Annotated in this window: 103 protein-coding genes (2 of these 103 cut by a window edge); 50 read left to right on the top strand and 53 right to left on the bottom strand. The window is 64.6% G+C overall.

All coding sequences use genetic code 11. The annotated features are described in order from the left end of the window. Positions 1 to 75: the start of an IS6 family transposase gene (locus tag ABSY17_RS03630; protein ID WP_378942448.1), read on the bottom strand. It extends 606 nt beyond the left edge of the window; the window shows 75 of its 681 coding nt (coding positions 1-75); the start codon lies at positions 73 to 75; its stop codon lies beyond the left edge, outside the window. Between the two features lie 623 nt (positions 76 to 698). On the opposite strand from ABSY17_RS03630, the gene ABSY17_RS03635 reads away from it, so the two are divergent. Beyond that, the gene (locus ABSY17_RS03635; RefSeq protein ID WP_378942450.1) at positions 699 to 1,886 is read left to right on the top strand and encodes a site-specific integrase; all 1,188 of its coding nucleotides are present in this window, start codon (positions 699 to 701) and stop codon (positions 1,884 to 1,886) included. 332 nt (positions 1,887 to 2,218) lie between these two features. Further along, on the top strand, positions 2,219 to 3,664 hold the full coding sequence (locus tag ABSY17_RS03640; RefSeq protein ID WP_378942452.1) for a Na+/H+ antiporter NhaC family protein: 1,446 nt from the start codon (positions 2,219 to 2,221) through the stop codon (positions 3,662 to 3,664). Between the two features lie 4 nt (positions 3,665 to 3,668). Here ABSY17_RS03640 and ABSY17_RS03645 read toward each other — a convergent pair whose 3' ends face one another. Continuing rightward, positions 3,669 to 4,187 (bottom strand): RES family NAD+ phosphorylase, encoded by a 519-nt coding sequence (locus ABSY17_RS03645; RefSeq protein WP_378942454.1) that lies wholly within the window; start codon positions 4,185 to 4,187, stop codon positions 3,669 to 3,671. Further along, on the bottom strand, positions 4,184 to 4,519 hold the full coding sequence (locus ABSY17_RS03650) for an antitoxin Xre/MbcA/ParS toxin-binding domain-containing protein (protein WP_378942549.1): 336 nt from the start codon (positions 4,517 to 4,519) through the stop codon (positions 4,184 to 4,186). Before ABSY17_RS03650 ends, ABSY17_RS03645 begins: the two co-directional genes overlap by 4 nt. 299 nt (positions 4,520 to 4,818) lie before the next feature. On the opposite strand from ABSY17_RS03650, the gene ABSY17_RS03655 reads away from it, so the two are divergent. Next, entirely contained in the window at positions 4,819 to 5,067 is a 249-nt protein-coding gene (locus tag ABSY17_RS03655; RefSeq protein ID WP_378942456.1) for a YMGG-like glycine zipper-containing protein, read from the top strand. 272 nt (positions 5,068 to 5,339) lie between these two features. Here the strand turns inward: ABSY17_RS03655 and repC are convergent, their stop codons facing one another. The 4 genes from repC to ABSY17_RS03675 form a co-directional block, all read right to left on the bottom strand. Then, positions 5,340 to 6,548, bottom strand: a complete 1,209-nt coding sequence (gene repC, locus ABSY17_RS03660) for a plasmid replication protein RepC (protein WP_378942459.1) — start codon at positions 6,546 to 6,548, stop codon at positions 5,340 to 5,342. A 249-nt stretch (positions 6,549 to 6,797) separates the two neighbouring features. Further along, positions 6,798 to 7,844: a plasmid partitioning protein RepB gene (gene repB, locus ABSY17_RS03665; protein WP_378942461.1), complete on the bottom strand. Its 1,047-nt coding sequence runs from the start codon at positions 7,842 to 7,844 to the stop codon at positions 6,798 to 6,800. Positions 7,845 to 7,855: 11 nt separating this feature from the next. Further along, positions 7,856 to 9,070, bottom strand: a complete 1,215-nt coding sequence (gene repA, locus ABSY17_RS03670) for a plasmid partitioning protein RepA (protein WP_378942463.1) — start codon at positions 9,068 to 9,070, stop codon at positions 7,856 to 7,858. A 351-nt stretch (positions 9,071 to 9,421) separates the two neighbouring features. After that, a complete protein-coding gene (locus tag ABSY17_RS03675) occupies positions 9,422 to 9,667 on the bottom strand; it encodes a WGR domain-containing protein (RefSeq protein WP_378942466.1) in 246 nt (81 codons plus the stop codon). 231 nt (positions 9,668 to 9,898) lie between these two features. On the opposite strand from ABSY17_RS03675, the gene ABSY17_RS03680 reads away from it, so the two are divergent. From ABSY17_RS03680 to dctP, 4 genes are all read left to right on the top strand, one after another. Then, positions 9,899 to 10,891, top strand: coding sequence for an MDR family oxidoreductase (locus ABSY17_RS03680; RefSeq protein ID WP_378942468.1), 993 nt, complete (start codon positions 9,899 to 9,901; stop codon positions 10,889 to 10,891). Positions 10,892 to 10,994: 103 nt separating this feature from the next. Next, the gene (locus tag ABSY17_RS03685) at positions 10,995 to 12,320 is read left to right on the top strand and encodes an NAD(P)/FAD-dependent oxidoreductase (protein ID WP_378942471.1); all 1,326 of its coding nucleotides are present in this window, start codon (positions 10,995 to 10,997) and stop codon (positions 12,318 to 12,320) included. A gap of 76 nt (positions 12,321 to 12,396) precedes the next feature. Continuing rightward, positions 12,397 to 13,365 (top strand): 2-hydroxyacid dehydrogenase, encoded by a 969-nt coding sequence (locus ABSY17_RS03690; protein ID WP_378942474.1) that lies wholly within the window; start codon positions 12,397 to 12,399, stop codon positions 13,363 to 13,365. A gap of 550 nt (positions 13,366 to 13,915) precedes the next feature. After that, positions 13,916 to 14,950: a TRAP transporter substrate-binding protein DctP gene (gene dctP / locus ABSY17_RS03695; RefSeq protein ID WP_378942476.1), complete on the top strand. Its 1,035-nt coding sequence runs from the start codon at positions 13,916 to 13,918 to the stop codon at positions 14,948 to 14,950. A gap of 178 nt (positions 14,951 to 15,128) precedes the next feature. Here the strand turns inward: dctP and ABSY17_RS03700 are convergent, their stop codons facing one another. Further along, positions 15,129 to 15,557 (bottom strand): hypothetical protein, encoded by a 429-nt coding sequence (locus ABSY17_RS03700; protein ID WP_378942479.1) that lies wholly within the window; start codon positions 15,555 to 15,557, stop codon positions 15,129 to 15,131. Positions 15,558 to 15,749: 192 nt separating this feature from the next. Beyond that, on the bottom strand, positions 15,750 to 16,859 hold the full coding sequence (gene hppD / locus ABSY17_RS03705; RefSeq protein WP_378942481.1) for a 4-hydroxyphenylpyruvate dioxygenase: 1,110 nt from the start codon (positions 16,857 to 16,859) through the stop codon (positions 15,750 to 15,752). Between the two features lie 124 nt (positions 16,860 to 16,983). On the opposite strand from hppD, the gene ABSY17_RS03710 reads away from it, so the two are divergent. Beyond that, a complete protein-coding gene (locus ABSY17_RS03710) occupies positions 16,984 to 17,451 on the top strand; it encodes an Lrp/AsnC family transcriptional regulator (protein WP_378942484.1) in 468 nt (155 codons plus the stop codon). Between the two features lie 40 nt (positions 17,452 to 17,491). Here ABSY17_RS03710 and ABSY17_RS03715 read toward each other — a convergent pair whose 3' ends face one another. Both ABSY17_RS03715 and ABSY17_RS03720 read right to left on the bottom strand, forming a co-directional pair. Continuing rightward, positions 17,492 to 18,460: a threonine/serine dehydratase gene (locus tag ABSY17_RS03715; RefSeq protein WP_378942486.1), complete on the bottom strand. Its 969-nt coding sequence runs from the start codon at positions 18,458 to 18,460 to the stop codon at positions 17,492 to 17,494. After that, positions 18,457 to 19,236: a GntR family transcriptional regulator gene (locus tag ABSY17_RS03720; protein ID WP_378942488.1), complete on the bottom strand. Its 780-nt coding sequence runs from the start codon at positions 19,234 to 19,236 to the stop codon at positions 18,457 to 18,459. Before ABSY17_RS03720 ends, ABSY17_RS03715 begins: the two co-directional genes overlap by 4 nt. A gap of 157 nt (positions 19,237 to 19,393) precedes the next feature. Here ABSY17_RS03720 and ABSY17_RS03725 point away from each other — a divergent pair, with 157 nt between their 5' ends. The 4 genes from ABSY17_RS03725 (at position 19,394) to kynU (ending at position 23,414) form a co-directional block, all read left to right on the top strand. Further along, entirely contained in the window at positions 19,394 to 20,380 is a 987-nt protein-coding gene (locus ABSY17_RS03725; protein ID WP_378942490.1) for an ABC transporter substrate-binding protein, read from the top strand. Positions 20,381 to 20,445: 65 nt separating this feature from the next. Continuing rightward, positions 20,446 to 21,225, top strand: a complete 780-nt coding sequence (locus tag ABSY17_RS03730) for an ABC transporter ATP-binding protein (protein WP_378942493.1) — start codon at positions 20,446 to 20,448, stop codon at positions 21,223 to 21,225. Positions 21,226 to 21,230: 5 nt separating this feature from the next. Beyond that, positions 21,231 to 22,154, top strand: coding sequence for an ABC transporter permease (locus ABSY17_RS03735; RefSeq protein ID WP_378942496.1), 924 nt, complete (start codon positions 21,231 to 21,233; stop codon positions 22,152 to 22,154). Between the two features lie 12 nt (positions 22,155 to 22,166). Beyond that, on the top strand, positions 22,167 to 23,414 hold the full coding sequence (kynU, locus tag ABSY17_RS03740) for a kynureninase (protein ID WP_378942498.1): 1,248 nt from the start codon (positions 22,167 to 22,169) through the stop codon (positions 23,412 to 23,414). Positions 23,415 to 23,462: 48 nt separating this feature from the next. Here the strand turns inward: kynU and ABSY17_RS03745 are convergent, their stop codons facing one another. From ABSY17_RS03745 to ABSY17_RS03780, 8 genes are all read right to left on the bottom strand, one after another. Continuing rightward, positions 23,463 to 24,059, bottom strand: coding sequence for a L,D-transpeptidase (locus ABSY17_RS03745; protein ID WP_378942501.1), 597 nt, complete (start codon positions 24,057 to 24,059; stop codon positions 23,463 to 23,465). A 242-nt stretch (positions 24,060 to 24,301) separates the two neighbouring features. Further along, positions 24,302 to 24,988 carry an ABC transporter ATP-binding protein gene (locus ABSY17_RS03750; protein ID WP_378942503.1) on the bottom strand — a complete coding sequence of 229 codons (687 nt, stop codon included), beginning with the start codon at positions 24,986 to 24,988 and terminating at the stop codon, positions 24,302 to 24,304. Next, positions 24,985 to 25,734: an ABC transporter ATP-binding protein gene (locus tag ABSY17_RS03755; RefSeq protein ID WP_378942505.1), complete on the bottom strand. Its 750-nt coding sequence runs from the start codon at positions 25,732 to 25,734 to the stop codon at positions 24,985 to 24,987. Before ABSY17_RS03755 ends, ABSY17_RS03750 begins: the two co-directional genes overlap by 4 nt. Continuing rightward, positions 25,727 to 26,698 carry a branched-chain amino acid ABC transporter permease gene (locus tag ABSY17_RS03760; RefSeq protein ID WP_378942551.1) on the bottom strand — a complete coding sequence of 324 codons (972 nt, stop codon included), beginning with the start codon at positions 26,696 to 26,698 and terminating at the stop codon, positions 25,727 to 25,729. The genes ABSY17_RS03755 and ABSY17_RS03760 overlap by 8 nt, the downstream gene beginning before the upstream one ends. Positions 26,699 to 26,724: 26 nt before the next feature. Next, positions 26,725 to 27,645: a branched-chain amino acid ABC transporter permease gene (locus ABSY17_RS03765; protein WP_378942507.1), complete on the bottom strand. Its 921-nt coding sequence runs from the start codon at positions 27,643 to 27,645 to the stop codon at positions 26,725 to 26,727. 150 nt (positions 27,646 to 27,795) lie between these two features. Then, the gene (locus tag ABSY17_RS03770) at positions 27,796 to 28,932 is read right to left on the bottom strand and encodes an ABC transporter substrate-binding protein (RefSeq protein WP_378942510.1); all 1,137 of its coding nucleotides are present in this window, start codon (positions 28,930 to 28,932) and stop codon (positions 27,796 to 27,798) included. Between the two features lie 42 nt (positions 28,933 to 28,974). Next, a complete protein-coding gene (gene kynA, locus ABSY17_RS03775) occupies positions 28,975 to 29,811 on the bottom strand; it encodes a tryptophan 2,3-dioxygenase (RefSeq protein ID WP_378942512.1) in 837 nt (278 codons plus the stop codon). Next, positions 29,808 to 31,433, bottom strand: a complete 1,626-nt coding sequence (locus ABSY17_RS03780; protein WP_378942515.1) for an AMP-binding protein — start codon at positions 31,431 to 31,433, stop codon at positions 29,808 to 29,810. Before ABSY17_RS03780 ends, kynA begins: the two co-directional genes overlap by 4 nt. Before the next feature lie 323 nt (positions 31,434 to 31,756). On the opposite strand from ABSY17_RS03780, the gene ABSY17_RS03785 reads away from it, so the two are divergent. Further along, positions 31,757 to 32,584 carry an alpha/beta hydrolase gene (locus ABSY17_RS03785; protein WP_378942517.1) on the top strand — a complete coding sequence of 276 codons (828 nt, stop codon included), beginning with the start codon at positions 31,757 to 31,759 and terminating at the stop codon, positions 32,582 to 32,584. A gap of 103 nt (positions 32,585 to 32,687) precedes the next feature. On the opposite strand, the gene ftsZ is transcribed toward ABSY17_RS03785, so the two are convergent. After that, positions 32,688 to 33,719 (bottom strand): cell division protein FtsZ, encoded by a 1,032-nt coding sequence (gene ftsZ / locus ABSY17_RS03790; protein ID WP_378941754.1) that lies wholly within the window; start codon positions 33,717 to 33,719, stop codon positions 32,688 to 32,690. A 202-nt stretch (positions 33,720 to 33,921) separates the two neighbouring features. Between ftsZ and ABSY17_RS03795 the strand changes: the two genes are divergently transcribed. Further along, positions 33,922 to 35,310 carry a PLP-dependent aminotransferase family protein gene (locus tag ABSY17_RS03795; RefSeq protein ID WP_378941756.1) on the top strand — a complete coding sequence of 463 codons (1,389 nt, stop codon included), beginning with the start codon at positions 33,922 to 33,924 and terminating at the stop codon, positions 35,308 to 35,310. 8 nt (positions 35,311 to 35,318) lie between these two features. Here the strand turns inward: ABSY17_RS03795 and ABSY17_RS03800 are convergent, their stop codons facing one another. From ABSY17_RS03800 to ABSY17_RS03810, 3 genes are read right to left on the bottom strand one after another with little or no spacing between them, the layout of a single operon-like run. Further along, positions 35,319 to 35,462, bottom strand: coding sequence for a DUF2474 domain-containing protein (locus ABSY17_RS03800; RefSeq protein ID WP_378941758.1), 144 nt, complete (start codon positions 35,460 to 35,462; stop codon positions 35,319 to 35,321). Further along, positions 35,462 to 36,472 (bottom strand): cytochrome d ubiquinol oxidase subunit II, encoded by a 1,011-nt coding sequence (cydB, locus tag ABSY17_RS03805; protein ID WP_378941761.1) that lies wholly within the window; start codon positions 36,470 to 36,472, stop codon positions 35,462 to 35,464. Before cydB ends, ABSY17_RS03800 begins: the two co-directional genes overlap by 1 nt. Positions 36,473 to 36,475: 3 nt before the next feature. Continuing rightward, the gene (locus tag ABSY17_RS03810) at positions 36,476 to 37,906 is read right to left on the bottom strand and encodes a cytochrome ubiquinol oxidase subunit I (protein WP_378941763.1); all 1,431 of its coding nucleotides are present in this window, start codon (positions 37,904 to 37,906) and stop codon (positions 36,476 to 36,478) included. A gap of 317 nt (positions 37,907 to 38,223) precedes the next feature. Between ABSY17_RS03810 and ABSY17_RS03815 the strand changes: the two genes are divergently transcribed. The 5 genes from ABSY17_RS03815 (at position 38,224) to ABSY17_RS03835 (ending at position 43,778) form a co-directional block, all read left to right on the top strand. Next, positions 38,224 to 38,673, top strand: a complete 450-nt coding sequence (locus ABSY17_RS03815) for a DUF983 domain-containing protein (protein WP_378941765.1) — start codon at positions 38,224 to 38,226, stop codon at positions 38,671 to 38,673. 397 nt (positions 38,674 to 39,070) lie between these two features. After that, positions 39,071 to 40,396 carry an NAD(P)H-dependent oxidoreductase gene (locus tag ABSY17_RS03820; RefSeq protein ID WP_378941767.1) on the top strand — a complete coding sequence of 442 codons (1,326 nt, stop codon included), beginning with the start codon at positions 39,071 to 39,073 and terminating at the stop codon, positions 40,394 to 40,396. Positions 40,397 to 40,398: 2 nt separating this feature from the next. Further along, positions 40,399 to 41,427, top strand: a complete 1,029-nt coding sequence (locus tag ABSY17_RS03825; RefSeq protein WP_378941770.1) for a thiamine pyrophosphate-dependent dehydrogenase E1 component subunit alpha — start codon at positions 40,399 to 40,401, stop codon at positions 41,425 to 41,427. Next, on the top strand, positions 41,427 to 42,425 hold the full coding sequence (locus tag ABSY17_RS03830) for an alpha-ketoacid dehydrogenase subunit beta (RefSeq protein ID WP_378941772.1): 999 nt from the start codon (positions 41,427 to 41,429) through the stop codon (positions 42,423 to 42,425). The genes ABSY17_RS03825 and ABSY17_RS03830 overlap by 1 nt, the downstream gene beginning before the upstream one ends. Before the next feature lie 3 nt (positions 42,426 to 42,428). Beyond that, positions 42,429 to 43,778, top strand: a complete 1,350-nt coding sequence (locus ABSY17_RS03835; RefSeq protein WP_378941774.1) for an acetoin dehydrogenase dihydrolipoyllysine-residue acetyltransferase subunit — start codon at positions 42,429 to 42,431, stop codon at positions 43,776 to 43,778. A gap of 229 nt (positions 43,779 to 44,007) precedes the next feature. Here ABSY17_RS03835 and ABSY17_RS03840 read toward each other — a convergent pair whose 3' ends face one another. Both ABSY17_RS03840 and ABSY17_RS03845 read right to left on the bottom strand, forming a co-directional pair. Then, complete coding sequence (locus ABSY17_RS03840) at positions 44,008 to 44,670, bottom strand: HAD family hydrolase (protein ID WP_378941776.1); 663 nt, start codon at positions 44,668 to 44,670, stop codon at positions 44,008 to 44,010. A 98-nt stretch (positions 44,671 to 44,768) separates the two neighbouring features. Next, positions 44,769 to 45,407 (bottom strand): hypothetical protein, encoded by a 639-nt coding sequence (locus ABSY17_RS03845; RefSeq protein ID WP_378941778.1) that lies wholly within the window; start codon positions 45,405 to 45,407, stop codon positions 44,769 to 44,771. A 194-nt stretch (positions 45,408 to 45,601) separates the two neighbouring features. On the opposite strand from ABSY17_RS03845, the gene ABSY17_RS03850 reads away from it, so the two are divergent. The 5 genes from ABSY17_RS03850 to ptsP all read left to right on the top strand — a co-directional run bounded on the left by ABSY17_RS03850 (position 45,602) and on the right by ptsP (position 50,408). Continuing rightward, the gene (locus ABSY17_RS03850) at positions 45,602 to 46,036 is read left to right on the top strand and encodes a transcriptional regulator GutM (protein ID WP_378941781.1); all 435 of its coding nucleotides are present in this window, start codon (positions 45,602 to 45,604) and stop codon (positions 46,034 to 46,036) included. Positions 46,037 to 46,087: 51 nt separating this feature from the next. After that, positions 46,088 to 46,846 carry a PTS glucitol/sorbitol transporter subunit IIC gene (locus tag ABSY17_RS03855; protein ID WP_378941783.1) on the top strand — a complete coding sequence of 253 codons (759 nt, stop codon included), beginning with the start codon at positions 46,088 to 46,090 and terminating at the stop codon, positions 46,844 to 46,846. Positions 46,847 to 46,862: 16 nt separating this feature from the next. After that, complete coding sequence (locus ABSY17_RS03860) at positions 46,863 to 47,879, top strand: PTS glucitol/sorbitol transporter subunit IIB (protein ID WP_378941785.1); 1,017 nt, start codon at positions 46,863 to 46,865, stop codon at positions 47,877 to 47,879. A 116-nt stretch (positions 47,880 to 47,995) separates the two neighbouring features. Beyond that, on the top strand, positions 47,996 to 48,376 hold the full coding sequence (locus tag ABSY17_RS03865; protein ID WP_378941788.1) for a PTS glucitol/sorbitol transporter subunit IIA: 381 nt from the start codon (positions 47,996 to 47,998) through the stop codon (positions 48,374 to 48,376). Positions 48,377 to 48,425: 49 nt separating this feature from the next. Continuing rightward, on the top strand, positions 48,426 to 50,408 hold the full coding sequence (ptsP, locus tag ABSY17_RS03870) for a phosphoenolpyruvate--protein phosphotransferase (protein ID WP_378941790.1): 1,983 nt from the start codon (positions 48,426 to 48,428) through the stop codon (positions 50,406 to 50,408). Between the two features lie 15 nt (positions 50,409 to 50,423). On the opposite strand, the gene ABSY17_RS03875 is transcribed toward ptsP, so the two are convergent. Beyond that, positions 50,424 to 51,212 (bottom strand): hypothetical protein, encoded by a 789-nt coding sequence (locus ABSY17_RS03875; protein WP_378941792.1) that lies wholly within the window; start codon positions 51,210 to 51,212, stop codon positions 50,424 to 50,426. 263 nt (positions 51,213 to 51,475) lie between these two features. Between ABSY17_RS03875 and ABSY17_RS03880 the strand changes: the two genes are divergently transcribed. Then, on the top strand, positions 51,476 to 52,438 hold the full coding sequence (locus ABSY17_RS03880) for a sugar-binding transcriptional regulator (protein WP_378942554.1): 963 nt from the start codon (positions 51,476 to 51,478) through the stop codon (positions 52,436 to 52,438). A 61-nt stretch (positions 52,439 to 52,499) separates the two neighbouring features. Here the strand turns inward: ABSY17_RS03880 and ABSY17_RS03885 are convergent, their stop codons facing one another. Then, positions 52,500 to 53,408 carry an aminotransferase class IV gene (locus ABSY17_RS03885; protein WP_378941794.1) on the bottom strand — a complete coding sequence of 303 codons (909 nt, stop codon included), beginning with the start codon at positions 53,406 to 53,408 and terminating at the stop codon, positions 52,500 to 52,502. Between the two features lie 240 nt (positions 53,409 to 53,648). On the opposite strand from ABSY17_RS03885, the gene ABSY17_RS03890 reads away from it, so the two are divergent. Both ABSY17_RS03890 and ABSY17_RS03895 read left to right on the top strand, forming a co-directional pair. Continuing rightward, complete coding sequence (locus tag ABSY17_RS03890) at positions 53,649 to 54,200, top strand: VOC family protein (protein ID WP_378941796.1); 552 nt, start codon at positions 53,649 to 53,651, stop codon at positions 54,198 to 54,200. A 51-nt stretch (positions 54,201 to 54,251) separates the two neighbouring features. Beyond that, positions 54,252 to 54,941, top strand: coding sequence for a GntR family transcriptional regulator (locus ABSY17_RS03895; RefSeq protein WP_378941798.1), 690 nt, complete (start codon positions 54,252 to 54,254; stop codon positions 54,939 to 54,941). A gap of 68 nt (positions 54,942 to 55,009) precedes the next feature. Here the strand turns inward: ABSY17_RS03895 and ABSY17_RS03900 are convergent, their stop codons facing one another. From ABSY17_RS03900 to ABSY17_RS03925, 6 genes are all read right to left on the bottom strand, one after another. Beyond that, positions 55,010 to 56,254, bottom strand: coding sequence for a pyruvate dehydrogenase complex dihydrolipoamide acetyltransferase (locus ABSY17_RS03900; protein ID WP_378941801.1), 1,245 nt, complete (start codon positions 56,252 to 56,254; stop codon positions 55,010 to 55,012). A 63-nt stretch (positions 56,255 to 56,317) separates the two neighbouring features. Then, positions 56,318 to 58,504, bottom strand: coding sequence for a thiamine pyrophosphate-dependent enzyme (locus tag ABSY17_RS03905; protein WP_378941803.1), 2,187 nt, complete (start codon positions 58,502 to 58,504; stop codon positions 56,318 to 56,320). Positions 58,505 to 58,891: 387 nt separating this feature from the next. Further along, the gene (locus ABSY17_RS03910; protein WP_378941805.1) at positions 58,892 to 60,325 is read right to left on the bottom strand and encodes an NAD-dependent succinate-semialdehyde dehydrogenase; all 1,434 of its coding nucleotides are present in this window, start codon (positions 60,323 to 60,325) and stop codon (positions 58,892 to 58,894) included. A 119-nt stretch (positions 60,326 to 60,444) separates the two neighbouring features. Next, positions 60,445 to 61,863, bottom strand: coding sequence for an FAD-binding oxidoreductase (locus ABSY17_RS03915; RefSeq protein ID WP_378941807.1), 1,419 nt, complete (start codon positions 61,861 to 61,863; stop codon positions 60,445 to 60,447). 31 nt (positions 61,864 to 61,894) lie between these two features. Next, complete coding sequence (locus ABSY17_RS03920) at positions 61,895 to 63,010, bottom strand: NAD(P)/FAD-dependent oxidoreductase (protein ID WP_378941809.1); 1,116 nt, start codon at positions 63,008 to 63,010, stop codon at positions 61,895 to 61,897. Between the two features lies 1 nt (position 63,011). Continuing rightward, complete coding sequence (locus ABSY17_RS03925) at positions 63,012 to 63,704, bottom strand: GntR family transcriptional regulator (protein ID WP_378941811.1); 693 nt, start codon at positions 63,702 to 63,704, stop codon at positions 63,012 to 63,014. Positions 63,705 to 63,919: 215 nt separating this feature from the next. Between ABSY17_RS03925 and ABSY17_RS03930 the strand changes: the two genes are divergently transcribed. From ABSY17_RS03930 to ABSY17_RS03960, 7 genes are all read left to right on the top strand, one after another. After that, entirely contained in the window at positions 63,920 to 65,290 is a 1,371-nt protein-coding gene (locus tag ABSY17_RS03930) for an aspartate aminotransferase family protein (protein WP_378941813.1), read from the top strand. A 384-nt stretch (positions 65,291 to 65,674) separates the two neighbouring features. Continuing rightward, the gene (gene torT, locus ABSY17_RS03935) at positions 65,675 to 66,733 is read left to right on the top strand and encodes a TMAO reductase system periplasmic protein TorT (protein ID WP_378941815.1); all 1,059 of its coding nucleotides are present in this window, start codon (positions 65,675 to 65,677) and stop codon (positions 66,731 to 66,733) included. 122 nt (positions 66,734 to 66,855) lie between these two features. Beyond that, complete coding sequence (locus ABSY17_RS03940; protein WP_378941817.1) at positions 66,856 to 68,343, top strand: sugar ABC transporter ATP-binding protein; 1,488 nt, start codon at positions 66,856 to 66,858, stop codon at positions 68,341 to 68,343. A gap of 18 nt (positions 68,344 to 68,361) precedes the next feature. Beyond that, positions 68,362 to 69,378: an ABC transporter permease gene (locus ABSY17_RS03945; protein WP_378941820.1), complete on the top strand. Its 1,017-nt coding sequence runs from the start codon at positions 68,362 to 68,364 to the stop codon at positions 69,376 to 69,378. Then, positions 69,375 to 70,370, top strand: a complete 996-nt coding sequence (locus ABSY17_RS03950; RefSeq protein WP_378941822.1) for an ABC transporter permease — start codon at positions 69,375 to 69,377, stop codon at positions 70,368 to 70,370. The genes ABSY17_RS03945 and ABSY17_RS03950 overlap by 4 nt, the downstream gene beginning before the upstream one ends. Before the next feature lie 31 nt (positions 70,371 to 70,401). Then, positions 70,402 to 72,462, top strand: coding sequence for a hydantoinase/oxoprolinase family protein (locus ABSY17_RS03955; protein WP_378941824.1), 2,061 nt, complete (start codon positions 70,402 to 70,404; stop codon positions 72,460 to 72,462). Between the two features lie 28 nt (positions 72,463 to 72,490). Further along, on the top strand, positions 72,491 to 74,287 hold the full coding sequence (locus tag ABSY17_RS03960) for a hydantoinase B/oxoprolinase family protein (RefSeq protein ID WP_378941827.1): 1,797 nt from the start codon (positions 72,491 to 72,493) through the stop codon (positions 74,285 to 74,287). Here ABSY17_RS03960 and ABSY17_RS03965 read toward each other — a convergent pair. Then, positions 74,178 to 76,283: an FUSC family protein gene (locus tag ABSY17_RS03965; RefSeq protein ID WP_378941829.1), complete on the bottom strand. Its 2,106-nt coding sequence runs from the start codon at positions 76,281 to 76,283 to the stop codon at positions 74,178 to 74,180. The genes ABSY17_RS03960 and ABSY17_RS03965 overlap by 110 nt on opposite strands. 2 nt (positions 76,284 to 76,285) lie before the next feature. After that, positions 76,286 to 76,786 (bottom strand): MarR family winged helix-turn-helix transcriptional regulator, encoded by a 501-nt coding sequence (locus ABSY17_RS03970; protein WP_378941832.1) that lies wholly within the window; start codon positions 76,784 to 76,786, stop codon positions 76,286 to 76,288. 181 nt (positions 76,787 to 76,967) lie between these two features. Between ABSY17_RS03970 and ABSY17_RS03975 the strand changes: the two genes are divergently transcribed. Continuing rightward, on the top strand, positions 76,968 to 78,320 hold the full coding sequence (locus ABSY17_RS03975) for an MFS transporter (RefSeq protein ID WP_378941834.1): 1,353 nt from the start codon (positions 76,968 to 76,970) through the stop codon (positions 78,318 to 78,320). A gap of 24 nt (positions 78,321 to 78,344) precedes the next feature. Here the strand turns inward: ABSY17_RS03975 and ABSY17_RS03980 are convergent, their stop codons facing one another. Continuing rightward, the gene (locus tag ABSY17_RS03980; protein WP_378941837.1) at positions 78,345 to 78,965 is read right to left on the bottom strand and encodes an alpha/beta hydrolase; all 621 of its coding nucleotides are present in this window, start codon (positions 78,963 to 78,965) and stop codon (positions 78,345 to 78,347) included. Between the two features lie 407 nt (positions 78,966 to 79,372). Here ABSY17_RS03980 and ABSY17_RS03985 point away from each other — a divergent pair, with 407 nt between their 5' ends. Continuing rightward, positions 79,373 to 80,128, top strand: coding sequence for an SDR family NAD(P)-dependent oxidoreductase (locus tag ABSY17_RS03985; RefSeq protein ID WP_378941840.1), 756 nt, complete (start codon positions 79,373 to 79,375; stop codon positions 80,126 to 80,128). Here ABSY17_RS03985 and ABSY17_RS03990 read toward each other — a convergent pair. Next, entirely contained in the window at positions 80,077 to 80,304 is a 228-nt protein-coding gene (locus tag ABSY17_RS03990; RefSeq protein ID WP_378941843.1) for a hypothetical protein, read from the bottom strand. The genes ABSY17_RS03985 and ABSY17_RS03990 overlap by 52 nt on opposite strands. A 213-nt stretch (positions 80,305 to 80,517) precedes the next feature. Between ABSY17_RS03990 and ABSY17_RS03995 the strand changes: the two genes are divergently transcribed. Then, positions 80,518 to 80,775, top strand: coding sequence for a hypothetical protein (locus ABSY17_RS03995; RefSeq protein WP_378941845.1), 258 nt, complete (start codon positions 80,518 to 80,520; stop codon positions 80,773 to 80,775). A 277-nt stretch (positions 80,776 to 81,052) separates the two neighbouring features. Here the strand turns inward: ABSY17_RS03995 and ABSY17_RS04000 are convergent, their stop codons facing one another. The 9 genes from ABSY17_RS04000 to hmgA form a co-directional block, all read right to left on the bottom strand. Beyond that, positions 81,053 to 82,291 (bottom strand): hypothetical protein, encoded by a 1,239-nt coding sequence (locus ABSY17_RS04000; RefSeq protein WP_378941847.1) that lies wholly within the window; start codon positions 82,289 to 82,291, stop codon positions 81,053 to 81,055. A 22-nt stretch (positions 82,292 to 82,313) separates the two neighbouring features. Further along, entirely contained in the window at positions 82,314 to 82,934 is a 621-nt protein-coding gene (locus ABSY17_RS04005) for a M15 family metallopeptidase (protein WP_378941849.1), read from the bottom strand. Then, a complete protein-coding gene (locus ABSY17_RS04010; RefSeq protein WP_378941852.1) occupies positions 82,931 to 83,563 on the bottom strand; it encodes a hypothetical protein in 633 nt (210 codons plus the stop codon). Before ABSY17_RS04010 ends, ABSY17_RS04005 begins: the two co-directional genes overlap by 4 nt. A gap of 66 nt (positions 83,564 to 83,629) precedes the next feature. Beyond that, positions 83,630 to 85,264, bottom strand: a complete 1,635-nt coding sequence (locus ABSY17_RS04015) for a hypothetical protein (RefSeq protein ID WP_378941854.1) — start codon at positions 85,262 to 85,264, stop codon at positions 83,630 to 83,632. 188 nt (positions 85,265 to 85,452) lie between these two features. Then, positions 85,453 to 86,037, bottom strand: coding sequence for a hypothetical protein (locus ABSY17_RS04020; protein WP_378941857.1), 585 nt, complete (start codon positions 86,035 to 86,037; stop codon positions 85,453 to 85,455). A 90-nt stretch (positions 86,038 to 86,127) separates the two neighbouring features. Beyond that, a complete protein-coding gene (locus ABSY17_RS04025; protein WP_378941859.1) occupies positions 86,128 to 86,367 on the bottom strand; it encodes a hypothetical protein in 240 nt (79 codons plus the stop codon). 146 nt (positions 86,368 to 86,513) lie between these two features. After that, a complete protein-coding gene (gene maiA / locus ABSY17_RS04030; RefSeq protein ID WP_378941861.1) occupies positions 86,514 to 87,149 on the bottom strand; it encodes a maleylacetoacetate isomerase in 636 nt (211 codons plus the stop codon). A 5-nt stretch (positions 87,150 to 87,154) separates the two neighbouring features. Next, on the bottom strand, positions 87,155 to 88,171 hold the full coding sequence (locus ABSY17_RS04035; protein ID WP_378941864.1) for a fumarylacetoacetate hydrolase family protein: 1,017 nt from the start codon (positions 88,169 to 88,171) through the stop codon (positions 87,155 to 87,157). A 7-nt stretch (positions 88,172 to 88,178) separates the two neighbouring features. Beyond that, positions 88,179 to 89,528: a homogentisate 1,2-dioxygenase gene (gene hmgA, locus ABSY17_RS04040; RefSeq protein WP_378941866.1), complete on the bottom strand. Its 1,350-nt coding sequence runs from the start codon at positions 89,526 to 89,528 to the stop codon at positions 88,179 to 88,181. 82 nt (positions 89,529 to 89,610) lie between these two features. Between hmgA and ABSY17_RS04045 the strand changes: the two genes are divergently transcribed. The 9 genes from ABSY17_RS04045 (at position 89,611) to ABSY17_RS04085 (ending at position 99,052) form a co-directional block, all read left to right on the top strand. Next, positions 89,611 to 90,060, top strand: a complete 450-nt coding sequence (locus ABSY17_RS04045) for a MarR family winged helix-turn-helix transcriptional regulator (protein WP_378941870.1) — start codon at positions 89,611 to 89,613, stop codon at positions 90,058 to 90,060. A gap of 181 nt (positions 90,061 to 90,241) precedes the next feature. Then, complete coding sequence (locus ABSY17_RS04050; protein WP_378941872.1) at positions 90,242 to 90,772, top strand: MarR family winged helix-turn-helix transcriptional regulator; 531 nt, start codon at positions 90,242 to 90,244, stop codon at positions 90,770 to 90,772. A 326-nt stretch (positions 90,773 to 91,098) separates the two neighbouring features. Then, positions 91,099 to 93,426 (top strand): bifunctional salicylyl-CoA 5-hydroxylase/oxidoreductase, encoded by a 2,328-nt coding sequence (locus ABSY17_RS04055; RefSeq protein ID WP_378941875.1) that lies wholly within the window; start codon positions 91,099 to 91,101, stop codon positions 93,424 to 93,426. Continuing rightward, a complete protein-coding gene (locus tag ABSY17_RS04060) occupies positions 93,423 to 94,214 on the top strand; it encodes an SDR family NAD(P)-dependent oxidoreductase (RefSeq protein WP_378941877.1) in 792 nt (263 codons plus the stop codon). Before ABSY17_RS04055 ends, ABSY17_RS04060 begins: the two co-directional genes overlap by 4 nt. Positions 94,215 to 94,216: 2 nt before the next feature. Then, positions 94,217 to 95,059, top strand: coding sequence for an enoyl-CoA hydratase family protein (locus tag ABSY17_RS04065; protein ID WP_378941880.1), 843 nt, complete (start codon positions 94,217 to 94,219; stop codon positions 95,057 to 95,059). 3 nt (positions 95,060 to 95,062) lie between these two features. Continuing rightward, entirely contained in the window at positions 95,063 to 96,256 is a 1,194-nt protein-coding gene (locus ABSY17_RS04070; protein WP_378941882.1) for an acyl-CoA dehydrogenase family protein, read from the top strand. A 10-nt stretch (positions 96,257 to 96,266) separates the two neighbouring features. Continuing rightward, the gene (locus ABSY17_RS04075) at positions 96,267 to 96,683 is read left to right on the top strand and encodes an acyl-CoA thioesterase (protein WP_378941884.1); all 417 of its coding nucleotides are present in this window, start codon (positions 96,267 to 96,269) and stop codon (positions 96,681 to 96,683) included. Further along, positions 96,676 to 97,071: a RidA family protein gene (locus ABSY17_RS04080; protein ID WP_378941887.1), complete on the top strand. Its 396-nt coding sequence runs from the start codon at positions 96,676 to 96,678 to the stop codon at positions 97,069 to 97,071. The genes ABSY17_RS04075 and ABSY17_RS04080 overlap by 8 nt, the downstream gene beginning before the upstream one ends. 7 nt (positions 97,072 to 97,078) lie before the next feature. Continuing rightward, the gene (locus ABSY17_RS04085; protein ID WP_378941889.1) at positions 97,079 to 99,052 is read left to right on the top strand and encodes a 3-hydroxyacyl-CoA dehydrogenase NAD-binding domain-containing protein; all 1,974 of its coding nucleotides are present in this window, start codon (positions 97,079 to 97,081) and stop codon (positions 99,050 to 99,052) included. 77 nt (positions 99,053 to 99,129) lie between these two features. Here the strand turns inward: ABSY17_RS04085 and ABSY17_RS04090 are convergent, their stop codons facing one another. Genes ABSY17_RS04090 through ABSY17_RS04110 form a run of 5 tightly spaced genes read right to left on the bottom strand, consistent with a single transcriptional unit; the run spans position 99,130 to position 104,743 of the window. Continuing rightward, positions 99,130 to 100,167, bottom strand: a complete 1,038-nt coding sequence (locus tag ABSY17_RS04090) for an ABC transporter ATP-binding protein (protein ID WP_378941892.1) — start codon at positions 100,165 to 100,167, stop codon at positions 99,130 to 99,132. Then, complete coding sequence (gene argH / locus ABSY17_RS04095) at positions 100,167 to 101,681, bottom strand: argininosuccinate lyase (RefSeq protein ID WP_378941894.1); 1,515 nt, start codon at positions 101,679 to 101,681, stop codon at positions 100,167 to 100,169. Before argH ends, ABSY17_RS04090 begins: the two co-directional genes overlap by 1 nt. 3 nt (positions 101,682 to 101,684) lie before the next feature. Next, the gene (locus tag ABSY17_RS04100; RefSeq protein WP_378941897.1) at positions 101,685 to 102,536 is read right to left on the bottom strand and encodes a carbohydrate ABC transporter permease; all 852 of its coding nucleotides are present in this window, start codon (positions 102,534 to 102,536) and stop codon (positions 101,685 to 101,687) included. Next, positions 102,533 to 103,471, bottom strand: a complete 939-nt coding sequence (locus ABSY17_RS04105; protein ID WP_378942556.1) for a carbohydrate ABC transporter permease — start codon at positions 103,469 to 103,471, stop codon at positions 102,533 to 102,535. Before ABSY17_RS04105 ends, ABSY17_RS04100 begins: the two co-directional genes overlap by 4 nt. 18 nt (positions 103,472 to 103,489) lie before the next feature. After that, a complete protein-coding gene (locus ABSY17_RS04110; protein ID WP_378941899.1) occupies positions 103,490 to 104,743 on the bottom strand; it encodes an extracellular solute-binding protein in 1,254 nt (417 codons plus the stop codon). Between the two features lie 297 nt (positions 104,744 to 105,040). On the opposite strand from ABSY17_RS04110, the gene ABSY17_RS04115 reads away from it, so the two are divergent. The 3 genes from ABSY17_RS04115 (at position 105,041) to ABSY17_RS04125 (ending at position 109,589) form a co-directional block, all read left to right on the top strand. Next, entirely contained in the window at positions 105,041 to 106,246 is a 1,206-nt protein-coding gene (locus ABSY17_RS04115) for an ROK family protein (protein WP_378941902.1), read from the top strand. A gap of 33 nt (positions 106,247 to 106,279) precedes the next feature. Next, positions 106,280 to 108,685, top strand: coding sequence for a PIG-L family deacetylase (locus tag ABSY17_RS04120; RefSeq protein ID WP_378941904.1), 2,406 nt, complete (start codon positions 106,280 to 106,282; stop codon positions 108,683 to 108,685). 76 nt (positions 108,686 to 108,761) lie between these two features. Next, positions 108,762 to 109,589, top strand: a complete 828-nt coding sequence (locus ABSY17_RS04125; protein WP_378942558.1) for a DMT family transporter — start codon at positions 108,762 to 108,764, stop codon at positions 109,587 to 109,589. Between the two features lie 37 nt (positions 109,590 to 109,626). Here the strand turns inward: ABSY17_RS04125 and ABSY17_RS04130 are convergent, their stop codons facing one another. Both ABSY17_RS04130 and ABSY17_RS04135 read right to left on the bottom strand, forming a co-directional pair. After that, positions 109,627 to 110,376: a F0F1 ATP synthase subunit A gene (locus tag ABSY17_RS04130; RefSeq protein ID WP_378941906.1), complete on the bottom strand. Its 750-nt coding sequence runs from the start codon at positions 110,374 to 110,376 to the stop codon at positions 109,627 to 109,629. A gap of 316 nt (positions 110,377 to 110,692) precedes the next feature. Continuing rightward, positions 110,693 to 112,174, bottom strand: coding sequence for a PLP-dependent aminotransferase family protein (locus ABSY17_RS04135; protein WP_378942560.1), 1,482 nt, complete (start codon positions 112,172 to 112,174; stop codon positions 110,693 to 110,695). Between the two features lie 160 nt (positions 112,175 to 112,334). Between ABSY17_RS04135 and tauA the strand changes: the two genes are divergently transcribed. Further along, positions 112,335 to 113,020, top strand: the 5' portion of a protein-coding gene (gene tauA, locus ABSY17_RS04140) for a taurine ABC transporter substrate-binding protein (protein ID WP_378941909.1). Its footprint extends 334 nt past the window's final position; 686 of the gene's 1,020 nt are visible here — the first part of the coding sequence; the start codon lies at positions 112,335 to 112,337; its stop codon lies beyond the right edge, outside the window.

Raw genomic sequence — 113,020 nt, forward strand, 5'->3', positions numbered from 1 at the left:
AGTGTAGCGCATGTAGAAGAACACGGCATGCAAGATGACATCCCGCGGGAACTGCGAGCCCTTGAACGAGATCACCGCTGCCACCTGCCGTCGTGAACCTATATCGAAGATCAGCCTACAGGCTCAAACCCGTCAACAGCCGAAACTTTGCGACAAAGCCGCCTGCCTTCCCCTCCTCCAGAACAACTCGGCCTGCGAACGTCAGCGACGACGGCGAGACGTTCCACTGCCTGTCGTCTCGGCATGAACGGTCGCCGTCTTGCTGCGCCGCATGACAAAGCCCCCGATCGTTGCGCCGTCCGGGCCTTCGAGCCACGCCTTGTTGATGCAGAAACCGCAGCCGTTCAACGATGCGCCTGTTCAGCTACAACAGCTCGACCCCTCGTCAAGGCTGTCGACAGCGAACTCCGATCAGAAAGCGCGTTCCACACTTGCCCAGCGCTGCGCCACGGCCAGCCCATCCGCCCCCCGCGCCCGGCCGGCGCCGCCCCGGTCACGACCTTTCAACCCCTTGATTCCCCTGGCCAAAAGCCCACATCCCAAAGCGATTGCGCCCTTTGCTTGGCCCAGCCGGACGGCCCCGCTCCGGCCATCTCACTTTCGATAACACGTCCTTATCAATATCGATGGATTCCAGCGCCAAAACGGCTAGACTGCGGCCCAGTCACCGCCGCCGCCAGCCCCAGGAAACCACCACCATGCCCCGCCTGCCGCGCCGTTCGAATGCCGAAGCCGAGGCCCAGGAGGCCATCGGGCGCCGCGCCGAAGCGCTTGACGCCCTCGATGCCGTGCTGCCCTTCGACCGCCGCACCCAGCTCGCCACCGGCCTCAGCGACGACGACGTTGCGACGCTGCGCCACCTCGCCGGGGCCGGCATCGGCGCCAACTCGCTGCGCGCGCTTGCGTCCGACCTGTTCTACCTCGAGACCTGGTGCGAGGCGGCCACCGGGACGGCGCTGCCGTGGCCGGCGCCGGAGGCGCTGCTTTTGAAGTTCGTCGCCCATCATCTGTGGGATCCCGCCCAGCGCGCCGCCGATCCGGGCCACGGCATGCCCGATCCCGTGATGGCCGAGCTCACCGCCCGCAAGGTGTTGCGGACGGCCAAGACCCCGCCCGCCCCGGCAACCGTCCGGCGCAAGCTGTCGAGCTGGGCGACGCTGACGCGCTGGCGCGGGCTCACCGGCGCCTTCGACGCCCCCGGCCTCAAAAGCGCCGTCCGGCTCGCCGTGCGCGCCACAGCCCGGCCGCGCCGGCGCAAGAGCGAAAAGGCCGTCACCGCCGACATCCTCGCCGCAGTGCTTGCGACCTGCAGTTCCGGCAGCCTGAGCGACTGCCGCGACCGCGCCCTGCTGCTCACCGCCTTCGCCTCGGGTGGCCGCCGCCGCAGCGAGATGTCGGCGCTGCGCCTCGAACAGCTGGTCGAACAGGATCCGGTGCCGGCCGACCCGCTGGACCCCAGGGGCGAACAACTGCCCTGCCTGCTGATCAAGCTCGGCCGCACCAAGACCACCGATGCCGACCTTGGCGCCCAGGTGCTGCTGATCGGCCGTCCCGTCGCCGCGCTTCAGGCCTGGATCGCCCGCGCCGGCATCGCCGAAGGGCCGGTCTTCCGCGCCATCGACCGCTGGGGCCACCTCCAGCGCCGCGCCCTGACCGCGCAGGCGGTCAACCTGATCCTCAAGCGCCGCATCGCCGAGGCCGGGCTCGACCCGGAGCAATTCTCGGCCCATGGCCTGCGCTCGGGCTATCTCACCGAAGCCGGCCGCCGCGGCATCCCGCTGCTCGACGCCATGCAGCAGTCGCAGCACCGCTCGCTTGCCCAGGCCGCCCGCTACTACAACGACGCCGAACGCAAGCTCGGCAAGGCCGCACGGGTCATCGTCTGAGACGGGCATGGAGGTTCCGCACAGCTTTGGGACGCCCTGCCCAGGATCGGGATTTGGTGCGGGTCACAAGCGCCCCCGAATGGGCTAGTTTGCCTTGGCGATGAGCAGCCGGCACGGGGCAACTGCGGTTCAAATGCAATCTGGTTCTTCGGTTCGGCAATCGACGACAAACATGCCCCGCCGTGGGTCGACCCTTCGACGCCAGCTGCTGGCAAGCCCTGCTTGTCGCCCTTGCAGCCTGGTGTACGCCCCCGAAAATCGGAATCGATTTTTGGAAAGGATCATGCACAGGTTCAACATTTTACAGCGCCCCTCGAACCCAGAGCAGCATCATGACCGCTACCGGTGAGCCGCAGCCACTCTCGCTGACCGAGGCGATCATTCCGGTCGCCGCCCTGATCGTGCTGGTGGGCCTGTCATACTATCTCTTCGGCGACACCGGCTCTTCCGGCCCCAACCAGGTCGCGCTCGTCGTCGCCACGATGATCGCCGTGCTGGTCGCGAGGCGCCGCGGCTACGGCCTGGCCGAACTCGGCGAGGCGGCCGCCGCCAGCGTCAGTTCCGGCATCGGCGCGATCTTCATCCTGTTTGCCGTCGGCGCACTCATCGGCACCTGGGCGCTCAGCGGTACGCTGGTTGCCATGGTCTATTACGGCATCATGCTGCTCGACCCGAATTACTTCTACGTCACCGCCACCGCGATCTGCGCGGCCGTATCCTTCGGCATCGGCAGTTCGTGGACGGTCGTCGGCACCATCGGCATCGGCCTGATGGGCATTTCCGCCAATATGGGCCTCGATCCGGCGATCACGGCCGCCGCGGTGATTTCAGGCGCCTATTTCGGCGACACGACCTCGCCGCTGTCCGACTCCGCCAACCTCGCGGCCGGCTCGGCCGACGCCAATCTCTACGACCACATCAAGGAGACCATGCTGACCTCGTCGGCGGCATTGGCGATAGCGCTCGCCGTTTTCTGGTTCTTCGGCCAGCACGGCAGCTTCGACGCGACCGACAAGGCCGACGCGATCGCGCGGGCCTTCCACATTTCGCCGTGGCTGTTCCTGCCGCTGTTCGTGGTGATCGGCCTTGCGCTGTTCAAGCTTCCGCCCTTCACCACCATCTTCATCGGCGCGCTGGCCGGCGGCATCATGGCCGTCATCATGGCGCCCGACCGTGTCCTGGTGTTCGCCAAGGCCGATGCATCGGTGCCGACCGCCCTTGCCTTGCTCAAGGGCGTGTGGCAGGCGCTAGCCAGCGGCTATGTCTCGTCCACAGGCGTGCCCGCGCTCGACATGCTCGTCACCCGCGGCGGCATGAGCAGCATGCTGAACACGATCTGGCTGGTCATCACCGCGTTTGCTTTCGGCGGCGTCGTCGAAAAGGTCGGCATCCTCGAGAGGCTGATCACACCGGTCATCTCGCTGGCCAAATCCATCGGCAGCCTGGTTGCTGCCCTGGTCGGGGCGGTGCTGGCGACCAACATCGCCACGGCCGACCAGTACCTGGCCGTCGTCCTGCCGGGGCGCATGTTCAAGAACGAGTTCGAAAGGCGCGGGCTGGCGCCGGTCGTCCTGTCGCGCTCCATCGGCGCCTCCGCCACGCCGAGTTCGGCACTCATCCCATGGAACAGCTGCGGCGCCTATATGACCGCCACCCTCGGCGTGTCGACCTTCAGCTATTTCCCCTATGCCGTGTTCAATTTCGCCAGTCCCGTGCTGACGGTGGCCGCCGCGATGCTCGGCATTCGCCTGATGCGCTCCACGCGGCAGGCAATTTGACCGATCAGCCCCAGGAAAGCTGGTTTTTCGGCAGCCGGCCGCTTGGGTCGATGACCGTGACCTTGTAGGGCCGTACAGCCGCCCAGTGCCAAAGGACCAGATTGTGGTCACCCGCATCGGCGCCCGGCGCGAAGCTCGGCACCAATATGCCGGCCGCACCGTCAGCGACCAGCCGGTCGTGGATCGCCCACGAAGGCGGGCGCTGGCCATCGGCCAGCAAGCCCATCCAGCCGCAGGCCATGTCGTCGGAACTTATGCCGGCGGCGTCGCTGCCTTCCGACGTCCTGAGGTCGACGATGTCGTCGCAATCGACCTCGTAGGAGCACAGCACGCAAGGGTCGATGCGGTGGGCGAAACCCTGGTTGGCTTCCTTCACCGCCGTCATGACGCCAAGCGCCAGGTAGAGCGCCGGCACACCCTTGGGATTGAAGCGCGCGCCGCGGATCGCCGCCCCCTCGCCCGACAGCGGCAGGAACGACCAACGCGGATCATGGGCGCGAAAGCAGGTCGCCGTGAACCTCAAGCAAAGCCACCGACGGCGAGGTGGTCGAGATAGTCGCGTACGGCACCGGCCTTGCCGTCCTTGACCAGCGCCTCGGCCGTCCTGCCGCCGAAAGCCGGGATCGGCTGCGCCCGGTACCAGGCCATCGCCTGCTCCTTGCCGCCAGCCCATTCGGAAACCCGGCTGATGATCTCCAGCATCTCGCGCACCCGCGCCTGCGTCTTCAGCGTGCGCACCCGTGCCGCCTTGTAGAGCGACTCCCGTGCAAGCCCCACGGTCTCGGCAAGCTGGGTCTTGGACATGCCGAAACTGTCGGCGACGCGATCGACCGCGATCCGACCCGAACCGTCCATGAAGGTCAGCACGAGAGCCTTATCGCCCACGCCCAAGGGCTGTACCGACTTCTTTGCAAGCGCTGCCACTGCCTTATCCTTCAACCCATTTCTGCGGCATAATATAGGACTTCTTTGCCAGACGGCAATCCGGGAATGGTCAGAATCACCCTCAGCTTTGGGACGAATTGTACAATCTCGGGATTCCACGCCGATCACAGCGGAATCCCGATCGGCTATGTCTCTCTGGGGACGTCGGCAGCATTTTCAGGCTCGCCGCGCAGCCAATGCACAGCTTTCTGGCAAAGAGGTTTGACCACATGAGAAAAATCATACTGGCGATCGCGGCCGTTGCCGCTGTTTCGGCCTGCACCACCACCGAGCGCGATGTCGGCACCGGTGCGGCGGTCGGTGCTGCCACGGGTGCAGCGGTCCACGGCACCGCCGAAGGTGCGATGGTCGGTGCCGCGGTCGGCGCGACCACCGGCCTGCTCGTGCGCAACCTGCGCAACGGTTATTGCCAGTACCGCAATCCACGCACCGGCCACATCTACACCGCGCGCTGCTGATCCTTCTGGCCTCTCGCATCCGCGCAGCGTCCGCCAGGCGACCATCGGTCTTCTGGTATCGCTGCGCACCTCGCGCCGAAAATCGGAAACGACTTTCGGTCGGCAAGATGTACGACTTCCAAGGCTTCGGCCGCCGTCTACAGGCTGCGGTCTGATCGCCTCCCCTCCCCGACCCGAGATCCGGATCGGGTTCGCAGCCCCACCTGCCGCTGGCCCGCAAAGCCGGCAGCAGCGGGCCCAGGCTGGCCGGCTGACATTCCGCCCCCCGCGCGTCATCCGGCCTTGGCCTGGGCCCCTCCCCTGCCGCGCAGCAGCGCCATCAGCACCGGCCCGATCGAGAAGTCGCCGGCTTTGGCCTTGGCCGTCAGGCTGCGCAGATAGCCGCCGGGGCTCGAAATCGCCTCGCCCTTCTGCAGCATCGCCGCCACCATGATCGCGGCATCGACCGCCCCCATCGCCTCGCAGGCCTGGTTCCACGCGTCAGGGCTTACGCCAAGCGCGCCACGCACCAGATTGGCCGTTTCCACCAGCTCGCCCCAGCCGGAAATGCCGTTGCGAGCATAGTCGGCAATGTCGGGGCAGGCGCGCAGCACCATGCCAAGCGGATATCCCGTCGGCGGCAGGCTCCTGGTTTCCAGTTTTATCGCAACGGTCGCGCCCTGGTCTTCTTCGAGGCCGGGTTCAAGTTCATGAGGGTGTGTATTTGAATTCTGTATGTGGCGCTCGAAATGAGACTCATTGGCGCTTGTTTCTTCAGAATTAACGTGACTTTCCAGGGCCTTGCGCACCTCCTGGGCAAGCACGGCAAGCTCCTGGGCGATCGGCTCGAGCTCGAGGCGGCTGGCGGTGCGCGGAATCTGCGAAGCGATCTCGCGATACTCCAGATGCAGGCGCTGCCAGTCGGCGGCAATGCCCTCCTCGAGGCCGAAGGCGATCATCTTGGCGATGTCGCGGCGCAGGATGGTGATGCGCTCGCGCACCAGCAACAAGGCCCGCCGCTCGGCCCTGACGGCCTCCGCCATGCGCTCGAATTCTGCAGCCCGCGCCAAAAGCGGCGTCAGGTCGAAGCCGAAGGCCTGCTCGATGGCGCCGTCAAAGCCCTTGCGGGCATAACGCTTGCCATTGGGGCTGTCGCGGCGGACGACGAGGCCGCAGTCGACCAACACGCTAAGATGCCGCCGCAGCGTCGCCGGCGCCATGCCGTGCGCCCGCAGTGCCAGCTGCGCATTGGAGGGAAATACCACCAGCCCCTCCCCTGCCACGAGATCACTGTCGGGGTGGAAGCTCAACAGTGCGTTGAGCACTGCAAGCGCGCGATCGCTCGCCCCCAGCAGTCCCTTGGCCTCGCAGACGGCGCGAAACACCTGCCACTTGTTGGCGCTGGCGCCAGGCGCGCAGCCGCCCGCCGCCATCTGCCCCGCCACCATGGCAAGCGACAGCGGCCGCCGCCCAAAGGGCGTCGTCGAAATATGCTCGATCATCCTCGTTTACCTCACTGGGAGGCAAGCCCAAGGCATTCCGGAACGCGTCCAGTTCTTGACAAGTCGGTCCGAAAATGATTCTCTCACAATTGCTACATTGATGAGGGCTTCCGGAATGGCGACGTTTCGGGGGCCTTTTTCTTGCCGGTTATCCTTCTATCTCAGTCCTCTACGCCTCTGGTACTCACGCACGACGCTCCACATTCGCGGGGTGCAGCATGCACCCGATTCGCGGGGGTGTGGAAAAACCTAATTGTTCCCGGCCGCATCTCCGCGGCCCTGGTTGAACCTTTCCAGCAGCTTGGGCAGCTCTTCTCCGAGAAAATCCTCGAACCCTTCGCCGAATTTTTCCACGAAATCGATGCGTGCCTTGCCCTTGGAGAGGCTCAGGCGCGCCATCGCCCTGCCCTGCCGGTCCTGGATCTCACGAGCGCCGTCAACCGTGACGATTTTGCGCTGCAGCCGGGCGAACAGCAGGTTGAAGCGCGCGTCACTCGCCGCCTCGCGGAACCGCGCACTGGTGACCTCGTCGTCGGCCTTGACGCGGGCGGCCTCGCTCTTGAGCAGATCGGCCAGCGCCATCCAGCGCGGGCGGCCGATCTTGGGAGCGGCGCCGATGGCGCGCACGATGTGCTCGGGCACCGCCTCGGCGACCTGCAGGAAGCGCGTCATCTCAGCCTTGTGCAGGGAGAGCGCGTCCTGGACGACACCGCGCTCAAAGCCGCGGCCGATCAGCTCGTGGGCAAACAGCGCGCGTTCGATAAAGGAAAGGTCGCGGCGCTCGCTGTTTTCCTTGCCCTGGGCCAGCACCAGCTCGATGTCGGAGAGCGGCCGCACGATCGCCAGCACCGGAACGCCGAGCCGGCTCGCCGCGCGCACGCGACGATGGCCGTAAGCCGTCTGGTAGCGGCCGGGCTTGTCGGGATGCGGCCTGAGCAGCACCGGCACCTGCTGGCCGGTCGCCTCGACACTGGCCACCAGCGCCTCGAAGTCCTCGTCCGGGCCGCCATGGTCGAGCCGATCGGTGACGAACGACGCCTCGACAAGCGCGGTGTCGATCTTGGTCACGCGCTCGGCGCTGTCGAGGCTCTCCTTGAGCCGCCGCGCTTCCTCGATTTCCTTGGACAAGCCGCCGAGCGAAAGCCCCATCGCTTTCACCGCACCGGAGGCGCTGCGCGGCCGCGACTGCGGATCGGCTTCCACCGGCTTTGCGGGCGCCGGATCGACTGAGGGTGCCGCCGGCACGGCCACCGGATCGAACAGGGCCCTGAGCTGGTTCTTGCGGTTCTGTGACATCGCCGCCTCCCTCAGCCCGCCCGGTTCCAGGCCTTGAGCATCAGGCCCTCGATCTCGCCGTTGACAGCTGTCAACGATTCCATGGCGCGGTCGTAGGTGGCGCGGCTGAAGCTTTCGCGCGCCACTTCATACAGCGTCTGCTTGGTCAGGCCGGCATCGGAAAACGCGGTCGACTTGACCAGCGGCGCCGTCAGCACCCGGTCGCCGAACAGCGAGCGCAGGAAGCCGACGATCTGCGTCTGGGGGCCGTCATTGGGCTCGTAGCGGGTGATCAGGTAGCGCATGAAATCGAAATTGAGCTCGCCGCCGGCCTCACGCACCACCGAAAGGAGATCGGCGGTCATGAACAGGAACTGGCTCATCGAGGCGACGTCGAGCATCTGCGGGTGGATGGTCACCAGCACCGAAGTTGCCGCGCACAACGCCGACAGGGTCAGGAAACCGAGCTGCGGCGGGCAGTCCATGACGACGACGTCGTAGTCGTCGGCCACCGTTTGCAGCGCTTCCTGAACACGGGCGAAGAACATCGCCTTGCCGTCGCCGGCCTGGCGTGCTGCCAGCATCTGCGGGGTGGTGTGCTCGAATTCCTGCAGCTCGAGATTTCCCGGAATCAGGTCGAGCCCGTCGAAATAGGTCCGGCGAATGATGTCGGTGAGCGGCCGCCGCTCGTCGTCATAGCGGATCGCGCCATAGAGCGTGTCGTTCCCGTCGAGGTCGAGCTCCGGCTGATAGCCGAACAGCGCCGACATCGACGCCTGGGGATCGAGGTCGATGGCCAGCACGCGGTAGCCGGCAAGCGCCAGATGCTGGGCCAGATGGGTGCTGGTCGTGGTCTTGCCCGAACCGCCCTTGAAGTTGGTGACGGCGATAACCTGCAAATGCTCGCCGCGTGCCTCGTCGCGGCGCGGCAGATAGTGGCGCCCCTTGGCCGGATTCTGCTCGGCGAGATGGCGGCGCAGCGCGTTGATGTCGTCGAGGGCATAGTAGCGGCGCCCCCCTGCCCCGGTCTCGGGCTGCGGTCCCTCGCCGGCGATCGAAAGCTGGCGCAGATAGCCGTCGGAGACACCGATCAGGCGCGCCGCCTCACCACTCGAAAACTTGCGCAGCACCTTCTTCGAGGTCGGCGAGAACAGCCGGTCACGCATCGCCTGAAGCTGCGCCGACAGCATCTCGGCATCGCGGGCAATGGCGCGGTCGGTGGCTACCGCCTCCGCCTCCTCGCTCATGTTGTCCGCCTGGGTTTGAAGTGCCGCTACCAAGTCTTTAGTCCCCTCTCGGCGGCGGGCAGGTGCTTTCGCGACATGCCTCATACGCCTTGCTACGGTTTATGCGCCGATTCGCCGCGGAATCCGAATCCTGGGTTACGCCTTCGCAAGTTTTTACGAAACGCAGCGTGGATAACGGATCGATGAAGCGGTTACGCCGGACGCATCGAAATACGATGATTTGCCGTAACAGGGTGCTGGAGCGCACGAGTTGAGTCAACTTATTTATAGTTAACGCAAATTAACCATTGTGACGGTGACGAAACGAGTCGTTGGCCAGATCGTTTCGGCACTGGAGTGCGTTGACAGCTGTCAACCGGCGCGGCGATAGCCCCGCCGGACCTTGGCCCTGGCCAGCCGACGAAACGCCTCCTGTGCGGCAGCGACGTCGGCGAACAGGTCGAGCCGGCGCCGGCCGCGGGTGCCGATGCGTCCCCATTCGCGCACCAGCACGGCATCGCCGAACAGCGATGGTTCGACCGACAGGCAATAGAACCGCGCCATGTTGCGGGCGGCGTCGCGGCGCTGAAGATGCAGGACGGAGGATGCGATTTCCATGCCTTGAAGAATCGCGCGCGGGGAAACCGCCGTCCAATGAAAGTCCTGAATCGATCAGCCCGCACCGATTCATCGCGGCGATCGAAAGACCGCCCACAGCCGCTTTGCACATTACGGTATGACGGCTGGCCATTTTCGCTTGCAAGATCATCGCGCTCATTATCTCCTGCCGAACGAACGGCGGCCTCCAGAGGCAGGCCGCCAAAACGGCTGAGATTCCCGGAGAGTGCCATGAGCGAGACCTTCACCGCCCTGATGATCGATGATGTCGAGGGCAAGCCGCGCGCAGGCTTCCGCGAGATCACCAAGGCCGACCTGCCTGATAACGACGTGCTGGTCGAGGTCAGCTATTCGAGCCTCAACTACAAGGACGGCCTCGCCGTGTCGGGCACGGGCCGCATTGCGCGACGCCTGCCCATGGTCGCCGGCATCGACATCGCCGGCACCGTGGTCGAGTCTCGTTCACTGGCATGGAAGCCGGGTGACAAGGTGGTGGCCAATGGCTGGGGCATGTCCGAGACCGAATGGGGCGCCTATACGCGCTTCCAGCGGCTCAAGCCGGAATGGCTGATCCGCCTGCCCGACGCCTTCACCATGGAGCAGGCAATGGCGATCGGCACCGCCGGCTATACGGCAGCCCTTTGCGTCGATGCGCTCGAAAAATGGGCCGTCATCGAGCCCGGCAAGGGCGAGGTGCTGGTGACGGGTGCGGCCGGCGGCGTCGGCTCTACCGCCGTCAGCCTGCTGTCGTCCAAGGGCTACATTGTCGTCGCCTCGACCGGCCGTGCCGAAACGCACGACTATCTCAGTGGCCTGGGTGCCGCCTCCTTCATCGATCGCGCCGAACTCGCCGGCGACGTCAGGCCGTTGCAAAAGGAGCGCTGGAGCGGGGCCGTGGATTCAGTTGGTTCGAAGACGCTCGCCAATGTGCTGGCCCAGACCGTCTATGGCGGCGCGGTCGCGGCTTGCGGTCTTGCCGGCGGCGCCGACCTGCCGGCAACCGTGATGCCGCACATCCTGCGCAGCGTCGCCCTGATCGGCGTCGATTCCGTCTATGCGCCGCTGGCCAGGCGCCAGAAGGCCTGGCAGACGCTGGCCGACCATCTCGACCGCGACAAGCTCGCCGCAATGACCGAGGTCCACAAGATGAGCGAACTGCCAGAACTCGCCAACCGGATCCTGACCGGCGCCGTGCGCGGCCGTATCGTCATCGAAATCGGCTGAGGCGACCTTGCCCAGTTGATCCATCCAAGCGGCAAACCTTAACACCACAGCGGCCGGAGAGTTTCGGCATGCAATTCGCCTGCACGGCGACGAGGAGAGAACAATGGGACCAGCGGTCGATCCGGTTCCGGCAGGCGACACACAACCCGCGGCAGCCGATGTCGTCATTGTCGGCGGCGGCATCATTGGCGTCAGCACAGCGCTGTTTCTGGCGCAAATGGGCATCTCGGTGGTGCTGTGCGAGAAGGGCCACATCGCCGGCGAGCAGTCCAGCCGCAATTGGGGCTGGTGCCGTCGCATGGGCCGCGATCCACGCGAACTGCCGCTGATCGTCGAGGCGCTGAAGATCTGGGACGGCATCGAGCAATTGGTCGGCGAGGACGTTGGCTTCCGGCGCACTGGCATCCTCTATCTCTGCCAGGACGAAAAGGACGTCGCGCGCCACGGCGAGTGGATCAAAAGCGCCGGTGACTATGCGCTCGACACCGGAATAATCGAGGGCAGGGCCTTGGCCGAATTGTTGCCAGGTGCACAAAAAACCTTCCGGGCCGCGATGTACACGCCGAGCGACGGGCGCGCCGAGCCGCAGAAAGCGGCGCCGGCCGTTGCGCGTGCTGCCCAGCGAGCCGGTGCGCGCATCCTGACGCACTGCGCGGTGCGAGAGATCGAGACCGAGGGTGGCCGCATCGCGGGCGTCGTCACCGAGCATGGCACGATCCGGGCGAGCACTGTGGTGGTGGCCGGCGGCGCCTGGTCGAGCCGGCTGTGCCACCCGCTCGGCATCCGCCTGCCGCAGCTTGCCGTGCGCTCGTCGGTGATACGCACCGGCCCCGTCGCCGGCGGACCGGAAGGTGCTGCCTGGGGCAACGGCTTCGCCTATCGCAAGCGCCTTGATGGCGGCTACACCATCGCCGAGGGTATGGTGAGCTATCATCATCTCGTGCCTGATAGCTTCCGCTATTTCACCGACTTCCTGCCGATCCTGTCGAAGGAGTGGCGTTCGGTCGGGCTGCGCTTCGATCAGTTCATTCGCGGCCCGTGGGGTGTGGCACCCGGGCTGGACGGCGAACGAAGCGTCTATGAAAGGCACCGCACGCTGGACCCCGAGCCGGCGGTCGGCCTGCTGGAAAAAGCACGGGCCGAGATGGAACGAGTTTTCCCGCAGCTCAAGGGCGTGCCGGTGCTGCAGCGCTGGGCCGGTTTCATCGACACTACGCCCGACGCAGTGCCTGTGATCGCGCCGGTCAAGTCGCTGCCCGGCTTGGTGATCGCCACCGGCTTCTCCGGCCATGGCTTTGGCATCGGCCCGGCCGCCGGGCGGCTGACGGCCGACCTGGTAACGGGCGACGCACCTCTGGTCGACCCGACGCCCTTCCGCTACGAGCGCTTCATCGACGGCACCAGGCACCGTCCGACAACAGGGGTGTAGCGGCTTTTCGCGGAAATCGACGTTTGGCGCGGCCGTCGCGGCCGTGCTAAGTGGCTAGAAAGACTAAGGAATCGCAATGAAACCTCGCCTTATCGTGACGCGACGCTTGCCTGCAGCGGTGGAACGCACCCTCGCCGAACGCTTCGAGGCGACCTTCAACGAGACGGACACGCCGCTCACCCCGGCGAAGCTCAGCACGGCCTTCCGCGAGTACGACGCCATCCTACCGACCGTCAGCGACCGGCTATCGGCGTCCGTGTTTCCCGACGCCGGCATCCGCGTCAAGGTGATCGCCAACTACGGCGTCGGCTTCAGCCACATCGACACCGAGGCTGCGCGTCAGCACGGCATAGTGGTGACCAACACGCCTGATGTGCTGACCGACTGCACCGCCGACCTCGCCATGAGCCTGCTGCTTTCGGTGGCCCGCCGGGCAGGGGAGGGGGAGCGGCAATTGCGCGCCGGCCAATGGGCCAGTTGGGCGCCCACCCACATGATCGGCACCAAGGTGACCGGCAAGACGCTCGGCATCATCGGCATGGGCCGCATCGGCAAGGCGATGGCCAGGCGCGCCCATTTCGGCTTCGACATGGAGATCGTCTTCCACAACCGCTCGAAGGTCGACGACGCTGAGACCCGCGCGCTGGGCGCGCGCCAGCTGTCAACCATCGAGGACGTACTGCGGGAGGCCGACTTCGTCTCGCTGCACTGCCCGGGCGGAGCCGACAACAGGCACCTGATCAATGCCCAGCGCCTTTCAGCCATGAAGCCGGGCGCGTTCCTGATCAACACCGCGCGCGGCGACGTGGTCGACCAGCAGGCGCTGATTGAAGCCCTGCAAGCAGGCACGATCGCCGGAGCCGGCCTCGATGTCTACGAGAACGAGCCCGAGGTTCCCGCCGAGCTGATGGCGATGGAAAACGTCGCGCTGCTGCCGCACCTCGGCAGCGCCACGGAGGAAACCCGTGTCGCCATGGGCATGAAGGCAGTGGAGAACCTGACCGCCTTCTTCGAAGGCCGCGCCGTGCCCGACAGGGTGGTGTGACGGCTGCCGGTCTTCCGGCGCTGAGGATACCCATCAAGGTAGGGTAGGGCAGGGGGCAGTTGTGCGTCCAATCGGTCGCGCAAAGGACGCTCCCACACCTTGAATCCGCGTATCGTCTTGGCGAAAGTTACTTCCGACTTGCGCGCCGCTACGTCAGCTTCGCCGTCCAACACTGCACCCGTTGCCGATCTTGACGACAGTTTGAACGGGTACGGACTGCAGGATCCATCAGAGCGGCGCGGTCTTAAATGACCAGTGGACCACGACCTGGGCTCCAATCTAAGTCATTGAATTTATGAGATGTCGTCATACAGACGCGCTGCTTGACAGCTGGAATTCCGATTCCTAAACTGCAGCCAATGTACACAAGAGCCAATCTTGCGAACATTCATACTATAAAACGTATACACATAAACTGCTTGCTTACGCGTTGTCACAGGCCCTGAATTCAAGCGCCATAGCCCGACGCGCCCCACCTCTTGCTGGCAATCCATTTCGGAATTGCCTGTGTGATCCTTGTAGATACTCGAGAACGGCTGGAAGGTTAGTTATGTCAATTTCGAAACACAAATACGGCGCTTGGCTGGCAGCCGGCAGACGCGGCCTCGTGGCGGCACTGCTGCTGGTGACCGCGGCTTCGGCACAGGCGGCGGAACCTTACGTAATGCGCCTGGCTCATGTGGCGCCGCTCGACCATCAGATGACCTGGTCGCTGCAGTCGTTCGCCACCGAGGTCAAGGAACGCACCAATGGCGAGGTACTGATCGACATCTACACCAAGCCGCGGCCGATGCCCGACTGGCACGAATTCCCCGGCCTTGTCGCCGAAGGCAAGACGCTGGAAGCCGCGGCCATTCCGAACTTCTTCTGGGTCCAGAAGGTGCCGGAGATGGACGTGATGATGATCCCGCATTTCTTCACCAAGCTGGAGCAGTTGAAGAAGTTCCCCCACTCCGAGGCAGCCCAGCTGCTCGAGGAAAAGTTCAACAAGCTGGGCGTCAAGACCCTGGGCTGGATGCACGCCAGCCGCACCTCGGTCTTCCATTCGAGCGACAAGCCGATCCTGCTGCCGTCGGATCTGAAGGGCCGCAAGATCACGGCGATGGACAGCTTCAACAAGGAAGTGATGGAGCTTGCGGGCGCGGCACCAGTGGAGCTTGAGCCCTATCAAGTCGCCAAGGCGCTGAAGGAAGGCCAACTGGACTCGATCCTGACCGACATCTCGTCGTCGGTCGGCCTGCAGTACGACACGATGACCAAATATGTGACGATCGCTCCTTTCTTCTCGGCGGTCTACCATGTCTTCGTCAATCCGGACTGGCTGGCGAAGCTTCCCGAGCAGCATCGCAAGGTGGTGCTGGAGGCGGCCGAGACCCTGCATCAGACCTCGATCACCATCTGGGAAGCGCGTGCGGCCGGAGCGCCCGACGTCTTCAAGTATCGCGGCAAGATGACCGTGCACATGCAGACGCCGGAGGAGCAGTCCGCCTGGATCGACGCGCTGCAACAACCGGCGATCGACCTGTTCGTCAAGCGCAACCCGGAAGACGGCAAGAGGCTTGTCGAGCTGATGGGTAAACTATGACCATATGCGGGCGGTGAACAACGTCGCCGCCTTCCTTGACGATCGAGCGGTGCCCGACAGGGTGGCATGAGACCGCCGCATTTCGGTAGCGGAACATTCCGGTACGGGAACGATGCACTGGCAGGGCAGGGGGCATTTCAGCGCCGCCTGCCCTATCTGCAGCCCAGGGATTGAAGTCTCAGGCTGCGGCCGCGTCGGCGCCGAGCTTCTTCATTTCATCGAAGCTTGCGCTGTTCGGGCAGAAGCTATGGTAGCGGTTGGCGAACTCCGACGACGCCAGCAGATTGCTGCAATGGCTGCGACGGGCGCAGAGCATGCAGGTGCGCCGCAAGTCCTGGTTCCACTCGGCATTGGCCTTCTCGAAGGCGACCGGATCGACGCCGACAGACTGCATCGCCTCGGGCAACAGGATGCTCGACGCGAATGTATGGCGCATCGCCTCGGTGAATTCCGCCTGTGTCAGACCGCATTCGCCGAGGACCTTTTCGGCCTCCTTGCGGTCGAGCGCAGCGATCTCGTTGACGGCTGCCCGGCGGCGGCGCCAGTCCTGAAAAGTCGATACAGCCGAATGCCAAAGTCCATTGGCTAGCGGATGATGCATGCCCATGATCTGATCCCTCCCATTTGCCAAATCGCGGGCGCAATGCCCGCCGCTTTGACAAAGGCTACATGGCCGGAGGGGGTGAAACTTTGTCCTAGATCAAGTGCCGTCGCAGATTTTAAAAAGAATGGGGCGGGTTGCCTGCCGCAATCCGCCCCGTACTTGAATAGTTGTTCGCCCTACGCGGGCGAATACCGATCAGGCCGCGTTCTGCGAAATCGCGCCGCGTCGGATCTGGTCTTCCTCGATGGATTCAAAGAGGGCGCGGAAGTTGCCCTCGCCAAAGCCCTCGTCACCCTTGCGCTGGATGAACTCGAAGAAGATCGGGCCGATGACGGTTTTCGAGAAGATCTGCAGCAGGATCCTGGTCGTGCCGCCGTCGACCACGCCCTCACCGTCGATCAGGATGCCGTGCGTCTTCATCCGCTCGATCGGCTCGTCATGGCCGTGGACACGGGCATGCGACAGCTCGTAATAGGTGTCGGGCGGGCCGGGCATGAACTTCAGCCCGCGCTCGGCGATCCGGTCAGTGGCGTCATAGATATCGTCGGTACCGACGGCGATGTGCTGGATGCCCTCGCCCTTGTACTTCCTGAGATACTCCTCGATCTGGCTGGTGTCGTCCTTGGACTCGTTCAACGGGATCCGGATCTTGCCGCAAGGCGAGGTGATGGCGCGGCTGACCAGGCCGGTGATGCGGCCGTCGATGTTGAAGAAGTGGATCTGCTTGAAGCCGAACAGCTCGCGATAGAAGTCCCACCACTTATCCATGTTGCCGCGATAGACATTGTGGGTGAGGTGGTCGAGGAAGTAGAAGCCGACGCCCTCGGGCTTGGGGTCGCGCTCGCCCAGCCACTCGAAGTCGGCGTCATAGGCCGAGCCCTTGGCGCCGTATTTGTCGACGAAATAGAGCAGCGAGCCGCCGATGCCGACCACGGCAGGCACGTCCAGCGCCTTGTCGTCGCCGGTATAGGGCACCGCTCCCTTGGCGACGGCGTGGCGGAAGGCATGGTTGGCATCGACCACGCGCCAGGCCATCGAGGCAGCGCAGGGGCCATGCTCGCCGACGAAGCGCATGGCATGGCTGCCTGGCTCGGCATTGATCAGATAGTTGATGTCGCCCTGGCGCCAGAGCGTGATCTTCTTGCTCTTGTGGCGGGCGACCGGCACGTAGCCCATGCGGGTGAACAACTCCTCGAGCTTCTCCGTCTCGGGATGGGCGAACTCGACGAACTCGAAACCGTCGGTGCCGGCGGGGTTGTCGGCGCTGATCCTTGCCGGCGGCGCATCATGCGGAAACGGGCCCATAGTAAGTCCTCCTCAGAAATTAGGTGCGCATAGTGTGCTCCCGTTTCGATGCAATGTGCTTGCATTTTGCGCCGATATAGGTCGATCTACGCATGAAACGTGCATGCAAGAGGAGAAACGCGCAATGCCTGACGGCCTTGACCAGTTCGATCTCAAGATCCTGCGCCAGTTGCAGGATGACGGCCGGTTGACCAACAACGAACTGTCGGAGCGGATCGCGCTGTCGGCCTCGCAATGCTCGCGAAGACGGTCGCGGCTCGAGGCGGAGGGCTATATCCGCGGCTACCAGGCGATGCTCGACCGGGAAAAACTAGGGCTCGACCTGCTGGTGGTCGTCGCGGTGACGCTGGCCACCCACAATCGCGACAACGCCCGGCGCTTCGCCCAGCTGGTCAACGACCTGCCCGAAGTGCTGGAAGCCTACTCGCTGACCGGTGAGATGGACTACCACCTCAAGGTGGTGGTGCGCGGGCTGTCGGACCTGTCGCGCTTCGTCAACGAGGTGCTGTTGCCGCACGATGCGGTCCAGCACGTCAAGACGTCGATCGTGCTGACCACGCTCAAGCAGTTCGGCGCGCTGCCGATAGGGTAGGGGAGGGGAGGGGAGGGCCGTCCACGGCCCGACCCGAGATTCAAGCTTCAGGAATTCCACCCGCAAGCACTGTCGCATAGGCTGACGCGTCGATGTTGCCGCCCGAAATGACGCAGACGACATTTCCGGTGGCATGTTCGCTGGAAAGGGCGGCGGCGAGCGAGGCGGCGCCCGCGCCCTCTGCCACGACCTTTGCCTTGGAGAACAAAAGCCGCATCGCGTCCGTCACCTGCTCAAGGCTGACGGCAATGGCACCATCGATCAGTACGCGCGCCACCGGCCACAGCTGCGGCACCAGCGACGGCCCGCCGATGCTCTTGACGAAGGAGGGGCGTGTCTCAATGTCGACGATGCGTCCCGCGGCAAGGGCCGCCGTCACCGGTGCGGCGCTGTCGTCCTCGACGGCAAATATCCTGGCCTCGGGCCGCATTGCCTTCACCGCGCTGGCGACGCCCGAGGTCATGCTGCCGCCGCCATAGGGGGTGAGCACCACGTCGACCTCCGGCAGGTCCTCGACGATCTCGGCGCCAATGCTGCCGTTGCCTGCCAGCACCGCTTGGTCGGTCACCGGGTTGATAAGCAGTTCCGCGCCATCGGGGCGCGCGGCTCCGATGATGTATTGCCACCAGCTATCCATCGAGATGAAGCGGACCTCGCCGCCGAGCCGGCGGACGCCATCGATCTTGGTCTGCGGTGCGCCCGAATACATGTAGGCGGCCATCGGCACGCCGAGCCTGTTGGCGGCCCAGGCCATGCCATAGGCCATGTTGCCCGAGCTGGTGGTGGCGACGCCGTTGGCGAGGGCCTCGGCGTTGCGCGACAGCAGCGCATTGAGTGCCGGCCTGAGCTTGAACGCGCCGATGGGAGAAAGGGTCTCGAGCTTGAGGAAAATCGTCCGGTCGGGCAGGCCGAGGTCGAGACGGACGAGCGGCGTGCGCAGAATGTAAGGTGCGAGCCTCGCGCGCGCAGCAGCGATTTCGTCGAGCGTCGGGCGATGCGGGGCGCTCATTCGGCCACCACGCTCGCTCTCAGGCTGCCGGCGCGTGCCGCGTGCCTGTTGCTGCTGTAGTCCTCGGTATGAACATAGACATGCAGCGTGTAGCCGATGTGGTCGCTCATCAACGCTTTAGCTTTCTCGTAGTCGCGGTCGAGGGCTGCTTCCATCAGCGCGGTGTGCGGCCCAAGCGACTGGGCTTCGCCCAAAGCCGCCATGGCTTCCTCGTAGCCGATCTTCTGGCCTTTGGCCGCGCGCAATGTCGGCGCCAGGCCGAGAAAGCGATGGTGCCGGCGCAACTGGTCGGAGATCGTTGCGCGGAAGCGCAGCAGCCAGTTGGCATCTGCGGCACTCAGCAGGGCTGCATGAAAGGCTTCGTGCTTTTCGTCCCAGTCGTCCACCGCGGCGTCGGAAGGGTCTTCGACGGCAGTCTTGCAGCGCGACAGCCTGTAGTGCGCGGTCACGACGGCGGCTTCCCAGTCGCTGCCGCCCTTTTCCATCGATTCGAGCAGAAGCGGCAGCTCGACCACCATCCTGGCTTTCGCGAGATCTTCGAGTTCGGCCCGCGATACGGGAGCGACGGCAAAGCCGCGATTGCTGATCGCCGTCACCAGGCGCTCGGCTTCCAGTCGCGACAACGCCTCGCGCAGCGGCGTCCAGCCGACGCCGTAGGTGGTGCGTAGCGCGCTCAGCTTGAGCGGCGCCCCAGGCATCAGGCGCGTCGCCAGGATGTCGCGGCGCAGCAGCCGGTAAGCCGCCTCAGTCTTCGTGGAGTGCTCGTCGTCCTGCATCGCCGTCCATCTGCAAACCAACCGCCCGAAGGATTATATATCATGGGCGCAACTGGCAAGAATTATATATAATGTTTGACAGATGCCGAACGACTGGCCATGATCCGGGCCAAGCCGCCCTTGATAGGTGGTGCCTTGTCAAATCTGGGAGGAATAGATGAGAAGTTTGAAGTCCGGCCTGCTGTCGGGTCTGATCCTGGCCGGCGCACTCGCCACCAGCCTCACTGCCGCCATCGCCGATCCGATCAAGGTCGGCATCGCCAATTTCGGCGAGCATCCGCAGCTGAACGCAGCCGTTGCAGGCTTCAAGAAGGCCCTCGCCGAGAACGGCTTTGTCGATGGCAAGGATGTCGTCTACACCGAGAGCCATACCAATTTCGACGCCTCGCTGGTTCCGCAGATGATCGCCAAGCTGCAGGCCGAGCAGCCGAAGCTGCTGTATACCGTCACCACCCCGGTTTCGCAGATCGCCAAGAAGGCGCTCGCCGGCTCGGGCATTCCGATCGTGTTCTCGGCCGTCACCGATCCGGTTGCCGCCAAGCTGGTTCCGTCGTGGGATTCCGGCGACGAAGGCATGACCGGCGCCACCGACCTGCAGGACGTCAAGGCGGTGATGGAATTCACCAAGAAGCTTTTGCCGAACGCCAAGCGTTTCGGCGTGCCCTACAATCCGGGCGAGGCCAATGACGTGGCCCTGGTCGAGAAGATCAAGGCCGCTGCTCCGGCAGCCGGCTTCGAGGTCGTTGAGGTCGGCATCGACAACGTCAACGACATCCAGCAGCGCATCGCCTCGCTGGCCGGCAAGGTCGACGTGATCTACGGCCCGACCTCCAACCTGATCCAGCCGGCGATCCCGGCCGTCTCAGCCGCGGCCCGCCAGGCCGGCATCCCGGTCGTCAATGCCGACGACAATGCCGTTCGCGACGGCGTCGTACCGGCGAGCTTCGCGGTCAACTACGAACAGGTCGGCGTCAACGCCGGCAAGATCGCGGCCGAAGTGCTGAAGGGCAAGGATCCGAAGAATATCGCGCCTTCGCTCCCGGCTTACGAGGACCACGCTCCGATGATCTCGAAGAAGGCGATGGCCGCCTTCGGCGTCGAGATCCCGGCGTCGCTGGCCGACTGCGGTTGCATCGTCGACTGACATTTCGGCTTCGTCAAAACAGGTAACGGCGTTTCCAACGCCGTTACCGTTTCCGGGAGGAACGGATGCTCGAAATCCGATCTGCACGCAAAGTATTCTACAAGGGCCAGCCCGACGAAAAGATCGCGCTGGACGATCTCAGCCTGAATCTCGCCACTGGCGAGTTCGGCGTGGTCATCGGCTCCAACGGCGCCGGCAAGAGCAGCATGCTCAATGCGATCTCGGGCGCGCTCGTTCTCGATTCCGGCCAGATCATCATCAATGGCGACGACGTGACGGACACGCCGGTCCACAAGCGCGCCATGCGGCTTGCCCGCGTCTTCCAGGACCCGATGAAGGGCACCGCGGCTTCCATGACGGTCGCCGAAAACATGCTGCTCGCCGATCTGCGCAGCAAGAAGCGCACCCTGCGCCCGGGTCTCAACGCCAAGCGCCTCGCCGACTACAAGGAGCGGCTTTCGCTGCTCGGCCTGGGTCTCGAAAATCGCCTCGACACACGCGTCGAGCTGTTGTCGGGCGGCCAGCGCCAGTCGCTGTCGCTGATCATGGCGGTGGGCGGCAATCCCGAGTTGCTTCTGCTCGACGAGCATACCGCAGCACTTGATCCGCGCACCGCCGACATCGTCATGCAGGCCACGGTGCGCGCCGTCGAGGCGCTGAAACTCACCACGCTGATGGTGACCCACAACATGCAGCACGCCGTCGATTTCGGCCACAGCGTCATCATGCTCGACGCCGGCAAGGTACGCCTCGAAATCTCCGGCGAAGAAAAGGCCAAGATCACGGTTGTCGACCTGATCGGCCATTTCTCCGTGAAAACCGACCGCATGCTGCTGGCGAGCTGATCACCATGGACTTTATCCAGACCGTTTTCACGAGCTTCATCTCGCTCATCCCCGTCACGCTGGCGCAGAGCCTGATCCTGGCTTTCGTCGTGCTGGGCATCATGATCCCGTTCCGCACGCTCAACTTCCCCGACCTGACCAGCGAGGGCGCCTTTCCGCTCGGCGGCTGCGTCTGCGGGGTGCTGCTTGCCGCCGGTGCGTCGCCGCTGACGGCGATTGCCGTGGCCCTGATCGCCGGCTTCCTAGCCGGCTGCTGCACGGCCTTCATCCACCTGCGCTTTCGTATCCACACGCTGCTCGCCGGCATCCTAATGATGACGATGCTCTACAGCATCAACCTGCGCATCATGGGCAAGTCGAACCTTTCGGTGTTCGGCGCGCCCACCGTGTTCGACTGGGCACCCTTCGTGCAGCCGGGCTTCCCGGCCAGCAAGATCATCATTGCCGGTCTGATCGGTGCGCTGGTCTTCATCCTGCTCAACATGTTCTTCAAGACCGAGAAGGGCACGGCGATCCGCGCGGTCGGCGCCAACCCTGATATGGCCGAGGCACAGGGGATCAATGTCTGGGCAGCCACCATCGGCGGCGTCGGCATGGCCAGCGCATTTTCGGCGACCAGCGGTGCGCTGATGGTGCAGAGCCAAGGCTTCGCCGACGTCAACATGGGCCTCGGCATCCTGATCAACGGCCTTGCCGCCCTGATGATCGGCGAAGCGATCGTCGGTAAGCAGACGGTGCTACGCCAGCTCGCCGCCCCGTTCGTCGGCGCGGTGGTCTACTACCAGCTGGTCTCGTTCTGCCTCGCCGCCGGCATGCCGCCCCCCGATCTCAAGCTCGCCACCGGCCTGTTCGTGCTCGCCATGCTTGCTCTGCCGAGCCTCAAGCGCAGCCGCGGGCCCGCTCAGGCACGCGAAACCATCCGCGAATAATCGAGGACAGTCATGACTGGAATTCCTGATCTCGCCACGGTCGAGGCGATGGATGCTGCCGATGTGCTGCGCCCGATGCGCGACCGCTTCGTCCTGCCCGAGGGACTGATCTATCTCGACGGCAACTCGCTGGGGGCGGCATCTTCGGCTGCCTACGGCGAAATCGAAAAAGCCGCCCGGGACGAGTGGGGCCAGGGCCTCATCCGCAGCTGGAACAGCGCCGGCTGGTTCGACATGCCCTTGGAACTGGGCGACCGGATCGGCCGCCTGATCGGCGCCGCCGCCGGCCAGACGGTCGTTGCCGACACCACCTCGATCAACGTCTACAAGGCGCTGCACGCGGCGATGGGGCTCAGGCCGGGCCGCAATGTCATCGTCGCCGAGGGCGGCAGCTTTCCGACCGATCTCTACGTCGCCGAAGGCGTGGCATCGACGCGGGCCGGCACGTCGATCCTCCTCGAGGGCGTCCATGCGCCTGACATCGAGGAACTGATCGACGAAACGGTCGCCGTCGTGCTGGTCAACCACGTCAACTACAAGTCGGGCGAGCTGCGCGACATGGCCGCGCTGACCAAGCGCGCCCACGATGTCGGTGCCCTGGTGGTCTGGGACCTCTGCCACACTGCCGGCGCCCTGCCGGTGGAGCTCGATGCCTGCAATGCCGACTTCGCGGTTGGCTGCACTTACAAATACATCAATGGCGGCCCCGGCGCGCCGGCCTTCATCTATGTGGCCGAGCGCCATCTGGCCGAGGCACGCCAGCCGCTGAGCGGCTGGTGGGGTCACGCGCGGCCCTTCGCCTTCGAGCAGGGCTATGCGCCGGATGCCGGCATTCGCCGCTTCCAGTGCGGCACGCAAGGCATCCTGTCGCTGCGCGCGCTGAAAGGTGCGCTCGACATCTGGGACGACGTCGACATGGCCGCGCTGCGCGCCAAGAGCATTGCGCTGACTGACCTGTTCATCCAGCTGGTCGAGGCGAAATGCGCCGGCTACGGGCTGAAGCTCGAAAGCCCACGCGACGGAACGAAGCGCGGCAGCCAGGTCGCCTTCGCGCATGACAACGCCTACGAGATCATGCAGGCGCTGATCGAGCGCGGCGTGATCGGCGACTTCCGCGCCCCCGCCACGCTCCGCTTCGGCTTCACCCCGCTCTATATCGGCTTCAAGGATGTCTGGCAGGCGGTCGAGGTGCTCGAGGACATCCTGCGCAGCGGCGCCTGGAAGGATGCGCGTTTCGCCGTCAGGGCAGCGGTGACGTGATTTCCGGCTCACCCTCCCCTTGTGGGGAGGGTCGATCCGAGGCGCTGGCTAGACAACGACAACGCGGGCGCCGTTGCGCACTGTTCCGAAGAGCTCGAAAACGTGCTCGTTCAACATCCGGATGCAACCGGACGATGCGGCGTTGCCAATGGACCACGGCTCATTGGTCCCATGAATGCGGTACAGCGTATCGCGGCCATCGCGATACAGGTACAGCGCCCGTGCTCCGAGCGGATTCTGTGGGCCTCCGGGGACCTGCTGCGGCAAGTTCGGATTGCGGCGTCGCATGTTGGCGGTGGGAGTCCAGGTTGGCCATCTGGCCCTTCGCCCAATGATTGCCTCGCCACTCCATCTCTGCCCGTCCCGACCGACAGCAATACCGAAGCGGATCGCCCTGCCGGGAGCTTCGATGTAGTACAGGAAGCGCTCTCGCTTGTTGATAAGGATTGTTCCGACAGGTTCATTGCCCCAATAGGGCACCGATTGCCGGTGGAACTGCCGGGGGAGAAGCGACTTGTCGATGAGCGGGATGTCAAACGGGTTGTCTGGAATTCTTCCGATATACCAACGCTGCTGCGAGGCTTCAGCGCGACCGGCCAGCGCCAGAAATGATATCCCTCCAAAAATCATGGATCGTCTGTTCAAAGAACCTACCAAATAAATCTCCTGAATATATCGACTTCTCTACCTGAACGTGCAGCCAGTTACGTCGACCGCAAGCGCCTCGTCAAGACGCGTGATGACTTGGCGGACAGTTCGAACGGACGAAAGATCTCAAGCAAGACGGGCAATGGGGCTTCACCGACGTCTCTCTATCCTCGCCAACTACTTCCAGGGATACCCCATGCTTTCTTCCCCATGAGGGAGAGGGTGGGGCGGTCGTCCGATCACACCCCGAGATAGCGGTCCTGCAGTTCCGGCGTCAGCGCCTCGGGCGCGCCTTCGAAGACGGTCACGCCCTTTTCCAGCACGAAGCAGCGGTCGGCGACCGGCAGCAGTTCCGACAACGTCTTGTCGACGACCAGGATCGACTGGCCGGTGGCCTTGAGCTTGCGGATCGCCGCCCAGATGTCGTGGCGGATGACCGGCGCCAACCCCTCCGTCGCCTCGTCAAGGATCAAGAGGCTCGGATTGGTCATCAGCGCCCGGCCGATCGCCAGCATCTGCTGCTCGCCGCCGGAAAGCGTGTTGGCGTACTGGTCGCGCCGCTCGCCGAGGCGCGGGAAAAGATCAACGACCCTTTCCAGCGTCCATTCGCTGCCGCGCGCGGCGGCAAGCAGGTTCTCCAGCACCGTCAGGTTGGGAAAGCAGCGCCGCCCCTCCGGTACCAGCCCGAGCCCGAGCCGGGCGATGCGGTGCGGCCTCTGGCCCGCGATCTGGCGGCCGGCGAAGCAGATAGCTCCCGAGCGCGGCCGGGTAAGGCCGAGGATGGAGCTGATCGTCGTCGTCTTGCCCATGCCGTTGCGGCCCATGAGCGCGACGACCTCGCCCTCGCGCACGTCGAGCGACACGCCGAACAGAGCCTGCGAGGCGCCATAGAAGGTTTCGACTCCTTTGAGTTCGAGCAGGCTCACGCGGCTTCTCCGAGATAGGCGCGCCGGACTTCCGGGTTGTTGCGGATTTCGTCCACCGTGCCGGTGGCGATGACACGGCCATAGACCAGCACCGAGATGCGGTCGGCCAGCGCGAAGACGGCATCCATGTCGTGCTCGACCAGCAGGATCGGCGCTTCGTGGCGCAGGCCGTCGAGGAACTTCGTCAGGCTCTTGGAGCCTTCGGGGCCCATGCCGGCCATCGGCTCGTCGAACAGGAAAGCCCTGGAGCCGAGCGCCAGCGCAATCGCGATTTCGAGCTGCCGGCGCTCGCCGTGGGACAGCTCGGCAGCCGGTAGATAGGCGCGAGCGGCGAGGCCGACGCGTTCAAGCATCGCCATGGCCGGATCGGTCAGGCTCTTGTCGCTCATGACGGGACGGAAGAAGCGGAAGCTCGAACCCTTACGCGCCTGCACCGCCAGCATGACGTTGCGCAGCGCCGAGAATTCCTGCGCCAGCGACGAGATCTGGAAGCTGCGGCCGAGACCCAGCCGCGCGCGTGCCGCCATGTCGAGGCCGGCCATGTCCTGGCCGAGGAAGCGGATGGTGCCGCTGTCGGGCCGGATCGAGCCGGAGATCTGGTGGATCAGCGTGCTCTTGCCCGCGCCATTCGGGCCGATCAGCGCGTGGATTTCGCCTGCGCGCAGCTCGACGCTGACCCCGTCGGTGGCCTTCAGCGCGCCAAAAGTCTTGCGCAGGTCGCGGATTTCAAGGATCGGCTCAGCCATGTCGCGCCTTTCCGGCCAGAAGGCCCAGCAGTCCGCCGCGTGCAAACAGCACCACGCCGAGCAGGATCAGCCCGAGGAAGAACTGCCAGCGTTCGGTGATGCCACCCAGCGCATATTCGAACAGCACGTAGAGCATCGCCCCGGCGAGCGGGCCGAACAGCCGCCCCTTGCCGCCGAGGATGATGAGCACGATCAACTCGCCCGACATGTGCCAGGACAGCATCGAAGGGCTGACGAACTTGTTGAGGTCGGCAAAGAGCGCGCCCGCGAGCCCCGTGACCATCGCCGAGATGACGAAAGCGACGAGGCGGATGTTGAAGGGCGCGATTCCTACGGCGGAAAGGCGGGTCGGGTTCTGCCGCGCCGCCTGCAGTGCCGCGCCGAAGCGCGAGCCACGCAGCAGCGCAAACAGTGCGAGTGCCCCCATCAGCACGGCATAGCAGATCAAGAAATAGGGCAGGGGCTGCGCGGTGTTCAGGCCGGGGAATTCGTTGCGAACGTAGATCGACAGCCCGTCCTCGCCACCATAGGCCGGCCAGGAGACGGCGAAGTAGTAGATCATCTGCGCGAAGGCCAGCGTGATCATGATGAAATAGACGCCCGTGGTGCGCAGGCTGATTGCACCGATGGGCAGGGCAATGAGGCCTGAGATCGTCACCGCAACCAGCCAGATGACCGGCATCGAGGACGTACCGTTGAGGCCGAAGACGAGTGGCTCGACGTTGAATGCGTGCGTCGCCAGGATGCCCGCGACATAGCCGCCGAGACCGAAGAAGGCGGCATGGCCGAAGGACACCAGGCCGCCAAGGCCGAGCGCGATGTTGAGGCCGACGGCCGCCAACGCCAGAATGGCGATGCGGGTGGCTAGCGTGATGTAGAAGGCCTCGCCCATGGCCGATGCGGCGAGCGGGACGCCAAGCAGCAGAAGCGCCAGCAGCGCGTTGACGATGGTTTCGCGGTTCATGATGGGTGTTCTGGTCATGGCACCCCTCACGACTGCGCCGCAAACAGGCCGCTCGGCCTGAAGGCGAGGATGAGCGCCATGACGATGTAGATCAGCATGGAGGCCAGCGCCGCGCCGACAGCACCAGCCTGTGCGGCGGGCATCATCAAGGCGAACGCCTTGGGCAGAAGGAACCGGCCCATGGTGTCGACGACGCCGACAAGGACCGCGCCGAACAGCGCGCCCTTGATCGAGCCGATGCCACCGATGACGATGACAACGAAGGCGAGAATGAGCGCGGGCTCGCCCATGCCGACCTGCACCGACTGCAACGCGCCGACCAGTGCCCCGGCGAGGCCGGCCAGGGCCGCGCCCAGCGCAAAGACCACCGTGTAGAGCGTGCGGATGTCGACGCCGAGTGCTGCGATCATCTCGCGGTCGGATTCACCGGCGCGGATGCGCATGCCGAGCCGGGTGCGCGAAATCAGGAGATAGAGGCCAACTGCCACCGCGATGCCGACGCCAATGATGGCGAGGCGATAGAGCTGGTACTGGCCGCCGCCGGGCAGCGGTACCGCGCCCTGCAACAGCGGGGGGATGTCGAGATAGAGTGGGAAGGAGCCGAACAGCCAGCGCGTGCCTTCCGAAAAGATCAGGATCAGCGCGAAGGTCGCCAGCACCTGGTCGAGATGGTCGCGCTCATAGAGCCTGCGGATGACCGTGACCTCCATGATCGCCCCGGCCGCCGCGGCGGCGGCGAGGCTCGCGACCAGGCCGATCCAGAACGAGCCGGTGGCGGCGGCGACAGCAGCGCAGGCAAATGCGCCGACCATGTAGAGCGAGCCGTGGGCGAGGTTGATCAGCCCCATGACGCCGAAGATCAGCGTCAGGCCGGCGGCCATGAGGAACAGCATCACCCCGAGCTGCAGCCCGTTGAGAAGTTGCTCGATGAGCAGTGCGATGGACAAATGGAAGATCCGGAGTTCGGTTCAGGGGGCATCGCCAGCGTGACGCGCCTTTTTGGCAAGGCGCTTCGTTGCATGGCTGTCAGGCCGCCGCCGCGCCGGCCTCATGGATGCGAGGCCGGCGCGGCGGACAATCAGGCATGCAGCCTGGGGCTACATCTTGCACTGCTCGGCGTAGGCGTCGCCGTGCTTTTCGAAGGCGGTGCCAACGATCTTGTTGGTGAGCACGTCGCCTTCCTTCACCACTTCGCGAACATAGATGTTCTGGACCGGGTGGTTGTTGGTGTTGAAGGTGAAGTCGCCGCGCACCGACTTGAAGTCGGCTGCCTTGAGTGCTGCGCGGAAGGCGTCCTTGTCCTTGACGCTGGCCTTGCCGAGCGCCGACAGGATCAGGTTGGCCGTATCCCAGCTCTGGGCAGCGTAGATCGAGGGCAGGCGGTTGTATTCGGCCTTGAAGGCCTCGACGAACTGCTTGTTGGCTTCGTTGTCGAGGTCCTTGGACCAGCTCGCCGAGTTCTTGACGCCAAGCGCCGCATCGCCGATCGCGCCGAGCACGTCCTGGTCGAAGGAGAAGCCGGGGCCCATGACCGGGATGTTCACGCCCGACTGGGCATATTGCTTCATGAACGAGATGCCCATGCCGCCGGGCAGGAAGAAGAACACCGAGTCGGCACCGGAATCGCGGATCTGGGCGATTTCGGCGGCATAGTCGGTCTGGCCAACCTGGGTGTAAACCTCGCCGGCCAGATCGCCCTTGTAGTAGCGCTTGAAGCCGGTCAGCGAATCCTTGCCGGCCGGGTAGTTCGGCGCCAGGATGAAGGTCTTCTTGTAGTCCTTGTTGGCGTACTGGCCCATCGCCTCATGGAAGTTGTCGTTCTGGTAGGCGACGTTGAAATAGTTCGCGTTGCACTTGGCGCCGGCAAGCGCCGACGGGCCGGCGTTCGGCGACAGGTAGATGACGTCCTGCGCCACCGCATTCGGCACCACCGCCATGGCGAGGTTCGACCAGATGATGCCGGTCAGCAGGTCGACCTTGTCGCTCTGGATCATCTTTTCGGCGAGCTGGACGGCGATCTCGGGCTTCTGGCCGTCATCTTCGACGACGAGCTCGACATCCTTGTTGCCCGACTGCTTCATGGCCAGCGCAAAGGCGTCGCGCATGTCGACGCCGAGGCCGGCGCCGCCGCCGGACAGCGTGGTGATGACGCCGATCTTGACCGGCTCGGCATAGGCCAGGCCGGACGTCGCCAGCGAGAGGCCGAAAATTCCGGCCGCGATGATCTTCCTCATATGGATCTCCCTCCCAATGTTATCGTCGTAGTCTGAAGCTTTTCAGAGCCTAGTGCGAACTTTCCAGAGTTCAGGAAACAGTTCAACCTCCAGCATCTTCTTCAGATAAGAAGCGCCCGATGTTCCACCGGTTCCGCGCTTCATGCCGATGATGCGTTCGACCGTGGTGACGTGGTTGAAGCGCCAGCGGCGGAAATAGTCCTCGAAGTCGACCAGCTTCTCGGCGAGTTCGTAAAGCGTCCAGTAGCGTTGCGGATCGCGATACACCGCCTCCCATGCGGCCAGCACTTCCTCGTTTTCGTGCCTGGTCTCGCGCCAGTCCGTGCGCCGGGCATCAGCGCCGACGTCGAAGCCGTTGCGCGCCAGGAGCAGGATCGCCTCGTCATAGAGCGACGGTTCGGCCAGGATCGCCTCGAGCTTTTCGGTGAGCTCCGGGCGATGCGCGTGCGGGCGCAGCATGGCGAGGTTGCGGTTGCCGGCCATGAACTCGATGGCGCGGTATTGCCAGGACTGGAAACCGGAGGATTGGCCGAGCGCATCGCGGAACTCGGTATATTCGCTCGGCGTCATCGTCCGGAGCACATCCCAGGCGCTGTTGAGCTGCTCGAAGATGCGCGCCACGCGCGTCAGCATCTTGAAGCTCGGCTCCGGCCGGTCAGCCCGGATCGAGCGGATAGCAGCCCCGATCTCATGCAGGGCAAGCTTCATCCACAGTTCTGATGTCTGGTGCTGGATGATGAACAGCATCTCGTCATGGGCCGACGAGAGCGGGTCCTGTGCGTCGAGCACTTTTTCGAGGTGCAGATAGTCGCTGTAGGACATGCGGTCCTTGAACGACATCTCGGCGCCCTCGGTCGAGGGATCATAGGGCTTGCTCAATTTGCCTTCTCCGCGCGCAGCCGGAATCTCTGGATCTTGCCCGTCTGGGTCTTGGGCAAGGCATCGATGAACTTCACCGAGCGCGGGTATTTATAGGGCGCGATCACGGCCTTCACATGGTCCTGCAGGCGCTTGACGGTTTCCTGGTCCGCGGCCACGCCCTGCACCAGCACGACATAGGCCTCGACGATCTGGCCGCGCTCGCCGTCCTCAGCGCCGATAACAGCGCATTCGGCGACTTCAGGATGCGAGAACAGGGCCGCTTCGACCTCCGGGCCGGCGATGTTGTAGCCGGCGCTGACGATCATGTCGTCGGAGCGGGCGGCGAAGTGGAAGAAGCCGTCCGCGTCCTGGTAGAAGGCGTCGCCGGTCAGGTTCCAGCCGTCGCGGACATATTCGCGCTGGCGCTCGTCCGCCATGTAGCGACAGCCGGTGGGGCCGCGCACGACGAGCCGACCCACCGTGCCGCGCGGCACCTCGTTCATGTCGCCATCGACGATGCGCGCCTCGTAGCCACCGACCGGCTTGCCGGTAGAGGCTGCCTTGCGGTCCTCGAAGCGGTTGGAAATGAAGATGTGCAGCATCTCGGTAGCGCCGATGCCGTCGAGGATCGGCTTGCCGGTCTTTGCCGTCCACTCCTCGAACACCGGTCCGGGCAGGGTCTCGCCGGCGGAGACGGCGACGCGCAGCGACGACAGGTCCGCGCCCTCGTCCATCGCCTTCATCATGGCGCGGTAGGCCGTGGGCGCGGTGAACGACACCGTCGCCTTGTAGGTCTCGATGATGTGGATCATGTTCGGCGGCGTCGCCTGCTCGAGCAATGTCGCGGCGGCCCCAAAGCGCAGCGGGAAGATGGCGAGCCCACCAAGCCCGAAGGTGAAGGCGAGCGGCGGCGAGCCGACGAAGACGTCGTCGGGCGTGACCTCAAGGACTTCCCTCGCATAGGCGTCGGCGACGATCAGCAGGTCGCGGTGGAAATGCATCGTCGCTTTCGGCACGCCCGTGGTGCCAGAGGTGAAACCGAGCAGCGCGACGTCGTCGCGGCCGGTCTTCACCGCGTTGAAGGTGACCGGCTTGTCGAGGGCTATGCGGTCGAGCTCGGCATCGTGGTTGGCGGTGCCGTCGAAGCCGATGACCTTGTTGAGGAAGGCGCTATCCTTGGCGCAGGCGACCATCTCGTCCATCAGGCGGCTGTCGCAGAGTGCGAGCGAAATCTCGGCCTTGTCGACGATCTTTGACAGCTCACCGGCGCGCAGCATCGGCATGGTGTTGACCACGACCGCACCGGCCTTGGTCGCCGCCAGCCAGCAGGCAACCATCGCCGGGTTGTTGGCCGAGCGTATCAGCACCCGGTTGCCGGGCTTGACGCCGTAGTTCTCGACCAGCGCATGCGCCAGCCGATTGGTCCAGTCGGACAGTTCCTTGTAGGTGCGGCGGCGGCCGTTGCCGATCAGCGCCGTGCGGTCGCCAAAACCCTTTTCGACCAACCGGTCGGTCAGCTCGACGCCGGCATTGATGTAGTCGGGATAGTCGAAGCCGCCGAGCAGGAAGTCGGGCCACTGGTCCTCGGGCGGCAGGTTGTCGCGCGTAAAGGTGTCGATATGCGCTGACGGTCCAAGCATGCTGCGGCTGTCCCCTGTCTGCCTTGCGCCATGGCACGATGATGCCCGGCTCAGGCTGCGATGGTTTTGTCTATGTCCTGCGGGAGGGATCGCACTGGCGGCCGGTCGCGTATGGGCCTTCGGTGAAGGCAAGCGAGGATGCACATATCGACGCGACGGGCTGGCGGCACAGCGAGACCTCCCATTCTCGGCTGATGTTGCTGAGCATCGCATCGGTCGAAATTTATTTCAAGCATAAAGTTTCTGACGCTGGATCATTGACGTTTCCGCCGATGGTCCTCATTGCTATGCCCTTCAAGCTATGCCGTCAGGGGAGGGCGCCGATGCTCGAACATCATGTCGTCGATTGGGACAACGCCTACACCAATGGCGCAAACATCGCCGGTGGCGACCGCTGGCCCACAGCATGGGTCGAGCCGGCCCAGGCTTTTCGCGACGCGCTTTCGGCGGCAGGCAGGGCAAGACTCGACATTGCCTATGGCGACGCGCCCCGCAACCGCTTCGACCTGTTCATGCCCGAGGGGACGCCGAGGGGCCTCGTCGTGTTCGTGCACGGCGGCTACTGGATGGCGCTCGACAAGAGCTTCTGGTCGCATCTGGCCGCTGGGCCGGTGGCCAATGGCTATGCGGTGGCGATGCCGTCCTACACGCTCTGCCCGGAAGTCCGCATCGCTCACATCGTGAAGGAAATCGGCGCGGCGATCGGCGCTGCGGCGGCGATGGTCGAGGGTCCCATCATGCTGACAGGTCATTCGGCGGGCGGGCATCTGGTCAGCCGGATGATTGCCGAAGCGAGCCCGCTCGCGCCCGACGTGCTCGCCCGCATCCGCAATGTCGTGTCGATATCAGGCGTGCATGACTTGCGCCCACTGATGCAGACCGGCATGAACGCGACGCTGGGGATCGACGAAGCCGAGGCCTTGACCGAGAGCCCGGCACTGCTGCGCCCGACGGCGCGCGCCCGCATCACCTGCTGGGTCGGCGGCGGCGAACGCGCCGAGTTCCTGCGCCAGAACGCCTTGCTCGCCAATATCTGGACCGGCCTCGGCGCCACCACCAATGCGGTCGTGGAACCGGACAGGCATCATTTCAGCGTCATCGACGGTCTGGCCGATCCGGCCCATCCGCTGACCCGCACCCTGCTCGGGTGAGGTGCCGCGTCCGCCGGGACGTGCCACTCATGATCCCGAGCAGCGGATGCTCCTACAGGAACATCGAGCCCCATGCCGATTCGATCGGAACGGGGCTCTGGTCTCAGTGAACCTGCCGCTCCGCGCCCAGCACCGACTGGCCGCGCATGATGACCGTGTCGCTCTGCGATGGCTGTTCGGCCAGTCCGGTGGCGACGACGGATACCTTGAACTGCCCCTCGAGCGAGGTGTCGAAGATGGAGCCGACGATGATGTCGGCATCGTCGCCGACCTCTTCGCGAATCCGGGTCGCGGCTTCGTCGACTTCGAACAGCGTCATGTCCATGCCGCCCGAAATCGAGATCAGCACGCCGCGGGCGCCCTTGATCGAGCTCTCGTCGATCAGCGGATTGGCGATCGAAGCTTCGGCGGCCTTGCTGGCGCGGTTCTCGCCCGTGCCGATGCCGGTGCCCATCATCGCCCGACCCATGCCGCGCATCACCGTCTTCACGTCGGCGAAGTCGAGATTGATCAGGCCTTCCTTGACGATGAGATTGGTGATGCAGCTGACGCCGGAATAGAGGACCTTGTCGGCCATGCTGAAGGCGTCCTCGAAGGTGGTCTTTGCCGTCGCTATCCGGAACAGGTTCTGGTTGGGGATGACGATCACCGTATCGGCGGCCTGACGCAAGAGCTCGATGCCCTGTTCGGCCATCTGCATGCGGCGCTTACCCTCGAAAGCGAACGGCTTGGTGACGATGGCGACCGTGAGGATGCCGGCCGCGCGTGCGGCCCGGGCAATCACCGGCGCAGCACCAGTTCCGGTGCCGCCGCCCATGCCGGCGGTGACGAAGCACATGTGTGTGCCCGACAGCTGATCCATGATCTCGTCGATCGATTCCTCGGCTGCCGCCTGTCCGACCTCGGGCAGCGATCCCGCGCCCAGACCCTCGGTGACGAGCGCGCCGAGCTGAACCAGCCGCGTGGCCTTCGACATGGTGAGCGCCTGGGCATCGGTATTGGCGACGATGAATTCGGTGCCCTCAAGCCCCTCGGCGATCATGTTGTTGACGGCGTTGCCGCCGCCGCCGCCGACGCCGATCACGGTCAGCTTCGGTCTCATTTCCGAGATCTCGGATTTGTTGGAAGTGGTCATGGTTTTGGTTTCCTGCGCAGCGCCCACGGCCGAATCGATTTCGCCAAGGGAATCAGATCGCACCTTGGGCTGCAAGGAATAGGCTGGGAATTGCGGCTTTTAGCCGGCCAATTCGCCGTACCGGTACGGAAGGGAGGGATCGGCGTGGCAATTCGCATACATTTTGCATATATATGCAGAAATTGATGGAGCGGGCTGCGGCATGACGGCGACGAACTGGTCACCTTCGATCTCAAAGACATTGGGACCTCTCTATCTCGCGATCGCCGATGCGCTGTCGGCCGATATCGGGGCCGGGCGGCTGCCTGCCGGATTTCGCCTGCCGCCGCAGCGGACGCTTGCCGACCAGCTCGGCATCGACTTCACGACGGTGAGCCGCGCCTATGCCGAGGCGCGCAAGCGCGGACTGGTCGAGGGCCGCGTCGGGCAAGGGACCTATGTGCGCGCGCAGCCCCAGGCTGCCCCAGCCACGGCGGCCACCGGCATCATCGACATGAGCATGAACCTGCCGCCGCGCTTCGATGCGCCTGAACTGGCGGCCCAAATGTGGGGTGGCATCGCCGATCTACAGGCTAGTGCGGGCCTTGATCTGTTGATGCGCTATCAGGAGGCCGGCGGCAGTTCGCGCGACCGCGCCGCCGGCGCCGCCTGGCTGGCGCCGCGTCTGGGCGATCTCGATCCCGGCCGGCTGCTCGTCACGCCCGGCGCGCAAGGAGCGCTGCTGGCGCTGCTCGGCGCCATCGCCGGCCCGGGCGAAACGGTCTGCGCCGAAGCGCTGAGCTATCCGGGCTTACTCGCCGTTGCCAGGCATCTGCGCATTCGGGTCGAAGCCGAGGCAATGGATGCGGGCGGCCTGATCCCCGAGGCCTTCGAGGAACTGTGCCGCGCACGTGCGCCAAAGGCGCTCTACTGCACACCCACGCTGCACAATCCGACGACGGCAACACTTTCGCTGGCACGGCGCGAACAGATCGTCGCGATCGCGCGGGAACACCAGGTGCCGATCATCGAGGACGACGCCTATGGCGCCCTGCCGGCCAGGCCGGTGGCGCCGTTCGCCGCACTTGCGCCCGACATCACCTACCACATCGCCGGTCTTGCCAAATGCGTCTCGCCGGCCCTTCGCGTCGCCTATGTCGTGATGCCCAGCGCTCACGGCAGCGCCGATCTCGAGAGCGCCGTCCGCGCCACCGCCGGCATGGCCTCGCCGCTGACGGCGGCCATTGCCACCCGCTGGATCGAAAGCGGCGTCGCCCAGTCCGTGCTGGCAGCAATCAGGCATGAAGCGAAGCTCAGGCAGGCGATCGTGGCCGAGACCTTGCCGGCCGATCTCGTGCAAACGGACCCCGAAGGCTTCCACGCCTGGCTCAGGCTGCCCGACCATTGGACGCGCAGCGACTTTGCCGCGCGCCTGCGCTCGGTGGGGATTGGCGTGGTGACCAGCGATGCGTTCTCGGTTTCGGGACATGCCGAGGACGCGGTTCGGCTGGGACTGGGAGCAGCGCCTGACCGCGCCTCGCTCGCCGCCGGCCTGCGCACGGTCGCCGAACTGCTTGCTCAGAAATCCACCATGTCCGCGATGGTCGTATAGAAGCCAAGTCAGACGGTCAGCCCGGCCAGCCCCATCAGAAAGCGGAAAAGATAGGCGACGACGCCGAGCGCGGCGACGCTCGCCGCCCAGATCAGCACCAGCCAGCCGATGCGCTTCGGCCAGGACACCGGCGGTCGCGGCGGGGCCGCCATCAATGATAACCCTCGCCGGCTTTCACCTTGCCGCGGAAGACGTAGTAGGACCAGGCGGTGTAGCCGAGGATGAAGGGGATGATGAACAGCGCGCCGACCAGCGCGAATCCCATGCTCTGGGGCGGGGCGGCGGCCTCGCGGATGGTGATGGCAGGCGGGATGATGTAGGGCCACAGGCTGATGCCGAGCCCGCTGTAACCCAAGAACAGCAGGCATAGCGCCAGCAGGAACGGCGCGGCATGCGCCCCGTCACTGCGCAGGCTGCGCAGGATCGCCCAGCCGCAGACCAGCACCAGCACCGGCACCGGCGAAAACAGGATTATGTTGGGGAAGCTGAACCAGCGCTCGGCGATGGCGGGATGGGCGAGCGGCGTCCAAAGGCTGACGATGCCGATGACGGCGATCAGCGCCAGCGTGATCGGCCGCGCCAACGCTACCATGCGGTCGTGCAGCGCGCCCTCGGTCTTGATGATCAGCCATGTGCTGCCGAGCAGGGCATAGGCGACGACCAGCCCGAGGCCGGTGAACAGGCTGAACGGCGTCAGCCAATCCAGCGCGCCGCCGGCAAAGGAGCCGTTTTCCATCGGGAAGCCGTTGAGGAAGGCACCGAGCGACACGCCCTGGAAGAAGGTTGCGACATAGGAGCCGACGGAGAAGGCGCGATCCCAGAACGGCTTGTGGTGCTCGTCGGCCTTGAAGCGGAATTCGAAGGCGACACCGCGCCAGATCAGGCCGAGCAGCATCAGCACCAGGGGCAGATAGAGCGCACTCAGGATGGTCGCATAGGCGAGCGGGAAGGCGGCCATGAGGGCCGCGCCGCCGAGCACCAGCCACGTTTCGTTGCCGTCCCAGACAGGGGCCACCGTGTTGACCATGGTGTCGCGGTCCTCGCGGTCGCGCACGAAGGGAAACAGGATGCCGATGCCGAGATCGAATCCGTCCATGATGACATACATCATCAGTCCGAAAGCGATGATGACGGCCCAGACTACAGGGAGATCGATGCCCATGGTTCAGCCTTTCCTGTCGTGGTGGGCCGGAGCCAGCATGTCCATCTGCTCGTGCGCGGCCGAAAGCGGGCGGGCCGGCCGGCCGGACCACTCGTCGCCCTCCGGGCCTTGCTCTTCGCTTTCAGGCCCTTTCGCGACCAGCTTCAGCATGTAGCTCGTGCCGACGCCGAAGACGATGAAATAGACCACGACGAAGATCGCCAGCGTGGCGCTCATGGCCAGCACCGAGTGGTTCGACACGGCGTCCGCGGTGCGCATGACGCCATAGACGACCCAGGGCTGGCGGCCGATCTCGGTGGTGAACCAGCCGGCTATGATGGCAATCAGGCCGGCCGGCCCCATGACGGTGGCGAAGCGCAGGAATGCCCTGGTGTCGTACAGCCCGCGCTTCCACCTCAGCCATAGTCCCCAGACGGCGAGCAGCAGCATCAGCAGGCCGAGCCCGACCATGACGCGGAAGCTCCAGAACACCACCGTCGAGTTCGGCCTGTCTTCCGGGGCGAATTCCTTGAGGCCCGGGATCTGGCCATCCCATTTGTGGGTGAGGATGAGGCTGCCGAGATGCGGGACGTTCAGCGCGAAAAGCGTCTCTTCCCGCTTCATGTCGGGCCAGCCGAACAGGGTCAGCGGCACGGCTTCTCCGGGCTTGTTTTCCCAGTGGCCCTCCATCGCCGCAATCTTGGCGGGCTGGTGCTCGAGCGTATTGAGGCCGTGCAGGTCGCCGATGTAGATCTGCACGGGTGCCGAGACGAGCAGCATCCACATCGCCATCGACAGCATGGTGCGGATGCGGTTGTTGTCGTTGCCGCGCAGCAGATGCCAGGCGGCGGACGCACCGACGAACAGGGCCGTCGACAGGTAGGCCGCCACCGTCATATGCGCCAGGCGGTAGGGGAAGGAAGGGTTGAAGATCACCTCGATCCAGTCGACCGGCACGACGACGTCATTGACGATCTCGAAGCCTTGAGGGGTCTGCATCCAGCTGTTGGAGGCGAGGATCCAGGTCGCCGAGATCAGCGTGCCCAGCGCCACCATGATGGTCGAAAAGAAGTGCAGGCCGGGTCCGACCCTGTTCCAGCCGAACAGCATGACGCCGAGAAACCCGGCTTCGAGGAAAAAGGCCGTCAGCACCTCATAGGCAAGCAACGGCCCGGTGATCGAACCGGCAAAGGACGAAAAGTAACTCCAGTTGGTGCCGAACTGGTAGGCCATGACCAGCCCGGAGACGACGCCCATGGCGAAGTTGACGGCGAAGATCTTCGACCAGAAGTGATAGAGGTCGCGGTAGACGGGATCGCGCTTCCACAGCCAGAACCCTTCCAGAACGACCAGATAGCTCGCCAGCCCGATGGTGATGGCCGGAAAGATGATGTGGAACGAGACGGTGAAGCCGAACTGTATGCGGGCCAGTTCGAGTGCTGTCAGGCCAAACATCAGGGACCTCTCCTGCAAGCCTAGCCACGTCGCGGGCGGCTGATGGAAGGTGCTGAAAGCGTGCCGGCAGTCAGCGCGTAGTGATCAAAGCAACAAGACCATGTGCATCCTGATCCTCGTGCAGCGGAATGTCCATGCGGACAAATTGCCCCATCAATAAACATACAATTTGTCAGAACTGCTATAATTGTATGTAGTGTATGCCAATTATATGCATGACGCTCTTGCGGCCCGGTTGGCAGTGCCCTATGTACGCAAAATTGAGGGCACGCGAGCCGGCTTGCACTGGCGCTCGCGACCCGAGAAAGGACCCGAGCATGCCGCAGAGCAGATACAAGGCGGAAGGCTTCACGCCGACCGACAATCCGATGAAGACCGGCGCGATGGGGCTGTGCCCGCGCTGCCAGATGGGGCACCTGTTCTCCGGATTTCTCAAGCTCGCGCCGCGCTGCGAGGTCTGCGGCCTCGACTATTCCTTTGCCGACCCCGCCGATGGTCCCGCCTTCTTCGCCATGACCATCGCCGCCGTTCCGGCGCTTGCCTTCGGCGTCTGGTTCCAGACCGCATTCGGCCTGCCGCTATGGGTTCACGTGTTCATCACGCTGCCCTTGACCGTGCTGAGCTGCATGGCCCTGCTGCGCCCGCTGAAAGGCTGGCTCGTCTGCTCGCAGTTCTTCCACAAGGCCCAGGAAGGCTCGATCGACTTCGACTGGCACGCCCAGGCAAAGCTGGACAGCCAGAAGCCAGGCCAGAACCCCAAGTCCTGATCGGCGACAGGGTCGCACGGCGGTTTCCACTAAAGCGGAAGCCGCCTCGACATAGTGCGCGATGGCGGTGCGCGGGGCAGGCCACTACGGCGCGGCCCTCAATATCACCCCGCGGGCATAGTACCCCCAGTAAGCTGATCTCCTGCGCCTGACTGCGCTTTAAGTCCGAAACCGACAATTCCCCACACAGCCTGCGCCCGGGTCCCCAGATCCGGGCTTTTTGCATTTGCGCCGCCGCACGAGCGCGCGCGGATCGCGCACATTTGCCCTCCCTGCATGTGAATTGTATCGGCATTCACGCCCAGAACATGGACATTCGTATTGACACAAATACATATGTTCAATACCACTCGACCACGAAGAGCAACTGCTCGCCTTTCGTGGGAGGACCATTCAGATGGCTATCAACGTCGCTCCGGTCGGCTTGGCGCGTGACCTTGTCGAGCGCGGAAAATCGGGCAAGCCGATCCGCATCGGCCTGATCGGCTGCGGCGAGATGGGCACCGACATCGTCACCCGCGTGGCGCACATGCCCGGCATCGAGATCGGCGCGATCTCCGAGCTCCACCCCGAGGCGGCACACCGCGCCGCCGACATCGCCTATCAGGAGCCGGGCCATGCGCGTGAGGTGGGAACCGCCGCGGCACTGAGCGACGCCATCGAGGCCGGCAAGATTGCCGTCACCAACGACGCCGACCTGATCCTCAACAGCGGCCTGATCGACGTCGTCATCGACGCCACCGGCGTGCCGGCGGTCGGCGCCGAGATCGGCCTGCGCGCCATGGAGCACGGCAAGCATCTGGTCATGATGAATGTCGAGGCGGACGTCACCATCGGCGCCTATCTCAAGTCCGAGGCCGACCGGCTCGGCGTCACCTATTCGCTCGGCGCCGGCGACGAGCCGTCGTCGTGCATGGAACTGATCGAGTTTGTCTCGGCGATGGGCCACACCATCGTCGCCGCCGGCAAGGGCAAGAACAACCCGCTCAACATCGACGCCGTGCCGCACGACTATGCCGAGGAAGCCAAGCGCCGCAACATGAACGTGCGCATGCTGGTCGAGTTCGTCGACGGCTCGAAGACCATGGTCGAGATGGCGGCGATCGCCAATGCCACCGGGCTGGTGCCCGACAAGGCCGGCATGCATGGGCCGGCGGCGACGCTGGGCGAGCTCAACAAGGTTCTCGTCCCCGAAAAGGACGGCGGTGTTTTGTCGAAGGTCGGCGTCGTCGACTACACCATCGGCAAGGGGGTCGCGCCCGGCGTCTTCGTCGTCGCCGACATGTCGCATCCGCGCATCCGCGAGCGCATGGAGGACCTCAAGATGGGCCATGGTCCGTATTTCACCTTCCACCGGCCCTATCATCTGACCTCGCTCGAAGTGCCGCTGACCTGCGCGCGGGTCGTGCTCTACGGCAAGGCCGACATGGTGCCGCTGGCAAAGCCCGTGGCTGAGGTCTGCGCGGTGGCCAAGAAGGACATGGCTCCGGGCGAAAAACTCGATGCCATCGGCGAATATTGCTACCGCGCCTGGATCATGACAGCGCCCGAAGCGCGCGCGGCCAAGGCGATCCCTTGCGGCCTGCTGCAGGGTGGCACGGTCACTGCCCCGATCAAGAAGGGCGAGCTCATCAGCTACGCCAACGCGGCCGTGGCGCCGGGCTCGAAGATCGCCGAGCTGAGAGCACGGCAGGACAGACTGGTGTATGGGGCAGGGGCATGAACATGGCGCAAGCGATATCCAAGGAACTGCCCTCCGGCGCCAACCTGCCTTTCATCTACCGCGAATACAGCGCCGAGCGGCTGAAGCAGGCGCTGCACAAGATGTATCTCATCCGCCAGTTCGAAGAGGGCGCGGAAGAATCCTACATGCGCGGCCTGATCCACGGCACGATGCACCTGTCGATCGGCCAGGAAGCGAGCGCCATGGGCATCTGCATGCCGCTCACCGTCGACGACCAGATCACCTCGACCCATCGCGGCCATGGCCATTGCATTGCCAAGGGTGGTGAAGTCGCCAAGATGTTCGCCGAGTTCTTCGGCAAGACGACGGGCTATTGCCGCGGCCGCGGCGGTTCGATGCACATCGCCGATGTCAGCACCGGCAATCTCGGCGCCAACGGCATCGTCGGCGGCGGCATTCCGATCGCCGTGGGCGCGGCGCTCACCGCCAAGCGCTTGAAATCGAACCGCGTCGTCGTGTCGTTCTTCGGCGACGGCGCCAACAACGAAGGCGCCTTCCACGAGGCGCTCAACATGGCGTCGCTGTGGAAGCTGCCGGTCATCTTCGTCTGCGAGAACAACGGCTACGGCATGTCGACCTCGACGGCGCGCTCGACGGCGGTGCCGAACATCGCCGACCGTGCTGCAGCCTACTCGATGCCGGGCGTGATCGTCGACGGCAACGTGCTGTCGGAGGTGGCGGAAGCCAGCCACGAGGCGGTCCGGCGCGCCCGCGCGGGCGAGGGACCGACGCTGATCGAATCCAAGACCTATCGCTATCGCGGCCATTCCAAGAGTGACCGCAACCGCTACCGCACCAAGGAAGAGATCGAGGACTGGATGACCAACCGCGATCCGATCGTGCGTTTCGAGAACGAATTGATGGAGTTCGGCGTCATCGACCAGTCCGGCATCGAAGCGATCCGCGAGACGGTGCGCAAGGAGATTGCCGACGGCATCGAATTCGCCAAGGCAAGCCCGTCGCCCGAGATCCGCAATCTCGAACGCTACGTCTATACGGAGACTGTGTGATGGATCAGGCCGTGCGCGAACTGAGCTATGCCCAGGCGATCCAGGAGGCGATGGCAATCGCCCTGGAGACCGACGAACGCGTCTTCCTGATGGGCGAGGACATCGGCGTCTATGGCGGCGCCTTCCAGGTGACCGGCGACCTGGTCGAGCGCTTCGGCGCCGACCGCGTCATCGACACTCCGATCTCGGAACTCGGCGGCGCCGGTGTCGCGGTAGGTGCTGCGGTGACCGGCCTCAGGCCGATCTTCGAATTCCAGTTCTCCGATTTCGCCACGCTCGCCATGGAGCAGATCGTCAACCAGGCCGCCAAGATGCGCTACATGCTCGGCGGCGCGGTCTCGGTGCCCGTGGTCATGCGCTTTCCCGCCGGCTCAGGCACCGGGGCCGCGGCCCAGCACAGCCAGAGCATCGAGGCCTGGCTCGGCCACGTGCCGGGTCTCAAGGTCATCCAACCGGCGACGCCGCACGACGCCAAGGGCATGCTGCTGGCAGCTGTTGCCGATCCCGACCCGGTGATGATCTTCGAACACAAGCTGCTCTACAAGACCAAGGGGCCGGTGCCTGAGGGCTACTACACCGTGCCGATCGGCAAGGCCGAGGTGCGCCGCGAGGGCCGCGACCTCACCATCGTTGCAACCTCCATCATGGTGCACAAGGCGCTCGAAGCCGCCCAGACGCTGGCAGCCGAGGGCATCGATGTCGAGGTCGTCGACCTGCGCACCATCAGGCCGATGGACAAGGACACCGTCATTGAAAGCGTCAAGAAGACCTCGCGGCTGCTCTGCGTCTATGAGGGCGTGAAGACGCTCGGCGTCGGCGCCGAAGTCAGCGCCATGATCGCCGAAAGCGAGGCCTTCGACTTCCTCGACGCGCCGATCGTCCGTCTCGGCGGCGCCGAGACGCCGATCCCCTACAATCCTGAACTGGAAAAGGCGACCGTGCCGCAGGTGCCCGACATTCTGGCCGCCGCGCGCAGCCTCGTTTCGGGGAGTCGCTAGGCCATGGCGGTCGAAGTCATTCTGCCCAAGGTCGACATGGACATGGCGACCGGGCGTATCTCGCGCTGGTATGTCGACGAAGGTGCTGCGGTCAAGAAGGGCGACCTGCTGTTCGAGATCGAGACCGACAAGGCGGCGATGGAGATCGACGCGCCGGCCAGTGGCATCCTGCGCGATGTCACCGGCAAGGAAGGCATCGACATCCCCGTCGGCGAAGCCGTCGCCTGGATCTATGCCGAGGGCGAGGTGGCGGCGGCAAAGCCCGTTGCGGCTGAAGCTCAGGCCGCCGTTGCCGAGGCCGGAAGTTCCATCATTGAGACTGCACCAGCCGTTTCCCTCGCTCGGGTCGAGATCGTCCAACCGCTGAAGGTCGACGGCACACGTGCGACGCCACTTGCCCGCCGGCTCGCGGCCGGCGCGGGCCTTGCGCTGGATGCCATCGCCGGCTCGGGCCCGAAGGGCAGGGTCATGCGCAAGGACGTCGAGGCGATGATCGCCGCGCCGAAGCGCATGGCCACGACCGAGCCAGCTCCCACAGTTTCCAGGCCGCCGGCATCCTCCCAGCCGCGGCCGGCGCCAAAACGGTCCGCTGGCGCGGCACCGCTGAACTTCGCCTGGCTCCGCCAGGGCGAAGGGCGTCCGATCGTCCTGCTCCATGGTTTCGGCGCCGACCTCAATAGCTGGCGGCCGATGCTGGCGGGCGGGGCCACCGACGCGCCGATCCTGGCGCTCGACCTGCCCGGCCATGGCGGCTCGCCCCGCGAGGTGCCCGCCGATCTCGACGCCATTGCGGCTGAGGTCGAGGCGACGCTTGATGCGCTCGACGTGGGCCCGGTCGTGCTGGCCGGCCATTCCTTCGGCGGTGCAGTGGCGGCAACGGTTGTTGCGCGTGGTCTCGCCGATGTCAGGGCGCTGGCGCTTGTCGCTCCGGCCGGGTTGGGCCCGGAAATCAACGGCGCGTTCCTCGACGGCTTCGCGCGGGCGAAAAGCGAGGCGAGCCTGATGCCGTGGCTCAGGCTCCTGGTCGCCGACGAGCAGGTGCTGTCAAAGCCCTTCGTCAATGCGACGCTGGCGCAGGCAGCGGATACGGAACTGCGCAGTGTGCAGGCCGGGATCGCCGACCGCTTCTTCGCCGACGGCACCCAGACCTTCGACATCAGGGGGATTCTGTCAGGCTTGCGCATCCCGGTCCGCGTCATAGTCGGCGCCAACGACCGGATCATCCCGGCAAGCCAGTCGGCCGGGCTGCCGGGCGAGGTGGCGCTGCACGCCTTCGCCGCCACCGGCCACATGCCGCAGGTCGAGCGCCGCGAGCAGGTGCTGAAGATCCTACTGGAGATGGCGCGGGCGTAACCTCTCCTCGGCGGTCGAGGCGATAGCCCCCTCACCCGACCTCCGCTTCGCTCGGCCACCCTCTCCCCGTTGGGGAGAGGAGGTTTGTCGGCTGCCTACACCAGCTCCGAGCCTCGGCAGCCGTTCTTCACAAGACTGAGCGCAAGCGCTCGTACATCTCCTCTCCCCAACGGGGAGAGGGTGGCCCGGAGGGCCGGGTGAGGGGGTAAATCCCCATTGTTGGCTCTACCTAGATAAATCCCCGCTCGCGCAGCGCGGAAGAAACCTCGTCCCAATTCTTGCCGATGACCGCAGCGCCGGCGGCCAAAAGTTCCGGCCCGTGGCCGTCATGGGTGTGGCCGCCGCCGACATAGCCGATCGCGGTCATGCCGGCTGCGACCGCGCCCTGCACACCATAGCGCGAATCCTCGATCACCACGCAGCGGGCGGGATCGAAGCCCATCTTCTTGGCGGCATGGAGGAAGATGTCGGGCGCCGGCTTTCCGCGCGCCACCATCGACGAGCTGAAGATCGCCTCGCCGAAATGATCGGCAAGGGCGGTCACCGCCAGGCTGTGATGGATGCGTTCGAGCGACGACGAGGAGGCGACGCAGCGCGCCACCTTCAGGCCGGAGATAAACGCCGGCAGGCCAGACGTCGACTGCAGTTGCTCGGTGAACAGCGCCTTGGTTTCACCCCAGATGTCGCCGGTGGCATGGTCGGGCAGCAGATGGCCTGTCAGTTCGTGGATCTTGACGATGATGTCGGCCTGCTTCATGCCGACGCCATGCGAGATCACCTCCGCTTTGATCGGCAGGCCGTTCCTGGCATAGGCGCGCACATAGGCCTGTGCCGCCAGAGGTTCGCTGTCGACCAGCACGCCGTCGCAGTCGAAAATCACCAAGCTGTCCAAGTCCGTCTCCTGAAATCGCGCATGCTGCGCCTGTCGAGGGTTGTCACAATGGGAGTCCCGCCACTGACCGTGACGAAGGCGGACCGATGATGCCGGGTTCAGCCGTGGCCGATGGCGTTGGGCTTGGGCTGCACTGACAGCGCGCGTTGCATGGCGCTGCGCTCTTCGGGCGCGTCGGGGGCGAGCCAGTTCGGCTCGGCGCCAAGAAACCGGTCGAGATAGGCGACCGCATAGGCCGGCATTTCAGCCGTGTTTTCCCTGTAGGACCACCAGGTCCGGAGATCATCGGCGCAGGCGGCGAGTTCGGGCGTGGTGCCGAATTCCTGCTCGAACACGGCAGCAATGGCGCAAACGCAGAAATTGGTGTGGACGAAGCCCTCGGGCCAGAACCGCACGATCTCGGGGATCGAAAGCTCCGGCGCGGCGGCGCCTGCCGCCGGCGTGGCGATCACGCGGGTCGGCGCCTGGCGGATCAGTTCCTTGAGTGCGAGGCCGGCGGCGTAGACGATGAAGTCGGCACGGTCGAGCCGGGCATAGGATTTCTGGGCATTCACGATCTCGACCCAGTCGAGAAAGATGCGGGTCAGTTTCTTTTCGTCGATGTCGAAGCGGATGCCATAGCGGGCGGTGACGGCGCGGGCGCTGTTGCGATAGGTTGCGCGGAACCAGCGCAACTGCCGGAGCCGGTGGCCCAGGTCAGGCACCAGCGCCAACTCGTTCTTGAAGAGAAGATCCATCGTCGCAACGCTCCTGCCCTTGCGGGACGATACCACCGGCAGGCACAATGCCAAATGCCGCTGTGGATCGAGGCACCGTATCGGGACGCCTTGTGTTATACATATTGACATTCGTAAAGACAAATGTTCTTTGATCGATATGCGAGTGGCCGCTGTTTCGGCTGCTCTTGAGGGACTTCGGGAGGAAGCGCCAAATGGCAATCTGGCAGTGGGGATTGCTGCTTCTGGGCTGCGTCTGGGCGCTGCAATCGCTCGGCGTCTGGCTCCAGATGCGGCATTACTCCGACGTCTTCAAGGGCATCACGTCAAAATACCAGGATGGCTATGTCGGCGCGGGCAACTTTCGCGGCCGGTTCGGCAAGGGCACGATCGTTCTGTTGGTGGTGACGCCGGACCTGGTGGTCCAGCGCCTGCTGATCATGACCGGCCGGTCGGTGTTCGCCAAGTTTCGCAGATACGAAAATTACGAGGGCACGTCCCTCGATCAGCTCCGGTCCAATCCCGCGGTTCTGGGAGAGGGGGAAGCCGGTGTGGCGGAAGCCGTGAAACGGGCGGTCGCACAAGTCGACCGCGCACGGCTCGAGCCAAAGGGGTCCGGCCTGGCCGGGCTCAAGCCTGTGGGTGAGTAGGGGCACCACTTCGAGGCGATCTCGTTGGGGTTGGGATATCAAGGAGGAGAAATGTCAGTCCTTTCTATGTTGGCGCAGCACGCCGACATGGCCGTTCAGAACCTGCATGTCGCAGGCTCCATGGCCACGGATGCTGCAATTCACGGCAAGCTCGCCGTGAAGGGGGCAACGAACGATCTGGTCGTGCTTGCCCAGGCGAGCACCGACATCACCGTCGAGCAGTTCAAGGAAAAGCTCAACACCGTTGCCCAGGAGGAGCAGCTCGGCTGGCTCACCAGCATCGGCAAATATTTCATTGGCATCTTCCAGAAGGGCGGCGAGGTTTTCGCCGGCTTCGTCACCGGCATCATCCCGACGCTCGTCGTGCTGATGACTGCCTTCTACGCGCTGACCGAACTGGTCGGCGAGGAGAGGGTGCACGGCATTGCCCGCGGTGCAGGCCGCATCGCGCTGACCCGCTACACGGTGTTGCCGCTGATCTCGGTGTTCTTCCTGACCAACCCGATGGCCTATACCTTCGGTTCGTTCCTGGAAGAAAAGCACAAGCCCGCCTTCTATGACGCGGCGGTGTCTTACGTGCATCCGCCGCTCGGCCTGTTCCCGCACATCAATCCGGGCGAGTATTTCGTCTGGGGCGGCATCCTCGTGGCACTTCTCGAGCTCGAGAAGAAGGGCGCGGTTCCCGGCGGCTACCACATCCAGGTCGCCATCTGGTACGCCCTCGTCGGCCTCGTCGTCATCCTGCTCAAGGGCATGCTGACCGAGCGCATCACCGCCATGATGGCGCGCCGCCAAGGCATCGAGCTGTAAGGGCGGGGGCAGAGAGATGACCAAGTCTTACAAGCCAGTAAAGATCTCCCGCGGCAAGACCGGCTGGGGCGGCCCCCTGGTCGTGCAGCCGACCCCGGAGCGCAACAAGGTGGTTTCGGTCACCGGCGGCGGCATCCATCCGGTTGCCGCGCGCATCGCCGAACTGACCGGCGCCGAAGCGGTCGACGGCTTCAAGTCGCCGCCGGTCGAAGGCGAAATGGCGGTGGTCGTGGTGGATTGCGGCGGCACGGCCCGCTGCGGCGTCTATCCGCGCAAGCGCATTCCCACCGTCAACCTCACCCCGGTGGGGCAGGCGGGTCCGCTCGCCCAGTTCATCACCGAGGATATCTACGTGTCGGGCGTCAAGGAGGGGGACATTGCCATGGCCGACGGTTCTGAAGCAGTGACATCGGCGGGCGCATCGGCGCACACTTCGAACGGTGCTTCGTTCGCAACCGCTGCCGCCAAGACCGCACACGCGCCGTATAAGGACGAAGGCGGGTTCGTCAACTTGATCTCCGGGGTCGGCCGCATCATGGGCCGCGTCGTCGGCATCTTCTTCAATGCCGGCCGCCGCACCATCGACCAGGTCGTCCGCAACGTCCTGCCGTTCATGGCGTTCGTGACGATGCTGATCGGCCTGATCCTCTACACCGGCATCGGCGACGTTCTCGCCCAGCCAATGGGGCCGCTCGCCAACAACATCATCGGCCTTTTGATCATCTCGGCCATCTGCGGCCTGCCGTTCCTGTCGCCCATCCTGGGACCGGGCGCGGTCATCGCCCAGGTGATCGGCGTGGCGATCATCGGGCCGCAGATCGCCAACGGCACGATTTCGCCGGCAATGGCGCTGCCCGCGCTGTTTGCCTACAACACCCAGGTCGGCTGCGATTTCGTGCCGGTTGGCCTGGCGCTCGGCGAAGCCAAGCCCAAGACCATCGAGATCGGCGTTCCAGCGGTGCTCATCAGCCGCCAGATCATGGGCCCGGTGTCGGTGCTCATCGCCTGGGCGGTCAGCCTGGTGGTGTTCTGAGATCCTGCCCGGCGGCGACTTTCGCCGTCGCCGGGCACCCCCGGGACATTCCCGGTGCAATCATTGAAGCCTCGGCAGGCACCGCCTGCCGACGGCACAGCAGAAAAGGTTCGATCATGTCGGTTCATCTCAAGACGCACATCACGGCAATCGGCCCCGAGGTGGCGGAGCTGGCCGAAGGCGGCGTGCTGATCCTGTTCGCCGACGGCGCCCCGCCGGAACTGGCGGAGGTGTCGGTGCTGCACAGGGCCGAGGTCGGGCCGAGCGACGCAGCACCAGCGGTTGGTGCCACGATTTCCATCGGAGAACTGACGGGAACGATCACCGCCATGGGCGAGACGGCCTGGAACAAGGTTCGCGAGATCGGCCACGTTGTCATCAATTTCAACGGCGCGCCCGCCGCCGAGCGGCCCGGCGAGATCTGCGCCTCGGCGATCGACGGCGAGGTGCTGGTTGCCGCGCTGAAGACAGATGCTGCCATCACCATCGGCAGCTGATCGCCCGCGTGCGGACGCGGCCATATTGAACTGAAACGAGAGACCGACCATGGAACGCTCGACGATCGTCAGAGTGCAGGAAGGACTGCACGCCCGGCCCGCCACCCGCTTCGTAAAGCTCGCCAAGAGCTTCGAGAGCGAGGTCGAGATCGTCAAGGGCGGCAAGGCGGCCAGCGCCAAGAGCGCGGTCAAGCTGATGCTGCTCGCCGTCAAGGAAAACGACGAAGTCACGATCCGCACCAGCGGCGCGGACGAGATCGAGGCCGTCGAGGCGCTGATCGGCTATCTCGAGAACCCGCTCGCCGGACTGGCGGAAGAAGCAGCACCCGCCGAGCCGGATGCAACGGCGATTGCCAAGGAGACGCTGAAGCTCGAGCCGGTGAAACCCGCAGCCGTAGACGAAGACATCCCCAGTGCGCTGCGCGGCGTGGCGGCGAGCGAGGGCTATGCCATCGGTCGCGCCTTCCCCCATTTCCCCCAGGAGATCAAGCCGGAGAACCGCAAGCTCTCGGCCACCGACATCGACAGCGAGATCGCCCGCTTCAGGGACGCAGTCGAAACGGTGCAGGCGCGTATGAACGCTTCGCTCGCCTCGGATTCGCTGTCGGCCAACGACCGCGGCATTGTCGCAGCCCTTCGCGACATCGCCGCCGACGACGAGCTGCGCGACGAGGTGGTGGCCGTGATCCGCTCCGGCATCGACGCGGTCTCGGCCGTCATCGGCGCCGCCGCGAAGATCGCCGCGCAATTCGGGCAGGTCGACGACCCCTATCTCAATGCCCGCGCCGACGACGTGCATTCGGTCGGCCGCCAGATCTGCCTGGCGCTGCTCGGCCAATCCGACGCCAGCCTCGATGACATTCCGCAGGGTGCAATCCTGATCGCCGAGGACATCGGCGCCTGGGATCTGGCACGCGCGCCGCTGAAGCGCATCGGCGGCATTGTCTGCGGCCATGGCGGGGCGACCTCGCACATCGCCATCATCGCCCGCGCCCATGGCATTCCCGCCGTGCTCGGCATGGGCAAGCAGGTTCACGAACTGCGCCAGGCCAGCGAAATCGCACTCGACGGCCATCGCGGCCAGATCGTCGCCGACCCGGCAGCCGATATCCGCGCCCGCTTCAAGGCACGCATCGACGACGCCGCCCGCGAGCGCGAGGCGCTGAAGATCTTCAAGGACGCGACCCCGCGCCGCGCCGATGGCACGGTCATCGAGGTGGCGGCCAATATCGGCTCGCTGGAAGAAATCGATGCCGCCCGCGAGGCCGGCGCCATGGGGGTGGGCCTGTTCCGCACCGAGCTGTTGTTCATGCGCCACATGCACCTGCCGTCCGAGGACATGCAGGCCGAGACCTACGCGGCGCTGGCCAACGCTTTCGCGCCCTATCCGGTCATCGTGCGCACGCTCGACATCGGCGGCGACAAGCCGATTTCAGGCATCGAGTTTCCGCAGGAGGAAAACCCCTTCCTCGGCTGGCGTGGTATCCGCATGTGCCTCGACCGGCCCGACATCTTCAAGCCGCAGCTTAGGGCGCTGCTGCGCGCAGCAGTCCACGGCAACGTCAAGGTGATGTTGCCGATGGTGTCTGACATCGATGAGGTGCGCCGGACGCGTAGCTTGATCGAGACCTGCAAGGCCGAGTTGCGCGCGGAAGGCACAGCCTTCGGCGAGTTCAGCCTGGGCGTGATGATCGAGACACCGGCGGCGGTGCTGATCGCGCCCGCACTGGCGAAGGAAGTCGACTTCTTCTCCATCGGCACCAACGACCTGACCCAGTACATCATGGCCGCCGACCGGCTCAACCCGACGGTCGCCAAGCTCAACGACGTCACCAACGTCGCGGTCATGTCGGCGATCGAGATGACCGCGCGCGCAGGCGTTGCGGCCGGCATCATGGTCGGCATGTGCGGCGAGGCGGCCGGGCGTCCGGACCTGATCCCCCAGTTCATCCGCATGGGCCTGACCGAGCTGTCGATGAGCCCGGCCTCGGTCCAGCGCGCCAAGAAGCGCATCGCCGAACTGGGCGCATAGCTCAACTGAGGATCTTCAGGGCAAATGCGCCAGCAATGTCCTGAAGACAGCAGCGAGTTCTTTCACCGGTTCGGCGCCATGGAGCACCCGCACGATGCGGTCGCGGCGGGCCTCAACCGCCATGCTTGCCGACTCGATGAGGTCGGCGTCGCTCAGGCCGGACGCCGAAAGCGTGGCGATACCTGCCGCAAGCGCCACCGGCGCCAGTGCCTGCAGGCCGGGATAGTCGTCAGAGGCATCTTCTGCGGGCCCGCTTTGGAATTGCTGACTGGCGAGCAACTCGACCAGCGTGGCTGCCGCAACCTCGGCGACGGCATCAAGTCGAGTGTCGGGGCCGGCCTCGCGCATCGCTCCAAGAACCGTGCCATGCTTGCGGCGAATGGCCTGATGCGCCTGCGCAAGGCTGGCCTCGTGCAGTGGCGGCTGGTTGTCGGTTCTTTTGCCCATGCCAGCCTTCAGCGCGGCATAGACATCGCGGCGGAACAGGCGCTCGCCCTCGACAGCCGCGGTGCTGCCTGTGGCGAAATAGGTGTCGAAACCATGCAGCCGGGCGCCGTCGTCTGGGCGTACGATCGGCAGCAGCGACCGCGACAGCGTCTCGGCCACCGTCAGCGTGTCGTCGACCACGCTCGCGGCGCGTCCGAGCAGCCGCTCGATCTCGGGCGGCGGCGCGAAAGGCTCGGTTCCCGCAGGCCGGCGCGGACCGCCGGGATTGTCGTGGCGGCTGGCGCGAACGAAATGTCGCACGTCGCGCAAACGATCCTTGAGGTTGACTACGACCTCCTCGGAGAGGCTTCTCAGCATGGCAGGCTCCTCAGGCAGTGAAGCGCCCCGGCACTTTAGACCAAGGCGTTGCGCGGTCCGGCGACCGATTCCCCCAGCGCCACGCCAACGCCAGGGCATTGCAGCATTGTTTGCCCGGGACTGCAAATCATTAGCCGCGGTTGGGCGCTTGACCTCGGCACTGTTACTTGAAAAGTGGTGTGTACCGAAGCAGGGGGAGCGGCGTGAGCAAAGGCACTAGAGTATCGGGCGGAAAATCGCGTGCCGTCGAGACGTCCGCAGACATCGAAAACTCCCCGTCCGACAGCCGCGCCGACCGGCTGCGCGTCCGCGCGGCATGGATGTATTTCATCGAGCAGATGACGCAGAACGACATCGCCGAGGTGCTCGGTGTCGGCCGCGTCACCGTGGTGCGCATGCTGGCCGAGGCGCGCGCCCGCAACGAGGTCAGGATCGCCATCGAGGGCGACCTCTCCGACATTATCAGGCAGGAACGGGCGCTCGAACAGAAATTCGGCGTGCAGCGCGCGATCGTCGCCCCACTTTCCACTGAGACCTCCGACCCCATCCCGGCGATCGGGGCGGCAACCGGCGGCTACCTGTCCGAGGCGATGAAGTCGGGCATGTCGGTTGGCGTCGGCTGGGGCCGCACGCTCAGCGGCACCTTGCCCTACATCAGCGGCAAGCCGCTCAGCGATTTCAGGGTCATCTCGCTGCTCGGCGGCGTCGGCGTGGCGCGCCGCACCAACCCGGCGGAATTCGCCTGGCGCTTCGCCCAGGCCTTCCAGGGCGACGGCTATCTCATCCCCGCACCGGCCGTGGTCGACAGCGTCGAGACCAAGCGGGCGCTGATCGAGCGCTGCGGCCTGTCCGAAATCTTCGCGCTCGCCGATTCGCTCGACGCGGTGCTGCTCAGCGCCGGCGACATCGGCTCGGCCAGCACCTTTTATCGCGGCGGCTTCCTCACCGACGCCGAACGCGAGAAGCTGGCTGCCAAGGGCGCCGTCGGCGACCTGTTGTTCCATTTCTTCGACCGCGGCGGCAATCTGGTCGACCATCCGATCAACGAGCTCGGCATGTCGGTCGACCTCGACCGCATCATGCGGGCGCCGATGCGCATCCTGACCTCCGGCGGCGCCGACAAGATCGACGCACTCCTGGGGGCGATGAAGCTGCTGCGTCCCACCGTGCTGATCACCGATGAGCACAGCGCCAGGCGGATGATCGAGGCGTCGCTGGACGGGTAGAGGCGAGGCCGAGCACCAATAGCGAGATACATGACGCGCACCCGTTGGGACGCCACTTGCCCTATCGTGCGTAGTCGATCTCGGTGACGTGGCCGGCGGCGTGCTGGTCGGCCCAATAGACGTCGTTGATGCGGCTGGTCAGCGCGCCGGGCTTGCCATTGCCAAAGATGCGGCCGTCCACCACCGTTACCGGCATGACACCGCCGGCGGTGCTGGTGATGAACACCTCGTCGGCGTCATGCAGTTCGGCGACCGAGACGGCGCGGACCTCGCAGCCGAGACCCATCGCCTTCGCCATCTCGATCACCGTGCGGCGCGTCATGCCCTCGAACACGCCGCGGTCGGGGGTGGCGAGCACGCCGTCGCGGACGATGAAGACGTTGAAACCGGCACCCTCCGTGATGTTGCCGGCGCCGTCGGTGAGGACCGCCACGGTGGCGTCGCGGTCATAGGCCTCGAAGATACCCATGGTCAGGTCGAGCCAGTGAAAATTCTTGATGCGGGGATCGACCGCCTCGGGCGGAATGCGCTGCACCGAACTCACCACCATCTTCAGCCCATCGCGGCGCTGCTCATCATTGGCGATCCAGACGAAAGGCTGGGCAAAGGCATAAAAGCGATTTTCGCACAGGCGCGGGTCGCGGCTGCCGCGCGGCGGCACGCCACGGGTGCAGGTCATCTGCACATAGGCGTCGCGCAGCCCGCTGCGACGGACGCATTCGGTCAGGATTTCGGCGATCTCGGCCTTCGAATAGGGCAGGCTCATGCGCAGGCCGGCCATCGAGGCGTGGAAACGGCCGATATAGTCGTCGAGGCGGAAGAAGCAGCCGTTCCAGACATGGGTCACGTCATAGGTCGCGTCCGAACGGACGAAGCCGCGATCGATGAGCGGTATCCTCGCTTCCACCAGGGGCACGTAGGACCCGTCGACGAAGGCGATGCCGTCGGCCGGATTGCGTTCGCTTGCCATGGTGTCTCCCGATGCTGCTGCCGCTCGGCTGGGTGCCTGAGGTCGGCCGTTTCATTCCCGGCAGGCTATCGTCGGCCAGTTTACCGAGTCAACACGATGGATACAATTATCGCCGTACACAGTAGAAAACCGCAAAATAATTTGGCACATGCGGAATGATTGGATATCTTCTATAGAAATGCACCGTGCTAGCCGGGCGCATGATCGAAGGTGTGCCCTATGTGCGAAGCCGATGCAGCAATGACCGGACAAGACACGAATCCACGCGGCCTGCCCGGCCTGCGCGGCACCGACCATATCGGCTTCACCGTGCCCGACCTGGACGAGGCCGTCACCTTCTTCGTCGACGTGCTGGGCTGCGAGCCGTTCTACGAACTCGGTCCGTTTGCGTCCGATGGCGACTGGATGGAAACGCATCTCAACGTGCATCCGCGCGCGACAATGAAGCGGCTCAAGTTCCTGCGCTGCAGGAATGGCAGCAATTTCGAGGTTTTCGAATATGCCGCACCCGACCAGAACAGGGTCCAGCCGAAGAACAGCGACGTCGGCGGCCATCACCTGGCCTTCTATGTCGATGACATTGACGCGGCGGTGGCCTATCTCAAGGCAAGCGGCGTGCGGGTCCTCGGCGAGCCGACCGTCAGGACAGCGGGCCCGAGTGCCGGCCAGACCTGGGTCTACTTTCTGTCGCCATGGGGCATGCAATTCGAACTGGTGAGCTTCCCCCACGGCAAGGCCTATGAGAAGACGACCTCGCGCCGCCTGTGGCATCCGGTTGATCCGGCGGTGTAATATTGCCATGCTCCGAAACCATTCCACACGCATCCCGCGAGTCTGACCAACATGTCCCACCCCAGCGACCACAGCGGCAGCGACGCGGACGAGAGCAGCGGCGCCGCATTGGCGAGCGGCCGCGTTACCAATACGCTGCGCGCCGATATCCTCAGCGGGCGGCTGGCCCCGGGCAGCCGGGTGCGCCAAGAAGAACTGGCTGAGGAATTCGGCATCAGCCGCATTCCGGTGCGCGAGGCGCTCAGGCGGCTCGAAAGCGAGGGGCTGGTGGTGCTGGTGCCCAACAGCGGCGCCTGGGTGTCCAAGCTCGACCGGGCCGAGTGCATCGAGATCTACAAGATCCGTGAGCGCGTCGAGCCGCTGGCGCTGGCGGAGAGCTGCGCCAATCTTTCCGAAGAGACGCTGGAGCGCCTGGCCGATCTGGCCCGCCAGATCGAGGTGGCGGCCGACACTGACGAGTTCCTGCAGCTCGACCGGCAGTTCCACCTGCTAAGCTACCAGGGAGCGCAGATGCCGCATCTGCAGCAGATGATCGACAAGTTCTGGAACACCACCCAGCAATATCGCCGCGCCTTCACCGCCAAGGCAGAGAGCAGCTCGATGCAGGCGGTCTATTACGAGCATTTCCTCATTGTCGAGGCGCTGCGTCGCCGCGACGGCGAACAGGCGGCCCGGGTGCTCGAAGGCCACATCAGGCGCACGCGCCTGAAACTGCAGGAGCACGACGAGGTTTTTGTCTAACCTCTATTGGGCAGCGTGATCCGCAATCCCGGCGACCCGCAGCGCCGCCGGCCGGTCAGCTATCTCATTCAGACAAGCAGCGTCATCGGCTGTTCGATCGCCGCCTTGAAGGCCGCCAGCAATTGCGCGCCGAGCGCGCCGTCGACAGAGCGGTGGTCGACCGACAGCGTGCACGACATCATCGTCGCAGCCACGATGTCGTCGCCGCGGCAGATGGGCCGGCGCTCGGCGGCACCGACCGCCAGGATGCAGCTCTGCGGCGGGTTGATGATCGCCGAGAACTCGCGCACGCCGTACATGCCGAGATTGGAGACCGAAAAGCCGCCACCCTGAAAATCCTCGGGCTTCAGCCGGCCCTCGCGGCCGCGCGTTGCGAGGTCGCGGATCTCGCGCGAGATCGCGCCGAGGCTCTTCTCGTCGACCCGGCGCACGATCGGCGTGATCAGCCCGCCATCGGTGGCGACCGCCACCGAGATGTCGACCTGCTCGAGCAGCAGGATCGCCTCGCTGGTCCACACCGCATTAGCCGCCGGAACTTTGCGAAGTGCTGTCGCCGCCGCCTTGACGACCATGTCGTTGACCGAGATGCGCGCATCAGTGTCACGGCCGGCGTTGATCTGCGCCCGCAGGGCCAGCAGCGCGTCGATCTCGCAATCTACGCCGAGATAAAAATGCGGGATCGTCGTCTTGGCTTCCAGCAGACGCCGGGCAATCACCTTGCGCATGCTGGAATGCGGCACGCGGGTGTGAGGCTCGACAATCGCCGGATCCACCTGGGCCGGTGCAACTGTAGGGGCCGCCGGTTTGACGGGCTCGAGTGCCGGCTGCCCGCTTGCCCGCTCGACGTCGAGCCGCACGATGCGGCCGCGCGGGCCGCTGCCCGAAATGCTGGCTAGGTCGATGCCGTTCTGAACTGCCAATCGCCGCGCCAGCGGCGAGGCGAAAGCTCGAAGTTCCCGGGCACGCAATGCTTGGAGCGCTTCCGTTCCCGCTGGAGCCGCCTCAAAAGCAAGCTCGGCTTCAACTGGTGTCGGTGCCGCCGCGGGAGTTTGCGCGGCAAGCACCGACTCGCCCTCGGCCAGGATGAGGGCGATGACACTGTCGACCCTGATGTCGGCGGTGCCGGCCGCAACGGTCAGCCGGCCGATCCGGCCCGAGGCAGTGGCTTCGAGCTCCATCGTCGCCTTGTCGGTTTCGATCTCGGCAATAATTTCTCCAGTGACGACCATGTCGCCTTCGGCCTTGAGCCAGCGGGCGAGCGTTCCCGCTTCCATACCCGCCGACAGCGAAGGCATTTTGATTTCGATGGGCATGCGATGCTCCGCTGCAATGGCTGCTCTTGCCCGGCGCGGGTCTACGCCGGGCCAAAACTCTGTTCAGGCAAGGGGCCGGCCCTGCTCGGCCATGATGCGGCGCAGGCCGCGCTCGATGTCGGCGGGACGGGCGCAGGCGGCAGCCTCCAGCACCTTGGAGATGCTGGGCGAGGCCTCGGCGCCATGGACGCGCTGCACCGGCTGGTCGAGCCAGTCGAAGCAGCGGTTCTGGATCTCCGTCGCCAGCATGCCGCCATAGGAGGTGCCGATCGGGCCCTGCTCGACCACCAGCACATTGCCGGTCTTGGCGATCGACGCCTCGATGGTCTCCCAGTCGATGCCGGCCCGGTCGAGCGAGCGCAGATCGATGACCTCGGCGTCGAGGCCGAGTTCCTCCACCTTCTCCAGCACCGGGCGCACCATGTTGAGATAGGTCAACACCGTCATCGCCGCGCCCTGGCGCACCACCTTGGCCTTGCCGAGCGGGATGAAGTAATCGAGGTCGTCGACGGGGGCGGGGCCGGTCGAGTTGTAGAGATCGACATGCTCGATGACGAGCACGGGGTCCTCGCAGCGCAGCGCGCTGTTCATCAGCCCGACATAGTCGAACGGCGTCGATGGCGCGACGATGCGCCAGCCAGGCGAGGTGGCGAAGATGCCGGCCGGATCCATCGAATGCTGCGAGCCGTAGCCGGTGCCCATGGCGACCTTGGTGCGCAGCACCAGCGGCATCTTGCTGTCGCCGCCGAACATATGGCGCGCCTTGCCGATCTGGTTGAACACCTGGTCGGCGGCCACCCACATGAAGTCAGGATACATGAACTCGACCACCGGCACGTACCGGCCGTCCATGGCCATGCCGCCGGCGAGCCCGGTGAAGGCGTTTTCGCTGATCGGCGTGCCCAACACGCGGCCGGGGAAAGCCGCCGACAAACCTTGGGTTGCGCCATTGGTGCCGCCCTTGAGACGGTGGACGTCCTCGCCCATGACCACGATGCGCTCGTCGCCGGCCATGCGCTGCTGCATCACCCGGGCCACGGTCTCGATGAACTTGGCGTCCTCGCGGATGGCACCGGAGAAGTTCTCCAATTCGGCGGTGCGGACGCCGGCAAGCTCGGAGAGGTCGCCGCGGATGCCAAAATCCCTGAAATCCTCGAGCGGCCAAAGCGCGGGGCGAATGCGGCGCTTGCCGTCGACCTGCTCGACCAGTTCGGCGGCGACCGCGTCCATCAGCTCTTTGGCGCGGGCCCTGAGTGCGGCCACCGCGTCGCTGCCGATGAGCTGGCGTTGCTGCATCTCGAGCGCCAGCCGGTCGAGCGGGTCGCGGGTTCGCCACTCGGCCTCCTCGGCCTTGTCGCGATAGCCAAAGGCGCTGCCCGGCAGCGGGCCGTTCTGGTGGAAATAGCGGTAGACGTCGGCCTCGATAATGGTCGGCCCGCCACCGTTGCGCATGACATCGAGCGCTTCCTGGGTTGCCAGCGCAACCGCCAGCGGGTCCATGCCGTCGACCTTCCAGGCGGGGATGCCGAAGCCCAGGCCGCGCGCCGAAAGCCGCGTCTCCGCCGTGCTCTCCTCGACATGGGTCGAGACGGCGTAGCGGTTGTTCTCGATGAAGAAGCACAGCGGCAGCTTCCATGCAGCCGCTAGGTTCATGGTTTCGAGCACCGAGCCGATATTGACCGCGCCGTCGCCGAAATAGGTGAAGGCGGTGTCCCCGGTGCCGGCGCGGCGATGGGCCCAGGCAGCACCGGCCGCCAGCGGCACGCCGCCGCCGACGATGGCATTGGTGCCGAGATTGCCGGATTCGAGCCAGCGCAAGTGCATTGAGCCGCCGCGGCCCTTGCAGAAGCCTTGGGCGAGGCCGAGGATCTCGGCGAGCGTCTTCTGCGCCAAGTGCTGCATGTCCGCCGAGAACGGCTCGGCGTGGCTGAGCCCGGCGGGGGCAACATGGCGGATCGCCTTGGCGAGGAACTGGTGGTGGGCGCGGTGCGAGCCATTGATGTGGTCGCTCGACCGCATCAGCGCGGCCGAACCGACTGCGCCGCCCTCCTGGCCGATGGCCGAATGGGCCGGACCGTGCACCAACCCCTGGCCGGCGAGTTCGAGCACCTTTTCCTCGAAGGCGCGAATGAGGTGAGAAGACACCAACATCTGTTCCAGCATGGCCGGATCGGCCGCCGACCAGTCGTCAGGCGTGGTGCGAAGCTCGCGCCAGCGGGCCGCATGCTCCAGGTCAGCGTATATGGGCATTATATTCCTCGAACTCGCTCCCATGGCGACAGACATCCGGCGCCGCGAAATGGTTCGCTGCGTCGCGCATCGCCATGGATCCAACCGTCTGACTGCTTGTCGCGGGCGCTTGGATTTTCCCCGCTGGAGCGGTCCTCCATGGCTAAATTGGATACATCAATCGCAGATCAAGTCAATATCGTATCCATTGATGCAACAATTATTTGTAAAACCGGCACTATAGGGCCGTAAACACGGCTCAATGGATACAGCGAGAAATGCCTGTAGCCAGAAGCAGCCAATCATCGGGGCAAAAAAAAGAGCGGGCCCGCCGCTCGGCAGGCCCGCTCGTCATGGATGACCGGAGCCTGGTCCCCGGGGAAGGGAGCAGGCTCCGGATGGAATGGATCAGGCGCCGGCCTGGGTCACGAACTTGGTGATCAGGTAGGCTTCCAGCGCTTCCGAGCCGCCTTCCGAACCATAGCCGCTGTCCTTGATGCCGCCGAACGGCACTTCGGGCAGGGCGAGGCCGAGATGGTTGACCGTCAGCATGCCGGTCTCGATCTCGGCGCCGAGATCGGTGATCGTCTTGCTCGACTTGGCAAAGGCGTAGGCGGCCAGGCCGAAGGGCAGGCGGTTGGCCTCGGCCACGACGTCGTCGAAGCTCTTGAACGGCATCACCAGCGCCACCGGGCCGAACGGCTCCTCGTTCATGATGCGCATGTCTGGGCGCACGCCAGACAGCACGGTCGGCTCGAAATAGGAGCCCTTGTTGCCGATGCGCTTGCCGCCGGTCTCGAGCTTGGCGCCGTCGCTGACCGCTTCGTTGATCAGCTTCTCGACCGCCTCAAGGCGGCGCTCATTGACCAGCGGACCCATGCGGGTGCCTTCGGCAAGGCCGTCGCCGACCTTCACCGCCTTGGCGTGCTCGACGAACTTGCCAAGGAAGCGCTCGTAGGAGCCCTCCTGGATCAGGAAGCGCGTCGGCGACACGCAGACCTGGCCGGCGTTGCGGAACTTCGAGCCGGCAAGCGTCGCTGCCGCCGCATCGATGTCGGCGTCGTCGAACACCATCGCCGGCGCATGACCGCCGAGTTCCATGGTGGCGCGCTTCATGTGCTGGCCGGCAAGCGCTGCGAGATGCTTGCCCACCGGCACCGAGCCGGTGAACGAGACCTTGCGGATGACCGGATGCGGCACGAGGTAGCCGGAAATCTCCGGCGGGTTACCGTAGACGAGGTTGAGCACGCCGTCGGGCAGGCCGGCATCCTTGAAGATATCGCCCAGAGCGGCGGCGGAAGCCGGGGTCTCTTCCGGCGGCTTGACGATGATCGAGCAGCCGGTGGCCAGCGCCGCGCCAATCTTGCGCACTGCCTGCGACACCGGGAAGTTCCACGGCGTGAACGCCGCGACCGGGCCGACCGGCTCCTTGATGACGAGCTGTTGCACGCCGGCCGCACGCGCGGGCACGATGCGGCCATAGGTGCGGCGGCCTTCTTCGGCGAACCAGTCGAACAGGTCGGCCGACGACAGGATCTCCATCTTGGCCTCGCCGACCGGCTTGCCCTGCTCGATCGTGAGCAGTTCGGCGATCTTGTCGGCGCGCTCGCGCATCAGGTCGGCGGCGCGGCGCAGCACCTTGGAACGCTCGAAGGGCGAAACCTTGCGCCAGACCTTGAAGCCGCGTTCGGCGGCGGCCAGCGCCCGGTCGAGATCGGCCTTGCCGGCCGAGGCGACCTTGCCGATCACCTCGTTGGTGGCGGGGTTGTAGACGTCGATGGTCTTGCCGCCTTCGGCAGCGCTCCATTGTCCGTCGATGAACAGTTTGACGTCTGGATACATGGGGGATCCTTCGGGGCTGAGATTGAACGGGGGCTGAATTGCAGGCGCCAGCGGCGGCACCTGTCCAGATTGGGTGAGTCGAGGGCGGGAGCCCTACATAGGCGAGAGCGGTGGCGATTTCACCATCGGACAATCTTGCCGGGGTTGAACAATTGTCGCGGATCGACCGCGCGCTTGATCTGCCGCATCAGTTCGCGTTCCGCCGCCGGCCGATAGCCGTCGGCGAGTGCCACCTTGGCCTGGCCGATGCCGTGCTCGGCGGAAATGGTGCCGTCATGGGCGATCACGGCATTATATATCGCTTCCGAAAGTGCATCCTCGCGCCCCTGGAAATCGGCGGCACCCTCCGGCGGCGTCAGGTTGAAATGCACGTTGCCGTCGCCGAGATGGCCGAACGGATTGACTCGGATCCCCGGCAGCACCGCATCGGCGGCGGCCGAAGCCGCAGCGACGAATTCGGCCAGGCGCGAGACGGGGGCTGCAACGTCGTGCTTGATCTGCGGCCCTTCGAGGCGCTGGCCTTCCGGCATTTCCTCGCGCAGGCGCCAGAATGCCGTCCGCTGCGCCTCGTTGGCGGCGATCGCGCCGTCGAGCACCGTACCGGCCTCGAAACAGGCGGCGAGCGCGTCCTCGACGATGGCGTCGAGCTCGATCTTGGGGATGGAGGTCGAAAGTTCGACCAACAGGTAGACCGGTCCGCGCGTCTCGAGTGGTGGCACCAGGCCCGCGACATGCTTGCAGGCAAGGCCGAGCCCCAACTCATTGAAGAATTCCATGGCGGTCAGGAACTCGCCGGCCCGCGAACGCAGGAAGGCGCCGACCTGAAGGGCTGCGTCCAAGTTTTCGAGCGCCAGCAGCGCGGTGGAGCGGGCCACGGGAGCGGGATAGAGGCGCAGCACTGCGCGGGTCACGATGCCGAGCGTGCCCTCCGCGCCGCAGAAGAGCCGGCGCAGCTGGTAGCCGGCATTGTCCTTGATCAACGCACGCGCACCGTCCAGTACGCTGCCGTCGGGCAGCACGACCTCGAGACCCAGCACCAGGTCCTGCATCATGCCGTAGCGCATCGCGTGGCTGCCTCCGGCATTGGTGCCGATCAGGCCGCCGATCTGCGCACTGCCTTGGGCGCCGAGATGGAGAGGAAACATCAGCTGCTGGTCGGCGAGGCGGGCATGCAGCGCCTCCAGCACGACACCGGCCTCGACAGTCGCGGTGAAGTCGACCGGATCGATCGTGACGATGCGGTTCATGCGCGACAGGGACAGGATGATGCCGGTCTCACCTGCGGAGAGTACGCTCGCACCTGCCAGTCCGGTGTTGCCGCCCTGCGGCGAGATGGAGACCCCGTGTGCGGCGCAGGCCTTGACGACTTCGGCAACCTCTTCGGTCGTGGCCGGCCGGGCGACGCCAAGCGGTGTTGCGCCAAAACGCTTCAGCCAGTCGCGGCCGTGGCTGGCGACATCGGCGGGCTCCGTCAGCCAGCCGCGCTCGCCGAGCAGCGTGCGCATGAGTGCATCGAAATCGGCTGAATGCTCGCTCACGAGGCGGCCTCCGTAGTGATTTGTGGTCTGGTCAGTCGTGGGCCAGCAGGCGCACCGCCTCTTCGGCAATCGCCAGCGACGAGGTGAGGCCGGGGCTCTCGATGCCGAAGAGATTGACGAGGTTTTTCACGCCATGGCCCTCCGGGCCCTGGATGACGAAATCGGCGGCCGGCTCGCCCGGGCCTGCAAGCTTCGGGCGGATGCCACTGTAGGTCGGGCTCAGGCTGCCGTCGGCCAGTGCCGGCCAATATTTCCTGATCTCGCCATAGAAATGGTCGGCGCGGCGCGGGTTCACGCTGTAGTCTTTTTCCGCGATCCACTCGACGTCGGGACCGAAGCGCATGCCGCCGGCAAGGTCGAGCGTCAGGTGCACGCCGAGGCCGCCCGGTTCCGGCACCGGATAGATCAGCCGCGAAAAGGCCGGCCTGCCGGTCACCGAAAAATAGCTGCCGCGGGCGTAGTGCAGATCAAGCACGAAGCGCGGGTCGAGACCCTGGAGCTTGGCCGCCAGTGCGTTGGCGCCCAGTCCAGCCGCATTGACGAAATGACGGGCGGCGATCTCGTAGTCGCTGCCGGTGCTGTTGTCGCGGGTCTGCAGGATGAACAGGCGGTCCTCGATGCGGCCCGAGACGATCTCGGTGTTGAAGCTCAGATAGGCGCCGCCCTCCTCGGCCTCGCCGAGCAGCGACAGCATCAGCGCATGGCTGTCGACGATCCCGGTGGAAGGCGACAGCACGGCAGCGTGGCAGTTCAGCGCCGGCTCCATGTCGCGGGCCTGCTCAGCGCTCAGCATGACCAGGTCGCCGACACCGCAGGCCTCAGCCTTGGCGATGATTCCCCTCAGCGTCGCCTCCTGCTCGGGCAGTGTCGCCACGATCAGCTTGCCGCAGCGCTTGTGCGGGATGCCGCGCTCGGCGGCATAGGCATAGAGCCGGTCGCGGCCCTTGACGCAGAGCTCTGCCTTCTTGCTGCCTTGCGGATAGTAGATGCCTGCGTGGATGACCTCGGAGTTGCGCGAACTGGTTTCCGTGCCAATCGCATCCGCCGCCTCGACGACGATCGTCTCCATGCCGCGGCGGGCAAGCTCGCGGGCAACCGCAAGACCGATGACGCCGGCGCCGGCGACGATGCAATCGACTGTATCCATGTCAGGCCGCGCCTCCCCTGGTATCCTGTTCGTGCGCGCTCAGCCGGTCGATGATGACCGCGCCGGCGCCGCTGATGTCCTCGACAATGGCGCGCTCGGCGGCGTCCGGATCGCGCGCCTCGATGGCTGCCAGGATGACGTAGTGCTGGTCGATCATCACCCTGCCGCCATGGCTGTAAGATGCGGCGATCAGCGGCCCCATCTGCAACCACAGCCGGTTGAGGATGCCGCGCAACACCGGCATGCTGGCAATTTCGGTCAGCGCGAAATGGAAGGTCTGGTTGAGGTCGAGCGCCTCGGTCCAGTCCTGGCCGGCAATGGCCTTTTCGTTGCGCTCGATGAGGTCGCGCAGCCGGGCGATGTCGACTGCGGTCGCCTTCAGCGCGGTTTCACGCGCGGCCAGGCCCTCGAGCTTCAGGCGGATCTGGCGAATCTCCTGGTAGCGCTCCACCGTCAGCATCGGCACGCGCACGTCGCGGGCCGATTTCTGCACCAGCGCCTCGTCCTGGATGAGCCGCAGGATGGCGTCGCGCACCGGCGTCACGCTGGTGCCCAGCGACTGCGCCAGGTCGCGGATCGTCAACCGGGAATCGGGCGCAAGCCGGCCCTTCATCAGGGCGTCGGACAGCTTGCCATAGACGACCTCGCCGAGGTTGTCGTGCTCAAGAGCCTGTAGGCCGAATGGTTCACTCATCGCCGCTGCATCCTATGGAAATGACCTGTTCGTCTTAAAACCAAATGCGTGAAAATGCTCTTGACACCGCGTCTTGATAAAAACATGATGCATCAAACAGCAAATTTGAAATTTTGCAAGCGCGATCTGGAGGAATAGAGAGATCGCCAAAATTGCCCGGCCGCCGCAGTTGCGGATGCGCCCACCCAGACATCGTCGTAACAAAGGAACCCATCATGGACGGCCAGCCCAATTCGCCTGAGGCGCGCGACAAGAAATACCACCTGCATTCCTACACCAACGCCCGCCGTCATCAGGAAGTCGGCCCGATGATCATCGAGAAGGGCGACGGCATCTATGTCGAGGATTCCAACGGCAAGCGCTACATCGAAGCGATGGCGGGCCTGTGGAGCGTCGGCGTCGGCTTCTCCGAGCCGCGTCTGGTCGAGGCTGCCGCCAAGCAGATGGCCAAGCTGCCCTTCTACCACAACTTCACCCACAAGGCGCATTCGCCGCTGATCGACCTGGCCGAGAAGCTGGTGACGATGGCGCCGGTGCCGATGAGCAAGGCATTCTTCACCAACTCCGGCTCGGAAGGCAACGACACCGCCATGAAGATGGTGTGGTATCGTTCCAACGCGCTCGGCCAGCCGCAGCGCAAGAAGCTGATCAGCCGCAAGCGCGGCTACCACGGCGTCACCATCGCCTCGGCCAGCCTGACCGGCCTGCCCAACAACCAGATCTCCTTCGACCTGCCGATCGCCAACGTGCTGCACACGGAATCGCCCCATCACTGGCGTGACGCGCTGCCGGGCGAGACCGAAGAGCAGTTCTCGACGCGTCTTGCCGAACAGCTCGAGCAGCTGATCCTCGCCGAAGGCCCCGAGACGATTGCGGCCTTCTGGGGCGAGCCGGTCATGGGCGCAGGTGGCGTCGTCGTGCCGCCGGCCGGCTACTGGGAAAAGATCCAGGCCGTGCTGCAGAAATACGACATCCTGCTCGTCGCCGACGAAGTGATCTGCGGCTTCGGCCGCACCGGCAACATGTTCGGCAGCCAGACCTACGCCATGAAGCCCGACATCATGGTCATGTCGAAGCAGATTTCGTCGTCCTACCTGCCGATCTCGGCGCTGCTGATCAACGACACGGTGTTCGAGCCGCTGGCCGACGAAAGCAACCGCATCGGCACCTTCGGCCACGGCTTTACCGGCGGCGGCCATCCGGTCGCGGCGGCGGTGGCGCTCGAAAACATCGCCATCATCGAAGAGCGCGGCCTGGTCGACAACGCCCGCGAGGTCGGCGCCTACATGCAGAAGCGCCTGCGCGAGCTGGCTTCGCACGAGCTGGTCGGCGAAGTGCGCGGCGTCGGCCTGATCGCGGCCGTCGAACTGGTCGCGGACAAGGCGACCAAGGCACCATGGGGCAATGTCGGCGCGCTCGGCGGCCTGGCCAACGGGCTGCTGCAGCAGAATGGCGTGATCTCCCGCAACATGGGCGATGCGATCGCCTTCTGCCCGCCGCTGATCATCACCGAGAAGCAGGTCGACATCGTCGTCGACGCGGTCGCGAAGTCGCTCGACGCTGCGGTGAAGCAGGTCAAGGCCTGATCGGCCTTTCGCGGCGGGGCCGGATGCCGGCCCCGCCGCGACACCAAATCCAAGGGAGGAGCCGTCCGGCTTTCGGACGGTACAGCATCTGACGGGGCGGGAGGGTCCTTTTGGGTGGCGTGGCGGTCTTTGACCTGCGGCGCCGCACGATCGATCTTTTGCCCTGCCGTTACTTGGATACAATTATTGCTACTTTTATAGTCGCTGTATCCAAACATGAGGCAATACTAGACCAATCGATAAAGATTGGCGGAAAAATGAATAAGTTGGATACATTAGGATTGACGATGTAACCAACTGTGCGTTTAATCCACCCGGTCAAGCCCTCTGGGAGGGCTACGGGCAGCTGGCTGCCAGGCCAAGCAACAATGGGAGATTTCGACAATGACCGGACTTTTGAGGACACTTGCGCTCGCCCTTTCGGCGACGGTGATTTCGGCAGGCGCGGCGAATGCCGCCGACTGGTGGCCGTTCAAGATCGCGGCCGCCAAGGACGGCGACCTGAAGAGCGTCCAGGATATCGAGTACACGCCGCTGGAAAAGGCGGAGAAGCCGTGGAACCTGTGCGTGCTCTATCCGCACCTGCAGGACAGCTACTGGGTTTCGGTGAACTACGGCCTGATCGAGGAAGCCAAGCGGCTTGGCGTCAAGGTCACCGTCTTCCAGGCCGGTGGCTACACCGCCCTGCCGAAGCAGATTTCGCAATATGACGACTGCGTCGCTTCCGGCGCCGACGCCATCATCATCGGCGCCATCTCCGAGGCCGGCGTTGCCGCCAAGATCGGCGAAGGCATGGGCAAGGGCATCGTCAACGTCGCCGTTGCCAATCCGATCCTCGAGACCCCGATCACCGCGCGCATCACGCCCGACTTCTACCAGAAGGGCTTCCAGACCGGCGAATATGCGAAGCAGTTCCTCGGCGACAAGCAGGGCCAGGCCGTGGCCTTCCCGGGACCGCAGGGCAGCGGCTGGGCCGAGACCTACATGGACGGCTTCCGTGACAGCACCAAGACCGGCAACATCAAGCTGCTGGCCGAGATGTTCGGCGAGGCAAGCGTTCCCGCCCAGCTCCGCCTGGTCGAAGACGCACTCCAGACCCATTCCGACATGAACCTGATCTGGGGTGGCGCGCCGACCGCTGAAGCCGCCATCGGCGCCCGCGCCGATGCCGGCCGCGACGACGTGACCATCGTCTCGTCCTACGAGAACCAGACCATGCTGAAGGCGGTCAAGGACGGCACCGTGCTGGCCTTCGCCACCGAGTATCCGGTCATCATGGGCCGCATCGGCGTCGACCTTGCCGTGCGCGCGCTGGAGAAGAAGCCGCACGAGAAGGTGCTGCTCGTCGCTCCGGGCATCGTCACCAAGGACAACGTCTCGACGTTCGACACCACGCAGATCTTCGCGCCGGAAGGGACCAGCCCCGAATTCTCCGTGAAGTAAGCCTCGTGTGCTGCGGGCGGATGATCCGCCCGCTCGCTTCCCTCGCGTTTCTGACGCGATCCTCCCCCGGCCCGGCCGCATCTGCGGCCGGGTCACGGGAACGGCGGTTCAAGGTGTGTTCGATGCTCGAAGTTACAGGTCTCACCAAGCGATTTCGCAACAATCTCGCGCTCGACAACGTGAATTTCACCCTCGAACGGGGTGAAGTGCATGCGCTGCTCGGCGAGAACGGTGCGGGCAAGTCGACACTCATCAACATGATCGCCGGCACCTTCGGCTGGAACAGCGGTTCCTACCGTCTCAAGGGCCAGAACATATCCGGTCTCACGCCGCAGAAGGCGCGCGACATCGGCATCGCCTCGGTGTTCCAGGAATTCAGCCTGGTGCCGGACCTGACGGTGCTGGAAAATCTTTTCCTCGGCCGCGAGGACTCCAAAGGCGGCTTCCTGCGCCGGCGGCAGATGCGCGAGACCGCCGCCCGCCTGTTCGACGACCTGGGCTTTCACGTGCCGCTCGACGACAAGGTGGCGCTGCTGTCGCGGGCGCAGAAGCAGATGGTCGAGATCGCCAAGGCGCTGCGCACCAGCCCCGACGTGCTGATCCTCGACGAGCCGACCGCCTCTCTGACCGACGGCGAAGCCGAAAAGCTGTTTGCCGCCATGGCCAGGCTCAAGGCCAAGGGCGTCGGCATCATCTATGTTTCCCACCGCATGAGCGAGATCCGCAACCTGTCGGACCGCGTCACCGTGCTGCGCGGTGGCAAGCTGATCGGCACCGTGCGGACGGCTGAAATCTCCGACGAAGGCCTGATCGAGATGATGGTCGGCCGACCCGTCGAGCAGCTTTTCCCCACCATCCACTACAATCCCGGCGCCGTCCGGCTCGAAGTCTCCGGGCTGAACACCGCCGACGGCACGGTCGTCGACGCCTCCATCGTCGCCCGCGCCGGCGAAGTGGTCGGGCTTGCAGGCCTCGTCGGCTGCGGCCGCAGCGAGCTGTGCCGTGCCGTGTTCGGCCTCGATGCGATTTCGGCCGGCAGCGTCCGCCTTGCCGGCAAGACGGTCGACAAGCCGACGCCGCATGGCATGCTGGCCGACAATCTCTGCTATTTCCCCGCCGACCGTGGCGCCGAGGGCCTGGCCCTGATCCGGCCGGTACGCGAGAACACCACCATGAGCTCGCTCGACCTGCCGTCGATGTCGGCCGGGCCGGTTCTCAAGTTCTGGAGCGAGAAGGACACCATCGCCAAGCCGCTGGCCGACCTCGCGCTCAGGCCGATGGCGCCGGAGCGGCCGGTCATGGCGTTCTCGGGCGGCAACCAGCAGAAGGTGATGCTGGCGCGCGGCCTGATGAAGTCCTTTGACGTCTACCTGTTCGATGAGCCGACCGTCGGCATCGACGTCGGTGCCAAGGCCGATGTCTACAACCTCATCAAATCACTGGTGGAGGGCGGCGCCTGCGTCATCGTCTCGACCTCGGAACTGCCGGAACTGATCAATCTGGCCTCGCGCATCTACGTCATGCACGAGGGGCGGGTCGTTGCCGAAGTCGGCAGCGAAGAGAAGTCGGAGGCGCGCATCCTCTCCCACTATTTCGGCGGACACGCATAAGGATCGGGTGACCTGACCATGACACAAGCGACTTCCGACCGCGCGGCAACCACGCACAAGGCGAACCTTCTCGACCGCTTCCTCATGCAGGGCGGCATCGTCATCACCTTCCTGATCGTGGCGGTCGTCGCCACGGCGGTGGCGGAGCCGCGCTTCCTCAACAAGCTCAACCTGCTCAACGTCTTCCGCAATTTTTCCTTCCTGGTCATTCCAGCACTTGCCCAGATGCTCGTGATGACCGCCGGCGGCTTCGATCTTTCGGTCGGCGCTGTCGTCGCGGTCTCCTCGGTGGTTGCGGCCACGGTGATGTTTGCCGGGCTCAATGCCTTTCCGGGCATGGAGGTGATGGTCATCGCCATGGCGCTGGTGGCAGTGGTCGGCGTCGGCGCCATCGTCGGCCTGGTCAATGCCGGCCTCGTCGCCACCTTCTCGCTGTCGCCCTTCATGGTGACGCTTGCGATGACCTCGGTGCTGATGGGCATCGTGCTGTTCTACACCCAGGGCATCCCTGTCTATGGCGTCGCCGAATCCTTCATTGCCGGCGTCGGCCGCGGGCAATGGTTCGGGCTGCCTGTCGTACTCTACCTGGCACTGGCGATCATCATCCTGTGCATCGTCATGCAGCGTTTCACCGCGCTCGGCCGCCACATCTATGCGGTGGGCAGCGACCAACGCTCGGCGCGGCTGTCGGGCGTGCGCACCCGCCGCACCATGGTTGTTGCCTATGTGCTGGCCAGCGTGCTCGCCGCCATCACCGGCTTCCTGATGACCTCGCGACTCGGCTCGGGCCAGGGCACCATCGGCGGCACGCTGGCTCTGGAGACGATTGCCGCGGCCGTCATCGGCGGCGTGTCGCTGCGCGGCGGCGTCGGCCGGGCCGAGCATGTCGCGCTCGCCGCCCTGTTCCTGGCTGTCCTCGCCAACGCGATGAACCTCATCCAGGTCGACAGCAAATACCAGGCACTTGTGCTGGGCGCCGTGCTCATCGTGGCGCTCGCCATCGAACGACTTCTCTTGCGGAGGAAGCAGGCGTGACCAACCAAGCCAACACCAAAGCGGCGGCCGCGCCGGCGGTTCCAGGACTGTCGCTCAAGGACATCGCCCGCAGCCTCAGCCTTCCGCTCGCCATCCTGGCCGCGCTGCTGATCTTCGGCCTGATCGAGCCGCGCATCCTGTCGCTCGCCAACTTCCGCAACATCGCGGTGCAGACGAGCTACCTGGCGATCTTTGCCATGGCCCAGACCATGGTCATCCTGACGCGCGGCTTCGACATGTCGCTCGGCTTCACCGTGTCGCTGGTCAGCGTCGTCGCCTCGATGGCGATGGTGTCGATGGGGGCCTCCGACGCCGCCATCCTCTACGGCCTCGGCGCCGGCTTCCTGGTGGCGCTCGCCATCGGCCTGTCGAACGGCGTGCTGATCGCCAACGTCGGCATCAACCCGCTGGTGACGACGCTCGGCGTCGCCAACATCGTCATGGCGCTGGCCTCGACCGTCAGCGGCGGCTTCCCCGTGACCGGCGTGCCGGCCGGATTCACCGCGATCTTCGCCCAAGGCAGCCTGTTCGGCATCCCGACGCCGATCTGGATCGCGGCCGGCGTCTTCCTGCTGCTGCACCTGACGCTCAAGGCGACGCGCTTCGGCCGCAGCCTCTACATCGTCGGCGCCAACCCCAAGGCGGCGGTGGCAGCAGGCATCCGCACTCGGCCAGTGCTGCTCACCGCCTATGTGCTGTGCACAGTGCTTGCCGCCATCGGCGCGCTGCTGCTGACTGCACGCACCGGCTCAGGCGAACCCAATCTCGGCGGCAACCTGACGCTTGAATCGATCGCCGCGGCGGTCGTCGGCGGCGTCAAGCTGTCTGGCGGCGAAGGCGGCGTCGGCGCTGCCGTGCTCGGCGCGCTGCTCGTCACCGTGCTGTCCAACGGCATGAACCTCATCCAGATCGACGGCTACATCCAGCAGATTTGCCTGGGCGCCATCATCATCATCAGCCTCATCGTCAGCCGCGACGAACTCCGCCGCTGACCCTCCCAGAACGATTTCCGAGGAAAACTACATGGCATATCAGGTTTGCATCGATATCGGTGGCACCTTCACCGACTGTCTGGTTTCGGACAGCAAGGGCGAGATCTCCATCTTCAAGTCGCCGACAACCCCCGGCGAATTCGAGAAGGGCTTCATCAACGTGCTGCACGTCGCAGCCGAGGGCTATGGCCTCTCCGGCGCCGACTTCATGAAGCAGATCGACCTGATCGTGCACGGCTCGACCGTCTCGACCAACGCGCTCGTCGAACGCAAGACGGTCAAGGCCGGCCTCATCCTGACCGAAGGCCACCAGGACATCCTGGTGCTGCGCGAGGGACCGCGCAAGGGCGCGTTCCAGTGGCGCCTCGACTACCCCGAGCCCTATGTCCCGCGCCACCTGACCAAGACGGTCGCCGGCCGCATCGACGCGCGCGGCCGCGAACTGACCCAGCTGTCGCTCGACGACGTGCGCAAGGTAGCAGGCGAATTCCGCGCGCTCGGCGTGGAGGCGGTGGCCGTCGGCCTGCTGTGGTCGGTGGTCAACCCCACCCATGAGCTCGCGGTGCGCGAAATCCTCGAGCAGGAGCTGCCGGGCATCCCGATCACGCTCAGCCACGAGATCAACCCGATGCCGCGCGAATACAAGCGCATCATCGCCGCGGCAATCGACGCCTCGATCAGCCCGATCGTGCGCAAGTATATCGAAGAGCTGCGCAAGGCGCTCGACGACGAGGGCTTTGATGGCGAACTGCTGCTGGCCAACTGCGTCGGCGGCATGATGCCGCTGGCCGACATGATCAAGAAGCCGATCTACTCCGTCATGTCCGGCCCGACGCTGGCGCCGATGGCGGCCCTTGCGCTGTCCAACGAGCCCGACATCATCGTCGGCGACATGGGCGGCACCACCTTCGACGTCTCGGCGCTGCGCGACCACCAGATCATCGTCACCCCCGACAGCATGATCCATGACGACTCGCTCGGCATCCCCAAGGTCGACGTGCGTTCGGTCGGCGCCGGCGGCGGCTCGATCGCCTCCGTCGACGAAGGTGGCCTTCTGCATGTCGGCCCCAAGAGCTCTGGCGCCCGTCCGGGTCCGGCCTGCTACAACAAGGGCGGCACCGAACCGACCGTCACCGACGCCAACGTCGTGCTCGGCATCGTCGACCCCGACTACTTCCTCGGCGGCAAGATGCAGCTGCGCCGCGATCTCGCGGAAGCCGCGATCGCCAAGGTGGCCAACCGGCTCGGCGTGTCGCTGCAGGAAGCGGCCTACGCCATCTACACCACCTCGAACCACAACATGGTTGCCGCCATCGAGGAAATCACGGTGCGCGAGGGCATCAACCCGCGCGATAGCTTCTTCGTCTGCGGCGGCGGCGCCACCGCCATCCACATCGCCGAAATGGTCGATATTCTTGGCCTCAAGCGCTACATGATCCCGCGCTTCATGGCCGGCCTGTCCGCCTTCGGCGGCCTTATCTCCGACATCCGCAAGGAAGAGAGCGCAGTGCTGCTCACCTCGAATGCGGCCTTCAACGCCGACGGCATCAACGAGGTGCTGGCGCGCCTGCTCAAGGGCGGCGACGCCTTCCTCGCCGAGGCCGGCGTGGCGCCGGAAAACCGACAGTACGAGTTCTCCTTCCTCGGCCGCTACGAGTACCAGTCCTTCGAGATCGAGGTGCCGTTCGAGACCAAGGACGGCAAGATCTCGGCAGCCGACCTGCCGGCCATGGTGGAGGCCTTCCACAAGATGCACGAGCGCATCTATTCGATCCGCGCCGACGGCGACACGGTCGAGTTCACCGCCTGGAAGCTGCGTTCGATCGGCAAGCGCCAGGGCCAGGACATCTGGCAGAAGAACACGCTCGCCGACCAGGCCGGCCCGGTCACGCCCAAGTCGAAGCGCGGCGTCTACCAGCAGGAAAGCGGCGGCGTCGAGGAACTGCCGGTCTACGGCCTGACCGGCCTCGGTGCCGGTGCTGCGGTCGATGGCCCCTGCCTGGTCGAGGCCGAGACCTTCACGGCCTATCTCAAGCGCGGCCACAACGGCCAGATCGACCGTTACGGCAACCTCGTCGTCACCGTCGCCTAATTCACCGGAAGGATGAGGAACAACCGTCATGGACACCAAGCCCACCTTTGACCTCGACGTCGCCGAACGCCGCGTCGATCCTTTCCTGATGTCAGTGCTGAAGAGCCGCTTCGAAGCCATCGTGCGCGAGATGACGCTGGTGGTGATGCGCGCCAGCCGTTCGGCGGTCATCAAGAATGCCCGCGACTTCTCCTGCGCCATCCTGACCTACAAGCACGAGCTTGTTTCGGTCGAGGACGCGCTGCCGATCCACGTCATGTCGATGGACATGGCAACCCGGCCGCTGACCGAGTTGTTCGACGACATCACCCAGGGCGACATCTTCCTGAACAACTGCCCCTATACCGGCGGCACCCACCACGCCGACCTGATCATGGCGATGCCGGTGTTCTACCAGGGCGAGCCGCTGTTCTGGGTCGTGGCGCTGTCGCACCACGCCGACACCGGCGCGCCGGTGCCGTCGACCTACCTGCCCTTCGCCAAGAACATCTTCGAGGAAGGCATGCACTTCCCCTGCGTGCGCGTCGGGCAGAACTACGAGGAGAAGAAGGACATCCTGCGCATGGGCACCATGCGCAACCGCGTGCCCGAGATGTGGCTCGGCGACGTGCGCGCCCAGATCGGCGCCTGCAAGACCGGCGAGCGCCGCATCGGAGAACTGTTCGACCGCTATGGCCGCGACACCATCATGGGCTTCGTCGAGGACTGGTTCGACTATGGCGCGCGCTGTGCCAAGGCGGCGATCGCCAAGCTGCCGGCCGGCTCCTACAGCTATGAGACCCGCCACGATCCGGTTCCTGGTGTCGCCGAGGAGGGCATCCCGGTCCGCGTCACCATCAATGTCGATCCGGCCAAGGGCGAGATCGTTGTCGACGTGCGCGACAACATCGACAACGTGCCCGGCGGCCTGAACCTGTCGGAAAACACCTGCACCGGCTCGTGCCGCATCGGCGTATTCAACAACCTCGACGAAAGCATCCCGCACAATGAGGGCGCCAAGTCGCAGATCAAGGTGCTGATGCGCGAAGGCTCCGTCATCGGCAAGCCGAAGTATCCGGTCGGCACCTCGGTCGCCACGACCAACGTCAACGATCGCCTGATGATTGCCGGCAACGCGGTGTTCTCGAAGATGGGCGCACCCTACGGCCAGGCCGAGAGCGGCTCGCACCTGCCGGCCGGCGTCGGCGTCATCTCGGGCGCCGATCCGTTCAAGGGTGGCAAGTCCTACGTCAACCAGGTCTTCGTCGGCTACGGCGGCGGCGGCGCGCGCGACGGTTTTGACGGCTGGCTGACCTATTGCGGCCCGGCCAATGCCGGCCTGATCCAGCTCGACTCCGTCGAGGTCGACGAGTCGATGTATCCGATCGTCATCGAGCGTCGCGGCGTCATCCCCGGCTCGCAGGGTTTTGGCGAGTATGAAGGCGCACCGGCAGCGGGCGGCGTCTTCTACCCCCTCGACCACGACATGACCATCGTCTACGCTGCCGACGGCACCTCCTTCCCGCCGCGCGGCGTGCTGGGTGGTGGTGACGGTGGCGAGAGCGCGAGCATCAAGGTCGTGGCCAGCGGCGACAAGGTCGTGCTGCCGGCCTTCGCCGAGGAGAAGATCGAGAATGGCGCCAAGATCGAGTTCGCGGCCTGCGGCGGCGGTGGCTACGGCGACCCACTCCGCCGCGACCCGGCTCGCGTGGCGGCCACCGTCAACCGCGGCTGGCTCAGCCGCGAGGAAGCCGAGCGCGTCTACAAGGTGGCGCTGAAGGATGCCGCTGAAGCCGGCCTGCTCGCCGTCGACGAGGCCCGCACCGCCACGCTGCGGGCGGCCTGATATACGGCCCAGAAATTCCCGCGGGAGATTTGCCTGCGGGACCACATCGATCGGCCAGGGCGGCATCCCCACGGGGTGCCGCCCTTGGCGCTTCTGCATCGCATGGGATGCAGGGCAGGGTCAGAGCGCCGCCCGCTTGAAGAACGCCAGGTTGTCGCGCAGGGCGGAACTCGCCGCAGAGACCAGATCGGCGTCGCGTGCCCCATTTCAAGGTGCGTTCAGGATGGCTGGCGATCTTTCTGATACGCCCCAGGGCCGCGTCGATGGCGCGCGCTACGTCGGGCGGCGTCATGGCCTCGTCGCGGATTTCCCGCAGTTTCAGCGCGGCGGCCCCCATCGCGTAGACGGCCAGCGCGCCGTCTACCGACGAATGCCTGCTTTCGCCCGTCTTGTCCGACCAGCGCACCAGCCTGAGCAGGCGATGGTAGAAGCGGGCGCGCCACACTTGCTGGTGCTTGCCTGTGTCCGCCGCACCGGCCATACCTTGGAGGTCGTGGATCATCATCCTCATCAGCGTCCTCATGCGTCGATGGGCATCAGCGGGAAAGATGAATCGGAAGGCGATCAGTGCAATCAAAGGGGCGGCGACCACAGCCGCGGCCATCGAAAGCGAGCCGGTAAAAGTTCCCTTGAGCGGAAAGGCCGGCTGCGACAGCAGCAACAGCACCATGCAATAGTCGGTGGCTCCGAACATGGTCCTGCGATGGGAAAGGGGGAGGACGCCGACAAGCACGAACGGCATCAGCATGAAAACCAGTTCGAGATCGGATGTGGCGTGCGGCCAGACCAGCCAGCGGCAGGCGAGGGCACCGAGAGCGCCGAAAACCTGGCCGACCAACACCTGACGCATGATCCATGCGGGATCGTCCCAGGTCGAGAACAGTGTGGACATGACCGCCGTTCCGAGCAGCAGATAGGGGCCGGACGTCCAGCCGGTCGCCACCCAGATGGCACCCAGCAAAAGCATGAGGCCGGTGGCGCGAATCGTGGCTTGCCGCGCCCCGACCCAGTCGCGGTGCAGAATGACGGTTTGTTCCAGGCGTGGCATCCTGGCCTCGCTGTCGCTGACGCCGAGGCGGTCGCGCAGTGCCGTCACGATACGCAGGATGATGTCGCGCAGGGCCACGTGGGGGACGGCGCGTTCCGCCGCGCGCTCCAAGGCGGCGATAACCTCTGTGGCCGGCGCTGACGCATCGAGCAGGCGTGCCGCAGCTCCCAGTTCCGCGCCGACTTCGGCGGCGACGGGAATGCGGCGCCAGCTCCTGAGCCAGACCAGGGCGGAAACCTGGGCGGCAAGAATTGCCCGTATTGTCCGGGCCGACCGGCGCGAGCGCAGCGAACCCGCGCCGTGCGGTTCGAGCGCCTCGTCGATCCAGGCCATTTCGCGCAGCATCGCGTGCTGATCCTCCAGCCCACCGCCGCCGCTCAGGCGCTCGGCCATATGGCGCAGCAGGCCCGCGCTCAGCCGTCGGGCGCGACCGACGACGGGGTCTTCCGCACTGGCCGGCGCGAAGATCAGGCCGACCAGCAGCGCAGTGACGACGCCGGTCAGCACCGTCAGCAGCCGATCGGCGCCGAGCGCCAGCACGTGTTGGGGATGAGCGGTGTCGAGTAGCGCCACCATGGCGGCCGAGTAGCCGGCCAGCAGCGTGCCATAGGCGGTGAAGCCGCGCAGGAGATTGCCCAGCCAGGCGCAGAGCCCAACCCATGGCGCCAGCCCCAAAACCAGGATGGCCGGCTCGCCGCCCGAAACAAAGACGATCAGGACACCGACGATGGTGCCGACCAGCGTGCCCACCGCGCGAAAAAAGCCCTTTTCGAGCAGCATGTTGCGGGCTGGCTGCGACGCGGCAAAGACCGTCATCGCCGCCCATTGCGGGTGTTCAAGCCCGGCATACCACGCAACGAGCAGGGCCAGGCAGGCGGCCAGCGCGGTGCGCAGCGAAAAACGCAGACGCTCGATGTCGAAGCCGAGCCGCGAGATCCAATGCGCCATGGCTACTCGCTCTTTTGTTCCTGTATGTCGCGCAGCCGCTTGCCGATCCGATCGAAGACGTCGAGCATCGTGTCGAGTTCCGCGTCGCTGATATCAGCCAGCATATCCGCCTCCGCCCCGGAAAGAACCCGGCGGATTTCCGTGACCGCCTCGCGCCCGGCATCAGTGAGGAAGATCAGGTTGGCGCGGCGGTCGGCCTTGTCGACCCGTCGTTCAATCAAGCCCTTGTCGGTGAGGATGTCGAGCAGCCGCACCAAAGTTGAGCCGTCGATGCCGACCAGACCGGCGAGGTCCTTCTGGGTGATGCCGCCGCCGGATGCCTGCAGATGGACCAGCGGCGCCCAGGTCGCATCGCTGAGTCCCGCACTGTCAAGGCTCCTTTCGAGCACGCGCCGCCACTGCCGGGCGAGCACGGAAAACTGAAGGCCGAAGCGGTGCCGTGCGGGGAGGGGATGCGATGTCATGGGATACTTTGTAATAAAATAATTTGAATTGCCAATCATTATTGCGTTTGTTACACGCCCCACCAGCATTTGCACAAGGCCCTTGCGCCTCAACGGGCGCGGGCGCTCGTCGGGCGCAAGCGCTACAATGGATCGCGTGCGGCATGGGCCAGTTCGGCCATGACCGCATGTCCGATGCACGCAGCATCGCTGCGTCAGGCCCGGCCACGGAGTAGATTTGATGTCATCGACAGTTTCAGCCTTGCCGTCGGAGGCGGCGCCCGCCAATCCGCGCTCGCGTGTCATCCTGGCCAGCCTGGTCGGCACCACGATCGAATTCTACGACTTCTACGTCTATGCGACGGCGGCCGTGCTGGTGTTTCCGCATCTGTTTTTCCCGGCCGGCAATGAGACGACCGCGCTTTTGGCATCCTTCGCTGTCTTCGGTGCTGCCATGGTGGCGCGGCCGCTCGGCGCCATCTTCTTCGGCCATCTCGGCGACAAGCGCGGCCGCAAGGTCACCCTGGTTGGCGCGCTGCTGACGATGGGCATCGCGACCTTCCTGATCGGCGTGCTGCCGACTTATGCCGTCGCCGGTTGGCTGGCGCCAGCCCTGCTGGTGATCCTGCGCCTTGCCCAGGGCTTTGCGCTTGGTGGCGAGTGGAGCGGTGCGGCACTCGTGGCAACCGAAAACGCACCGCCCGGCAAGCGCGCAATCTTCGGCACGTTCCCGCAGCTTGGCGCACCGATCGGCTTCATCATCGCCAATGGCCTGTTTCTGATCATTGCCGCAGCCTTGCCCTCCGACGACCCGTCGCGGCCGTCCATCGCCTTCCTCGAATGGGGCTGGCGCATTCCGTTCCTGTTCTCGGTGGTGATGGTGGCCGTCGGGCTGTGGGTGCGCCTCAACCTGGTCGAGAGCTCGGCATTCGAAAAAACAGTCAAGACCGGCCAGGTCCGCAAGCTGCCGCTCGCCACCGCCTTCCAGGCGCACTGGAAGGAGCTCATCCTTGGCACCTTCTACATGCTCGCCACCTACGTGCTGTTCTACCTGATGACCACGTTTTCGCTGAGCTATGGCCGCGCGGCAACCGATGCGGCACTCCCCGGCCTCGGCTACGACTACCGCACCTTCGTGATGATGATGATCATCGGCGTGGTGTTTTTCGGCGTCTTCACCCTGCTTTCCGGCCCTTGGGCCGAACGCTGGGGCCGCCGCAAGACACTGATCTGGATCACGCTGGCGATCGCCGTCTTCGGCCTGCTCTGGGTGCCAATGCTTTCGGGGGGCAGTTTCGGGGTGATGGCCTGGCTGATCATCGGCTTCAGCCTGATGGGCATGACCTTCGGGCCGATGGGCGCGCTGCTGCCGGAACTGTTCCCCGCGAACGTGCGCTACACCGGCTCGGGCATCGCCTACAACGTGTCCTCGATCCTGGGCGCCGCTGTCGCCCCGTTCATTGCAGTGGCGCTGTGGAGTGCTGGCGGCGGCAGCCCCTTCTGGGTCGGCATCTACCTGTCGGCCATGGCCGTCATCACCCTGATCGCCTTGCTGATCGGCAGCGAAACCAGGGATGTCGACATGGAGGCCTGACGGCGCGCCGGCCCTCCCAGTCAATCATGCGGCGAGCGCGCCGGCGACGAACTCCACGCCCAGTTGCGCACCCTCCGCGGTGATCGTATGCCCCGCGAGCGGCAGGATGCGGCTCTGCGCGTCGAGCCCGAGATTGCCGAGCATGGCTGCAGCCTCTGTCGAATGGCGTGCCGCGATCACCTGATCTTCCGCGCCATGCACCAAAAGCACCCGCGTCGATTTTGACGGCGTCAGCGGCGTGGGCGAGGCGAGGCGGCCGCAATAGGCGACGACGGCCGCCACCGGCCAGCGCCCAGTCGCGACAGCATCGAGCGCCATGATCGCACCTTGCGAGAAGCCGACGAGCACGACCCGGTCCAGCCTGTCGAGCAATCCATGCTCATCCACCGCCTTGCGTAGCGTCTCGTCGAAGCCGGCCCGAGCCGCTTCGATGCGCTGCGGCCGGTTGGCGTCGTTGACGCCGTCTACGCTGAACCATTGCCGGCCCGCGCCGTCGCCGTCGAACACGGCTGGTCCATCAGGCGCGGCAATCTCTGCCCCGGGGAGCAGGGGAGCCCATTGCCTGGCAAGCGGCAGCAGGCTCGCGCTGCGGCTGCCGACACCGTGCAGGAAAACAATGAGGCTGTCGGTTTCTTTGGGAGGCATGGTCGTATCAGGTTCCGTTTTGGGCCGATGGCGCGATGGCGGTCAGCGCTTTCGCGGCGGGGCGGCTGCAGCCTATATCATCATGGCGCTGCGCCGTTCCTTGAGCGCGGTGGCATATTTATCCCTTGCACGTCGCGCTTCAAGGTAGAACCCATCCCCGCTTGAGCCTGCTACCGAAGCGAACTAGCGACGCGACACTGCCAGCTTGGCCGTCGTCCGAAGGGACTAGGACAGGAGCATGTCAACGAAATAGCAATTTGGGATCGAATCCGTGCAGGCACGGCAGTGCCGACGCTTCAGGGGAAGCCAGTCCGGTTGGACGGATACCATCCGGACTTCCCCGAAGGTCGAATCCCGAACGCCGGCGCAATCTTTGAAAACGTCATCTTCATTGAGGGAGGAAACCAATGAACGGAATTGCAGGCCGCGTGGCGGTCGTGACGGGGGGTGGCAACGGCATCGGGCAGTACTGCGCAGCGCGCCTCGCGGCAGACGGTGCTTCGGTCGCCGTTGTCGATCTCGACCCAAAGGCAGCCGAGGCCGTCGCGGCTGAAATCGGGCAGGGCGGCGTCCGAACCCTTGGCCTCGGCGTCGACTGCACCGATCTCGCTGAGATCGAGGACGCCTTCAAGCGCATCGCCGGCGAGCTTGGCCCCGTCGATATCCTCGTGAACAATGTCGGGCAGAGCGCCCGCGATCGCATGTCGGACTTCGCCGACGCCGACATGGCCGTGCTGGACTTCATCCTCGACGTGAACCTCAAGAGCTGCGTGCTGTGCTCCCGCCAGGTCGTCGGCAGCATGAAGGAGCGTCGCCACGGCAGGATCGTCAGCATCACGTCCGAGTCGGCTGTGAACGGGTCGCTCAAGACCTGGGAGTATTCAGCGGCCAAAGCCGGCGTGATCGGCTTCACGCGTTCGATCGCCAGGGAGCTTGCGCCCTTCGGCATCAACGTCAATGCCGTCGGTCCGGGCACGACCCACACCCGCGCGATCGACCAGCTTCCGAAGGATCTGGTCGAGCGCATCAGCAAGGGCATCCCGGCCGGCCGCATCGGGCTGCCCAGGGATATCGCCAATGCCGTGGCCTTCTTTTCCGGCGACCAGAGCGACTACGTCACCGGCCAGACGCTTCTGGTCAACGGCGGCAACTGGATGCTCTGACGCCGCGCGAAGAAGCGCAACGCTGCCGTCGCCTTCTTGGCGGCGGCATGCACCATGTGTATGGCGGCCTGCAGGGCGAAGCCATCGTTCGACATGGCCAAGTTGGCTCCGGCCTGACGCCAGCGCTCGATCTTGCGGCGTTCATCCAAATCGATCTGGGAGTAGGTGCGTCTCATGTGCCATTCTCTACAAGCGATAAGCCTCTGATATCGCTGCAAAGTCGCACTTCAAGGTAGAACCCACCCGCCAACGCCAAAATGCCGGATAAGAAACATACAGGAACTTTCGTTTCCATTTGTTGCTTATCTTAAGCAACACAGGGGTGGACTGATTTGGCCTCCCCTGTCAACATTGCTTTTCCACTTTCGGCATTCTTTCAGGAGGAAAGCATGACACCGCTCTATACATTCCAACGAGCCGAGCTTGAACGCATTGCTAAGCTCAATGATCATTTGAAGACTGTCGCCCAGAAACGGGCACATAACGAGCGGATGAAAGCCGAAGGCTTAGTGCAGGTGCACGGTTGGGTGCACCCACATCAGCTAAACGACCTAGCCGTCCTGATACACAAGCTAAGGGCCGACCCTAAACTTATGGTCGGCCCTGTCAGACATGAGATGACCGGCAAGCTTCACAAGCTCCGCTAACCGCACCACGGTACAAACCTTTTTGTTCCAAAGCCGCTCCCAACATGGGGGCGGCTTTTTTTCGGGTCCGGCCTTTCTTTGCACTTGAAAAGGTCGCGCGACTTTTTATTGTCGACGGTTTTTTGAACCGGCTCCCGAGAGAGTGCTTTTGTGGCCTTAAGACCCGTTGAGATATTGAGCCGCGAGCGGCGGGGTTTGACATTAGTGGTTTGCGCTAAGAACCCAGCCGCTACGCGCCTGTCGTGCTCCGCACGCGCTACCGCCATCCTTTGAGCCGTCACAAGCCGCCGAATGGCTCCAGCGTCTCTGTAGACGGGCTTTGGAGGGGAAGGGGAGGAGGCAGCGCCCGCACCAAGTGCTGATAGCGCAGGCCTACCGAGACTGTAGCGTAGGCCGTTGCCTCCCAGTCGTGAAGCCGTGCCAAGGCTTCCGCCTTTTGCACTTCCGCTTCTTCCAGAGCGTCCACTTTTCTTTCCCATTCCCTTTGTCCTTCATCGCTAGGTTTGCGCTTTTCCCAAGCGCCGGGGTCCATGAATTCTTCGACCAACTTCGAATGTGGCATAAATCGCCCTGGGTGAGCTTCCGCCCACTGATCAACGAAGGACTGGCAAAACAGCTTAGCCGCAGCCGACCCGGGCCGCAGCATGAAGGGCACGCGCTCACCGTTGGGCCGGTTCACGCCGGGGAATTGGTACTTGAGGTCTTTCGGCGGAATACCCGCCTCGACATGCAGTCGTGCCTTGTGGTGCAGCCAGTCCGCGCCGATCAGCGGGACTTTGGACATTCTGCACATCGCCTGTTTTTCTTCGCCGCCGAGGTCCTTATTCAGGTACTTGCATACGTACCGGACAGCGGCGGCTGTTTCTTCTGGCGACCGTCCAAGCGGTTCCCACGTCGAGAAGCCATGCGGCCAATGTGGTTCAGCGAACCTAGCCTGCTTGCAGGAGCAACGAGGCTTGTGGCCGGGAACGTCGCATCTATGCGACGGCTTGTGTGGTGGAACTGGGCCGGTAGGGACATTCAGCGTCTTCCCACGCTTACGCTTGGCCCGCACGTCCGCGTTGTGCTCGATACGCTTAGCGATCTCAGCGGAGTTGTCCTTCCAGAAGATTAAGAGATGCCAGTGCGCACGGCCCTTTGTGGAGCCGTACTCGCCTACGGCGAAATAACGTGGGCAGTAGCCCGACGCGCGCAAGCGCTTCATATATTTCTGGACATCAGAGTATGTTAGCAGACGCGCCCTAATGTGATCTTCCGATCCATTTTCGTCTCGACCGTAGGTCAATCCGACGAAAAATGGCGCGACAGCAAATATACTTTCCGCAATGCAACGTCCGGTCCAGTCGTCAACCGACCGTCCGATGCATTGCGAGCAATAACGACAGCCAATCATCGTTCCGTCATCAAGCATTGCTGGGCATTTGCACATGATGAATGATTGCCTGTCAGTAATTGCACATGGGGACAAGAAAGTGAGTGCGGCGACGGAAAGATTTTTTTGATACTTGCGATCCAAAAATCTTTCCGTGCCTCGTCGCTCACAGTTCCGTGAGTGACGAATACCGGGGAATACGGACTGGCTTGCCGTCTTCATCGACGCCTTTCCAGTCCGTTAGTTCCCAATGGGCCGGGTCATAGAATTTCCAGTCCCCGCCCCAAGAAACATTGAGGCCCGCCGCTTTGGCGTATTCCTTGCCGATATGGCCGATGACGGCCCATTGTCGTTCTGTCAGGTCCCAATGGAACCGACAGTGGACGATATCGACCGCACAGCCCCAATTGTGGGGGCTTTCGCCCGGCATGGCTTTGGTTCGCTTGCGCTCGAATAGCGCTAGCTGTTCATCAGGCGTTCGCCAGACGCAGTGGGCGTACATGGGCACGCCAATTGCGGCCATGCGCTTGATCAGGCCCGCCTTGAACTCGAGTATGCGCAGGTGCGCCTCCAGTTCGTTGGCCCGCGTCTGCATCTCGCTATACGCGATCGATCGCAGGAAGGCGGGGTGCGCCATACCGGCTATCGCTTGGCTATAGCCGGTGTCCGCAACGGGCTTTGGAGGAGGAGGCGGGAATACCCGCTTCGCCCTTTTCGGGTCCGGTAGGACGGACTGCCTTTCGGCAGTCCGCTCGACCAGCGCGCGGATTTTATCGCGCATGCTCATTTGTTTTCGCCCTGAGGCGTCTGGTTAGCGCCGTTGGGTACGGCGACACCTGCGCCCGGCCCTCCAGCATCCCCGGCAGCGGGCCGAGCACCTTCCCCGGCGTTCGGCTGGACTGCCGCGACAGGTTCTTGATGTTGCGCAGCCGCGCCGCCATGTACTCCAGACTGTCTTTCATTCATCGCTCCGATTTCGGCACGAATTGACGCGAGTTCCGCCGCGTGTGCCTTGTCGCGACGAAGCTGGTTTTGCGCCGCTTGGAACATGACGTATTCCAGCGCCTCGTTGCGCGGCTGGCGCTCATAGATGGTCGAGAACGTCTCGCCGTCGCCCTCTGACCAATACTCCTCGGCTTCCGAGGTCCAGTATTGGATTTCGCACTCATCCGGACGAACCGGCATCAGTTCGAAATCGCCGTCGAAGACAAATTCGAGCGTCTGTAGACCGGCAGGAACGACCGCCAGAAAGCGTTCGTCCTCGCCCGCCTTGATGTACCAGTTGCAGCCGAATTCGCTGTTGAGGTCGAGGCGGACCTTGCGCGCCTTGCCAGCATCATAGTGAGGAGCCGTAAAGGCGAGCGACTTTCCGTCGAGAACGCGCCAGTCCGCAAGATTGCCAAGCTTGATGGTCATTTTCTAGTTTCCTTGTTGAAAGGCCCGCTAGTGACCCAAGGCCACTAGCAGGGCAGGGGACGAGAATTAGGGCTTGGCGCGCGTCTGGTCGACTTCCGCCAGAACCTTGGCGTAGTCATCGGACGCCTCAATGAGGCCAGCGCCAAACTGCGTGTTGCCGTTGATAAGCAAATCACCCTGGATGACGACTTCCGCAATGTCCGACACAGTGTCGGCGAACGGTTTAGTGTGGATCGTCGTGGCGAGATAAAATTCAGGCCCGAGCGTCGGATTGAGCGCTTCCGACGCCCAGAAGCGTTGCCGATCCTCATCCGTTGGCGCATTCGCCACAGGGCGGAAGAATTTGCCGCCAATGTGCGGAATTTTGTTGTTCCACCGCGCATTCATCGGCTCATAGCCGAAGCGCGTGGACGGCGCCGAATGATCAAGATCGATACGATCATTCGAAACGATGTCCACCTTATCCGGGTCCATATAGTCGCGCACGAAATCGGGGCGATTGAGCTTGTTATTGTCGAGGTGCAGCCACGGATTTTTCTGGCGCTCGAACAACTGTTCGGGCGTGATTTCCGCGATGATCATCAGCACGCCGCCCGTATTGAGAACGGGAACGCGAATGTTCAGATCGACGAACGTTGCTCCGTTCGCGACATGCTCGGTCAGGTTCGCGGCATCCGTGGCGTAGCGCTTGGAGAAACCAAAGATCGTTGACGCTTCGCCAACCAGCATCGGTTCCTTAAGATACTGGTCAGGAACCTCAATGCCGTCCATGAGCATGTTGACCAGCCATTCGTCAGTATATCCCGCATACTGCTCTCGCATGCGGGCGAACTCTTGGGTCTTTTTCGCCAACTCAAAGTTGGAAAGCGACAGCGTAATGCCGTTATTCTGCAACTCCGCGACAATTTGCGGAATTTGCGGGCTGCCGGCACCGTTCGTTTTGATCGCGACAGCCGCTGTGTTCGCCAGCTTGTAATGCGGATACGTCACCGACGCGCCGCCTGTTTCACGGACGGCCTGAGAAGCGCCGGACGAGCCCGAACCTTCGATCATGCCTATGCCCTTAACGGGCAATTGGCCGTTGACGACCGACAGCGCGACGACGCCGTCCACCTTGGCGCTATCATAGTCCGGCACGATGTGCGCGAACATCTCGTGGTTCCAGAAGGCAGGCGCAAGGTTCTGCTGCAACCGCGTCCGCGCCGCCGACGCATAAAGCGCCTTTGACCGGTTACGCAGGCGGAAATTGAAGATTTCGTTGTAGGCTTCCGTGAACATCGAGTTCACTTGACTGCCGACCTTGGAGTGCATCCCCAGATACACGAGGATGTCCGAAAACTTGTAGGCCGGTGCCGCGATGGTTTCGTAGAACGGAACGACCGCCTGCGTAGGGTAGGGAACCTGCCCCTCCCACGAGCGGTTGAGGACATCGAGACTGCCATTGAAGCGCTCGAATGCCAGCATCGGCACCACATACGCCTTCACATCGACGCGGACGGCATTCATGAGCACATCCGCCGTTTCCATGAGTTCGAACGAGCACCGCAGCGGACCCTGCACGATACGATCCATGCGATGCAGGCCGCATGCATAAATCGGCACAGCCTTGCCAGCGGGCAGGGACGTGATACCCCGCGCGGTTTCGACGCGGTTTGTCCTGGGGATTTCCACCGGGACGGTTGAGGTTCTGTTGACGTTCATTTCCGGCTTCCTTTCCTGAAGCGTTTCACTATTTTGAGAAGCAACGCCCGGCGCCGTGCACACGCACCACAGGGCTTTTTGGAGGGTTTCAACATGTCACCCGTCGTCCGATTTGCGCTCGACCTTGCGGCCTTGCTGTTCATTGGAGCCGTCACCGTCGTTGTCTTCATCGCCGGTTTTTCGCTCTACTAGCGCCACTGGATACGGAAGGTCGGCCACCAAGACTTTTGATCGTCTGGCAGCTTTTTGACCGACACAGGATTTTCCATGCCCTTCTTGATCTTCTCGAAGGCGTTCCCCGGTGTCGTAGGCAACCCGGAGATTTCACCGGGCTTCGCAGTCGCGAACGGCGGAACCAAAATCTGCTCCCCGTCCGGCAGGTCCGCATTGGGTAGCCACACCATTTGCCCGCCGCCTGTCGGGCTATTATCCCGCCATTGCGTGTACAGGTCGGGCACGGCCTTGGTGACATTGCGCGCCCCGGTCGAAACCGGCGCGCCGCCAATCGACTGCGTTGCCCGCAGCCTTGCGGCAGTATCGGCCTGAATGTTGGCGAGCGTGGCTTGCTTGATTTGATGTTCAAGCTTCGCCGTTGCATCGCGCATCGGGTCAATCGACGCGATGGCGTTGCCAATCCCGCCAATCGCCTCCGCGATGAACTGGCCAGAGGCAAGGGCAGGGTGATGGGTGGTGGTAAACCCCGCGCCCCCACCAGCGCGGAGCGCGGTCAGGGGATTAAACCCCGCCGCTTCCGCATTCTTCCGCATCTTCACGTAGTCGATTTCGGAAGTGGTGGACTGCTTCTTCCTGCCGAACAGCGAGCCGATAAGGCCCGCGCCAGCAGTGATTAATTCTCCGATGAACTAGTCACCCTCCCGAAGAGAAGGACCACCATTGTGGCCGATCAGACGAGCGGCCTCATCATGTCGGTTCGTGGCAGCATAAATTAGCTCCAGACCGACGACCAACGCGGCACCAAGCGCGCTGATCAGTTGCGCCGTCAGATCGCTATCCATACCGCGCGCGATCATATAGGCTGCGAGCATCGTTCCAGCCCGCTCAACGAGGGGCTTGAAGACGCCGCGAAGGAGCATTCCTTTCATGTTCGTTTCCTTTCCAGTTAAGGCGGAAACGAAAGTTCAGGCAGCATCTAGCGACCGAACCGCAAGTGACCTTACGGGTTAGTCGCATAAGAAACATTATGGAACCAGCAAGATAGATTCCCCGAAGCTGCCGGCCTGCGGAAGTTCTACGGCTTGACCCGGTCCGGATGCGCCGTGGCGAAGGCATCGATGGCTTCGCAGTGGCCGGCAATTTCCAGCAGGTGCGGCATCGCCCCTAGATCGACCTCCCAGCGCCGGGCGTTGTAGACCTGCGGCACCAGGCAGAAATCGGCCATGCCAGGCGCATCGCCGTGGCAGAATTGCCCGGTCGCGGGGTTATCGAGCAATTTCTCGAAGGCGGCCAGGCCATCGCCGATGAATTTCTGCATCCAGGCCTGGCGCGCAGCTTCGCCGTCGCCGGCCTGCCGCATCATCTCGGCCACCACGCTGGGGTTGCACACGGGGTGAATTTCCATCGCAATCGCGTATGACAACTGCCGCACGCGCTGCCGCCCGACCGGATCGGACGGCAGGAAGCCGGCGGCGCGTGTCTCATTCAGGTACTCGATGATCGCCAGCGACTGGGCGAAGCTGTGGCCGTCGATCTCCAGCGCCGGCACCAACCCTTGCGGATTGTATGCCAGATGCTCGGCCGACTTGTGCTCCTTGGCCAGCAGGTCGACTGGCACCGAGCGATAGTCGATGCCCGCCATGTTGAGTGCGATGCGCACCCGGTAGCTCGCCGACGAACGCCAGTAGTCGTGGAGCACGGTCTCGGCCATGGCGCTCATTCCTTGTCGTATTTTGCCACCGTCTGCTCGATGGCGCCGAAGATCGAATGGCCGTCGGCATCTTCCATCTCGATGCGCAGTTCATCGCCGGATTTCAGGAACGGCGTCTTCGGCGCCCCGTGCTCGATGGTCTCGATCGTCCTGATCTCGGCGATGCAGGAATAGCCTGCCCCGCCCTCGCCGATCGGCTTGCCGGGGCCGCCGTCGAGCTTGTTGGAGACCGTGCCCGAGCCGACGATGGTGCCGGCTGACAGTGGTCGGGTCTTCGCTGCATGGGCGACCAGCGTCGGGAAGTCGAAAGTCATGTCGACGCCGGCATCGGCACGGCCGAAAGCCTTGCCGTTCACCGACACCAGCAGCGGCAGATGCAGCTTGCCGCCGAACCAGGCGTCGCCGAGCTCGTCGGGTGTGACCGCGACGGGCGAGAAGGCGGTGGAAGGTTTTGACTGGAAGAAGCCAAAACCCTTGGCGAGTTCCGCCGGGATCAGCCCGCGCAGCGACACGTCGTTGACCAGCATGACGAGCCGGATCGCTGCATGCGCCTCGTCGCGGCTCGCTCCCATCGGCACGTCATCGACGATGACGGCGACCTCGCCCTCGAGATCGATGCCCCAGGCCTCGTCGGCCATCAGGATAGGATCGCGCGGCCCGAGAAAAGCGTCCGAGCCGCCCTGGTAGATCAGTGGATCGGTCCAGAAGCTCTCGGGCATCTCGGCCCCCCTTGCCTTCCTGACCAGCTCGACATGGTTCACATAGGCCGAGCCGTCGGCCCACTGGTAGGCGCGCGGTAGCGGCGATGCCGCCTCGTGCTCGTGGAAGCGCATGGTCGGCTGCCAGCCGGTCTCGATACCCTCGGCGACATTGGCGAGGCGCGGGCCGACATGGGCCCAGTCGTCGAGTGCGGCCTGCAGCGTACGCGCGATGTGGCCGACCTCCGAACAGCGGGTCAGGTCCCTGGAGACGACGACCAGCCGGCCGTCGCGGGTCGAATCCTTCAGCGTCGCGAGTTTCATTGTGTCCTCACTTGATGCCCGGGGTGCCGTCGAACTTGCGCTCAAGTCCGTCCCAGCAGTCAATGTAGTTGTCCTGCAGCGTCTCCAGTTCGGCGGCGAACCTGGTCAATTGCTGGGGAAAGCGCGTCTCGAACATGAAGGCCATGGTGTGGTCGAGCTTGACCGGCTTGAGTTCGCCGTTCGACGCCTTCTCGAAGCCCATGGCGTCAGGCCCGTGCGGCAGCATCATGTTGTGCAGGCTCATGCCGCCGGGCACGAACCCCTCTTCCTTGGCGTCGTACTGGCCTTGGATCAGGCCCATGAACTCGCTCATGATATTTCGATGATACCATGGCGGGCGGAAACTGTGTTCGGCGACCAGCCAACGCGGCGGAAAAATGACGAAGTCGATATTGGCCGTTCCCGCCTCGCCCGAGGGCGCGGTCAGAACGGTGAAGATCGATGGATCCGGATGGTCGAACAGGATCGCGCCGACCGGCGAGAAGGTGCGCAGATCATATTTGAACGGCGCGTAGTTGCCGTGCCAGGCGACGACGTCGAGCGGCGAATGGCCGATTTCGGTGACATGGAATTTCCCGCACCATTTGACATGCACACGGCACGGCGTTTCCTTGTCTTCATAGGCGGCGGTCGGCGTCTTGAAGTCCCGCGGATTTGCCAGGCAATTGGCGCCGATCGGCCCGCGGTCCGGCAAGGTGAACTTGGCGCCGTAATTCTCGCAGACATAGCCGCGATGGAAGGTCTCCTCGCCCAGGCGAAGAACCTTGAACATCATGCCGCGCGGCACCAGGCAGATTTCCGACGGCTCGACATCGATGATGCCCATTTCGGTGAAGACCCTGACAGCGCCAACCTCCGGCAGGATCAAGAGTTCACCGTCGGCATTGAAAAAGTAGTCGTCGACCATGTCGTCGTTGAAGGCAAAGACATGGGCGGCCATTCCGACCTGGGTCATCGCATCGCCCGCCGTGGTCATGGTGCGGATGCCCTGAATGAAATTGAGCTTCTCCTTGGGCGCCGGCAGCGGGCCCCAGCGCAGCTGGCCGAGCGCCAGCGAGTGGTCGTCGAGGCAGGGCGCGGTCTTCCAGTGCGGCAGGTTTTCGGCCGAAAAGCGCCTGGTGTGGCGAACGCTCGGGCGGATGCGGTAGAGCCAGGAGCGCTCATTGGTGCCGCGCGGCGCGGTGAAGGGCGAGCCGGACAGCTGCTCGGCATAGAGGCCGTAGTTGCATTTCTGCGGGCTGTTCTGGCCCTGCGGCAGAGCCCCCGGCAACGACTCGGTCTCGAAATCGTTGCCGAAGCCGGGCATGTAATTCACCCCGGCCACGGCCGCTACCTGCTTGTCGGTCTTGTCCAGCATGGCTTGCGCCTCCTCTGAGCACATGAGATCGTCAGATGGTTGCAATTGTAACCGTCTATTTTGTAACCATCAAAGGCTGCGCATGCCCGAAATGTTCGACCTGGAAAGTTTCCTGCCCTATCGGCTCAATCGCGCCGCCGAAATGATCAGCCTGAGCTTCGCTCGCGAATACAAGCAGCGCTTCCAGATGACGCGGCCGGAATGGCGCGCGCTGGCCGCCCTCGGCAGCATCGGCCGCATGACGGCAACCGAGATCGGCGCACATTCCCACATGCACAAGACCAAGGTCAGCCGCGCCGTGCGTGCGCTTGAACAGCGTCGTTGGCTCAACCGGACGGAAGACGATGACGACCGCCGCGTCGAGCATCTTGAGCTGACGCCGCTCGGCCAGAAATCCTATCAGGAGGTCGCCGCCCTCGCTCGCGCCTATCAGGCTGCCCTGGAGGAGGCGCTCGGCAAGGGTGCAATCGAGCGCATCAAAGCCGGGCTGGCGGATGTCGAAAAGGCGCTGCTGGCGAAGCGACGGGCATAGGCTTTTCTTCCTCCCTTTGGGGGCTTGTGCCGGAGACGACAGCGATCCGCGCTGCGCAGATTGCGTCGAGGCTCTCGCGACGCATGGCCGGCCTTGTCCAAGCGGTCCAAACGGCACTACAACAGCCGGGGTCGATCCGGCGCCGTTCGTGCCGCTTCGAGGTTTGAGGAAAATGCGGTCGATGACGGGCGAGCACGACAACACCAACGACATCACGACAGACTGGATCGACGGCGAGACCAAGGTGCTGGAGGCGCCCGGCGATCATGGCGCTGAGCTTCGGCTGTGGCTGCGCCTGCTCACCTGCTCGACGCTGGTCGAGACCGAGGTACGCCGCCGCCTGCGCGAAGAGTTCGACTCCACCCTGCCCCGTTTCGACCTGATGGCGCAACTGGAGCGCGCCGAGGACGGCATGGTGCTCGGCGAAGTGTCCAAGCGCATGATGGTCTCGCCCGGTAACATCACCGTGCTGGTCGAACGCCTTGCCGAAAGCGGCCATATCAGCCGCACCACCTCGCCCACCGACCGCCGTGTCCAGATCATCGCGCTGACGCCCTTTGGCCGCGCCGAATTCGAAAAGATGGCGGCGGCCCATGCCGATTGGATCGCCGACCTGTTCGGCGGACTTGCCACCCCCGACAGTGCAGTGTTGCTCGAGGAACTCGCCAAGCTCAAGCGCTCGATCGTCGCCTCGCTCGGCAAGGCCAGTTGAACTTCTTGATCACCAAGACCGCGCATGCGTCATCCCGGAAACCGACGCGTAGCGGAGGTTATCCGGGATCCATTGATCAGCGCGGCTGGGTGGCGTGAAGAACGGCACCATCGATGAAGTGCGCCAGAGCAAGGACCGCCACGCTACATGACTTTGCGGCCAATGGGTCCCAGGTCTCGCTATGCTCGCCCGGGATGACCCGCGTGCACCCAACCCAGAAATAACTTTAAGCTTGAAGTTTCTCCGAAACCCGTTCATGGTGCCTCCATGGTCACGGTCGGGCAGCGCTGCCCGAAGCCGGCCAAAACTCTCGGGAGGAGAACGGCATGCGCATTGTCTGTATCGGTGGCGGGCCGGCCGGTCTCTATTTCGCGCTGCTGATGAAGAAGCAGCATCCGGGCCATCACATCACGGTGGTCGAGCGCAACCGCCCCTTCGACACCTTCGGTTGGGGCGTGGTCTTCTCCGACGCCACCATGCAGTCGATGCGCCAGTGGGACCCGGCGACGGCCGAAGCGGTCGAGGTCGCCTTCAACCACTGGGACGACATCGAACTGGTGTTCAAGGGCCGCAAGATCCGCACCACCGGTCACGGCTTCGTCGGTATCGGCCGCAAGAAGATGCTCAACATCCTGAAGGAGCGCTGCCTCGAACTCGGCGTCGAACTGGTATTCGAAACCGACGTGCAGGGCGACCAGGATTTCCCCGACGCCGACCTCATCATCTCCGCCGACGGCGTCAATTCGCGCATCCGCCACAAGTATGCCGACATCTTCAAGCCCGACATGGTGATGCGGCCCAACCGCTACATCTGGCTCGGCACCGACAAGCGCTTCGACGCCTTCACCTTCGATTTCCAGCGCACCGAGCACGGCTGGTTTCAGGCCCATATCTACCGTTTCGACGAGAACACCTCGACCTTCATCGTCGAGACGACGGAAGACGTGTTCAAGGCGCACGGTATCGACGAGATGGACCAGGACCAGTCCATCGCCTTTTGCGAAAAGCTGTTCGCTGAGACGCTCGACGGCCACAAGCTGATGACCAATGCCCGCCACCTGCGCGGCTCGGCCTGGCTGAACTTCGGCCGCCTGATCTGCGACAAGTGGAGCCATTTCAACGGCAACAGCCATGTCGTGCTGATGGGCGACAGTGCGCATACCGCCCATTTCGCCATCGGCTCGGGCACCAAGCTCGCCATCGACGACGCCATCGAGCTGACCCGCCAGTTCGACATCATCGGCCACGACAAGGCCAACATCCCCGCCGTGCTCGACGCTTATGAGGAAGTGCGCCGCGTCGATGTCGCCCGCATCCAGAACGCCGCGCGCAACGCCATGGAATGGTTCGAGGTCGTCGGCACGCGCTATGCCGACACGCTGGAGCCGGAGCAGTTCATGTATTCGATGCTGACGCGCTCGCAGCGCATCAGCCACGAAAACCTGCGCCTGCGCGACAAGGACTGGCTCGAAGGTTTTGAACGCTGGTTTGCCGAGCGCGCCGGCGTAAACCCGGCGCCCAACGGCTCGGTGCCGCCGCCGATGTTCACGCCCTTCAGCATTCGCGGGCTGACGCTGAAGAACCGCATCGTGATGTCGCCGATGGCGATGTATTCGGCGACCGACGGCCTGCCCGACGACTTCCACCTGGTCCATATCGGCGCCCGCGCCATGGGTGGCGCGGCGCTCGTCTTCCCCGAGATGACCTGCGTGTCGCCGGACGCTCGCATCACGCCGGGCTGCCTCGGCCTGTGGAACGACGAACAGGCCAATGCCTTCAAGCGCATGGTCGATTTCGTCCACCAGCAGACACCGGCCAAGATCGGAATCCAGCTCGGCCATGCCGGCCGCAAGGGCTCGACCAAGGTTGCCTGGGAAGGCATCGACCAGCCGGTGACCGAGGGTGGCTGGCCGCTGATCTCGGCCTCGGCCCTGCCCTATCTCAAGAATTCCGATACCCCGCGCGCCATGACCCGCGAGGACATGGATCGCGTGCTCGCCGATTTCGTCAGCGCCACGGAGCGCGCCCGCGATCTCGGCTTCGACATCCTCGAACTGCACGCCGCGCACGGCTATCTGCTGTCGTCCTTCCTGTCGCCGCTGACCAATCTGCGCGACGACGAATATGGCGGCAGCCACGAAAACCGGGCCCGCTATCCACTCGAGGTGTTCCGCGCCATCCGCGCCGTCTGGCCTCAGGACCGGCCGATCTCGGTGCGCCTGTCGACGCATGACTGGTACGAGGGTGGCAATACGCCCGAGGATGCGGCGATCTTCGCCCAGATGTTCAAGGATGCCGGCGCCGACATGATCGACTGCTCGTCGGGCCAGGTCGTGAAGGAAGAGAAGCCGGTCTACGGCCGCCTGTTCCAGACGCCGTTCTCCGACAAGATCCGCAACGAGATCCAGGTGCCGACCATTGCCGTCGGCGCGATCTCGGAGGCCGACCACGCCAACTCGATCATCGCCGCCGGCCGCGCCGATCTCTGCGCAGTTGCCCGTCCGCATCTCGCCGATCCGTCCTTCGTCATCCACGAGGCGGCGAAGATCGGCTATGCCGAACAGGTCTGGCCGAAGCAGTATCACTCGGCCCGGGCGCAATATGTGAACAACCTCGCCCGCGCTGCGGCGCCTGCGCCGACGGGCAAGGCATGAGCGATCAGGGCAAGAACGGGCGCCACGCCCTCGTCACCGGCGCCGGCAGCGGCATCGGTAAGGCCATCGCACTTGCGCTGGCGGCAAACGGCCACCGCGTCAGCCTGTGCGGCCGGCGCGCCGCCCCGCTCGAAGCCGTGCGTGAGGAAATCGCCGGCTCGGGCGGCGAGGCCTTCGTGCACGACGGTTTCGACGTCACCGACCCTGCCTCGATCGAGACCGGCATCGCCAGGGCGATCGAACGCTTCGGCGACATCGCCGTGCTGGTCAATTGCGCTGGCGAAGCACCCTCGGCACCATTCGACAAGACCGACCTGGCGATGTGGAGCCGCGTTGTCGGCATCAACCTGACCGGCACGTTTCTCGTCACACAGGCAGCGCTCGCCTCGGTCAGGCGCGCCGGCAATGGCCGCATCGTCAATGTCGCCAGCACAGCGGGCCTCACCGGCTACGCCTACGTTTCAGCCTACTGCGCCTCTAAGCATGGCGTGGTCGGCATGACCCGCGCGCTGGCGCTGGAGCTCGCCCGCACTGACGTCACCGTCAATGCGGTCTGCCCCGGTTTCACCGACACGCCGCTGCTCGACAATGCTGTCGAGACCATTACCGGCAAGACCGGCCGGTCGACTGAGGAGGCGCGCGCCACGCTCGCCCGCGCCAACCCGCAGGGGCGGCTAGTGACGCCGCAGGAAGTGGCCGACACCGTGCTTTGGCTCGCCTCGGAACGGGCCACCGCAATCACAGGCCAGGCGATAGCAGTCGCCGGCGGCGAAGTTTTGGGAGGATGACGATGACCAACCCGATGCAGGACAAGAAGCGTCCGTTCAAGGACCACACGGCCAAGCACTTCCTGTTCGAGACTGATGCCGACGGCCGCGTCGCCACCATCACGCTGAACCGGCCCGAGAAGAAGAACCCGCTGACCTTCGAGAGCTACGAGGAACTGACCGACCTGTTCCGCGCCCTCGGCCGCGCCAGCGACGTGCGCGCCGTCGTCCTCACCGGTGCCGAGAACAATTTCTCGTCCGGCGGTGACGTCTTCGACATCATCGAACCGCTGACGCGGATGTCGATGCCCGACCTCATCGACTTCACCCGCATGACCGGCGACCTGGTACGCCAGATCCGCGCCTGCCCGCAGCCGATCATCGCCGCCGTCGACGGCATCTGCGCCGGTGCCGGTGCGATCCTGGCCATGGCGGCGGATTTCCGCGTCGCCACGCCGGAAGCCAAGACCGCGTTCCTGTTCACCCGCGTCGGCCTTGCCGGCGCCGACATGGGCGCTTGCGGCATTCTTCCGCGCATCATCGGCCAGGGCCGCGCCGCCGAGCTTCTGTTCACCGGCCGCGCAATGACCGCAGCCGAGGGGCACAACTGGGGCTTCTACAATGCCCTGCACGAACGCGCAGCACTGCTTGCCGAGGCGCAGAAGTTCGCGCGCAACCTTGCCGACGGTCCGTGGTTCGCGCACGCCATGACCAAGAAGATGCTCGACCAGGAATGGGCGATGGGCATTGACCAGCTGATCGAGTCGGAAGCGCAGGCGCAGGCGATCTGCATGGCGACCGGCGACTTCCGCAGGGCTTTCGAGGCTTTTGCCGCCAAGGCCAAGCCCGAATTCAAGGGGAACTGAGCCATGGCCGGGCATCTCATGCCAGCCAGCGCGCCGAGCCGCGACCACCTCGACTGGCCTTTTTTCGCCGACAGCCACCGCGTATTGGCAGCTGAACTCGACGGCTTCATCGCGCGCGGCGGTCTCGGTGAGATCGACCATGCCGACGCCGACGCGGCCTGCCGGAAGCTGGTCGCAGCACTTGGCGAAACCGGCATCCTGCGCCACTGCGTCCCGGCAGCCTTCGGCGGTGCCTCGGAACAGATCGACAGCCGCTCGCTGTGCCTGATCCGCGAGACGCTTGGCTATGCCGATGGGCTGGCCGACTTCGCCTTTGCCATGCAGGGGCTGGGCACCGGTGCAATCAGCCTGTCGGGGTCGGACGAGCTCAAGCGCGCCATCCTGCCAAAGATCGCCAGAGGCGAGTTGATCTCGGCCTTCGCGCTGACCGAGCCGGATGCCGGATCGGACGTCGCCGCCATGGCTACCACTGCCCGCCGCGACGGTGACGATTTCGTGCTCGACGGCGAGAAGGTCTTCATCTCCAACGGCGGCATCGCCGACGTCTACACTGTCTTCGCCCGCACCGGCGAAGCGCCCGGCACGCGTGGCATCTCGGCTTTCGTCGTCTTTGCCGACACGCCCGGCTTCTCGATCGCCGAGCGCATCGAAACCATCGCACCGCATCCGCTTGCCCGCATCCGCTTCGACAATTGCCGCATCCCGGCGTCGCAGCTTCTCGGTACGCCCGGAGAAGGCTTTAAAATTGCCATGCGCACGCTGGACATATTCCGTCCGTCGGTGGCGGCGGCAGCCCTCGGCTTTGCCCGCCGCGCGCTCGACGAGGCAGTGGCGCACGCCAAGTCGCGAAAGATGTTCGGGGCAACGCTGGCCGACCTGCCGACGGCGCAGAGCACGCTGGGCGAGATGGCAACGGCAATCGACGCCGCATCGCTGCTGACCGTGCGCACCGCCTGGCGCCGCGACGTGCAGAAGCTGCCGATCACCCGCGAGGCCGCCATGGCCAAGATGACGGCGACGGAAAACGCGCAATGGGTCATCGACCAGGCGCTACAGATGTTCGGCGGCCGCGGCGTGCGCGTCGGCGAGATCACCGAGCGGCTCTACCGCGAAATCCGCGCGCTGCGCATCTACGAGGGCGCCACCGAGGTGCAGAAGCTGATCATCGGCCGCGAGCTGATGAAGGCCGCGAAGTGAGGGGCAGGCCGTGACCTTCAGCACCAGCCGGCCGTTGCGCTTCGGGGACTGCGATCCCTCAGGGATCGCCTATTTTCCGTCCTACCTCAACATCCTCGTCGGGGTGTTGGAAGAATTCTTCGCCTCCGTCGGCGCACCGTGGAAGGAACTGATCGCCGAGCGGCAGATCGGCACGCCCACTGTCAGCCTCGACCTCACCTTTGCCCGTCCCGGCTTTCATGGCGACACGCTCGATTTCGAGCTGGCGGTCCTGCGGGTTGGCCGTTCGTCGCTCGACCTCGAGCACAGGGTCTCGGCCGCCGGCAGGCTGCTGTGGAGCGCCCGCCAAAGCGTCGTTGCGACCTCGCTCGACACCCATAAATCGACAGCTTGGCCGGACGACATCCGCGCCGCGCTGGAAAGCCGCCTGGAGACATCAGATGCATGAAGTTCTGCAACCCGAGGGCTGGAGCAGCCCGGTAGGCTACTCGAACGGCGTGGCGGCCAGTGGCCGCACCATCTTCGTCGGCGGCCAGATCGGCTGGAACGGCAATTGCGAGTTCGAGACCGACGACTTCGTCGGCCAGGTGCGCCAGACGCTGGAGAACGTCGTGGCGGTGCTGCGCAGCGGCGGTGCTGAGCCACACCACATCACATCGATGACCTGGTATTTCACCGACAAAAAGGAATATACGGAAAATCTGCGCGGACTTGGCCAGGCCTATCGCGACGTCATCGGCCGGCACTTCCCCGCGATGGCGGCCATGCAGGTGGTGGCGCTGGTCGAGGATCGGGCAAAGATCGAAATCCAGGCGACAGCCGTAATACCGGAATGAGAATTTGATGAGTGCGACGCGGTTTTCCGAAAGTGTCGAAGGCAGCATTCGGGACGGCGTCTTAGTCGTCACCATCGACAACCCACCGGTCAATGCGATCTCGTCGCATGTTCGAGCCGGCCTGTTGGCAGCACTCGACCAGGCCGCGTCCGCCGATGACATAGCGGGCGTCGTGATCACCGGCGCCGGAAAAACCTTCGTCGGCGGCGCCGACATCAGGGAATTCGGCAAGCCCCCGGTCGGACCGACCCTGCCGGAGGTGATGCAGCGCATCGAAGGCTTCGAGAAGCCCGTCGTTGCAGCCACCAACGGTGCTGCACTGGGCGGCGGCTGCGAAATCGCACTCGCCTGCCATGGCCGTATCGCGGCCGCCCAGGCGACGTTCGGCCTGCCTGAGGTCAAGCTCGGCATCGTGCCCGGCTCGGGCGGCACGCAACGCCTGCCGCGCCTTCTGGGCATCCCGGCCGCCATCGACCTGATCGGCAGCGGCCGCGCGATCAAGGCGGCCGAGGCGGTGACGCTCGGGCTCATCGACCGAGTTTCCGAACTGCTGCTCGAAGACGCGACCACCCTTGTCCGCGATCTCGCCCAAAAGCCGCTGCGTCGCACCGGGCGGCTTGTTGTGCCGGCTGCCGATCCGGCCGCCGACGAAGCCGCAGCGAAGAAGATCCTGTCCAAGGCGCGCGGCCAGGCAGCACCCGCCGAGGCCGTCCGCCTCGTCAGGGCCGCGGCTGAGACCAATCTGGAAAACGGCCTCGCCGACGAGCGCGCCACCTTCCTCAGCCTGCGCGATTCCACCGAGGCGGCGGCACTGCGCCACGTCTTCTTCGCCGAACGGCAGGCCGGCAAGGTCGACAAGCTGGAAGGTGTGGCCCCGCGACGGATCGAGACGGTCGGTATCGTCGGCACCGGCCTGATGGGCGCCGGCATCGCGGTGGCGGTGCTATCGGCCGGCTACCGCGTCATCGGCGTCGAGCAGACCCAGGACGCTGCCGACAAGGGCCATGAGCGGATTGCCGGCATCCTCGACAAGTCGGTCCAGTCGGGTCGCCTGGCAGCATCCGTGCGCGATGATTGCATCGCCCGGCTCAAGGTCACCGGCGACGCAGGCGAACTCGCTTTGGCCGATCTCGTCATCGAAGCCGTGTTCGACGACCTCGAGGTCAAGACCAGCCTGTTCCAGCGCCTCGACGGCATCGTCCGCGACGACGCCATCCTCGCCACCAACACCAGCTATCTCGACCCGGACAAGATTGCCGCAGCCACCGCCCGGCCCGAGCGCGTCGTTGGGCTGCACTTCTTTTCACCGGCAAATATCATGCGGCTCGTCGAGGTCGTCGATTGTGCTGCAACTGCGCCCGAGGTGCTCGCCAGCGCGCTTGGCTTCGCCAAGAAGCTCGGCAAGCTGCCTGTGGCCTGCGGCGTCACCGAAGGCTTCATCGGCAACCGCATCTATTCGGCCTATCGGCGTGAGGCGGAATTCATGGTCGAGGATGGTGCTGCGCCCGAAAATATCGATGCCGCGCTCGAAGCCTATGGCTTCCCGATGGGCATCTTCACCGTCAACGACATGGCCGGGCTGGAGATCGCCTGGGCGCTGCGCAAACGCCGCGCCGCCACGCGCGACCCCAAGGCGCGCTATGTCGAGATCCCCGACCGGCTGTGCGAGGCCGGCCGCTTCGGCCGTAAGACCGGCCGCGGCTGGTACGACTATTCGAGCGGCGAGCGTCAGGTCGATCCCGAGGTGACGGCGTTGATCGCGGCGGCACGGGCAGCAAAGAGCATCACGCCGCGCAGCTTCACGGCCAACGAGATCGTCGCGCGGCTGCTCAAGGCCATGGCCGACGAAGGTGCCACCCTTCTTGCGGAAGGCATCGCCGCGCGGTCGAGCGACATCGACCTGGTGATGATCAACGGCTACGGCTTCCCGGCCCACAAGGGCGGGCCGATGTTCGTCGCGGCAGGAAGCCCGGCCGCTTAAATCGGCACAAACGGTCATTAAAAAAACCCGCAGGCGCCGAGCGACTGCGGGTTTTTCTTTGTCAGCGTAGTGGCCGCTCAGGCGCGGCCCAGGCTCTTCTCGGTCTTGGCGTCGAAGAGATAAAGGCTGCCCGGGGCCGCACGGCAGGTCAGCGTGCTGCCCGGCGCGGGAATGAACTTGCCCGGCGCGGTTGCGATGACCGAGCTTCCGTCGACATCCAGATGCACCAGCGTCTCGGGTCCGAGCGGCTCGACCGCCGTCACGGTGCCGGTGAGTTCCAGCCCGCCTTCGGCCTTTTCGACAGCAGCGGTCAGGTCATGCGGGCGCACACCGACCAGGATGTCGCCGCCGGAGCCAAGTTCCACGCCCTTGCCATTCTTGCGGCCCGGAACGAGATTCATCGACGGGCTGCCGATGAAACGGGCGGTGAAGACGTCGACCGGATTTTCGTAGAGATCGGTCGGCGTGCCCACCTGCAGGATGTGGCCGTCCTTCATCACCACGATGCGGTCGGCCATGGTCATCGCCTCGACCTGGTCGTGGGTGACGTAGACGGTGGTCGTCTTGAGCTTCTGGTGCAGCCGCTTGATCTCGATGCGCATCTGCGAGCGCAACTGGGCGTCGAGGTTGGACAGCGGTTCGTCGAACAGGAAGGCCGAGGGGTTGCGCACCATGGCGCGGCCGATGGCGACGCGCTGGCGCTGGCCGCCGGAGAGCGCCGCCGGCCGGCGTTCGAGATAGGCTTCGAGCCCGAGGACGCGGGCCGCTTCCTCGATGCGCTTGTCCTTCTCCGCCTTGGACAGCTTCGATGTGTAGAGCCCAAAGCCGATGTTCTGGCGCACGCTCATGTGCGGATAGATGGCGTAGTTCTGGAACACCATGGCGATGTTGCGCTGCTTGGGCTCGCGCTCGTTGACTACCTCGCCGCCAATCTTCAGATTGCCGCCGGAGATGTCTTCGAGACCGGCAATCATGCGTAGCGTCGTCGACTTGCCGCAGCCCGACGGGCCGACAAAGACGACGAATTCGCCGTCGGAAATCTGCAGGTCGATGCCCCGCACGGCTTCGGTCTTGCCGTAGCGCTTGACCAGCTTTTCGAGTTCGATCGTCGCCATCAGCGCGCCTCCACCAACGCCTTGAATTTCTCGCCGAGTTCGTTCGCGGCTCTCGCCTCGTGCTCGGCTTTCTGCTTCGCCGCGGCTTCCAGCGCGGCGGCCTTGTCGCGATAGACGCCGAGTGCCTCGGCCATCGGCTCGGGCGCCGGTCCGCCGAAGCGGTCGCGCACGGCGACGAAATGTTCGGGCGAGACGATCTCCTCGAACTTGTCGCGCCCGAAGGACGGTTCGCGCCCGGTCGAATGCCTGAAGGCATCGAGGAACGGTCCGTAGCCGTCCTTGGCCAGACCGCCGCCGGCAGCGACTACCGCCTTGGCGACGGTTGCCGCGATCTCGTGCGCTTCGCGGAAGGACAGGCCTTCGATGCGCACCAGCGAGTCGGCAAGCTCGGTGATGGTGATGCAGGAGCGGCGGATGTTGTCGGCCACGCGCTCCGGGTCGATCTTGATCGCGGCGACGAAGGCAGCGAGCAGGTCGAGCACACGGGCTGCTGCGGTGAACGCCTCGTAGCCCATCGACTGCGTCTCGCCCTCGCTGTCGTTCATGTCGGTGAACGGCGTGTTGTGGATGACGTTCAGCACCGTACGCGCCCGGCCCATCGTCTGGCTGGCAAGCAGACGCATGTGCTCGATTGGCACCGGGTTGCGCTTCTGCGGCATGATCGAAGAGATCTGCACGAAGGCATTGGGCACGTAGATCTGGCCGACCTCGAAGGCGGTCCAGAACTGGAAGTCCTGGATGAGCCGGCCGAGATGCAGGAACATCAGCTCGATCGCCGAATAGGTCGAGGTGATGTAGTCGGACGCCGCAATGCAGCTGTAGGAATTGCGCAAGGGGGCAGCAAAGCCGAGCAGGTCGGCCACACGCTGGCGATCGATCGGAAAGCCCGAGGTGGTAATGGCAGCAGCGCCCATCGGCGACAGGTCGACGATTTTCCGCGCTTCCTCGAAACGTTCGATGTCGCGGATCAGCACCTCGATGGCAGCCGACAGGTAGTGACCGAAGGTCGAGGGCTGTGCCGGCTGGCCGTGGGTGTAGGCGACTACAAGCGTGGCCTTCTCGCGCTCGGCCGTCTCGATCATCGCCGACAACAGCGCCCGCGCCTTGACCATGAGCGCGTCGATGCGCTGCTTGAGGCCGAGCTTGAACAGGGTGTGGTCGATGTCGTTGCGCGAGCGCGACGTGTGCAGGCGGCCGGCAACGTCGGGTCCGAGACGGGCCTTCAGTTCCTTCTCGATCAGGAAGAAGAAGTCCTCGACCTCGCCGGTGTATTCGAGCACCGACGGGTCGACCTCGCGGTCGATGGCTTCGAGTGCGCCGGCGATTGCCGACGCCTGCTTGGCGTCCAGGATGCCGGTTTCGGTCAGCATCACCAGATGGGCGCGGTCGATGGCTCGGAAACCGTCGACATGATGGATCTTGGCACCGTCGAACAGCGGCCTGAGCACCATCTCCTTGTAGACAGGATCGGGGAACACGCTCTTGTCGGCGAGCCTCGGGTTCAGTTCAGGCATGTCTTATCCCTTGAGTCCGGCGAGCATGACGCCGCGGACGATGTAGCGCTGTAGCACGAGGAAGACGAGCAGCGTCGGCAAGGTGGCGATCGCCGCACCCGTCATGATCATTTCCCACTGGATGGACTGTTCGACGGCGAAGCTCGAGAGGCCGACCGGCAAGGTGTAGAGCTCCTTGCTGGTGGTCACGATCAGCGGCCAGAAGAACGCCGTCCAGTTGCCGAGGAAGGTGAAGATGGCGAGCGCCGAGAGTGCGGGCGTCACCAGTGGCATCGCCACCTTCCACCAGATCTGGAACTCGTTCAGCCCGTCGACGCGCGCGGCTTCCAGGAAGTCGTTGGGCACGCCCTCGAAGAACTGCTTCATCAGGAAGGTGCCGAAGGCCGTCATCATGCCGGGGAACATGATGCCCCAGTAGCTGTCGATCCAGCCGAGATTGGCCGACATCAGGTACCACGGGATGACCAGCATTTCGGTCGGGATCATCAGCGTCGACAGGATGGCGAGAAAGATGAAGTAGCGGCCGCGGAACTCGAACTTGGCGAGCGTGTAGCCGACGAGGCTGTCGAAGAAGACGTTCGACACGGTGACCGCGACGGCCACGATCATCGAGTTCATGAACCAGCGCATGAAGCGCCCGTCGGCCAGGATGGTGATGTAGTTCTGCAGCGTCGGCGCCGAAGGGATCAGCCTGAGGTCGTAGACCTGGCCGGCCGTCTTGAGCGACGTCGAGAACATGAAGGCCAGCGGCGTGACCATGACCAGGCCGCCGATGAGCAGCAGGGTCCAGGCGACGATGCGGCCGGGGCGGAGATTGGCGTGGGAAAGCGCCGGGGTCTGGGCTGCGGCACTCATTTCTTTTCCCTCAGGATCCACAGCTGCAGCAGCGACACGCAAAGCAGGATGGAGAACAGCACAACCGTCTGCGCGGCGGCGTAGCCCATCGCATAGGATGAAAACGCGGTCTGGTAGATCATCAGCACCAACGGCTTGGTCGAGCCGAGCGGCCCGCCGGGATCGTTGGTGGTCATGTTGTAGACCTGGTCGAAGATGCGCAGGAAACCGATGGACGAGAAGACGACCAGGAACACCGTCGTCGGCTTGAGCAGCGGCAGCGTGATCTTGCGCAGGATCGCCCATTCGCCGAGGCCATCGATGCGCGCAGCCTCATAGAAGGTGTTGGGAATGGCGCGCAGGCCGGCCATGAAGATGATGATCTGGAAACCGAGTCCGGCCCAGATGGCGGTGACCATGATCGCCGGCAGCGCCTGGTCGACCGAGCGGATGAAGGGCTGCTGCGGGATGCCGATCATGCCCAGCGCATTGTTGATCACGCCGATCGGTGCCGGCTGGTAGAACCAGCGCCACACCCAGGCCATCGCGGCTGCGGTGGTCAGATAGGGCAGGAAATACAGCGCGCGGATAAGGCCGTGCATGACCCTCACGCGGTCGAGATAGAACGCGATGACAAAGGACAAAAGCAGGCTGATCGGCGTGCCGATGAGCAGATAGGCGAAAGTGTTCTTGAACACTTTCCAGAATTGCGGGTCGGCGAACAGCTTCTGGTAGTTCGCCAGCCCGATGAACTGCGGCGGCTTCAGGAGGTCCCAGTTAGTCAGCGAGAGCCAGAAGGCCTCGATGGTGGGGTAGAAGCGGATGACCGAATAGAACAGGATCGGCAGGGCGAGGAAGCTCCACACCCAGACCAGCCGCTTCGTCCGCATGGAACGGCGGTCCCAGAAGGTCCCGCCGGGGCGGCTCACCGCCGCCCCCTGTAGATCCGCCGTCACAGCCATTGGAGCCCAGCCTTACTTGGCCGCGCCGTCGATGATCGCCTGCTCGGCCTCGGCGCCCTGAGCGAGCGCTTCCTTCACCGACTTGCCTTCCAGCAGGATGCGGTTGGTCATATCGATGGTGTTCTGGCGCTGGGCGGCTTCGTCCACGAACATGGTGGTGTGGGCGTATTCCAGACCCTTCAAGAACGGACCATAGATCGGGTCGGCAAGGTTGGCGTCGGTCATCGCGGCAGAACGGCGTGCCGGCAGCTCGCCGACCGTCTTCAGCCAGATGTCCATCGCCTCAGGCGACGAGATGTAGGCCAGGAACTTCTTGGACGCTTCGAGCTTTTCACCCTCGGTCTTCGAACTGATGCCGTTGGCGAAGTAGCTGGCATAGTTCGAGCGCATGCCTTCGGCATTGGCCGGAAGCTCGGTCACGCCCCATTCGAAGCCCTCGATCGACTTGAACGCACCAAGGCGGAAGGTACCGTCGATGGTCATGCCAGCCATGCCGGCGCGGAAGGCTGCCTGGCCTTCGTCCATGAAGCTGGCCTGGCCGATCTTCTTCTCGAGCTGCAGGTCGGTGTAGAACTTCAGCGCCTTTTCGCCAGCCTCGGTGTTGTAGGCCACCTTGCGGTCGCCATCGGTGTAGGGCTCGCCGCCGAATTGGCGGATCAGCACTTCACGCCACCACTGGTGATCCTGGCCAGCCATGTCGAGCGTCGAACCAGCGACGACGAGGTTTCCGGCGGCGTCACGCTTGGTGAGCTTTTCGGCAGCCGCAACGAACTCGTCCAGCGTCTTCGGAGGGTTGGCCGGGTCGAGGCCGGCCTCGGTGAACAGCTTCTTGTTGTAGAACACAGCCAGCGAGCGAACCGCCGTCGGCAGGCCGTAATAGTCGTCGCCGCGCTTCATGGCGCTGACGATCGGGAAGAACTCGCTTTCGATCTTGTCGTGCGGGAAGGCGTCGGTTGGCAGCGGCTGCAGCAGGCCGCCGGCGACGAACTTGTCGAGCCAGCCATAGAACAGCTGCATCACGTCGGGGCCCTGCCCGCCCATCTTGGCCGCGATCACACGGGTCTGGTAGTCGGCATAGGGGAAGGTCGTGTGCTTGACGGTGATGTCAGGGTTGGCCTTCTGGAAATTGTCGATCAGCTGGTCCATCGCCTTGACGCGGCTGTCGAAGACATACTGCCAGTACTCGATCTCGACGGCCTGGGCCGCGTTGATTGCCAGTGTGCTCAACCCGGCGATCAGTCCGGCGAACAAAGTTGCCTTGCGCATATGAACCTCCAATTTGACCCGCCGGGCAGACCGGGCCTCGGGCCGTTATCATCCCCTTGGACCGGGACCTCGCACGCAACCGAGATCCGGACCGCTCTCCTCGACGTGGCACACGCACTACAGCGAGCAAACCCCGACAATGCCGGCGCCACGAGCTGCGGAACCTGGCCGCATACCGATCGCTACGCTCACTTGCCGCCGGCCATTTGTCAATAAGATAATTTAGTTGAATTAATCTATTGCCGCGCTCCGCGCTTCCACGTTATCAATTTTGCGAAGAAGAGCAGGATGAGCGAAATGGCGTTTCAGCCAGGCAGCACGCATCAGGTAACGTTGGGCAAGAATCCGGAACGGAGCCGCGATCACAACCGTCGCGTCGTGCTCGATGTCGTCCGCCGTCACGGCTCGCTCGGACGCATGCACATCGCCCGCCTCACCCACCTGACCGCCCAGGCCATCGCCAACATCGTCGACGAACTGGTCAGCGAAAACCTGTTGATGCAGACGGGGCGGCTACGCTCCGGTCGCGGCCAGCCGCCGATCCAGTTCGCCGTCAACCCCGATGGCGCCATGACCATGGGCATAGAAGTGGCCTCCGACCACATGGTGTCGACGGTCCTCGACCTCGCCGGCCAGCCGCGCTCGCGGCGCATCATGCCGGTGAGCGACACCAGCCCCGGGCAGGTCGCCGCCTATCTGCGCGCCGAGCTCGACGCGGTGCGCGCCAAGTTCAGTTCGCGGCTGCTCGGCATCGGCGTCGTCATGCCCGGCCCGTTCGAGATCGAGGGCATGACCTCAGTCGGCCCGACGACCTTGCCGGGCTGGGCCGACATCGACGCGGCCGCCCTGCTCAGCGAAGCCTGCGGCGAACCTGTAGCTGTGGAAAACGACGCCACGGCGGCGGCCGTCGGCGAGCGCCTGTTCGGCGCCGGACATTCGATCTCCAGCTTCTGCATGATCTATTTCGGCGCCGGCGTCGGCCTCGGCATGATCCAGGACGGCACCCCCTTCCGCGGCGCCTTCGGCAATGCCGGCGAGATCGGCCATGTCGTCGTGGCTCCCCATGGCAAGGCCTGTCCTTGCGGTCAGCATGGCTGCCTCGAACGCTACGCCTCGTTGCATGCCCTGCGTGAAAAGCTTCTGGACGCAGGCATCACCGAATACGACCTCTCTTACCTCCACGCCGAGCGCCATCCGGTGCTGCTCGAATGGATGGGGGAGACCGCGACCTATCTCGCGCCGATGATCGCGATGATCGAGAACATCGTCGACCCCGAGACGGTGATTCTCGGCGGAACCCTGCCCGACGCCATCATCGACGAACTGATCGCCCGCATGGGGCCGCTGCCAATCTCGGTGGCCAGCCGCAGGACACGCGCGCTGCCACGCGTGTTGCGCGGCCAGACCGGCCAATACACCGCCGCCCTCGGGGCTGCGGCACTGCCGCTCTTCGAGGCGCTGACGCCGAAGCTCGAAACCTCGGCCGACCTGCCAACCGAATAGTTGCCCGTACAAGACGCATACCGGAGGAACAGCATGCTTACTGCCCGCGAACGCATCGAGAGACAGAAATCAATTCCGTCGCTCATCAGGCTTCACCGGGCGCTTAGCCGGCTGAAATCCACCGTCACCATGATGAACACCGGCGCCCATCCTGACGACGAGCAGAGTGGCATGCTCGCCTATTTCCGCCTTGGTCTTGGCATGCGCGTCATCGTCGCCTGCTCGACGCGCGGCGAAGGCGGACAGAACGCGCTCGGGCCCGAGCGCTTGGGCGTACTCGGCATGATGCGCACGCGCGAGATGGAAGAGGCCGCCCGCGCACTCGATTCGGACGTCCATTGGCTCGGCCATGGCCCAGAAGACCCGGTCCACGACTTCGGCTTCTCCAAGGACGGCGACCAGACCTTCGACCGCTGGGGCGAGATGCGCACCGTCGAGCGGCTGGTGCGCGCCTATCGCGCCGAGCGGCCGGATATCGTCATCCCGACCTTCCTCGACGTTCCCGGCCAGCATGGCCACCACCGCGCCATGACCCGAGCCGCCGAAAAGGCGATCCGGCTTGCCGCCGATCCACAAGCCTTTCCGGAGCATTTCCAGGAGGGCTTGAGCCCCTGGCAGGTGGAGAAATACTACTTGCCGGCATGGTCGGGCGGCGGCGACACCTATGACGACGAAGTGCCGCCACCCGATGCGACCGTCATTGTCGACGCGCCCGGCCGCGAGCCGGCGACGGGCGTCGAATATGACCGGATCGGCGAATGGTCGCGCTACTACCACGCCTCGCAGGGCATGGGGCACTGGCCCGAACTGGCCGACACGCGTTGGCCGCTGCACCTGCTGCTCGCCACTGATGGCACCCGCAACGAGACCTCGGTGCTCGACGGCCTGTCGGCTTCGCTCGCCGACCTGGCCGCATCGAAGGACATTGCCGGCGATGCCGCGCAGGCGCTTGCCGCGGCAGGTGCCGCCATCGACCGCGCCATTGCCGCCTTCCCCGCCAGCGATGCGATCATCGCAGCCCTCACCGACGCCGCGCGCCAGCTCGCGACCGCCCGAGCGAGCGCCTCGCCGGCATTCCTCGAACTTCATCGCCACCGGCTGGAGCGCAAGGCGAGAGAGATCGACGCCGCACTTATCGAGGCCGCCGGCATCTTCGACCGCGCGATGCTTTCTCCCGCCACCTTGTCTCCGGGCGAAACCGCCAAGCTGTCGGTAGACCTCGCACCCGGCAGTGAGGCCCGCTCGGTCGCCATCGAACCGGTCCTGCCCGCTGGCATCAGTGCGGTGGCCGACAGCCGAACCGGCAGCAGGCGCAGCTTTGCCGTCACCGCCGCCGGTGACGCCGCCTATTCCGGGCTCTATCCACCGGCATGGTCGGCACTGGGCGGCAATGGCGACGCCCATGTCATCGTCTCCGCAACGTTCGACGGCCACACCGCCCGCGCCACCTTCGATTTCGAGGAGGCCTTCGCGGTCCTGCCGGCAAGCTCGGTCGTCATGGAGCCCGAGGCGCTGGTGGTGCCGCTCGACGGCAACCGCCGCGAATGGCCGGTCAAGACCAGCCTCGCCGGCAAGGATGCGCCCGTGTCCCTCGGCATGGATGGCGGCTGGTCGCTGGCCCAGACAGAGGCCGGCCAGATCGTCCGTGCGCCCGCAACTCTGGCCACAGGCCTTGCGACCATCACGCCGCTGGTCGGTGGCCGGCCGGCGCTGCGGCTGACGCCCATCGCCTATCCGCATATCGGCCGCGTCACGCACCGCCAGCCCGAGACGCTGCGCGTGCTGACGCTCGACCTCAAGCTGCCGCAAGGTGCACGCGTCGGCTATGTCGGCGGTGGCGCCGACCGTGTCGGGCTTTGGCTGTCGCGTATGGGCCTGGACGTCACCGAACTGGACGCCAGAGCGCTCGCCGGCGACCTCAGCCAGTTCACCACCATCGTCGTCGGCATCTTCGCCTTCGGCATCCGCAAGGACCTCGCCGCCGCCACGGAGAAGCTGCACCGCTTTGTCGAGGCAGGTGGTCATCTCGTCACCCTTTACCACCGCCCGACCGACGGTTGGAATCCACTGGCGACGCCGCCGAGAAGACTCGATATCGGCTCGCCGTCCTTACGCTGGCGCGTAACGGATCCCGCCGCCGAGGTCACGGTGCTGGCGCCGGACCACGTCCTGCTCGATGGGCCAAACAAGATCGGCCCGCAGGACTGGTCCGGCTGGGATAAGGAGCGCGGGCTCTATTTCGCCGCGCGCTGGGACGAAGCCTATGAGCCGCTGCTGTCTATGCACGACGTCAACGAACAGCCGCTGACCGGCGCACTGGTATCGGCGGCGATCGGCAAGGGCCGCCACACCCACACCTCGCTCGTGCTCCACCACCAGCTCGACAAGCTGGTGCCGGGGGCGTTCCGACTGATGGCCAACCTTGTCCAGCCAGCCTGAAATCGCGGTGCCGCTCCCGGCGGTCGAGGAGCGGCACAAGGCCAACCGCGAGGGCATCGTCTGGGTGCTCGCCGACATGCTGCTGGTCGCCGGCGGCATGACGGCGCTCGTCAAGGCGCAGGGCATGGTCTACCCGGCCTTCCAGCTGGTCTTCATTCGTTCGCTGATCGGGCTGATGTTCATCCTGCCGCTGATCTGGCGCCATCGCCGCCAGATCCGCCACACCAAGCATCCGTGGAAGAACGTCTCGCGCGTCAGCTGCAACGCCATTGCGCTGACCAGCCAGTTCCTCGCCTACACCATGGTGCCGCTGGCCGTCGTCAACGCCCTGAGCTTTTCGCGGCCACTGATCACCATGGCGATGGCGGTCGCCTTCCTGGGCGAAACAGTGTCACGGCTGCGCTGGGTGGGGGCGGTCCTCGCCTTCGCCGGCGTCATGGTGATGCTGGCGCCGGGCGGCGTCGAGTGGAATCTCGGCCTGCTCGCAGTGTTCGGCACCGTCGTCTTCGGCTCGCTGGCGATCATCCAGACGCGCATGCTGCGCGACGAAAACACCACCGTCATGATGGTGTTCTACACCGTCGGCCTCGCCGTCATCACCGCCGTGCCCGCCATCTTTGTCTGGCAGCCGGTAAAAACCTTCGACTGGATTCCGCTGCTCGGCATCGGCTTTTTGGCCCAGGCGGGGCAATATTGCTTCCTGCGCGCGTACCGGCTGGCCGAAGCGAGCGTGCTCGCCCCCATCGGCTATCTGTCGATCGTCGTCACCACTGCCGCCGGCTACATCTTCTTCGGCGAAGTGCCCGACACGCGCATCGTCATCGGCGCCGTGCTGATCCTGATCGCGCTGCAGACCACCGCCTATCTCGAACGGCGCGCCGGAAAGCGATCCCGGCGCGATTGATCCTTTCGGTCACGGCAAATGGGCGCCAAGCGAGCGATCAATGCCCCGGATGGATGGCGTCGTTGAGATACATGCAGGTGAGCATGGTGAAGATGTAGGCCTGGATCACCGCCATCAGCAGTTCCAGGGCAGTGAGCGCAACCGTCATCGCCAATGGCAGGATGGCCGCAGCAATACCGATTGTGCCAAACCCTGCCATGCTCACGACAAAGCCGGCGAAGACCTTGAGCGTGATGTGGCCGGCCAGCATGACCGCGAAGAGACGCACCGAATGGCTGATCGGGCGCGAAATATACGAGACTATTTCGATCGGCACGATGATCGGCGCCAGGATCAGCGGCACGCCCTGCGGCAGGAACAGGCGGAAGAAACCAAGACCATTCTTCCAGATGCCGTAGAGCGTCACCGTGCCAAATACCAACAGCGCGAACGAGAAAGTCACGATGACGTGGCTGGTTACCGTGAACGCATAGGGGAACATCCCCACGAGATTGGCAATCAGGATGAAGACGAACAGCGAAAAGACCAGCGGGAAAAACCGCATGCCGGCTTCGCCGGCGTTGTCACGCAAGGTCTTCGACACGAACTCGTGGATCAGTTCGGTGATCGATTGGAGCCGGGTCGGCACCAGCGAAGGTGCACGCATCGAGAGCAGCAGGAGCACGCCCCCAAGTGCCGCCGCACCGACCATATGGGCCGCCGAATTGGTGAAAGCGATTTCGTGCCCAGCAAACTCGAAGAGGGTAAAGATCGGCTTGATTTCAAATTGCTCTATTGGTCCCGCCACAGCGCCTCTCCGTTTGGCTCGTTTGCAGATGCGAAAGCGCGCGCCCCGGAAACAAATCCGGGTGCCGTGTGTAGTCATGGCCCATGAACTGGAAGCCGCGACGGCCCGCCAAGCGCAGGCCCGCAACGTTTTCGCTATTGGTGAAGGTTAGATACGTTCGGTCTGACAAGTTATCGGCGCCATCGTTTTTCGATGGGGCCGTCCCCGAAACGTACAAGGCACTGGTCGTCCAGTGCAGGGGCTTAGTAGCCCAAAGGGCGGTCGCGAACAAGACAGAAGCTGGCAACGTGCCCGAAGTCAGGGCCGTCGCTTCGGCTCAGCAGGCCATCAGCCGCTCGATACGGGCGGCGGTGCGCGAAATGCCCTCGTCGATGCGGCTGCGCGGGATCGACGAATAGCCCATGCGGAAGAACCGGCAGGGCCCGTCATCGGCCGGAAAGAACGGCGAGCCGGTTTCGATCAGCACGCCATCCTGCCTCAGTTCATTCATGAGCAGGTCGGCGTCGAGCCCTTCGGGCCCCTCGATCCAGAACGAGGTGCCGCCGAAGGCCGACGAGCCGGCAATGGTAAAGCCCTCGCGCCGCAGAGCCTCGGCCATGACGATGTGGCGCTTGTGATACTCGCTGCGCATGCGGTGCAGCACCGCGTCATGGTGACCGAGCGCCAGGAAATAGGCGGCCGTCCGTTGCAGATGCCCGGGCGGATGGCGCAGCATCAAGGCGCGCAACGCGCGCGCCTCGCGGATGACAGGTGCGGGGGCGACGAGATAGCCGAGCCGCAACCCCGGAAACAGAGACTTGGAAAAACTGCCGATGTAGAACACCCGCCCGCTGCGGTCGAAGGCCTTCAGCGCCGGCGACGGCGGCGCGAGAAAGCTCATCTCGAACTCGTAGTCGTCCTCGACGATGATGAAGTCGTTCGAGGCGGCTGCTTCCAACAGCCGGGCCCGGCGTTCGACGGGCATGGTCGCGCCCGTCGGGGAATGGTGGCTGGGCGTGACGAAGACGGCGTCGACCTTCTGCGGCAGCGCCTCGGGCGGCAGGCCCTCCTTGTCGACGTCGACGGCGGTCACCTGCGCCCCGCTCAGCTTCAGCGACGCACTCATGTCGGGATGGCACGGGTTTTCGCAGACGGCATGCGCACCCCGGCTGAGCAGTAATTGGGTGACGATCCACAACGCATTCTGGGCGCCCACGGTCACCAGGATCTCGTCCGGCGTGGCGCGGATGCCCCGGCTCGGCAGCGTGCGCGAGCAGATATAGTTGACCAGCAGCACATCGTCGGCAGCGGCGAAATCGCCGGCCATCAGCTCGAAATCCTCGCGCGCCAAGGCCCGTCGCGCACTGTCGCGCCAGGCACTCAGGTCGAACAGCGAGGTATCCATCTGCCCGTAGAGGAAGGGATAGGGATAACGCCGCCAGTCGAGCGGCTTGCGCATCTGCTTGGCGACGATGAAGGTCGAACGCAGTTTCGACGACCAGTCGACGACATCCGTCCCGGCTTGCGGCGCGGCTGTCTCGAGCACGCTCGTCGGCGGATTGCCGGCAACCCGGTAGGCACTGCGGCTGACGGCTTCGACGTAACCTTGCGAGGCCAGTTCCTGATAGGCCAGCGTCACCGTGATGCGGGAGATGTTGAGATAGTCGGCAAGCTTGCGTGTCGACGGCAGCTGAGCCCCCGGATGCAGCCGGCCCGACAGCACCGCCGAGACGACGATCTCGCGGATTTGCGCCTGAAGCCCGATCCGGCTCGCCCGGTCGAGAAAGAAATTCGTCTCTGAAACGGTCGGTTGGGCCATGGGTGCGGGTCCGCCAACTGCAACTGGAGTCATTCAACTTCCAATCTGGATATAAGGCAATCCGTCGCACTCACTTATCCATTTCAGACAGAACCAAGACCGGCACCAAAGCCGGCAAGTACCCGGAACAACCGGTGGCTAACAAAACAAGAGGGTAACGATGATACACTTTAAGCATTTCAAGCATCTGGCAGGCGCCGCGACCATCGCGGCCGGCCTGTTCACCTCGTGCCTTGCCTATGCCGAGACATCGGTCGTGGTCGGCTACCAGCAGATCGTCGGCCCGTTCGTCACGGCGATCGCCGACGGCCGCTTCGACGCCGCCGCCAAGGAAGCCGGCTACACCATCGACTGGCGCCAGTTCAGCTCGGGCGGCGACATCTCGACCGCGCTTGCTTCGGGCAACGTTCCGATCGGCGTCATCGGCTCGACCGGCACCACCGCCGCCGCCACCCGCGGCGTCGATCTGGAACTGTTCTGGATCCTCGACAATATCGGCAAGTCCGAGGCGCTCGCCGTCCGCAACGGTTCGGGTATCGAGAAGCCCGAGGACCTCAAGGGCAAGAATGTCGGCGTGCCCTTCGTGTCGACCTCGCACTTCCATCTGCTCGTCGGTCTCGAGCAGGTCTGGAAGGTCGACCCGCGCGAGGTCAACATCCTCAACATGAAGCCGCCGCAGATCATCGCTGCCTGGCAGCGCGGCGACATCGACGCCGCCTATGTCTGGCCGCCGGCGCTCACCGAACTGCTCAAGAACGGCAAGGTGATCGCCGACTCCGAAACCATCGGCGCAGCCTCGGTGCCGACGTTCGACGGCCTCGTCGTCGACAAGAAGTGGGCCGCCGA

This window comes from Mesorhizobium sp. ANAO-SY3R2 (genome assembly GCF_042466635.1).
Classification (GTDB): domain Bacteria; phylum Pseudomonadota; class Alphaproteobacteria; order Rhizobiales; family Rhizobiaceae; genus Aminobacter.

Excerpts from the sequence above, each read along its gene's own strand:
- ABSY17_RS03635 (WP_378942450.1), top strand. The coding sequence starts at position 699 with ATGCCCCGCCTGCCGCGCCGTTCGAATGCCGAAGCCGAGGCCCAGGAG.
- ABSY17_RS03640 (WP_378942452.1), top strand. The coding sequence starts at position 2,219 with ATGACCGCTACCGGTGAGCCGCAGCCACTCTCGCTGACCGAGGCGATC.
- ABSY17_RS03650 (WP_378942549.1), bottom strand. The coding sequence starts at position 4,519 with ATGGACGGTTCGGGTCGGATCGCGGTCGATCGCGTCGCCGACAGTTTC.
- ABSY17_RS03655 (WP_378942456.1), top strand. The coding sequence starts at position 4,819 with ATGAGAAAAATCATACTGGCGATCGCGGCCGTTGCCGCTGTTTCGGCC.
- repC (WP_378942459.1), bottom strand. The coding sequence starts at position 6,548 with ATGATCGAGCATATTTCGACGACGCCCTTTGGGCGGCGGCCGCTGTCG.
- repB (WP_378942461.1), bottom strand. The coding sequence starts at position 7,844 with ATGTCACAGAACCGCAAGAACCAGCTCAGGGCCCTGTTCGATCCGGTG.
- repA (WP_378942463.1), bottom strand. The coding sequence starts at position 9,070 with ATGAGCGAGGAGGCGGAGGCGGTAGCCACCGACCGCGCCATTGCCCGC.
- ABSY17_RS03675 (WP_378942466.1), bottom strand. The coding sequence starts at position 9,667 with ATGGAAATCGCATCCTCCGTCCTGCATCTTCAGCGCCGCGACGCCGCC.
- ABSY17_RS03680 (WP_378942468.1), top strand. The coding sequence starts at position 9,899 with ATGAGCGAGACCTTCACCGCCCTGATGATCGATGATGTCGAGGGCAAG.
- ABSY17_RS03685 (WP_378942471.1), top strand. The coding sequence starts at position 10,995 with ATGGGACCAGCGGTCGATCCGGTTCCGGCAGGCGACACACAACCCGCG.
- ABSY17_RS03690 (WP_378942474.1), top strand. The coding sequence starts at position 12,397 with ATGAAACCTCGCCTTATCGTGACGCGACGCTTGCCTGCAGCGGTGGAA.
- dctP (WP_378942476.1), top strand. The coding sequence starts at position 13,916 with ATGTCAATTTCGAAACACAAATACGGCGCTTGGCTGGCAGCCGGCAGA.
- ABSY17_RS03700 (WP_378942479.1), bottom strand. The coding sequence starts at position 15,557 with ATGGGCATGCATCATCCGCTAGCCAATGGACTTTGGCATTCGGCTGTA.
- hppD (WP_378942481.1), bottom strand. The coding sequence starts at position 16,859 with ATGGGCCCGTTTCCGCATGATGCGCCGCCGGCAAGGATCAGCGCCGAC.
- ABSY17_RS03710 (WP_378942484.1), top strand. The coding sequence starts at position 16,984 with ATGCCTGACGGCCTTGACCAGTTCGATCTCAAGATCCTGCGCCAGTTG.
- ABSY17_RS03715 (WP_378942486.1), bottom strand. The coding sequence starts at position 18,460 with ATGAGCGCCCCGCATCGCCCGACGCTCGACGAAATCGCTGCTGCGCGC.
- ABSY17_RS03720 (WP_378942488.1), bottom strand. The coding sequence starts at position 19,236 with ATGCAGGACGACGAGCACTCCACGAAGACTGAGGCGGCTTACCGGCTG.
- ABSY17_RS03725 (WP_378942490.1), top strand. The coding sequence starts at position 19,394 with ATGAGAAGTTTGAAGTCCGGCCTGCTGTCGGGTCTGATCCTGGCCGGC.
- ABSY17_RS03730 (WP_378942493.1), top strand. The coding sequence starts at position 20,446 with ATGCTCGAAATCCGATCTGCACGCAAAGTATTCTACAAGGGCCAGCCC.
- ABSY17_RS03735 (WP_378942496.1), top strand. The coding sequence starts at position 21,231 with ATGGACTTTATCCAGACCGTTTTCACGAGCTTCATCTCGCTCATCCCC.
- kynU (WP_378942498.1), top strand. The coding sequence starts at position 22,167 with ATGACTGGAATTCCTGATCTCGCCACGGTCGAGGCGATGGATGCTGCC.
- ABSY17_RS03755 (WP_378942505.1), bottom strand. The coding sequence starts at position 25,734 with ATGGCTGAGCCGATCCTTGAAATCCGCGACCTGCGCAAGACTTTTGGC.
- ABSY17_RS03760 (WP_378942551.1), bottom strand. The coding sequence starts at position 26,698 with ATGAACCGCGAAACCATCGTCAACGCGCTGCTGGCGCTTCTGCTGCTT.
- ABSY17_RS03770 (WP_378942510.1), bottom strand. The coding sequence starts at position 28,932 with ATGAGGAAGATCATCGCGGCCGGAATTTTCGGCCTCTCGCTGGCGACG.
- ABSY17_RS03780 (WP_378942515.1), bottom strand. The coding sequence starts at position 31,433 with ATGCTTGGACCGTCAGCGCATATCGACACCTTTACGCGCGACAACCTG.
- ABSY17_RS03785 (WP_378942517.1), top strand. The coding sequence starts at position 31,757 with ATGCTCGAACATCATGTCGTCGATTGGGACAACGCCTACACCAATGGC.
- ftsZ (WP_378941754.1), bottom strand. The coding sequence starts at position 33,719 with ATGACCACTTCCAACAAATCCGAGATCTCGGAAATGAGACCGAAGCTG.
- ABSY17_RS03795 (WP_378941756.1), top strand. The coding sequence starts at position 33,922 with ATGACGGCGACGAACTGGTCACCTTCGATCTCAAAGACATTGGGACCT.
- ABSY17_RS03800 (WP_378941758.1), bottom strand. The coding sequence starts at position 35,462 with ATGGCGGCCCCGCCGCGACCGCCGGTGTCCTGGCCGAAGCGCATCGGC.
- cydB (WP_378941761.1), bottom strand. The coding sequence starts at position 36,472 with ATGGGCATCGATCTCCCTGTAGTCTGGGCCGTCATCATCGCTTTCGGA.
- ABSY17_RS03810 (WP_378941763.1), bottom strand. The coding sequence starts at position 37,906 with ATGTTTGGCCTGACAGCACTCGAACTGGCCCGCATACAGTTCGGCTTC.
- ABSY17_RS03815 (WP_378941765.1), top strand. The coding sequence starts at position 38,224 with ATGCCGCAGAGCAGATACAAGGCGGAAGGCTTCACGCCGACCGACAAT.
- ABSY17_RS03820 (WP_378941767.1), top strand. The coding sequence starts at position 39,071 with ATGGCTATCAACGTCGCTCCGGTCGGCTTGGCGCGTGACCTTGTCGAG.
- ABSY17_RS03825 (WP_378941770.1), top strand. The coding sequence starts at position 40,399 with ATGGCGCAAGCGATATCCAAGGAACTGCCCTCCGGCGCCAACCTGCCT.
- ABSY17_RS03830 (WP_378941772.1), top strand. The coding sequence starts at position 41,427 with ATGGATCAGGCCGTGCGCGAACTGAGCTATGCCCAGGCGATCCAGGAG.
- ABSY17_RS03835 (WP_378941774.1), top strand. The coding sequence starts at position 42,429 with ATGGCGGTCGAAGTCATTCTGCCCAAGGTCGACATGGACATGGCGACC.
- ABSY17_RS03845 (WP_378941778.1), bottom strand. The coding sequence starts at position 45,407 with ATGGATCTTCTCTTCAAGAACGAGTTGGCGCTGGTGCCTGACCTGGGC.
- ABSY17_RS03850 (WP_378941781.1), top strand. The coding sequence starts at position 45,602 with ATGGCAATCTGGCAGTGGGGATTGCTGCTTCTGGGCTGCGTCTGGGCG.
- ABSY17_RS03855 (WP_378941783.1), top strand. The coding sequence starts at position 46,088 with ATGTCAGTCCTTTCTATGTTGGCGCAGCACGCCGACATGGCCGTTCAG.
- ABSY17_RS03860 (WP_378941785.1), top strand. The coding sequence starts at position 46,863 with ATGACCAAGTCTTACAAGCCAGTAAAGATCTCCCGCGGCAAGACCGGC.
- ABSY17_RS03865 (WP_378941788.1), top strand. The coding sequence starts at position 47,996 with ATGTCGGTTCATCTCAAGACGCACATCACGGCAATCGGCCCCGAGGTG.
- ptsP (WP_378941790.1), top strand. The coding sequence starts at position 48,426 with ATGGAACGCTCGACGATCGTCAGAGTGCAGGAAGGACTGCACGCCCGG.
- ABSY17_RS03875 (WP_378941792.1), bottom strand. The coding sequence starts at position 51,212 with ATGCTGAGAAGCCTCTCCGAGGAGGTCGTAGTCAACCTCAAGGATCGT.
- ABSY17_RS03885 (WP_378941794.1), bottom strand. The coding sequence starts at position 53,408 with ATGGCAAGCGAACGCAATCCGGCCGACGGCATCGCCTTCGTCGACGGG.
- ABSY17_RS03890 (WP_378941796.1), top strand. The coding sequence starts at position 53,649 with ATGACCGGACAAGACACGAATCCACGCGGCCTGCCCGGCCTGCGCGGC.
- ABSY17_RS03895 (WP_378941798.1), top strand. The coding sequence starts at position 54,252 with ATGTCCCACCCCAGCGACCACAGCGGCAGCGACGCGGACGAGAGCAGC.
- ABSY17_RS03900 (WP_378941801.1), bottom strand. The coding sequence starts at position 56,254 with ATGCCCATCGAAATCAAAATGCCTTCGCTGTCGGCGGGTATGGAAGCG.
- ABSY17_RS03905 (WP_378941803.1), bottom strand. The coding sequence starts at position 58,504 with ATGCCCATATACGCTGACCTGGAGCATGCGGCCCGCTGGCGCGAGCTT.
- ABSY17_RS03910 (WP_378941805.1), bottom strand. The coding sequence starts at position 60,325 with ATGTATCCAGACGTCAAACTGTTCATCGACGGACAATGGAGCGCTGCC.
- ABSY17_RS03920 (WP_378941809.1), bottom strand. The coding sequence starts at position 63,010 with ATGGATACAGTCGATTGCATCGTCGCCGGCGCCGGCGTCATCGGTCTT.
- ABSY17_RS03925 (WP_378941811.1), bottom strand. The coding sequence starts at position 63,704 with ATGAGTGAACCATTCGGCCTACAGGCTCTTGAGCACGACAACCTCGGC.
- ABSY17_RS03930 (WP_378941813.1), top strand. The coding sequence starts at position 63,920 with ATGGACGGCCAGCCCAATTCGCCTGAGGCGCGCGACAAGAAATACCAC.
- torT (WP_378941815.1), top strand. The coding sequence starts at position 65,675 with ATGACCGGACTTTTGAGGACACTTGCGCTCGCCCTTTCGGCGACGGTG.
- ABSY17_RS03940 (WP_378941817.1), top strand. The coding sequence starts at position 66,856 with ATGCTCGAAGTTACAGGTCTCACCAAGCGATTTCGCAACAATCTCGCG.
- ABSY17_RS03945 (WP_378941820.1), top strand. The coding sequence starts at position 68,362 with ATGACACAAGCGACTTCCGACCGCGCGGCAACCACGCACAAGGCGAAC.
- ABSY17_RS03955 (WP_378941824.1), top strand. The coding sequence starts at position 70,402 with ATGGCATATCAGGTTTGCATCGATATCGGTGGCACCTTCACCGACTGT.
- ABSY17_RS03960 (WP_378941827.1), top strand. The coding sequence starts at position 72,491 with ATGGACACCAAGCCCACCTTTGACCTCGACGTCGCCGAACGCCGCGTC.
- ABSY17_RS03965 (WP_378941829.1), bottom strand. The coding sequence starts at position 76,283 with ATGGCGCATTGGATCTCGCGGCTCGGCTTCGACATCGAGCGTCTGCGT.
- ABSY17_RS03970 (WP_378941832.1), bottom strand. The coding sequence starts at position 76,786 with ATGATTGGCAATTCAAATTATTTTATTACAAAGTATCCCATGACATCG.
- ABSY17_RS03975 (WP_378941834.1), top strand. The coding sequence starts at position 76,968 with ATGTCATCGACAGTTTCAGCCTTGCCGTCGGAGGCGGCGCCCGCCAAT.
- ABSY17_RS03980 (WP_378941837.1), bottom strand. The coding sequence starts at position 78,965 with ATGCCTCCCAAAGAAACCGACAGCCTCATTGTTTTCCTGCACGGTGTC.
- ABSY17_RS03985 (WP_378941840.1), top strand. The coding sequence starts at position 79,373 with ATGAACGGAATTGCAGGCCGCGTGGCGGTCGTGACGGGGGGTGGCAAC.
- ABSY17_RS03990 (WP_378941843.1), bottom strand. The coding sequence starts at position 80,304 with ATGAGACGCACCTACTCCCAGATCGATTTGGATGAACGCCGCAAGATC.
- ABSY17_RS03995 (WP_378941845.1), top strand. The coding sequence starts at position 80,518 with ATGACACCGCTCTATACATTCCAACGAGCCGAGCTTGAACGCATTGCT.
- ABSY17_RS04005 (WP_378941849.1), bottom strand. The coding sequence starts at position 82,934 with ATGAGCATGCGCGATAAAATCCGCGCGCTGGTCGAGCGGACTGCCGAA.
- ABSY17_RS04010 (WP_378941852.1), bottom strand. The coding sequence starts at position 83,563 with ATGACCATCAAGCTTGGCAATCTTGCGGACTGGCGCGTTCTCGACGGA.
- ABSY17_RS04015 (WP_378941854.1), bottom strand. The coding sequence starts at position 85,264 with ATGAACGTCAACAGAACCTCAACCGTCCCGGTGGAAATCCCCAGGACA.
- ABSY17_RS04025 (WP_378941859.1), bottom strand. The coding sequence starts at position 86,367 with ATGAAAGGAATGCTCCTTCGCGGCGTCTTCAAGCCCCTCGTTGAGCGG.
- maiA (WP_378941861.1), bottom strand. The coding sequence starts at position 87,149 with ATGGCCGAGACCGTGCTCCACGACTACTGGCGTTCGTCGGCGAGCTAC.
- ABSY17_RS04035 (WP_378941864.1), bottom strand. The coding sequence starts at position 88,171 with ATGAAACTCGCGACGCTGAAGGATTCGACCCGCGACGGCCGGCTGGTC.
- hmgA (WP_378941866.1), bottom strand. The coding sequence starts at position 89,528 with ATGCTGGACAAGACCGACAAGCAGGTAGCGGCCGTGGCCGGGGTGAAT.
- ABSY17_RS04045 (WP_378941870.1), top strand. The coding sequence starts at position 89,611 with ATGCCCGAAATGTTCGACCTGGAAAGTTTCCTGCCCTATCGGCTCAAT.
- ABSY17_RS04050 (WP_378941872.1), top strand. The coding sequence starts at position 90,242 with ATGACGGGCGAGCACGACAACACCAACGACATCACGACAGACTGGATC.
- ABSY17_RS04055 (WP_378941875.1), top strand. The coding sequence starts at position 91,099 with ATGCGCATTGTCTGTATCGGTGGCGGGCCGGCCGGTCTCTATTTCGCG.
- ABSY17_RS04060 (WP_378941877.1), top strand. The coding sequence starts at position 93,423 with ATGAGCGATCAGGGCAAGAACGGGCGCCACGCCCTCGTCACCGGCGCC.
- ABSY17_RS04065 (WP_378941880.1), top strand. The coding sequence starts at position 94,217 with ATGACCAACCCGATGCAGGACAAGAAGCGTCCGTTCAAGGACCACACG.
- ABSY17_RS04070 (WP_378941882.1), top strand. The coding sequence starts at position 95,063 with ATGGCCGGGCATCTCATGCCAGCCAGCGCGCCGAGCCGCGACCACCTC.
- ABSY17_RS04080 (WP_378941887.1), top strand. The coding sequence starts at position 96,676 with ATGCATGAAGTTCTGCAACCCGAGGGCTGGAGCAGCCCGGTAGGCTAC.
- ABSY17_RS04085 (WP_378941889.1), top strand. The coding sequence starts at position 97,079 with ATGAGTGCGACGCGGTTTTCCGAAAGTGTCGAAGGCAGCATTCGGGAC.
- ABSY17_RS04090 (WP_378941892.1), bottom strand. The coding sequence starts at position 100,167 with ATGGCGACGATCGAACTCGAAAAGCTGGTCAAGCGCTACGGCAAGACC.
- argH (WP_378941894.1), bottom strand. The coding sequence starts at position 101,681 with ATGCCTGAACTGAACCCGAGGCTCGCCGACAAGAGCGTGTTCCCCGAT.
- ABSY17_RS04100 (WP_378941897.1), bottom strand. The coding sequence starts at position 102,536 with ATGAGTGCCGCAGCCCAGACCCCGGCGCTTTCCCACGCCAATCTCCGC.
- ABSY17_RS04110 (WP_378941899.1), bottom strand. The coding sequence starts at position 104,743 with ATGCGCAAGGCAACTTTGTTCGCCGGACTGATCGCCGGGTTGAGCACA.
- ABSY17_RS04115 (WP_378941902.1), top strand. The coding sequence starts at position 105,041 with ATGGCGTTTCAGCCAGGCAGCACGCATCAGGTAACGTTGGGCAAGAAT.
- ABSY17_RS04120 (WP_378941904.1), top strand. The coding sequence starts at position 106,280 with ATGCTTACTGCCCGCGAACGCATCGAGAGACAGAAATCAATTCCGTCG.
- ABSY17_RS04125 (WP_378942558.1), top strand. The coding sequence starts at position 108,762 with ATGCTGCTGGTCGCCGGCGGCATGACGGCGCTCGTCAAGGCGCAGGGC.
- ABSY17_RS04135 (WP_378942560.1), bottom strand. The coding sequence starts at position 112,174 with ATGGCCCAACCGACCGTTTCAGAGACGAATTTCTTTCTCGACCGGGCG.